Annotated in this window: 98 protein-coding genes and 2 pseudogenes (2 of these 100 only partly in view); 15 read left to right on the forward strand and 85 right to left on the reverse strand. The window is 32.3% G+C overall.

Features of this window, described 5'->3' with window-relative positions; genetic code table 11:
* On the reverse strand, window positions 1–1,360 hold the 5' portion of the coding sequence (recQ, locus tag OA85_RS12550; RefSeq protein ID WP_039110126.1) for a DNA helicase RecQ. It extends 836 nt beyond the left edge of the window; 1,360 of the gene's 2,196 nt are visible here — the first part of the coding sequence; the start codon lies at window positions 1,358–1,360; its stop codon lies off the left edge, out of view.
* Between the two features lie 85 nt (window positions 1,361–1,445).
* On the opposite strand from recQ, the gene OA85_RS12555 reads away from it, so the two are divergent.
* The 5 genes from OA85_RS12555 (at window position 1,446) to OA85_RS12575 (ending at window position 4,721) form a co-directional block, all read left to right on the forward strand.
* Complete coding sequence (locus OA85_RS12555; protein WP_039110319.1) at window positions 1,446–2,411, forward strand: SIS domain-containing protein; 966 nt, start codon at window positions 1,446–1,448, stop codon at window positions 2,409–2,411.
* A complete protein-coding gene (gene tatC / locus OA85_RS12560; RefSeq protein ID WP_039110127.1) occupies window positions 2,411–3,226 on the forward strand; it encodes a twin-arginine translocase subunit TatC in 816 nt (271 codons plus the stop codon). Before OA85_RS12555 ends, tatC begins: the two co-directional genes overlap by 1 nt.
* Window positions 3,219–3,572: a carboxymuconolactone decarboxylase family protein gene (locus OA85_RS12565; protein ID WP_039110128.1), complete on the forward strand. Its 354-nt coding sequence runs from the start codon at window positions 3,219–3,221 to the stop codon at window positions 3,570–3,572. The genes tatC and OA85_RS12565 overlap by 8 nt, the downstream gene beginning before the upstream one ends.
* Before the next feature lie 87 nt (window positions 3,573–3,659).
* A complete protein-coding gene (gene lptB / locus OA85_RS12570) occupies window positions 3,660–4,400 on the forward strand; it encodes an LPS export ABC transporter ATP-binding protein (RefSeq protein WP_035667905.1) in 741 nt (246 codons plus the stop codon).
* Window positions 4,401–4,484: 84 nt separating this feature from the next.
* Window positions 4,485–4,721: a hypothetical protein gene (locus OA85_RS12575; RefSeq protein WP_039110129.1), complete on the forward strand. Its 237-nt coding sequence runs from the start codon at window positions 4,485–4,487 to the stop codon at window positions 4,719–4,721.
* On the opposite strand, the pseudogene OA85_RS17630 reads toward OA85_RS12575, so the two are convergent.
* Window positions 4,722–4,835: pseudogene (locus OA85_RS17630) on the reverse strand (glycoside hydrolase family 25 protein); the annotation flags it as partial.
* Window positions 4,836–4,883: 48 nt separating this feature from the next.
* Between OA85_RS17630 and OA85_RS12580 the strand changes: the two are divergent.
* Both OA85_RS12580 and OA85_RS12585 read left to right on the forward strand, forming a co-directional pair.
* A complete protein-coding gene (locus OA85_RS12580) occupies window positions 4,884–5,183 on the forward strand; it encodes a nucleotidyltransferase family protein (protein ID WP_039110130.1) in 300 nt (99 codons plus the stop codon).
* A gap of 23 nt (window positions 5,184–5,206) precedes the next feature.
* Window positions 5,207–5,521 carry a DUF86 domain-containing protein gene (locus tag OA85_RS12585; RefSeq protein WP_369699886.1) on the forward strand — a complete coding sequence of 105 codons (315 nt, stop codon included), beginning with the start codon at window positions 5,207–5,209 and terminating at the stop codon, window positions 5,519–5,521.
* Between the two features lie 88 nt (window positions 5,522–5,609).
* On the opposite strand, the gene OA85_RS12590 is transcribed toward OA85_RS12585, so the two are convergent.
* Both OA85_RS12590 and OA85_RS12595 read right to left on the reverse strand, forming a co-directional pair.
* Entirely contained in the window at window positions 5,610–6,473 is an 864-nt protein-coding gene (locus OA85_RS12590; RefSeq protein WP_039110131.1) for a glycoside hydrolase family 25 protein, read from the reverse strand.
* 8 nt (window positions 6,474–6,481) lie between these two features.
* The gene (locus OA85_RS12595) at window positions 6,482–7,204 is read right to left on the reverse strand and encodes a phosphatidylcholine/phosphatidylserine synthase (protein ID WP_039110132.1); all 723 of its coding nucleotides are present in this window, start codon (window positions 7,202–7,204) and stop codon (window positions 6,482–6,484) included.
* Window positions 7,205–7,481: 277 nt separating this feature from the next.
* Between OA85_RS12595 and OA85_RS12600 the strand changes: the two genes are divergently transcribed.
* Together OA85_RS12600 and OA85_RS12605 are read left to right on the forward strand one after the other, a co-directional pair.
* Window positions 7,482–8,468, forward strand: coding sequence for a PorV/PorQ family protein (locus tag OA85_RS12600; RefSeq protein WP_039110321.1), 987 nt, complete (start codon window positions 7,482–7,484; stop codon window positions 8,466–8,468).
* 25 nt (window positions 8,469–8,493) lie between these two features.
* Entirely contained in the window at window positions 8,494–9,633 is a 1,140-nt protein-coding gene (locus OA85_RS12605) for a DUF4105 domain-containing protein (protein ID WP_039110133.1), read from the forward strand.
* Between the two features lie 31 nt (window positions 9,634–9,664).
* On the opposite strand, the gene OA85_RS12610 is transcribed toward OA85_RS12605, so the two are convergent.
* The 37 genes from OA85_RS12610 to OA85_RS12790 form a co-directional block, all read right to left on the reverse strand.
* On the reverse strand, window positions 9,665–11,059 hold the full coding sequence (locus OA85_RS12610; protein ID WP_039110134.1) for an exopolysaccharide biosynthesis polyprenyl glycosylphosphotransferase: 1,395 nt from the start codon (window positions 11,057–11,059) through the stop codon (window positions 9,665–9,667).
* A 717-nt stretch (window positions 11,060–11,776) separates the two neighbouring features.
* Window positions 11,777–13,123 carry an O-antigen ligase family protein gene (locus OA85_RS12615; protein WP_039110135.1) on the reverse strand — a complete coding sequence of 449 codons (1,347 nt, stop codon included), beginning with the start codon at window positions 13,121–13,123 and terminating at the stop codon, window positions 11,777–11,779.
* Window positions 13,120–14,220: a glycosyltransferase gene (locus OA85_RS12620; protein WP_231557103.1), complete on the reverse strand. Its 1,101-nt coding sequence runs from the start codon at window positions 14,218–14,220 to the stop codon at window positions 13,120–13,122. Before OA85_RS12620 ends, OA85_RS12615 begins: the two co-directional genes overlap by 4 nt.
* Window positions 14,221–14,263: 43 nt before the next feature.
* Window positions 14,264–15,397, reverse strand: a complete 1,134-nt coding sequence (locus OA85_RS12625) for a glycosyltransferase (protein ID WP_039110136.1) — start codon at window positions 15,395–15,397, stop codon at window positions 14,264–14,266.
* Window positions 15,397–16,398 carry a glycosyltransferase family 2 protein gene (locus OA85_RS12630; RefSeq protein WP_039110137.1) on the reverse strand — a complete coding sequence of 334 codons (1,002 nt, stop codon included), beginning with the start codon at window positions 16,396–16,398 and terminating at the stop codon, window positions 15,397–15,399. Before OA85_RS12630 ends, OA85_RS12625 begins: the two co-directional genes overlap by 1 nt.
* Entirely contained in the window at window positions 16,398–17,321 is a 924-nt protein-coding gene (locus OA85_RS12635; RefSeq protein ID WP_197056087.1) for a hypothetical protein, read from the reverse strand. The genes OA85_RS12630 and OA85_RS12635 overlap by 1 nt, the downstream gene beginning before the upstream one ends.
* A gap of 85 nt (window positions 17,322–17,406) precedes the next feature.
* Entirely contained in the window at window positions 17,407–18,948 is a 1,542-nt protein-coding gene (locus OA85_RS12640; RefSeq protein ID WP_039110139.1) for a glycosyltransferase family 2 protein, read from the reverse strand.
* An 11-nt stretch (window positions 18,949–18,959) separates the two neighbouring features.
* The gene (locus OA85_RS12645) at window positions 18,960–19,922 is read right to left on the reverse strand and encodes a hypothetical protein (RefSeq protein ID WP_156129459.1); all 963 of its coding nucleotides are present in this window, start codon (window positions 19,920–19,922) and stop codon (window positions 18,960–18,962) included.
* Entirely contained in the window at window positions 19,912–21,069 is a 1,158-nt protein-coding gene (locus OA85_RS12650; RefSeq protein ID WP_039110141.1) for a glycosyltransferase family 4 protein, read from the reverse strand. Before OA85_RS12650 ends, OA85_RS12645 begins: the two co-directional genes overlap by 11 nt.
* 2 nt (window positions 21,070–21,071) lie before the next feature.
* A complete protein-coding gene (locus tag OA85_RS12655) occupies window positions 21,072–21,947 on the reverse strand; it encodes a hypothetical protein (RefSeq protein ID WP_039110142.1) in 876 nt (291 codons plus the stop codon).
* A gap of 207 nt (window positions 21,948–22,154) precedes the next feature.
* The gene (locus OA85_RS12660; protein WP_039110143.1) at window positions 22,155–23,042 is read right to left on the reverse strand and encodes a hypothetical protein; all 888 of its coding nucleotides are present in this window, start codon (window positions 23,040–23,042) and stop codon (window positions 22,155–22,157) included.
* 616 nt (window positions 23,043–23,658) lie between these two features.
* A complete protein-coding gene (locus tag OA85_RS12665; RefSeq protein WP_039110144.1) occupies window positions 23,659–24,336 on the reverse strand; it encodes an FkbM family methyltransferase in 678 nt (225 codons plus the stop codon).
* A gap of 4 nt (window positions 24,337–24,340) precedes the next feature.
* Window positions 24,341–25,084 (reverse strand): FkbM family methyltransferase, encoded by a 744-nt coding sequence (locus OA85_RS12670; protein ID WP_039110145.1) that lies wholly within the window; start codon window positions 25,082–25,084, stop codon window positions 24,341–24,343.
* Window positions 25,085–25,179: 95 nt separating this feature from the next.
* Window positions 25,180–26,613: an MBOAT family protein gene (locus OA85_RS12675; RefSeq protein ID WP_039110146.1), complete on the reverse strand. Its 1,434-nt coding sequence runs from the start codon at window positions 26,611–26,613 to the stop codon at window positions 25,180–25,182.
* A 2-nt stretch (window positions 26,614–26,615) separates the two neighbouring features.
* A complete protein-coding gene (locus tag OA85_RS12680; RefSeq protein WP_039110323.1) occupies window positions 26,616–27,179 on the reverse strand; it encodes a serine O-acetyltransferase in 564 nt (187 codons plus the stop codon).
* Window positions 27,180–27,187: 8 nt separating this feature from the next.
* Entirely contained in the window at window positions 27,188–28,579 is a 1,392-nt protein-coding gene (locus OA85_RS12685) for a hypothetical protein (protein WP_039110147.1), read from the reverse strand.
* An 82-nt stretch (window positions 28,580–28,661) separates the two neighbouring features.
* A complete protein-coding gene (asnB, locus tag OA85_RS12690) occupies window positions 28,662–30,368 on the reverse strand; it encodes an asparagine synthase (glutamine-hydrolyzing) (protein WP_039110148.1) in 1,707 nt (568 codons plus the stop codon).
* Window positions 30,368–31,066: a cytidylyltransferase domain-containing protein gene (locus tag OA85_RS12695; RefSeq protein WP_039110149.1), complete on the reverse strand. Its 699-nt coding sequence runs from the start codon at window positions 31,064–31,066 to the stop codon at window positions 30,368–30,370. The genes asnB and OA85_RS12695 overlap by 1 nt, the downstream gene beginning before the upstream one ends.
* Window positions 31,067–32,224 (reverse strand): UDP-N-acetylglucosamine 2-epimerase, encoded by a 1,158-nt coding sequence (neuC, locus tag OA85_RS12700; RefSeq protein ID WP_039110150.1) that lies wholly within the window; start codon window positions 32,222–32,224, stop codon window positions 31,067–31,069.
* 157 nt (window positions 32,225–32,381) lie between these two features.
* Entirely contained in the window at window positions 32,382–33,401 is a 1,020-nt protein-coding gene (locus tag OA85_RS12705; RefSeq protein ID WP_039110151.1) for an N-acetylneuraminate synthase family protein, read from the reverse strand.
* Window positions 33,402–33,488: 87 nt separating this feature from the next.
* The gene (locus OA85_RS12710) at window positions 33,489–34,799 is read right to left on the reverse strand and encodes a hypothetical protein (protein ID WP_039110152.1); all 1,311 of its coding nucleotides are present in this window, start codon (window positions 34,797–34,799) and stop codon (window positions 33,489–33,491) included.
* Window positions 34,800–35,018: 219 nt separating this feature from the next.
* The gene (gene wecB, locus OA85_RS12715; protein WP_039110153.1) at window positions 35,019–36,125 is read right to left on the reverse strand and encodes a non-hydrolyzing UDP-N-acetylglucosamine 2-epimerase; all 1,107 of its coding nucleotides are present in this window, start codon (window positions 36,123–36,125) and stop codon (window positions 35,019–35,021) included.
* A 192-nt stretch (window positions 36,126–36,317) separates the two neighbouring features.
* On the reverse strand, window positions 36,318–37,328 hold the full coding sequence (locus tag OA85_RS12720) for a glycosyltransferase family A protein (RefSeq protein WP_039110155.1): 1,011 nt from the start codon (window positions 37,326–37,328) through the stop codon (window positions 36,318–36,320).
* Window positions 37,329–38,267 (reverse strand): glycosyltransferase family A protein, encoded by a 939-nt coding sequence (locus OA85_RS17065; RefSeq protein WP_052257248.1) that lies wholly within the window; start codon window positions 38,265–38,267, stop codon window positions 37,329–37,331. It lies immediately after the preceding gene.
* 64 nt (window positions 38,268–38,331) lie between these two features.
* Window positions 38,332–39,477 carry a glycosyltransferase gene (locus OA85_RS12730; protein WP_039110156.1) on the reverse strand — a complete coding sequence of 382 codons (1,146 nt, stop codon included), beginning with the start codon at window positions 39,475–39,477 and terminating at the stop codon, window positions 38,332–38,334.
* 416 nt (window positions 39,478–39,893) lie between these two features.
* Window positions 39,894–40,787: a glycosyltransferase family 2 protein gene (locus OA85_RS12735; RefSeq protein ID WP_039110157.1), complete on the reverse strand. Its 894-nt coding sequence runs from the start codon at window positions 40,785–40,787 to the stop codon at window positions 39,894–39,896.
* 2 nt (window positions 40,788–40,789) lie between these two features.
* Window positions 40,790–41,629, reverse strand: coding sequence for a glycosyltransferase family A protein (locus tag OA85_RS12740; RefSeq protein ID WP_039110158.1), 840 nt, complete (start codon window positions 41,627–41,629; stop codon window positions 40,790–40,792).
* Window position 41,630: 1 nt separating this feature from the next.
* Window positions 41,631–42,413 (reverse strand): glycosyltransferase family 2 protein, encoded by a 783-nt coding sequence (locus OA85_RS12745; RefSeq protein ID WP_039110159.1) that lies wholly within the window; start codon window positions 42,411–42,413, stop codon window positions 41,631–41,633.
* A 14-nt stretch (window positions 42,414–42,427) separates the two neighbouring features.
* Complete coding sequence (locus OA85_RS12750; protein ID WP_039110160.1) at window positions 42,428–43,576, reverse strand: glycosyltransferase; 1,149 nt, start codon at window positions 43,574–43,576, stop codon at window positions 42,428–42,430.
* The gene (locus OA85_RS12755) at window positions 43,555–44,448 is read right to left on the reverse strand and encodes an NAD(P)-dependent oxidoreductase (RefSeq protein WP_039110161.1); all 894 of its coding nucleotides are present in this window, start codon (window positions 44,446–44,448) and stop codon (window positions 43,555–43,557) included. The genes OA85_RS12750 and OA85_RS12755 overlap by 22 nt, the downstream gene beginning before the upstream one ends.
* A 117-nt stretch (window positions 44,449–44,565) precedes the next feature.
* Window positions 44,566–45,714: a glycosyltransferase family 4 protein gene (locus tag OA85_RS12760; protein ID WP_082014168.1), complete on the reverse strand. Its 1,149-nt coding sequence runs from the start codon at window positions 45,712–45,714 to the stop codon at window positions 44,566–44,568.
* Between the two features lie 90 nt (window positions 45,715–45,804).
* Window positions 45,805–46,398, reverse strand: coding sequence for a DapH/DapD/GlmU-related protein (locus tag OA85_RS12765; RefSeq protein ID WP_052257249.1), 594 nt, complete (start codon window positions 46,396–46,398; stop codon window positions 45,805–45,807).
* Window positions 46,399–46,490: 92 nt separating this feature from the next.
* The gene (locus tag OA85_RS17070) at window positions 46,491–47,438 is read right to left on the reverse strand and encodes a glycosyltransferase family A protein (RefSeq protein WP_052257250.1); all 948 of its coding nucleotides are present in this window, start codon (window positions 47,436–47,438) and stop codon (window positions 46,491–46,493) included.
* An 18-nt stretch (window positions 47,439–47,456) separates the two neighbouring features.
* Complete coding sequence (locus OA85_RS17075; RefSeq protein WP_052257251.1) at window positions 47,457–48,236, reverse strand: bifunctional 2-polyprenyl-6-hydroxyphenol methylase/3-demethylubiquinol 3-O-methyltransferase UbiG; 780 nt, start codon at window positions 48,234–48,236, stop codon at window positions 47,457–47,459.
* Window positions 48,237–48,399: 163 nt separating this feature from the next.
* Window positions 48,400–49,683, reverse strand: a complete 1,284-nt coding sequence (locus tag OA85_RS12780) for an ABC transporter ATP-binding protein (RefSeq protein ID WP_039110163.1) — start codon at window positions 49,681–49,683, stop codon at window positions 48,400–48,402.
* 33 nt (window positions 49,684–49,716) lie between these two features.
* The gene (locus tag OA85_RS12785; RefSeq protein ID WP_039110164.1) at window positions 49,717–50,619 is read right to left on the reverse strand and encodes a class I SAM-dependent methyltransferase; all 903 of its coding nucleotides are present in this window, start codon (window positions 50,617–50,619) and stop codon (window positions 49,717–49,719) included.
* A gap of 176 nt (window positions 50,620–50,795) precedes the next feature.
* The gene (locus OA85_RS12790) at window positions 50,796–51,665 is read right to left on the reverse strand and encodes an ABC transporter permease (RefSeq protein WP_039110165.1); all 870 of its coding nucleotides are present in this window, start codon (window positions 51,663–51,665) and stop codon (window positions 50,796–50,798) included.
* A 509-nt stretch (window positions 51,666–52,174) separates the two neighbouring features.
* Here OA85_RS12790 and OA85_RS12795 point away from each other — a divergent pair.
* The 3 genes from OA85_RS12795 (at window position 52,175) to OA85_RS12805 (ending at window position 58,695) form a co-directional block, all read left to right on the forward strand.
* Entirely contained in the window at window positions 52,175–54,811 is a 2,637-nt protein-coding gene (locus OA85_RS12795; RefSeq protein WP_039110166.1) for a glycoside hydrolase family 2 TIM barrel-domain containing protein, read from the forward strand.
* A gap of 694 nt (window positions 54,812–55,505) precedes the next feature.
* The gene (locus OA85_RS12800) at window positions 55,506–57,467 is read left to right on the forward strand and encodes an aconitate hydratase (protein ID WP_039110167.1); all 1,962 of its coding nucleotides are present in this window, start codon (window positions 55,506–55,508) and stop codon (window positions 57,465–57,467) included.
* Window positions 57,468–57,954: 487 nt separating this feature from the next.
* Window positions 57,955–58,695, forward strand: a complete 741-nt coding sequence (locus OA85_RS12805) for a tyrosine-protein phosphatase (RefSeq protein WP_039110168.1) — start codon at window positions 57,955–57,957, stop codon at window positions 58,693–58,695.
* A 247-nt stretch (window positions 58,696–58,942) separates the two neighbouring features.
* Here OA85_RS12805 and OA85_RS12810 read toward each other — a convergent pair whose 3' ends face one another.
* From OA85_RS12810 to recR, 38 genes and pseudogenes are all read right to left on the reverse strand, one after another.
* A complete protein-coding gene (locus OA85_RS12810) occupies window positions 58,943–60,910 on the reverse strand; it encodes a nucleoside-diphosphate sugar epimerase/dehydratase (protein ID WP_039110169.1) in 1,968 nt (655 codons plus the stop codon).
* A 170-nt stretch (window positions 60,911–61,080) separates the two neighbouring features.
* Window positions 61,081–62,220: a DegT/DnrJ/EryC1/StrS aminotransferase family protein gene (locus tag OA85_RS12815; protein WP_082014169.1), complete on the reverse strand. Its 1,140-nt coding sequence runs from the start codon at window positions 62,218–62,220 to the stop codon at window positions 61,081–61,083.
* Between the two features lie 182 nt (window positions 62,221–62,402).
* Window positions 62,403–63,356, reverse strand: coding sequence for a UDP-GlcNAc--UDP-phosphate GlcNAc-1-phosphate transferase (locus tag OA85_RS12820; RefSeq protein WP_039110171.1), 954 nt, complete (start codon window positions 63,354–63,356; stop codon window positions 62,403–62,405).
* A 79-nt stretch (window positions 63,357–63,435) separates the two neighbouring features.
* Window positions 63,436–64,305, reverse strand: a complete 870-nt coding sequence (rfbA, locus tag OA85_RS12825; RefSeq protein ID WP_039110172.1) for a glucose-1-phosphate thymidylyltransferase RfbA — start codon at window positions 64,303–64,305, stop codon at window positions 63,436–63,438.
* A 146-nt stretch (window positions 64,306–64,451) separates the two neighbouring features.
* Complete coding sequence (rfbB, locus tag OA85_RS12830; protein ID WP_039110173.1) at window positions 64,452–65,498, reverse strand: dTDP-glucose 4,6-dehydratase; 1,047 nt, start codon at window positions 65,496–65,498, stop codon at window positions 64,452–64,454.
* A 206-nt stretch (window positions 65,499–65,704) separates the two neighbouring features.
* Entirely contained in the window at window positions 65,705–66,577 is an 873-nt protein-coding gene (gene rfbD / locus OA85_RS12835) for a dTDP-4-dehydrorhamnose reductase (RefSeq protein ID WP_039110174.1), read from the reverse strand.
* A 133-nt stretch (window positions 66,578–66,710) separates the two neighbouring features.
* A complete protein-coding gene (rfbC, locus tag OA85_RS12840) occupies window positions 66,711–67,259 on the reverse strand; it encodes a dTDP-4-dehydrorhamnose 3,5-epimerase (protein WP_039110175.1) in 549 nt (182 codons plus the stop codon).
* A gap of 139 nt (window positions 67,260–67,398) precedes the next feature.
* The gene (locus tag OA85_RS12845; protein ID WP_039110176.1) at window positions 67,399–68,232 is read right to left on the reverse strand and encodes a glycosyltransferase family 2 protein; all 834 of its coding nucleotides are present in this window, start codon (window positions 68,230–68,232) and stop codon (window positions 67,399–67,401) included.
* Window positions 68,233–68,378: 146 nt separating this feature from the next.
* Window positions 68,379–69,533 (reverse strand): glycoside hydrolase family 99-like domain-containing protein, encoded by a 1,155-nt coding sequence (locus OA85_RS12850; protein ID WP_039110177.1) that lies wholly within the window; start codon window positions 69,531–69,533, stop codon window positions 68,379–68,381.
* A 71-nt stretch (window positions 69,534–69,604) separates the two neighbouring features.
* Window positions 69,605–70,735: an acyltransferase gene (locus tag OA85_RS12855; protein ID WP_039110178.1), complete on the reverse strand. Its 1,131-nt coding sequence runs from the start codon at window positions 70,733–70,735 to the stop codon at window positions 69,605–69,607.
* Window positions 70,735–71,463, reverse strand: a complete 729-nt coding sequence (locus OA85_RS12860) for a glycosyltransferase family 2 protein (RefSeq protein ID WP_052257252.1) — start codon at window positions 71,461–71,463, stop codon at window positions 70,735–70,737. The genes OA85_RS12855 and OA85_RS12860 overlap by 1 nt, the downstream gene beginning before the upstream one ends.
* The gene (locus tag OA85_RS12865; protein WP_039110179.1) at window positions 71,456–72,748 is read right to left on the reverse strand and encodes an O-antigen polymerase; all 1,293 of its coding nucleotides are present in this window, start codon (window positions 72,746–72,748) and stop codon (window positions 71,456–71,458) included. The genes OA85_RS12860 and OA85_RS12865 overlap by 8 nt, the downstream gene beginning before the upstream one ends.
* Before the next feature lie 6 nt (window positions 72,749–72,754).
* On the reverse strand, window positions 72,755–74,008 hold the full coding sequence (locus OA85_RS12870; RefSeq protein ID WP_039110180.1) for a glycosyltransferase: 1,254 nt from the start codon (window positions 74,006–74,008) through the stop codon (window positions 72,755–72,757).
* Window positions 74,009–74,181: 173 nt separating this feature from the next.
* Window positions 74,182–75,105, reverse strand: coding sequence for a hypothetical protein (locus OA85_RS12875; RefSeq protein ID WP_039110181.1), 924 nt, complete (start codon window positions 75,103–75,105; stop codon window positions 74,182–74,184).
* Window positions 75,105–76,397 (reverse strand): flippase, encoded by a 1,293-nt coding sequence (locus tag OA85_RS12880; RefSeq protein WP_052257253.1) that lies wholly within the window; start codon window positions 76,395–76,397, stop codon window positions 75,105–75,107. Before OA85_RS12880 ends, OA85_RS12875 begins: the two co-directional genes overlap by 1 nt.
* Before the next feature lie 50 nt (window positions 76,398–76,447).
* Complete coding sequence (locus tag OA85_RS12885) at window positions 76,448–77,386, reverse strand: UDP-glucuronic acid decarboxylase family protein (protein ID WP_197056088.1); 939 nt, start codon at window positions 77,384–77,386, stop codon at window positions 76,448–76,450.
* 383 nt (window positions 77,387–77,769) lie between these two features.
* On the reverse strand, window positions 77,770–78,843 hold the full coding sequence (locus tag OA85_RS12890) for a Wzz/FepE/Etk N-terminal domain-containing protein (RefSeq protein ID WP_369699887.1): 1,074 nt from the start codon (window positions 78,841–78,843) through the stop codon (window positions 77,770–77,772).
* Between the two features lie 9 nt (window positions 78,844–78,852).
* A complete protein-coding gene (locus OA85_RS12895) occupies window positions 78,853–81,285 on the reverse strand; it encodes an SLBB domain-containing protein (protein ID WP_039110186.1) in 2,433 nt (810 codons plus the stop codon).
* Window positions 81,286–81,654: 369 nt separating this feature from the next.
* The gene (locus tag OA85_RS12900) at window positions 81,655–84,027 is read right to left on the reverse strand and encodes a polysaccharide biosynthesis tyrosine autokinase (RefSeq protein WP_039110187.1); all 2,373 of its coding nucleotides are present in this window, start codon (window positions 84,025–84,027) and stop codon (window positions 81,655–81,657) included.
* A gap of 8 nt (window positions 84,028–84,035) precedes the next feature.
* Complete coding sequence (locus OA85_RS12905) at window positions 84,036–84,830, reverse strand: polysaccharide biosynthesis/export family protein (protein WP_039110188.1); 795 nt, start codon at window positions 84,828–84,830, stop codon at window positions 84,036–84,038.
* Window positions 84,831–85,198: 368 nt separating this feature from the next.
* Window positions 85,199–86,617 carry an undecaprenyl-phosphate glucose phosphotransferase gene (locus OA85_RS12910; protein WP_039110189.1) on the reverse strand — a complete coding sequence of 473 codons (1,419 nt, stop codon included), beginning with the start codon at window positions 86,615–86,617 and terminating at the stop codon, window positions 85,199–85,201.
* Window positions 86,618–86,682: 65 nt separating this feature from the next.
* Window positions 86,683–87,417 carry a WecB/TagA/CpsF family glycosyltransferase gene (locus tag OA85_RS12915; RefSeq protein ID WP_039110190.1) on the reverse strand — a complete coding sequence of 245 codons (735 nt, stop codon included), beginning with the start codon at window positions 87,415–87,417 and terminating at the stop codon, window positions 86,683–86,685.
* 134 nt (window positions 87,418–87,551) lie between these two features.
* Window positions 87,552–87,716: pseudogene (locus tag OA85_RS17635) on the reverse strand (DapH/DapD/GlmU-related protein); the annotation flags it as partial.
* 323 nt (window positions 87,717–88,039) lie between these two features.
* On the reverse strand, window positions 88,040–88,942 hold the full coding sequence (locus OA85_RS12925; RefSeq protein ID WP_039110192.1) for a hypothetical protein: 903 nt from the start codon (window positions 88,940–88,942) through the stop codon (window positions 88,040–88,042).
* A gap of 5 nt (window positions 88,943–88,947) precedes the next feature.
* A complete protein-coding gene (locus OA85_RS12930; RefSeq protein ID WP_052257254.1) occupies window positions 88,948–89,799 on the reverse strand; it encodes a glycosyltransferase family 2 protein in 852 nt (283 codons plus the stop codon).
* A gap of 186 nt (window positions 89,800–89,985) precedes the next feature.
* Window positions 89,986–91,326 (reverse strand): oligosaccharide repeat unit polymerase, encoded by a 1,341-nt coding sequence (locus OA85_RS12935; protein WP_039110194.1) that lies wholly within the window; start codon window positions 91,324–91,326, stop codon window positions 89,986–89,988.
* A 15-nt stretch (window positions 91,327–91,341) separates the two neighbouring features.
* On the reverse strand, window positions 91,342–91,899 hold the full coding sequence (locus OA85_RS12940; RefSeq protein ID WP_197056090.1) for an acyltransferase: 558 nt from the start codon (window positions 91,897–91,899) through the stop codon (window positions 91,342–91,344).
* Window positions 91,900–91,961: 62 nt separating this feature from the next.
* A complete protein-coding gene (locus OA85_RS12945) occupies window positions 91,962–93,326 on the reverse strand; it encodes a lipopolysaccharide biosynthesis protein (RefSeq protein ID WP_052257255.1) in 1,365 nt (454 codons plus the stop codon).
* Between the two features lie 131 nt (window positions 93,327–93,457).
* The gene (gmd, locus tag OA85_RS12950) at window positions 93,458–94,579 is read right to left on the reverse strand and encodes a GDP-mannose 4,6-dehydratase (RefSeq protein ID WP_039110196.1); all 1,122 of its coding nucleotides are present in this window, start codon (window positions 94,577–94,579) and stop codon (window positions 93,458–93,460) included.
* 44 nt (window positions 94,580–94,623) lie between these two features.
* The gene (locus OA85_RS12955) at window positions 94,624–95,574 is read right to left on the reverse strand and encodes a GDP-L-fucose synthase (RefSeq protein ID WP_039110197.1); all 951 of its coding nucleotides are present in this window, start codon (window positions 95,572–95,574) and stop codon (window positions 94,624–94,626) included.
* An 8-nt stretch (window positions 95,575–95,582) separates the two neighbouring features.
* Window positions 95,583–96,590 (reverse strand): mannose-1-phosphate guanylyltransferase, encoded by a 1,008-nt coding sequence (locus OA85_RS12960; protein ID WP_039110199.1) that lies wholly within the window; start codon window positions 96,588–96,590, stop codon window positions 95,583–95,585.
* Between the two features lie 50 nt (window positions 96,591–96,640).
* The gene (locus OA85_RS12965) at window positions 96,641–97,924 is read right to left on the reverse strand and encodes a nucleotide sugar dehydrogenase (RefSeq protein WP_039110200.1); all 1,284 of its coding nucleotides are present in this window, start codon (window positions 97,922–97,924) and stop codon (window positions 96,641–96,643) included.
* Window positions 97,925–98,456: 532 nt separating this feature from the next.
* A complete protein-coding gene (locus OA85_RS12970; RefSeq protein ID WP_039110201.1) occupies window positions 98,457–98,921 on the reverse strand; it encodes a UpxY family transcription antiterminator in 465 nt (154 codons plus the stop codon).
* A gap of 134 nt (window positions 98,922–99,055) precedes the next feature.
* Window positions 99,056–100,447 carry a UDP-glucose 6-dehydrogenase gene (locus OA85_RS12975; protein WP_039110203.1) on the reverse strand — a complete coding sequence of 464 codons (1,392 nt, stop codon included), beginning with the start codon at window positions 100,445–100,447 and terminating at the stop codon, window positions 99,056–99,058.
* A gap of 55 nt (window positions 100,448–100,502) precedes the next feature.
* The gene (locus OA85_RS12980; protein WP_039110204.1) at window positions 100,503–101,486 is read right to left on the reverse strand and encodes an SDR family oxidoreductase; all 984 of its coding nucleotides are present in this window, start codon (window positions 101,484–101,486) and stop codon (window positions 100,503–100,505) included.
* A gap of 27 nt (window positions 101,487–101,513) precedes the next feature.
* Window positions 101,514–103,979 carry a polysaccharide biosynthesis tyrosine autokinase gene (locus OA85_RS12985; protein WP_039110205.1) on the reverse strand — a complete coding sequence of 822 codons (2,466 nt, stop codon included), beginning with the start codon at window positions 103,977–103,979 and terminating at the stop codon, window positions 101,514–101,516.
* 15 nt (window positions 103,980–103,994) lie between these two features.
* Window positions 103,995–104,786 (reverse strand): polysaccharide biosynthesis/export family protein, encoded by a 792-nt coding sequence (locus OA85_RS12990; RefSeq protein WP_039110206.1) that lies wholly within the window; start codon window positions 104,784–104,786, stop codon window positions 103,995–103,997.
* A 71-nt stretch (window positions 104,787–104,857) separates the two neighbouring features.
* On the reverse strand, window positions 104,858–105,478 hold the full coding sequence (gene recR / locus OA85_RS12995; protein WP_039110334.1) for a recombination mediator RecR: 621 nt from the start codon (window positions 105,476–105,478) through the stop codon (window positions 104,858–104,860).
* Between the two features lie 100 nt (window positions 105,479–105,578).
* Between recR and OA85_RS13000 the strand changes: the two genes are divergently transcribed.
* Complete coding sequence (locus OA85_RS13000; RefSeq protein ID WP_039110207.1) at window positions 105,579–107,087, forward strand: sodium:solute symporter; 1,509 nt, start codon at window positions 105,579–105,581, stop codon at window positions 107,085–107,087.
* Window positions 107,088–107,186: 99 nt separating this feature from the next.
* On the opposite strand, the gene OA85_RS13005 is transcribed toward OA85_RS13000, so the two are convergent.
* Complete coding sequence (locus OA85_RS13005; protein WP_039110335.1) at window positions 107,187–107,552, reverse strand: CoA-binding protein; 366 nt, start codon at window positions 107,550–107,552, stop codon at window positions 107,187–107,189.
* A gap of 158 nt (window positions 107,553–107,710) precedes the next feature.
* Between OA85_RS13005 and OA85_RS13010 the strand changes: the two genes are divergently transcribed.
* Complete coding sequence (locus tag OA85_RS13010) at window positions 107,711–108,340, forward strand: MarC family NAAT transporter (RefSeq protein ID WP_039110208.1); 630 nt, start codon at window positions 107,711–107,713, stop codon at window positions 108,338–108,340.
* A 58-nt stretch (window positions 108,341–108,398) separates the two neighbouring features.
* Here OA85_RS13010 and ctlX read toward each other — a convergent pair whose 3' ends face one another.
* The 4 genes from ctlX to eno all read right to left on the reverse strand — a co-directional run bounded on the left by ctlX (window position 108,399) and on the right by eno (window position 113,102).
* On the reverse strand, window positions 108,399–109,334 hold the full coding sequence (ctlX, locus tag OA85_RS13015; protein ID WP_039110209.1) for a citrulline utilization hydrolase CtlX: 936 nt from the start codon (window positions 109,332–109,334) through the stop codon (window positions 108,399–108,401).
* A gap of 55 nt (window positions 109,335–109,389) precedes the next feature.
* Entirely contained in the window at window positions 109,390–110,304 is a 915-nt protein-coding gene (locus OA85_RS13020; protein ID WP_039110210.1) for a dimethylarginine dimethylaminohydrolase family protein, read from the reverse strand.
* A 65-nt stretch (window positions 110,305–110,369) separates the two neighbouring features.
* Window positions 110,370–111,653, reverse strand: a complete 1,284-nt coding sequence (locus OA85_RS13025; protein WP_039110211.1) for a citrate synthase — start codon at window positions 111,651–111,653, stop codon at window positions 110,370–110,372.
* Window positions 111,654–111,809: 156 nt separating this feature from the next.
* Window positions 111,810–113,102: a phosphopyruvate hydratase gene (gene eno, locus OA85_RS13030; RefSeq protein WP_039110212.1), complete on the reverse strand. Its 1,293-nt coding sequence runs from the start codon at window positions 113,100–113,102 to the stop codon at window positions 111,810–111,812.
* Between the two features lie 398 nt (window positions 113,103–113,500).
* Between eno and OA85_RS13035 the strand changes: the two genes are divergently transcribed.
* Window positions 113,501–114,838, forward strand: coding sequence for an erythromycin esterase family protein (locus tag OA85_RS13035; protein ID WP_082014170.1), 1,338 nt, complete (start codon window positions 113,501–113,503; stop codon window positions 114,836–114,838).
* A 90-nt stretch (window positions 114,839–114,928) separates the two neighbouring features.
* Here OA85_RS13035 and carA read toward each other — a convergent pair whose 3' ends face one another.
* A protein-coding gene (gene carA, locus OA85_RS13040) for a glutamine-hydrolyzing carbamoyl-phosphate synthase small subunit (RefSeq protein WP_039110213.1) crosses the window boundary here: on the reverse strand, window positions 114,929–115,343 show its final stretch. Its footprint extends 686 nt past the window's final position; the window shows 415 of its 1,101 coding nt (coding positions 687–1,101); its start codon lies off the right edge, out of view; it ends in the stop codon at window positions 114,929–114,931.

A 115,343-nucleotide genomic window follows, 5' to 3' on the forward strand; every position in this document is an offset into this window, starting at 1 on the left:
TTCGATGTGCTTTGATAACTGCATTGACACGGCCAATTAACGTAAAAACAACTTCTTTTGATTTGTACAAATGCTTCGTATCCCGCACTACTTCCAAGAGTTTCACCACTTGATCTATGGCCTCCACTTTTGTTTTTGGATTTCTGACATTATCATCCATATCAGCACCTTCTCCATTGACATCATCAAATTCCTCTCCGAAATAATGAAGCAGAAATTTCCTTCTGGACATCGAAGTTTCAGCATAAGCCACCACTTCTTGTAATAAGGCAAAACCTATTTCCTGTTCAGCAACGGGTTTCCCCGACATGAATTTTTCTAATTTCTCCACATCTTTATAGGAATAATAAGCAAGACAATGGCCTTCGCCACCGTCACGACCTGCGCGACCCGTTTCCTGATAGTAACTTTCCAATGATTTAGGAATATCGTGGTGAATCACAAAACGAACATCCGGCTTGTCAATTCCCATTCCAAAAGCAATAGTTGCCACCACCACATCAACATCTTCCATAAGAAACATATCCTGATGTTTAGCTCGGGTTTTAGCATCCAATCCAGCATGATAAGGAACGGCACTTATTCCGTTTACTTGTAAAACTTCGGCAATAGCCTCCACTTTTTTACGGCTTAAACAATAAATAATTCCTGATTTTCCTTTGTGCTGTTTGATAAACCGGATAATATCCGATTCAATATTTTTAGTTTTGGTGCGTACTTCGTAATATAAATTAGGTCTGTTGAACGATGCTTTGAAAGTGGTAGCATCAGTCATATCTAAATTTTTCAGAATATCTTCCTGCACTTTTGGTGTAGCTGTAGCGGTCAAGCCAATGATAGGCATATCGCCTAATTGCTTGATGATGTGTTTTAAGTTTCTGTATTCAGGTCTAAAATCGTGCCCCCACTCTGAAATGCAATGCGCTTCATCAATAGCCACAAATGAAATGGGTACTGTTTGAAGAAACGCTACATACTCTTCTTTTGTCAAGGATTCCGGGGCAACATATAACAATTTGGTTAAACCGGAAGTAATATCCTTTTTAACTTGAGCAATTTCCGTTTTGGTAAGGGAAGAGTTTAAAACGTGGGCAACCCCATTTTCAGAAGATAAACTTCGAATGGCATCAACTTGATTTTTCATCAAAGCAATTAAAGGCGAAACTACGATTGCAGTTCCCTCTTGAATTAAAGCAGGCAATTGGTAACAGAGTGACTTCCCTCCTCCAGTAGGCATAATCACAAATGTGTTTTGCTTATTAAGGAGGCTTTTAATGACTTGTTCTTGTAATCCTTTAAATTGGCTGAAGCCAAAATATTTTTTTAATTCTTTGTGGATATCAATTTCGTTTGAATTCATTCTTGATTATGTGGTATTTTGTATAAATTTGCATCACATAAAGATACTAAATTCTTTTAAACATACAAATTTTAACCATTCTGTTTTGATAACAAAAGAAAATATATTGGCTAGCGCCAAAAAAACTATTTTATCTGAAAGTGAAGCAATTGCTAAACTAACTGAATATCTTGATAAAAACTTCATTGAAGCTACTCAAAGTATCTACAACTCCAAAGGGAGATTAGTGGTCACAGGTATAGGGAAAAGCGCCATTATTGCTCAAAAAATGGTAGCTACTTTTAATTCTACCGGAACACCTTCCCTATTCCTTCATGCCTCAGAAGCAATTCACGGCGATTTAGGAATGATCCAAAACGAAGATATAATTATCTGCATTTCAAAAAGTGGCAACAGCCCGGAAATAAAAGTTTTAGTCCCGCTTTTAAAACGTTTTGGCAATACCTTGATTGCAATCACAGGAAATATGACCTCTTTTCTTGCTAAGGGCTCTGATTTTGTTTTGAACACTACAGTAGATGCAGAGGCTTGTCCTAACAATTTGGCTCCTACCAATAGTACAACAGCACAATTAGTCATGGGCGATGCTATTGCGGTTTGCCTTATGGAAATGCGCGATTTTAAACCAGAAGATTTTGCCGTGTACCATCCCGGTGGTGCTTTAGGTAAAAAACTATTGTTGCGTGTGAAAGACATGCTCGAACATACTTTGAAACCAATGGTTACTCCTGATGCCTCTATAAAGAAAGTAATTTTCGAAATTTCAGAGAAACGACTTGGTGTAACAGCCGTTGTAGATGAAGACAGAGTAATTGGAATTATTACCGACGGCGACATTCGAAGAATGCTAAATGACCGTGATTCATTTGCTGACTTGACCGCCAAAGACATCATGACTAAAAACCCAAAATTAATAGCATCTACAGCTATGGTTGTTGACGCATTGAATATTCTGGAAGACTTTTCCATTACACAATTAGTGGTGGTAGACAATGGCGAGTACAAAGGCGTATTACATTTACACGATATTTTAAAAGAAGGAATAGTATAATGGCGAAGAAAAACTTAAACGAAATGTCGTTTTTAGATCATCTTGAAGAATTAAGATGGTTATTGGTTCGAAGTACAATGGCAGTAATAATAATGGCTTTTCTTACGTATTTCATAAGTGATTACCTATTTGACATCATCATATTTGGACCTACAAGACCAACCTTTATAACCTATACTTTTTTTTGTGATTTATCGCATGCCTTAGGTTTTGCCGATAGTATTTGCATCACAGAAATGCCTTTTATAATACAAAATACAGAAATGGAAGGCCAGGTAAACATGTTTGTATGGATGTGTCTTTTGGCCGGTTTCATCTTAAGTTTTCCTTATATTCTATTTGAAATATGGAAATTTATAAGTCCTGCTTTGTATGAAAAAGAAAGAAAAAATGCTAAAATATTTATATTCATTTCCTCACTACTTTTCTTTTTAGGCGTTTTATTTGGCTACTATGTAGTGATTCCAATGTCAGTCAATTTCTTGGCTACATTTACGGTAAGTGACATTGTAAAGAACCAATTTACTTTGGATTCCTATTTAGGTATGGTAAAAACATCAGTATTAGCAAGTGGAATATTTTTTGAAATGCCAATAATCATCTATTTCTTAACAAAACTAGGTCTGGTAACACCCACTTTTTTAAGAAAATACTGGAAATATGCCGTAATCATAATACTTATTGTTGCTGCGATTGTTACCCCGCCTGATGTGGTTAGTCAAACCATTGTTGCTATCCCTATGTTATTAATCTATGAATTAAGCATCTTAATTTCAAAACTAGTAGTAAGAAATCAAAAAAAAGCTAATGGCTGATATAATACAAGAATTCAACGAATACCGTTCTAAAATGAACGAGAAATTATTGGCAGACAACAACAAAATTGTAAAGCGTATTTTCAATTTGGATACCAATGCGTATGCCGCAGGAGCCTTAGATGTTAAAACAAAAGAGTTGCTGGGATTAGTGGCTTCGGCAGTTTTACGTTGTGATGATTGCGTAAAATACCATTTGGAAACCAGCTACAAAGAAGGGGTGACCAAAGAAGAAATGATGGAAGCAATGGGAATTGCCACGCTTGTTGGCGGAACTATTGTTGTACCTCATTTGCGCAGAGCATACGAATTCTGGGAAGCATTGGAAGAAACCGCTGTGAAATAATTGTTAAGAAGCAAAATCGTTTAATTGTTTATTCGTTTATTTGAACGATTAAACAGTTAAACAATCAAACGATTAAACTAAAAAAAAATGAAATTAAGAGCCGAAAATCTTATAAAAACCTATAAAGGTCGTAGTGTTGTAAAAGGCATTTCGGTAGAAGTGAATCAAGGCGAAATCGTAGGGCTTTTGGGACCTAACGGTGCTGGAAAAACAACTTCGTTTTATATGATTGTAGGATTGGTTAAACCAAATTCAGGCAATATATTTCTGGATGATTTGAATATCACCGATTATCCTATGTACAAAAGAGCACAGCAGGGAATTGGTTATTTAGCGCAAGAAGCTTCCGTTTTTAGAAAATTAAGTATCGAAGACAATATACTGAGCGTCCTTCAATTGACAAAATTATCCAAAGCCGAACAAGAAGCCAAAATGGAAAGTTTAATCGAAGAATTCAGCCTAGAACACATTCGAACCAATCGCGGTGATTTACTTTCTGGTGGAGAACGCCGTCGTACTGAAATTGCACGTTGTCTTGCTACCGACCCAAAATTCATATTACTAGATGAACCTTTCGCTGGTGTCGATCCGGTTGCCGTTGAAGATATTCAACGAATTGTCGCGCAATTAAAAAATAAAAATATCGGCATTCTTATTACCGACCACAATGTTCAGGAAACTCTGGCAATCACGGACAAAACCTATCTTATGTTTGAAGGAGGAATCCTAAAAGCGGGTATTCCGGAAGAATTAGTGGAAGATGAAATGGTACGAAGAGTGTATTTAGGTCAAAATTTCGAGTTGAGAAAGAAGAAATTGGAGTTTTAAAAAGTGGTCCGTTTTTGAGTGATCAGAGGCTTGGTTATAAAATTACTATTTCATCATTTTTTATTTAGCCTGAAATTCACAAAAATGAAAAATCAAGACAACCCAAGTCAAGAGACATTAGAGAAATGGAGTAAAGATCCCGACAACTGGATTTGGGGAATATTTTATTACAACAAAGAAGACAAACGCATTTTACCTCCTAAAAAAAATGCTTCGATAGGAAACACCATAAACTTTGCAAATCGCAAATCAATACTTTTTATGATTGGAGCGCTGTTATTTTTTGCTTTTGTAATCTTTTCTATCTTGAAAAATAAATAATTACTCCACAGTAATATACCGCAACTGTTCTAGATCACCATTGTAAATATTGACATCAACATTTCCTTTTATTCCTGGTACGGAGGCTTTCTCCGTAAACTGCCAGAACAACCATTTTCAGAAACTAACAACATATAAAAAAAAATCTATATCTTTGTTTTTATGTATTTAATAACCCAAAATAAAGAAATAATCAAAAAATTATGTGAAACACATAATGTTGAAAAATTATATCTTTTTGGTTCAGCTACTACAACAAAATTTAATGAAGAAAGTGATATAGATTTTTTAGTGAAATTTAAATCTTTTGATCTTAAACTATACTTTATAAATTATATTGATCTTAAAAATAAACTCAAAAATTTACTGCACAGAGAAATTGATTTAGTGGAACAGCAAACTTTAAAAAACCCCTATTTAATTAGTTCCATTGAAGAAAATAAAGAATTAATTTATGGATAAAAAAATCCTAAAATGGCTTTACGATGTTAAAGTATCAATTTGAGATAAACAGTTATTTCATTGATGAAAGAATGGATTTTTTTGAATACAGAAAAAACTTAATGCGAAAAAGAGCTGTAGAAAGAAATCTTGAAATAATTGGAGAAGCCATAAATCGAATATTAAAAACTGATAATTCTTATACCTCAAAAATTACTGATGCTGCTGCAATAGTTGGATTAAGAAACCAAGTTATTCATGCTTATGATAACATATCAGACGAAACTATTTGGGCAATAATCACCAATCATTTACCAAAATTAAAAATCGAAATCGATAAATTATTGAAAGGCAACTAAAAGCCTTAAACTACTAACATTTCTTAATCTGAAGCCTAATTACTGCAAACAGTACCAGACCTGAATACTCCGACTGAAAAATAAATAATTACTCCACAGTAATATACCGCAACTGTTCTAGATCACCATTGTAAATATTGACATCAACATTTCCTTTTATCCCTGGTACGGAGGCTTTCTCCGTAAACTGCCAGAACAACCAATCGTCATCTATTTCTTCTCTGTAAAAATTATAATTGGCAATCCAAAAAAGATAATTACTAAATTCATCTTTCAAAAAATCATCGTAATATTTCTCCCCGGTATAGATAATCGGTTTTACTCCATAATGCAATTCAATCGCTTTCAGCCATCGTTTCAATCCAACTTTCAAACTATCGAGAGACTGATTTTTTGGTAGTTTTTCAATATCTAAAATAGGTGGCAAATCCCCTTTTTGTAGCCTCACTGTTTTTATAAAAAGTGCCGCTTGCTCAAGTGAATTTTCATTAGGACGGTAATAATGATAAGCGCCCCGAATCATTTTATTGTCTTTGGCGCCAAGCCAATTCCGATTAAACTGACGATCTTTCCTGTCCTTTCCTACCGTGGCTCGAATAAATACAAAATGTAAGGGATATTTTTTTTCTAAAGTGTCTACATAAGACCAACTGATTTTTCCTTGATATTCAGAAACATCTAAACCGATGCTTTTCCCTTCTTGTTTTTCTAAAACCTGAAAATTTCGAACATCGGAAATACGCTTGCTCTCGGCTGCTTCGCTGAGCATTTTATTCGATTTAAAACTAAAATAATAAGCTAAACCATTTCGATAATGATACCCAACTCCAAGAACCAGTAAGATAAAAAAAGCAATAATAGAAAAACGCACGAGCTTCCCAGAGAAAATTGAGACTTTCTTTTTGGGTTTACGAGTTGTAGTCGTTTGTCTTCGGACCGGCTTTCTTTTCATTCAAAAAATTACTTTTTTAGCCATTTATTAGTCACTACTGACAGCAAAACATAAAAAATAATCAGCAACGGAATTCCTAAATACTGGAAGAAAACTAACAACATAAGTGACAGTAATAGAAAGATAATCTGAAGTGCATTATCCTTGAAACTAAACTTTTTAATTTTTAATGAAAACAATGGAATTTCAGCATTCAGTATATAAGCACTTAATAAAGTTACCACTAATAAAACCCATTTCTCTGTCAAAATTTCAAAAACCATTAATGAATCCGCAGAATAATAATCTAAAACTAGACGAAGACTTAATATAAAAAGGGCATTTGCAGGAGTTGGTAATCCTATAAAAGAATCGGTTTGACGAGTATCTATATTAAATTTTGCTAAACGAAAACAGGATCCCAAAGTAATGATAAAACCTAAATAAGGAAAGAATTGAAGATAACCTTCACTCATAGCAGCAGAACTGCTACTCATCATTTTAAACATTACAAATCCAGGAACAACACCACTTGTAACCATATCTGCAAGGGAATCCAGTTGCAATCCCAAAGGCCCAGAGACTTTAAACAAGCGGGCAAAAAAACCATCAAAAAAATCTAAAAAAATCCCTAGACAAACAAAAAAGAATGCCATTTCAAATTGATCTTTACTCACAAATACCAAAGCAATACAACCACAAAAAAGGTTGAGTAATGTAATGAGATTAGGGATATGCTTTTTAATATTCATAGTTCTAAAGTTTAGTGATGCAAAGTTGGCAAATTTAGCATAATAAGTGACGGAGAAGTACGTTTTTTAATAGAGATTTTTCAACAACGGTTTCATGTTTGTATATATTTATACAAAGGAAGAAATAACCTCAGTAAAAAATTATATTTTTGATAAAAATTAAACAAACGTTCTGTTTGTAAAAATAATACTATTGAAAAAAGGCTACTTATTGCTTTTGCTTTTGGTTTGTACCGTAAATCACAGTCAGGCCGTCAGGAAATACTCGAATGAGTTTATGAATATCGGCGTGGATGCGGCAGCCTTAGGTATGTCGAATACTGTAGTGGCTTCTACCAGCGATGTCAATTCAGGGTATTGGAATCCTGCAGGACTTATTCATCTGGAAGACCATCAGGTATCCCTGATGCATGCCAACTATTTTGCCAATATTGCACAATATGATTATGCTGCTTATGCTAGTCCTATAGATGACCGCAGCGCTTGGGGGATTTCTTTAATTCGTTTTGGCGTGGATGATATTTTAAATACTACTGAATTAATAGACAGTCAGGGCAATATTGACTACAACCGAATCAGCCTTTTTTCTACGGCCGATTATGGTTTTACTTTTTCGTATGCCAGAAAGCTTCCTGTTCCCGGATTTCAGTATGGCGTAAATGCCAAAGTAATCCGTCGCATTATCGGAAAATTTGCCAGTTCTTGGGGATTTGGATTTGATGTTGGATTACAATTCGAAAAAAACGACTGGCAATTTGGAATCATGGTCCGTGACATAACCACTACCTATAACGTATGGAATATTGATGAAGCCGAGTATAAAAAAATTGCCAATGCCATTCCTGGAGAAAATCAGGAATTACCTGAAAGCACAGAAATTACCGCTCCAAAAGCACAACTGGGAATAGCAAAAAAGTTCATCATTCATTACGATTATAGTATTATGGCTGCAGCCAATATGAACATGCGGTTTGCCAAAACTAACGACGCGTTTTCAACTAATTTTATAAGTATTGATCCTGCGGTAGGACTGGAATTTGGCTACACCGATTTGGTCTTCTTGCGTGCTGGCGTTGGGAACTTCCAAAAAGTACAACAACTGGACAGTACCGAAAAAGTAGGATTTCAACCCAATATTGGATTGGGCTTTAAATACAAAGGCATCCAAATTGATTATGCACTAACCGATTTAGGCAATCAAAGTACCGCTTTGTATTCGAATATTTTTTCGGTGAAAGTAGATTTAGGTTTGTTTCGAAATTAATTATATTTATTTAATCATCAAGTCAATGAATTTCTCTTTATTAAAAAAAATTTCTTTTTTCATCATATTATTTATTACCATAAACCAAAGTTTTGGTCAAAACCTTTTGTTGTCAAAAGAGGCGAAAGTGAGCGTACTTACTTGCGGTACAGGGAACGAATCGTATTCTTTGTTTGGACATACTGCTATTCGCATCAATGATCCCTACAACAATATTGACGTAGTGTATAACTATGGAGCTTTCGACTTCAACACGCCTAATTTTGTTTTGAAATTCATAAAAGGAGACTTACAGTATTTTGCAGTAGCGCATCCCTATGCCGATTTCATCAATGAATACAATTATGAAAAAAGATCAGTTTACGAACAGGAATTGAATATTCCGGACAATCTCAAACAAAAATTATTTGATAACCTGAATACTTCCTTAGCTTCAGGAGACAGCCATTATACGTATAAATTTATTGATAAAAACTGTACGTCAATGGTAGTTGACATCATCAATAAAACACTAGGCACTAATGCTATAGTAAAAAATACCGATACTGATATCACCTATAGAACCATACTGTATCCGTATTTTGACAATCACTTTTATGAAAAATTAGGCACCAGCATTATCTTCGGAAAAAAAGTGGATGGCTTGGGTACCCAGATTTTTTTACCTTTTGAATTACAAAAAAGCCTTAAAAAAGTGTCTTTCCAGAACCATCCTCTCGCTCCCGAAAACAAAACGATAATCGAATTTGAAAAAGAAGTTTCCAGTTCTTGGTGGAACAATTGTTATACTTACTTAATTCTTCTGGGATTCGTTGTACTGATCAATAAGAAAAGCATCAATCTATTTTACCTTACTATTATGGGACTATTGGGATTCTTCTTCGTGTTTGTGGGATTTTATTCGTACCATTTAGAATTAGGATACAATTACAACATTTTGCTATTCAATCCTACTTTATTGGGACTGCTTTATTTATACGCAACAAAAAACAAAAAGGGAATTTACAATCTGGCTATATTCAACATCTTTTCGTTACTGATTTACTTAGTCATTCTAATTGACAAAGCACATTTATTACTTGTACTCCCTTTGGTAATTACAAGCATGATAATTTTAGTAAAATTGGCAATTCAGAATAAAAAACGCATTCCAATAATTATTTAAAATACAACGCTACATTATAAATAATACATTGCTACTGCCCTCTATAAAACAACACAGTGGTAATTGTTTTAAAAGCAATATTTAAATCTAAGAAGATACTTCTATGTTTGATATAATACAGGTCATATTGTAGTTTTATCAAACTGTCTTCAATAGTGGCACCGTAGGAATAATTGACTTGTGCCCAACCCGTTAGACCAGGTTTAATAATATGCCGTGTTTCGTAAAAAGGCATTATTTCGGCTATTTCTTTAACAAAAAAGGGGCGTTCTGGTCTCGGGCCTATAACAGCCATGTCGCCTTTTAGAATATTTATAAATTGAGGAAATTCATCGATTCTGGTTTTTCTCAAAAATTTCCCGAATGCCGTTACTCTGGAATCTTGTGTAGCGGCAAAAACAGCTCCATTGGATTCGGCATTGGTAATCATAGTCCTGAATTTTAAGATTTCAAAAATAACTCCATCTTTACCTACACGTTCTTGGGTATAAAACAGTTTCCCTCTGTTTCCTATAGCATTTCCAATAACTATCAATGGAAATAGGATCAGACCAATGGACAATCCGAGAACCGAAGTAGCTATTTCTAAAAATCGGACACTCAATAAATACAACTTATTATGATTGCTGCGACTAAAAGGGAAGAACCTATAAAAATCTCTGGCGATATAATGAACCGGAATGCGTTGCGTTTTACTTTCGTACACTTGTGTATACTCCCTAATAATACTTCCAGACTCTAATAAATGAAGCAATTGCTGGTACAATTCCGCAGTAATTCCTTCTGTCTTTTGGGAAGCTATCACAATTTCAGATATAGAATTTTCTTTGACGAAAGAAAATAATTCTACTCTTTTTATGTTGGGCACATAGTGATATTCCGATATTTCGTCTTCAACAGCATCAGCATGGACAAAGCCTATTATTTTATAATGCGGATCTATATTTTCTAATCCTAAAATCAACTCCTCCACCTGTTCTTTATCACAGATCAAAATGGCATTTTGAAAAAATCGATTGGAAGCTAAAAAAGTAACATAAAACAGGCGCCATAAAACCAAAGCAAGAAAAACGACAAAATAAAACAATAGGATTTCAATTCTTTTAGAAGGCAATTCCGGAGAAAAAACGGGAGTCAATAAATACACTAAAACGGTCGTTGAGACAGTAAGAATAGCACTTCGCAAAACCTGAAATTGATTACTGGCCACTTGAAGGTTATAAATTTCAAAAATAGTTCCAAAAAGATTCAGGTAAACAGCCAAAACGACAGCCCTCGAAAAATCAGTAGTGGAAAAAGTAAAATAATCAAAATCGAAAATCTTGCCTATCACAAACAAGGCACTCAAAACAAAAAACACATCAAAAAGACGAAGAATCATTTTCCGCTCTGAGATTTCAAAATGCATTTTGTCTACTGAAAACATGGGTGGTATTTAGGATTATTGCCGCAATTTAGGGCTTTTGCCGCAAACTAAATTTAAGATATGTTAATTTTTTTAACAAAATTTTCTTTTTAACAGATTTATTTAATAACATACTCCAAATAATTAAAAAAGGACGCAAAATTATATAGAGAACCGCTTCTTAAAACTACTTCCGTCAGGTTGCGTATTTCTTTTTTGTTTACCCCTTACCCTAAAAGGAGCAAAAAAGAAATACAAAATCCCAGTTACAAACCAATATTCTTTAAAATTTTTAGGTTCCCTTTAAGTCTGGTATAAAATTAAGATTGAGGTAAAACGAAAAGTTTCTCACTTAAAACTCAAGTCCTAAATTTTCGGCTCCCTTTAGGGCTGGGGTAAAACGAAAATTAGAATTGAGGTAAAACGAAAAGTTTCTCACTTAAAACTCAAGTCCTAAATTTTCGGCTCCCTTTAGGGCTGGGGTAAAACGAAAATTAGGATTGAGGTAAAACAAAAAGTTTCTCACTTAAAACTCAAGTCTTAAATTTTCGGCTCCTTTTAGGGCTGGGGTAAAACGAAAATTTCCTACACTTATTTTTACGCGTAACACGTTTAATTAATCTGAAACTTCATTTTTTGAGACACCAACTTAATACTTAATACCTGATACTTTCTACTTAATCTTCATTTTTTGAGACACCAACTTAATACTTAATACCTGATACTTACTACTTAACATCATTCTTTTTTTTCAACTTTTTTACCCCACCCCAACTGCACATTAAGCAAGGACAAAGAATAGACAAAAGCAGGCGCTGCGGTACGCATGGCAGCATGGTTAATCGTCAACAACCAGAACACCACAAAACACAGCAAGAACATGTTGAACTTATTTTCTAAATACAAAACAAGGGGGGTGAAAAATAAGATTAGCAAGGCTATGATGCCGAAGGTACCATGCTCTGCCAGCATACGGGTAATTTCATCATGAGATAATGCAGCATTCGCCCTATCTAATTCTCGAACTTCTACTCCTTTTCCAACTCCTACCCCAAAAATAGGATTCTTTAAAAATATATTAATTTCATCCTTAGCTATATCTTCCCTCCCGGTAAATCTACTTTCTTTAACTCTCCCTGTTGCATCTTGATTGGCATAACGTTTGTCAATCAATCCTCCCGTTTGGAAAGAGGTATATCCCCAAGTCCCCATCATGGCTAGAGTAACAAATACTATAATATAGTTAAGCTTTACTTTCCCTCTGTAATTCGATTTAAAATACAAGAAAAGCAACAACAAAACAATCATTAAAAACCCAGTGACCATACCGCCTCTGGAAAAGGTAATCATACCCCGATAGGAGATATTCAATGCAACAATCAAATTAATGCCCAACAAAAATTTATTCCGAGACTCTAATATAACCCTGGAAAAAAAAATAAACATGCCCAAACCTAAAATAGTTGCCACCTGATTAGGTCCAAATCCTCCAGAAGTAGCAAAATTTGATCCCGTTCCCGTAATTACCTCCCTAACTTCAGGGGTATATAAGATCAAATAGACCATGCAAGATATTATTGGCAGCCCCATACTTAATAATATATTATTCATCTCATCTAATAAAATTTTTCGCCTAAAAGTATATAGAGAGGCAATCCCTAGACAAACCGGACCCGAAATATTAAAAGCGATGGCTTTCCGAATATTGGTATCAAAATCCAATACAAAAGTAGAAATAACTATACTGGGGACTAATAATAATAAAAATATCCAGTAAGGAACTGCTCCTTTGGAGAAACCGCTAAAATACATCCCTATAAAAATAAATAGTATCACCCCATATTTAGAAATTTCATATAAGGGATTCCCATCCGTCATCCTCAAAAAAACTTCACTTCCTACTACATAGGCAGCAGCAATAAGCGCTTCATTATTCTTATTTTGCTTTTTAATGACATAATAAATTCCAAAAATAAAAATGGAATACCCATATATTTTGGAAACGAAGGGAACTGCATAAACCATTGCCCCCAGAACAACATGGAAAAGAATTAAATAGAGATAAGTTTGATCCTCTTTTTTCATTTACAACTATTTTTTAACCAATTTAAATACTGTTCCATGACAGCCGTTTTTGAATAAGTATCATTTATCATTTTGTAAAGTGCATTACCAAACTCCAGTTGCAGAACTTCACTTTTTATTAATTCGACCAAGGCTTCATAAAATAAATGCTCTTGTTGAGCAGCAATAAGAAAACCGTTTTTACCATTGGCAACCAAGGAGGATATTTCGCCTACATCGGTCACTACAACAGGTTTTTTCAACCATCCATATTCTAAAAGAGCTACGGGTAAACCCTCAGATTGCGACGTTAAAACGCCAATGGTAGATTGTTGCAAAATATTTTCAATATCTTCTTTGGTGCCGTAAAGAAACACATTTTTTTCTAAAGCAAAAGCAACTATTAAATCCTTAATTTTTTTAGAATAGCTATCGTCAAAATCTTTTCCTATCAAATGAAAGGTCCATTCGGGATGTGATAGCTGCAACTTTCTGGCAACTTCCAGTAATAAAAAATGATTTTTCTGTACCCTCAGATTAGCCAAGCAGACAATCCGCTTTCCGGTAACCCCTTGCAATACGGTTTGCGCGGTACAATTCTTTTCTTCAGATGGAAAATTGGGTAAATAAACCGTATTCTTGAAATTCATTTTTTGCTTAGCCCAAATTTTCAATTTTTGGTTAACAGCTATAATTCCACTAAAAAAAGGCAAAGTCATTTTTAAAGCACCTATGGGTCTTTTATTTAAAAACTCACTATCCCCATAATGGTCATGCCAAATTAATTGTATCGAAGGATGAACTAATTTCAATAAAAAAGTTAAAAAAAAAGAAGTACTATGGGCATGAATATGAGTTACCTTATTTTTTAAAACAAAAGAATGTAATTTAAAAAGCGCGCTAAAATCAATCAACTTTTTTTTATCCAAAAATAAATACGAAACATTCGGATCGATTTGATGAAGTAAAACCCCTTCCTTTCTAGTGGCAACCAGTCCTGAAAATTCAATTATTGTTCCTAAAGCATTGGCATAATTAACTGCCATACGCTCTGCCCCTCCAGCTTCCAGTGAATCTATAATTTGAATAATCCGCATTTTTTGATTGTCATCTTTCATCTTTAATCGTTACTTTATTTTAAACGTTTAAACAACTAAACCTTTAAACTTTAAATTCTTTTAAAACCAACAACGCCTTTATTCCCTCCTCAAAAGCATCTAAAGTATACCCTCTGGACCATTCCGCAGCTTTATTTCTTTTAATGTCAAAAAGGGTTTGATCAAGTAAAATAGCATCTATTTGGGCACTGTCTTTTTCTAAATTCATTTCTAGTAAAACCCCTCTTTTCCCATAATCCAACATAAAAGGAACACAAGAGACGGAGGTAGCTATTGGTACACAACCCCAAAACATCCCTTCTGCAATAGCTTTTGGCCAGCCTTCACTTTCAGAAGGTAAAACCACAAAATGACTGCCCATATAGGCTTTCTTAACAATATCTTGTGTTTGATTCCCTTCTAATGAAACTATGTTTTCTAATGCATGAGCTGCAATATAATCCTCCAGCATTTCTCGTTCCACACCTTCACCATAGACACTCAAACGTACTGAATATCCTTTAAGATGTAAATTTTCCACTAATTGAATAGCATATAGCGGATGCTTTCCTTTTACTAAAGTCCCCACAAAAATAAAATCAACAAGCCCTTTTAATTCTTTTTCAGTTACCGGAGCCACCTCTTTTTCAGTATAAGTAGCCGTAAAAAAAGGTTTGATATTAGTAGTCATTCCTTCCCATTCTCCATATACCAAAACGTGCATATTACGGGTCAAAAAAGGGTTACTCAAGATCCATCGTTGCAATTGATACGTCCACGGTTGATTCGATTCAGGATCCCAATTTCCGGCATATTTAGCAGTTTTAGGCTTATTCGGAAATACAATTTGTATTATACAGGCTAACAAACCAATATTACCGGGACAGCGCAAATGGATGTGATCGGCAGATTGCATGGCTTTGAAAATTTGCCAACTTATTTTAGGTACTTTTAAAATCGTTCTAAAAATAGATTTTAGATGCAACACATCAAAACTATCAATAAGCACAAACTTAATATTTTGATGCTCATAAGCAATATCTATAGGAGTTTTCCCTAAATCTGTTAGTGGTGCAACAATAACGACCTCATTAGCATATTGAGTCCAAATATTCATTTCCAGTACATAGGGGCTATAGGCAAAATACTTGTTTTGCAATAGAATATGGGGGACATGGGTTATAATTGCAAAGGTCATTAATTTTCTAATTTTGGCTTATGAATAAGTAAACTCCACCACCCCACAGTTCTACCTAAAGCTTCCGTAAAAGCTTCTTTTTTATTAGTAGTGGTCAATGCATTGGTAAAGCGGATGATAATCAAAAGTATTGTTATAGAATGCCATCTAAATTGAGCCTTTATATCTGGCTTCGAATTTTTCACCCTCCATACATACCAGCCATTGCGTACCACCATTTTACCATAAATATATTGGTTAGGTCTCCCAGAAGCATCATGGTAATGACTTAATTTTGCTGCAGTATTCAAATACAATTTTCCTTGTTTGGCCACTCGCAACGTAAAATCGGCATCTTCATATAAACCATAGCCCTCAAAATAAGTAGAAAATTGTAAAGTTTCAAATACTTTTTTTCGAAAGGAAGAAACCCCTCCCATCAATTGTTCTACTTCATAAATTTTGTTGCTGGGAGGTAAAAAACCGACACTTCTCCCATGGGAAAATAGAGGAGAAAAACCTGGCGGACAATCACTGTCTAAATTCATTTTTTTTCTAAGAACAAATCGACTACCATCCTTCCTTTTCCAACTATCAAAATAATATTCATCTATTTTTGGAGAATAGTTCTCTCCTACAAATTCACATTCTGACTCATTTATAATATACCCACCAACCCCCAAAGCTTGGGGATATATCTGGTATGTTTTCAATATTTGTTCAAAATAATCATTTTCCAAAACGGTATCATCATCTAGGAAACAAACTATTTCTATCTCGTTTCCTACCCTTTCAATACCATAATTACGTTGTTTGGTCAACCCACGGTGTTCTAATGACACCAAAAAATAATGCAGATTTTTAAATTTATTTTTATTTAAAGTAGCTTCTGTTTCATTGTTAGTTGAGCTATCTATGATTAAAATTTCATTTGGGTATGCCGTTTGAACCAAAACCGATTGTAACAATTGGAGCAAAGGTTCTGGACGCATATAAGTGCAAATAATTAAGGTAAACTTCATTATAATTCTTTAAAAATAGTATAAATAGTATTAAAATAAGCTTCTCTATTAAGGTAATTCAACCACAAATTTCGATTATTTATTTGCATTTGTTCAAAATCCTTTTCACTAATAGTTGCATGAAAATGGATTAATACATCCATAAAATTATTTTCTGAAGCAATTACACAATGCTTTTTCCATGTAATATTATTAGGCAATGGTAAACGAACATCCGTATCAATCACAAATGGGATTCTTCCCATAGCCAATGTTTCATATAATCTAATGGAAAAATTACCTGCCCCTCTAAGACAAAAAACGTATGGATTAGAAACCATATTTTCAAAAAATTCTAAAGTGGTTCGTTTTTTTTCCTCTTCGGTTTTAACTCCTGCTCTATATTGTTTTCTGAAAATAAAATTAGTTTTAATTTGATTGTTTTTTTGCAAAGCCAATAAAAATTGATACCGTTTTACACTTGAGGGATAAAAAGATTGATAATCCTCAAAAACTTGTTTCGTGATTCGTTTTGAATTATGGTAAAGATAAATAGAAAACTCTTTACACCATTTAGCTAACGAACCGTTTGCATTTCCTACAAAACCAATAGTAGGATAAGTTGTTTTGGCTAGGGGTTGAAATTCATTTTCCAACTCCATATAGGGGTCCATAATTAATGCAGGCACTATAAATGTTTTATCATTCAATTTACTATCAAAACCACCCAGTCTAAAGGTATAAATGGTTGTATTTAATGTAACTCCAAAATCACCAGCACTATACACCCAAACTTTTTTATTTAATCTGTTGGCTTCACCTATGAAATCATAAAGCCATTCTACTTTATTATTTTCAAAGAAATAAGCAATTTGAACCGGTACAATAACGATATCCGCATCTTCAATAACAGCAACAATTTGATATTTTTTTAAAAGATTCAAATTGTTGATATAACACAAATCAAGCAACAAGGGAAAGATAATTTTCCTGTGCTGAGGTGTTATAAATGTACTATCAGTATAAATTTTAATCATCCCTCTTAAGAATTGTAGCCCAATGAATACTAGCATTCCAATGTTTATTCGTTTTTTTTAAAAACTGAAGCGGATTTTGAAAAACATTGGTATTATATAAATTATAAAAATAAATTGTTTTATATCCTAAAAGCTGTTGATGCGTTTTATAAATCAAATTACTAAGCATAACAGTAGGAGAAGGTTTTGGAATAACTGCATCGGTACTCCATACAAAAGTAGGTTTAATTCTAAATCCCCCGATAGGTGCCTTTAAATGAAGAATTGCTGGTTCCGGAAAATAAATTACATCCGTCCCCCTATTTCTCAATTGCATACCAAAGTCAAAATCTTCTCCATAAGCAAATTCATAATTTGAATTAAATCGCACCTGATTTAAATAAGATTTTTTAACAATACTACATCCTGAACCAAAAATAGTAGTTTGATGAACCTTATTGTACTCATTTTTGTCCCCTTCTAACAAGCAACTAAATATTGATGATTCAATACCAAAAATTTTACAATTATCTATTCCTTGTTTCAAAAAATCATTATTAATGCGAATATCATCATCCGCTAAAAAAACCCATTCGCTTTTCACTTTAGATAATGCAATATTACGTGCATTACAAGCACCTGACTGATGGATAAAAACATGTTCTATTTGAAACGGCCATTTTTCATCAGAAATAAAGTCTAATTCAGAAACACTTCCTTCTTTTGGATTTTGCTCCACTATGATAACATTTTTAGGTAAATGTGTTTGATTTCTCAAATCATACAAAACATCTTTCAAGTATTTTATTCTCCCAATGGTAGGGATAATAACATCTATTTCATCTGAATTAGAAACCTTTCTATTTGAACTTACTTGAATTTTATCCAACACTTTTTTATCCCAGTTTCGCTTTTTAAAAAATAAACTATACAGTAAAGGAAACAGCATTATTTTTCTTTCATAGGCCAGAAAACTGGCAAACAATATGAAAACCCATTTTATACCATGATGATGTTTTACAAACTTAAAAAGAGTATAATTATCATTTACGGAACATGGAATGGCTAATATCTTTTTCTTAAATAATCTAGGTTCTGAGTAACAAAAAAGTCCCATTGGCATAGCTCTTTTCGCTAATGAATTGAGTAAGTAATCAAAATTTTCTTTCTTATTAAGTATTTGACTGTCTACAGCATTCAAAACTGTTGCAGAAATGGCACCAACAGCACTTGACATTTGCCAGGTAAAAAAAGAAACTTCTTTGTTTAATCTTAATATCGAAGCATTGTCGACATATCCTAATCCATCATTAATCATATTTACAACATACGGATTATAAGAAACCATCATTTTTTTGTGATGCATAATGTCATTTATACTTTCTTTATCTAAATGGGGCTCCCATTTTACATCACACCATACCAAAGTTGCTTCAGGAAATTTTTGGGCTAAATGGAATAGTGTTGCTCCAATAGAAAAATGTTCATTCTTACATGAATTTTCAACACCATCAATTCGTAATACTGTTTTCGTATTATGGTAAATAATTATCATTTTCTAGGCACTTATTCTTGTAAAACAATAACTTTGTTATTCCCCACTATAGCTGCATATTTTGAAAACCCACTATTGTACATTTTATCTAGTTTTAACAAATATAGTGTATCACTTTTCGCCATAAAATAAAAATCGGTAAATGTTTTATAGTTAGATTCTAAATCCGCATTGTTGTTTTTCATTCCTATATGTTTTGGGCTTCCTTCTAAAATAGAAAAAGAGGTTTTTTGTTTTACAAAGTTCAAAAAAATATTACTATCTGACAATACATAAACTTTTTTAGTCGGATGCAAAACAACAACCTCTTTCATTTTTCGAATTAATTTATTGACTAATTCTTGCTTCTTGTTTTCATCTAAAACGGTATGGGTTGTATCTTTAAAATCACCCATCAACGACGTAAATCGGGTATGAAAAACAATCCTGTTATCATGAGGAAGTTTTTGAATTTCTTTGTTTAATTCATTGGAAACCGCAAACAATTCATTATAATTAGTATGCCAAATCTGTTGGTTTTCACTTTCTGTATTCTTTGTATAAATTGTTCCTAGGTAATCAATATTACTGTATACAAAAAAAGTTTTGGCTGTAGAATTCTTAATTAATTGTAATGGATTTGCTTCAAAGTTATCCATCAAATAAATCACTTTGGTATTGAAAGGATTGTATTTTAATTCTTTCTCTTTTATATCCCAATTTACTTTATTGGGATATAAAAAATGACTTAACTGAAATGGGTGAGTAAAAGAAATATAAAAATCATAGTCAAGACTTTTAGCTATTTCATAAAAAGAAATAATACCTTTTAATCGGTCTACTAAACCTCCATGAGAAAAAAGTCCATCAAAACAAATAACTATTCTTCCTTTGTCCTTATCAGAAAAAAAATTAATTTTCCTGCCATAATACATTAATAAAAGCAACTGTTTTCGAAATAAACTAATTTTTTTTATCCACTTTTTATTCATCATTAGATTGTATTAAACCTTGATAAAAATTTATATTTTGATTTACTATTTTCCCAATATCAAAAACTTGCTCAGTTCTAATCCTTGCCATTGCACCCATTTTTGAAGCAAGCTCTTTATCATTTAAAAGTGCTACAATTTTCTCAGCATATTCCTTATGCTGCGTTGGATCTACTAAGAAACCACTTTCACCATCTATAACTACCTCTTTCCCCCAACCAATATTAGATGCAACAATTGGTTTTTGCATTGCCATGGCTTCCAACCAAGAAACAGGTAATGCTTCTGCAAAAGAGGGGAACACGCAAACTGTAGCTTTTTGAATGTAATCTCTAATTTCATCATGTGAAACACCTCCAAAATACGATACATTAAGTAAAGCCTTTTTAGAAAATGACTCTTGCATCATTCCCCATGTAGAATTATTTCCTGAAATAACATCACTTGAGTCTCTACCTACCAAATACAATTTGGCTTTAGGATATCTTTCAATTATTTTATTAAAGATAAATGGAATTTCCAACAATCCTTTTTTCCTAATTAGTGTTCCAAAATACAAAATAATTGGAAAGGTACTCCCTTCATCATAAATCTTTTTGAAATCGAAACAATTAATTCCATTATGAATAATTGTATAGCTATTGGTTAATTCAAAAAGTTGATTGGTTAACGATGCTGTATATTGGCTAGCTGCCAAATATCCATCAGCATGTTGCAACGCTTTCTTTTCATGAAATTTATTTACCCATTTCACTGGACGCTGATCCAAGTGACAAAAATAAGTATCCGAACCATTCAATCGAATAACGACAGGACATTTTTTAGGTGAAATAAATGAGGTAATCCCAGTCCAATCCGGCGCTTCTACCAAATCAATTTCTTTATCTTGGTGTAATATATTTATTATTTTTTGGAGTTTTTTTCGGGTAAGATACCACGACAACCCCTTGATTTTAACATTTCGTATTTGCTGAATGCAAATCCCATTATCGTCAAAAACACCATCTACTTTCTGACCATAAACCAAAACCCGAACAGAACAACCTTTTGCCAAAAGTCCTGAAGCCAAATTTTTTATACTTGTGCCAATGCCCCCAGAGTTACCTGTTTTCGAATGCGGATATTCTGGAGTTAGAAATGCTATTTTCATATTTATCTATTAAAAAAAAATCTTATAATTATTGCCGTAAACTTTCTTGCTCCAGCATCATTTAAATGACCACAGGAGGAGAAATACTGATCGCCTTCTACCGCATTTTCATAATTGTAGATTTCAGGATAAATTTGATGCACTTTCTCAAAATAATCCAATCCTTTGGTATTTGTACACATCGGTGTCATAACGGCAATCAAATTAATCTTATTTGCTTTACAGATATGCTTTATCTCTTCATAACTTTTATTTTGGTGTGGAATATAGTTTGACAAATCATATGTTAAATTTTCACCTTCATTATTTAATGCATAATAGCCTCCATTCTTTAAATATGCACTTTTTTTACGAATTAAACTTAAAACCATTTCTCGAAAACCTATTTGAGGCTCATAAGCAACATATCTATAAAAAGGGATGTAATAAAAAGCATTAAAATTAGAAACAGAATTGAGATGTTCCCGAATTGTTTTTGAATGATGAATGTAAGGTAAAACTTTTGCAACTGTAGATTCTGAAATACCATCTGATGCAATATTTAAATCAACCTCGATAATAATATTTTTTATTTTATAATGTCTTTCAATCATTAATTTTAACAACAAATCTGATTCAAATAATCTGGAACCACTCATCCCATAATTAAAAGTTTTCAATCCCTTTTCTTCAAACATTTGGGAAACAAAATGATTATTCGCCCTAGAAGACCCTAGAATTACTACATCATAACTTCTCCCTTTCGAATTATAAACATAATCAATTTTTCCTCGATCTTTGGATTGTAAATAAACAGCTGTATAAATAAAATCTAAAACAACTAGTAATAAAAGTGTTGTGAGCAAAATTTTAGCAAATAAACTTAAAAAGTTTTTCATTAGAATCTAAATATATAATTCTTAAAGAGGAAACGTTTCTTAAACGATTTTTTTTTTTAAACCTACTAGATTTTAATTTTAAAGCACTCAAATTAAACAGACTGATTTCGATATTAAATTATTCACCAAACAAATACAATGTCGAAAAAAAATCTTTCATATGATTTAATATTTCTTCAAAACCTATATCAAATCCATATAATATTCTTAGTTATCATTGATTAAAAAAAAATCTCTTATAATTATAGCGGTAAATTTCCGAGCTCCACTATTATTCATATGTCCACAGGAAGAAAAATACTGATCGCCTTCTACTGCTTTTTCATAATTGTGAATTTCGGGATACATTTGATGCACTTTCTCAAAATAATTCAATCCTTTGGTATTGGAACACATTGGTGTCATCACGGCAATCAGGTTAATGTGATTTGATTTACAAAGATGCTTTATTTCTTCGTAATATTTATTGTGCAAGGGTTTTAGATTTGTCAGGTCATTTTTCATATTGGCATTTAAATTTTTACCCAATGGATAATAGCCTAAATGATCCAACAAATTAGTTGGTTTTTCTCTGACAGCAGCATACATTTCTCTAAAACCAATTCCAGGTTCAAAAGCGATGTACCTATAAAAAGGGATGTAATACAATGCCCAAAAATCAGGCTGCTGAGCAAAATGCGATGCAATCACTTCAGAATTGTGAATATAGGGTAAAAATTTAGACGCTACACTCTCAGACTCCTGCTCATTAGACAAGTTTAAATCAGCTTCCAGTATGACATTTTTTATTTCATACTTTCGTTCTATCATTAGTTTCAACAGCAAAGAAGCCTCAAATAAGTGCCCTCCACTCATACCATAATTAAAAGCCTTTAATCCCTTGTTTTCAAACATGGGTGCCACAAAATGGTTATTGGCTCTGGAGGATCCTAAAATCACCACATCGTAAACTCTGGCTTTTGAGTTATAAACATAGCCTATTTTACCTCTGTTTGAGGATTGTAAATACACTTTTGTATATACAAAATCCAATACAACCAACACAAAAAAGGCTAGCAAAAGTATTTTGATTGTAAAAATTAAAAACCGTTTCATCTTAAATTTTAATATTATTATTTACGTTATTGAAAGCCTTCATTTGACAAAAGTAGCGTATTACAACTTCAGTTGTCACGTCGAAAGTTTAAACTTAGCAGAAACGAAGTGCAAGCGAGATGCTTTCTATGGCAAAACTAATCTCGACTGCGCTCGATTTGACAACTCGACTTTGGCTCGTACTAATTGAAGCCGAAATGCTTTATTTCATAACTGAGATGTGCTTTGTCACGTCGAAAGTTTTTATATAGCGGAGACGAAGTACAATCGATTCCCCTATTTATATTAAAACTGAAAATAAATAAATTCTTTATAATCAGAATAGATTCCTAACGTTAAAGGAGCCGCTAGACAACGTGCTAATTTTAGGATACTATATTTTCCTGAAATAGGTTCAATTTTAGTTCTGGCATTCTACTCTAAAAGAATAAAAACAAAAAACGCCAATCCCAACAGGAATAAAAATAATAACTGGCTATAATGAGTACTGCATTTTGAGTGCTTTTGGTTTTATGAAAAACAATACAACGCGAATACAACAGGTAGAAAAACGACATAGTATTGATATTGGAAAACATAGTAGCTTAAAAATTGTTTTTTTATAAAAGAAAAGAAATTAACTCCTTCTTTCTAAAGTAAATTCAACAACTTTAGGTTGGCCTATTTTTGAAAAACCACCTGAATGATTGACCTCAAGATGAGTCATATCAAAGCTAGAGGAACATTTTTGCAAAAAATTATATAATTTTAAATATTGTTTATCTAAATCATGAAATTCAAACACCATACAATTAAACAAATGAATATTCGCTAAAATTTCATCTAATAAGTCATATTCACTCCCTTCAATATCTAACTTCAAAATAATTTTTTTAGTATCAAAATCGATTATTTTTTCTTTGATACAATCCAAAATTCCTATTTTAACAGAGAGCCATTTACTAACATGCCAACATCTACCAGATCGCTGTAAATAAATAAAAATCAAGGTATTTATGATGTATTTTAGTTTTTCTTTTTTGAAAAAAAATATCCTTAAAAAAGCTTTTGATAATAACTTAATTTTAGAAACAGTTGGATCAACCATTATGATTTTAATATCTTTATTAAATCGAAACATATCATATTCAAATTCAGTATTTGAGGATATGCCTCCACTAAATAAAATATCCGCTTCAAGCACATTTTTTGGAGAAATATAATACCCCCCATCATTAATACTTCCAAAACGAAAAGCAGATTGGGTTTTTACTAAAAACTCTTTCTGTATTATTTCTAAATAATTATTTTCCAAAATCTTAAATTTTTATGTCAGGGTTTAAAAAAACGGCATCACCATAAATCATCTGGCCTTTTTTTGAAACGCTAATGTTGTATAGTGAATATAAATAATAACCATGAGAATGTAAATACAAACTTAATTCATGAAAAAGCGGCTGATTTTCATACAACTGTAAAAACTCAACCTCAACATATATCAAATCAATTTTTTTGTTTTTTAAAGTTTCTTCTGCACCTCGTAATACCATTACATCTGCACCTTGAGCATCAATTTTTAAGATATTAATTTTAGAAATTTTTTCATTTTTAAATATATTGTCAATCGTTTCCGTTTCAACAATTATTTTCTCTTTAGTATTATAACTAGACTCAGAGTTGGTGTATTCATTTTTAGAAGAATCTAACAATGAATTTGTTAAAAGTGAATTATTAATATTAAATGTTGCCTCTCCTTTATTAGAAGACAAAGCGTAATTAAAAATTTTAATATCTTTTCTACCTGAATATTCATTTTTTAAATAATGGTACATATTAGGAGTAGGTTCAAAAGAAAATATTTTACTTTTTGGAAATGATTTTTTGTACAATTCAATACTTCTACCATCAAAAGCACCAACATCAAAAATTAATAATTCTTTTGCATCTGAAAATAATTTCTTTTTAATAATAAATGGATTATTCCATTTATAGGTATAATAGAGATAAGGTGTTATATTTAACCTACATAAATACCTAACAATATATTTTCTAATTTTAATCATTGTCTTTTTTTTAATTGGGGTACTTCTTTGCAAACAACACTGCTTTTATTTAAAATTTTTAATGTTTTTAAAATTGGTAAAACGAAAATTCCCCATTAAAACTGGAAATAAATAAATTCTTTATAATCAGAATAGGTTCCTAACGCCAAAAGACCCGCTAGACAAAGCACTAATTTCACCCAACTGTAGCTGCCCGAAATAGGTTCAATTTTAGTTCTGGTATTCCATTCCACAAGAATAAAAATAAAAATCAACAATACCAATTCATAACTGTATCGTTCATTTTCAAGATATTGTGGTATAAAACTTCTATTCGTAAAAATCCGGCTAATGTAATCAAAAGCAATCTCAATCGACTTTGCCCTAAAAAATATCCAAGCCAGACAACTTAATCCAAAAGTAACTACTATATTCCACAGTACTTTTAAGGAGCCTAAATCCCATTGCAACTGAACGGTTTCGATATTAGAACGGTTTTTATGAAGCAATAATAAAGGCAAAAAGTACAGCGCATTAATAAAGCCCCAAGCTATAAACGTCCAATTGGCGCCATGCCAAAAACCACTTAATAAGAATATAACAAATACATTTCGGACTTGTTTAAATTTACTTCCCTTGCTTCCTCCTAAAGGAATATAAACATAATCCCGAAACCATGACGACAGGGATATGTGCCAACGACGCCAAAATTCAGCAATATCTCTGGAGAAATACGGATAGTTAAAATTGCGCAATAAATCAATTCCAAACAACTTAGACATCCCTAATGCCATATCCGAATAACCGGAGAAATCACCATAAATTTGGAAAGCAAAATAAAAGGCACCAAGAATTAGGGATAAGGAATTCATAGAAGTATAATGATCAAAAATCGCATTGGCATACGTGGCACAAGTATCCGCAATGACTACTTTCTTTACTAATCCCCAAATAATCTGATACACACCTTCTTTTGCTTTTTCATAATCAAAGGTTCTTTTTATTTTTACTTGTGGTAATAAATGGGTGGCTCTTTCGATAGGACCAGCCACTAAAAGCGGAAAATAACTGACAAACAAAGAATAATCAACAAAATTATATTCGGCTTTTATCCTTTTTAAATAGATATCGATTACGTAGGATAATCCGTGAAAAGTATAAAAGGATATTCCCACAGGCAAAACCACATTGAGCAATAAAGGACTGGAATGCAGCCCAAACCCATTTAATAACTCAGAGAAGGAACTGGCAAAAAAATTATAGTATTTGAAAATTCCCAAAAACCCTAGGTTAACACTGATGCTCAACCAAAACCAAAATTTTCGAGAACCATCTGTTTTTGCTTTTTCAATTTGAATACCGGTATAATAATCCAAAAAAGTAGAGAAAACCAACAAAAACAAAAAACGCCAATCCCAACAGGAATAAAAATAATAACTGGCTATAATGAGTACTGCATTTTGGGTGCTTTTGGTTTTATTGAATACAAACCAATACAACACAAATACAATGGGAAGAAAAATGGCAAAAGACAAGGAATTAAAAAACATATTTAGGTATCGCTGTTGTGAATGTAAAAAGAAGACAAGTCTTTATTTATTAGTGTGGCTATAGGACTCAAAACGGTATAAAAATCCGGAACATCATCCGTAACCACTGCATTCGCTCCAATAGTCACATGATTCCCAATGGTTATGTTTCCAAAAACACAAGCTCCCGGCCCTACAAAAACATTATTGCCTATTTTCGGCACTCCAATAGTAGCACCCGCATTACTTACTCCAAAAGTTATTCCTTGAGAAATATTGCAATTATCTCCAATTATGGTATCTCCATGTATCACAACACTTCCAAAATGCCCAATGTAGAACCCATTTCCTATTTGAGTTCTATAGGAGATATCAAATCCATACTTTACTTTTAAGTTGCGCAACCAAAGAAAGAAAAAATAAAATAAAGGCCTGCATCTTCTCCTAAAATACTGCGTCAAACGAAAAATAGTCATGAATTTCAGTCCTGGATTGGGTATGAGTAAAAAGGTCTTAATAAGAGTCCATAAACTTATCTTATTGATACCACATCGCTTATAATCCGATAAAATAGTTTGTTTTAACATATTTCCTTTTAACAAATTTTGGCAATGCCTTCCCAAATACGTTTTGAAGCCTCTTGCGCAGGATGCTGATTTATTTTTCCAAACCATTCTTGGGCATTTTCTATCACTTTTTGAGTTTCTTTGCTCAACATCATTTCAATTTTATCTGCAATTTCATCTGGAGAATTTAACCAAACCACTGCATCGTTTGGCATCGAACGAAAATGAATAAAATTATAAATTTTTTCAACAGACCAATTATAACTCAGCTTATCAGGATTATAATTCATAAATGCGCAAGGTTTTTTATGTGCAGCATAATCAAAAACCATGGAAGAACCTAAATTTACAACTAATTCAGTATATGCAATAATATTCAACTGCAAAATGGAATCTTCTTTAGTAGGAAGAATGGTATTCCAGCCTTCTCCAATTTTGTCCCATCTTGGTTCAATTGCGACAACTATATCTTTGTTTTCTTGCAATATTGTATTAAATCTAGTTGAAAAATCTACTGGACACCTTCGGAAAATAATTCCCAATTGATTTCCTTTTTTATTTAAATTTCTAATTGCTTGAATTAAATCTAATAAGTAATCTGGATCATAAGGTGAGGTTGTTACATCATCCCCAGAGTAACAAATATACTTCTTTTGAATATCCAATCCATTTTGATTAAAAAATACCTCTCTATCGATTATATTATTTAATTGGAAATGATTTTCGAATTGGGGCGTCCCTGTTATTACAATTTGATTTTCTTTGATATACGGATAATAGTATAAAAGTTCTTTTTTCATATGAAAACTCCAAACAAAATAATAGTCGGTTTCTACAACCATGGTACCTTTTGGCAGATTATCCCAAGAGAAAATAAAAGTTGCGGTGGGAATTTTTAAATCCTGAGCTGCCAATAATGGCGCAATGGCTAAACTGATCCTTTGATTAGTACAAAAAACAAGAGCTGGCTTCTGAATTTTTAAAAGTTCATAAGATTCAGAATAAAAACTGGTTTTTCTTTCTGTTTTTTTTATAAGATTTCTAACTGTTTTCAGCCCTTTTTCCGAATCAAATAATTGAATTAAAAAGCGTACGATATAACTTTTTAGTGACGATTTTACAGTCACATAAGAATAAGGGAATCGATACGAATCATAAACGTTATCCTTAGCTTTTCGAATGTTACAATTGAGTTCAATTCCATTTCGAGCATTCTTTAATACTTCTAAAAAAAGACTAGTTCTTTTTTGTTGAAGCTTAATTTCTCCATAACCCATTTTGGATAAATTAAATGGTGTATTATTCCAAAAAATCAAATCCAATGTCATGATATCTTTACCTTTTGTGTAAAAATCTGTAAAGGCAAAATTGCGAAGTCCTACCCCATCTGGCAATAAAATAAATATTTTTTTGGTTGACATAAAATATCTCTAAACAGTCTTTGGTTATTTATCGTTCAAATATCGTTTATTAATCTGATTGATGAGCCAAATTTATATGAAACTATTCCATATTTTTAATCATTTCACACATACTAATACACTGCCAAATATGAAAACTGGATTGTTTATTGCCTTCAAAATAATCTAGGAATTCTTTTTGCAATTCTTTTTGATTGAACCAGTTTAAATAATTAGAGTTTTTAATCTCTTCAAAACAAGTATTTACCCATGACTTTAAATCAGTCGCCAACCACTCCCGTTGTGGTGTTTGCAAAGGTCTTTTAGGTGCAAAAACCAAATCATCTGCCAAATATTGCGAAGCAATTTCCCGCAACATAAATTTAGTTACTCCTGATTTAATTTTAAAATCCAACGGCAACGAAAAAGCAAATTCCACCAAGCGATAATCCAAAAAAGGCTCACGCAATTCTGTAGAATACATCATTGAGGTTCTGTCATTAAACCGCAAGGCTCTTGGGATTTTGGTATAAAACAAATCTCGGTATTGTTTATTTAAAATTACATCGGCAAAAGGTTTTGGATAAATCGGCTTTTCGGCTTTTTCTAAAAAAGTATCCGAAAGCATATTACTTTTGAATGGAGAATCCGTAACCCCTTGAATGGTGGCATCATTTTCTTGGGTATAATAATCATACCCAGCCCATTGCTCGTCCATTCCTTGACCATCGAGCAGTACTAATACATTATCTTTTCTGGCTTGCTCAAATAATTTGGCGTAAGCCAAGGTTGGAATTCCGCCATAAGGTTCATCTTGTTGTCTTTCCATTTTTTGCGCTAAACTTGGAACTTCATTGGCTTGAAGTAACACTCTTCCGAGAGAGTTTGCAGTTTTGCCAACCATCATTTCCACCCAAGGTAATTCATCATACACTGGGTTGTCTGTGTAAAAAGTGTAGGCATTTATGCTCTTATTATTGTTATTATTAACTAATGCCAGTAATATAGAACTATCTACCCCCCCACTGATATTGAAACCTACTGTAACGTCTGCTCGAAATCGTAATTGAATACTATCTTTCAAAAGCATTAAATAACGATCCTTAGCTTGCTCATAGGTTAAATTCTCAGACTGTTTTACTACTTCCTCTTCAAAAAAATACCATTTTTTTAGCACTAATTGCTGATTTTCAAACTCTAAAAAATGTCCGCCTGGCAACTGAAATATGTTCTCCCAAAAAGTTTCATCAGGATTCCCATAAGAACCATACGCAAAATAAGAAGCCCAAACTTTCTCATTTGGAATTTTTAATATCCCTGCTGCATGAATCGCTTTTATTTCAGATGAAAAATAAAAGGAGTTGTTTTTCACACTGTAAAAAAAGGGTTTGACTCCAAATCGGTCTCTTGCAGCAAATAACTTTTTGTCTTGATTATCCCAAATAGCAAAGGAAAACATACCGTTCAATTTTTTCAAACACTCATGCCCATAAACAAGAAAGGCTGCCAGTAAAACTTCGGTATCCGAATCCGTTTTGAAAGAATATAGCTCTTCCAATTCAGTTTTAAGCTCTATATAATTATAGATTTCACCATTAAAAACTAGAGCATACCGACCAGAAGTATCAAAAAAAGGCTGATCTGATTGTGGAGACAAATCAATAATAGCTAATCGATTGTGACCTAAAGCAGCAAAACCATCATCATTATATTTTCCTGTGGCATCCGGACCACGATGATGCTGACTCAAAAGCATCGCATCTAATTGATACGCATCTAAAGTTCCAACTATTCCTGCAATACCACACATTATTTTTGATTATTTTTGATTATTTGCTCAGCCTTTTCCCAATCTGCTATAGTATCAATATTTACATACAATTCAGGCGAGGATTCGATGAATGAAATACTTTTTCCAAACAAAGAATGCTGTTGCAACAGTACTTCTGTTTTAATAATATAAATGTTTCCGTCTCTATGATAGGCAATGGGAAGTTCTTGTCTTCTGCTGATGATTTGATCTTCACCTGTGGCAATTTTTAAGTTTCCTTCGAGATTGACTTCAAACGTCCAATGTGGATTGTATTCATGGGGTACTTTTTGTACCGAAACCAATGAATCACATCCGCTTATGATAAATTTTTCAATCGCTCTATCTAAAAATTTAACCGTTCTAAATGGGCTGGTTACTTGCAACAAACAAACAGCATCAAATATAATATTTTGATTTTCAAACCATCGTAAAGCATGAATAATAACATCAATCGTTGGTGTTTTGTCTTCAGACAACGCTAAGGGTCTTATAAATGGCACTTGAATTCCCAAGCTTTTAGCCACTGAAATTATTTGGGTATCCTCACTGGACAAAATCACATCTGTTAAATATTGTGATTCCAAAGCAATTTCAGCAGTATATTGCAATAACGGTTTTCCGTTCAACAATTTAATGTTTTTCCCGGGAACGCCTTTCGATCCGCCACGAGCTGGTATAAATCCTAAAATACGCATCTAGTACATGATTGTTTTATGAAACTGCAAAGGCAATTCCATCAACAATTCGGCTATTTGCGTGCCCGCTTTACCATTTCCATAAATAGTGGAGGAGATTGATTTTCCTCTTTGTATAGAGTCTAAAATGGCCTCTTCAATCCGATCCTGACAATAATCAACATCAATACTATTCCCACCTCTATCTCTCCTGTTTTGACGAGAACCTATGTTAACAACGGGGACCCCTAAAAAAGCACATTCCCGAATACCTACGCTTGAATTTCCAATTAAACAATCGCTGTGTTGTAGCAATTGTAAAAAATCTTTTCCCTCCATATTCTTAAAAAAATGAACGTTGGGCAACTGATGCTGCTCTCTAAAAGCACGAATCCCAGTTGAAGTTCCGTCCGCTCCGGCATCTACATTGGGCCAAAACCAAAGTGTGGGTTTATTTAATTTATAAATCGCTTCCAGAGTAACTTCGATATGCTTTCGGGAATTTTGATATTCTGTCGTTACTGGATGTTGCATTACGACTAAATAGCCTTCGGACAAATTGGGTTTTGCTCCTACTCCACCATATTTTTCATATGGATTAAAAGGTAGCATTTCACTTAGTAACACTTCATCTGCCAAATCAATAGAAGGACATCCCGTATTAAAAACCATCTCAGGATCTTCTCCCAATTTGATGACTCTTTCCTTAGCATTTTCAGATGCTACAAAATGATAATCAGCCAATTTCGTGATAGCATGACGAACTTTCTCATCAATATTTCCGGTTACTTCGCCGCCTTGTATGTGTGCCAAAGGAATATTCATATAAGAAGCAGCAATGGCAGTGGCCATAGTTTCAAATCGATCCGCAACTGTTACTACAATATCCGGTTTTAAATTATCAAAAACGGTAGATAATTCCAATATTCCTATTCCGGTTGTTTTGGCAGCAGCTGTTAAATTCTCTCCTTCAAGTACATTGAATACCTTTGCCGCAATAGTAAAACCATCTTTCTCAATATAATTCACAGCAGAACCGTAGCGATCTAACAAGGCTGATGCGGCAACGACTAATTGCAATTCCAAATCAGGATGATTTTGAATCGCTGACAAAACTGTTTTTACACGACTGTAAGAAGGACGCGCTGTTATTACTATAACTATTTTTCTTTTTGGCATTTTAAGTTTATTATTCTTGGGTTTAAAAGTAGGCAAAAAAATGGACAGGTAAAAACGTTATTTTTTAACCCCACGTCAGTTCGAATGTTTTTTTTAAGTTAAGAATAACATTTTTTTAAGTAAAAATACCCAGCTTTAAAAATCGTATCGAGAACCCTTATAAAAACAAATCCTCTTCATTCAAAAAATCCCATTGATTTAAATCCCTACTCAAAACCTTCCCTATTATGTCTTGAAATCGCATCGCGTCGACCCCAAACCCTTTTGGTTTTTTAGCTTCTAAGTCATCAAAAGTAATAACATGATTTTTAGACAATTTTTTATTGACTGCCAATGATTTTTCGAAAATTTGTTTGAGTTTCGAAAAATTAATATTGTTGTTTTTATCAATAGGATTTGACAAAGCGGCACTTATCTTTCGAACGGCTAGGACTAAATCCTTTGTTTCAGGAATGGTTAACGATGCTATGGCATCTGGACCAAAAAGTTGCCTATCAAAAACAACATGAAATTCCAGAATACTCGCACCCAAAGCCGTTGCTGCAATGCAAGTTTCGATACGCGCAGAATGATCTGAAAAACCAACAGGCACTTTATATCTTTCCTTTAATTCTTGAATGATATTCAAACCATACTCTTCTGGCATGGTAGGATAGGCGGTCGTGCATTGCAAAATAGAAAAATTAACCTTTCTTTCTTTCAGGAAATCGACTGTTTTATCTAATTCGGAATACGAACTCATGCCCGAAGACAAAATTACAGGTTTCCCAGTTTGTGCAATTTTTTCTAAAATCAAGAAATTAGTAACCTCTCCCGAACCTATTTTATACTGTTTGACTCCAATTTCTTCCAGCCAATCCACGGCTAAATTGCTAAAAGGGGAACATATAAAGTCAAGTCCCAAAGTATCACAACGCTCTTTGATCCCTTTCCATTGCGCTAAAGAAAAGCCCATTCGTTTCCAATAGTCAAAACGAGTTTCATCCTCCAAAGAAAATTTCACACGAAAAGGCTCATGTTCGCTGCTTTCCGCCTCAGCAATATGCATTTGAAACTTCACGGCATCAACTCCCGTTAGTGCAATAGCATCAATATAGGAATACAAAATCCCCAAACTACCTTCGTGTGCCTGACCTATTTCTGCTATGATATAAAGTGATGATTTATTTATTGCCATAATTTAATTATAATCCTTTAAACAAAAATACTTATTTTATTGGGAAGCAATCTTATCTTGTTGATTCAAATTTTGTTAGTCCTGTTTCTAGGGCCAGTTATAATTAACAGGAGCAATTGGCTCCCTTTTACTTTCTCTTTCCTTCCATAAAAATCGCTCTAATGCATATTGTGTAATTTCAATTGTAGCTTTAGCAATATTTTTTTCAGATATTTTTTCCATTACCACTCTTCTTTTTTCACAAAAATCAGAACGCCATATTCCGCTTTCTAAATTAGTGACAACATTTCTAAATTTATCTGAAATATCATTTTCAATGTTTTGATATGAGGAAATTCCTCCATACTCTTTTACAACATTATCCATTACAGAATTTGGATAAGTCACTGCTAAAATTGGCAGTCCTTGTGATATAGCCTCTATTAACTTTCCTTTTAGAAGATCTTGATGCATAATAGAATCTATTACAAGCATACAATCAGCATTAACAGTTATTTTCAAGACATTATCTCTATCTAATTTAGTATGAATTATTGCGTTTGGTATATTTTTCTTAATCCATTGTAATGAAAAATTATCATATTGAGAAAGTATAAAAATAAATTCTACTTTATTAATTTCCTCTGTCAATGAAAATTTCACCAATTCAATTCCAAAAGAATCTGTAAAGGCACTTTTATAAAATGTTCCTGTATAGACAAATTTTAGTTTCCCATTAACAAGTTTTTCACTATCATATATTTTATCTTGCTCGCGCATAGCATGTGGAATAACAAAGCATCTATTCACATCCAAATTGTATTTATTAGCCATTAAAGTAGCTAACCTTTTTGAAGGAAATGTCCAGCACTGAGCTTTATCTACAGTTTCTATCAATATTTTCTCATCATAAGAATGACCATTTTTTAAATTATTTTGAAATGGATCATTGATGTTAACAATAAAAGGTATTCGTTTTTGGTTCCAAACGTTTATAATTGGTAAAATAGAAAAAGTTGGCAAAATTCTGGACCAAAAGACAGTGTTTTCTATACTATTACTTATTTTAAGAACATAATTCGTTTGTATTTTAACCCATAGCATTTGATACAATGAGCTCTCTTTTGATAAAGCAAAAAGCTTTAAAGTAGTTCTATTTATTATTCGATATAAAAATCCTAAGAAAGTATTTTTAGGTAATTTTGACCAATAATAAAGTGTTTTCAAGACATTATTATCTATATTAATCAAACGTTTATTCTTTATAATCTTGATACTTTTTTTTGATGATAAAAGCCCTAAATTATTATGTTTCTCGCTTAAAATATCAAACCAATTTTTATTAACAATACCTTCACTAGATCTAATATGTGGATAAACACTATGAGAACAAACAATAATAGCTTGGTTATTTTCCATTATATAAATTATTTAATTTCAATTTGCAATTACTAATTTGTATCAATTTCTTAAAGCATCTAAAAAAACCTTACGTTTTTAACTAAATATTTTTTAAGACATAAGATAGATCAAAACCTCAAAAAAAGATTTAACCAAACTTTGAATTAATGCTACATTAACTTTGAAACTGCTACTATTTTAACATTAATGGCGTTCGCTACTACAAGAATTTTCATTTTAGTCGTGATGTAATAAATAATCTGCAATTTGTCGCGATGCTTCACCATTTCCATAAGGGTTAGCCAAGTTTTCAAAACCAATGAAATTATCCAAAACATCTTGAATAGCAGTTATAATTTTATTTTTATCAGTTCCCACCAACGTTGAAAAACCCGCTGCCAGTCCTTCCGGCCTTTCTGAAACGCTTCGAGTGACAACAATCGGTTTTCCAAGCGAAGGTGCTTCTTCTTGAATACCACCTGAATCAGAAACAATCAAAAAAGATTGTTGCATTAACCAAACAAAGGCTGGATAAGAAACTGGAGCAATTAAATAAATATTTTTTTTGTCAGACAATAATTCAAATATAACATCTTTCACATTGGGATTTAGATGAACGGAAAACACTATCACAACATCCTTTCTTTCAGAAATTGTCAGAAGCGCTTCACAAAGGTTTTTGAAGCCTTCTCCAAAGTTTTCTCTGCGATGTCCCGTCACTAATATTATTTTTTTATGGGATGGAATCATATTTTTTAATTCCTCAATTTCATTATTTTTATAATTCCCTTTTTCTATTTTATTTAGGGTCCAAAACAAGGCATCTATAACTGTATTACCTGTTTCAATAATACTATTTTTACGAACTCTCTCTTTCAATAAATTTTGAGTGGCTTGTGGAGTAGGAGAAAAATGGATATCGGCAATTCTACTGGTAATTTGTCGATTAATTTCCTCAGGAAATGGAGCGTGCTTGTTATAAGTTCTCAATCCTGCCTCTATGTGCCCAACTTTTATTCCTCTATGAAAAGCTGCCAAAGCTACCATGGAAGAAGTCGTGGTATCACCATGCACCAAAACTAAATCGGGTTGTACTTCGCAAAGCACATCATCAATTTTGGATAAAATCATAGCGCTTAAACCATTTAGGGTTTGATTAGGTAGCATCAAATCAAGATCATAATCTGGTTTGATTCCAAAAAAATCCAGTACTTGATCCAGCATTTCACGATGTTGCGCTGTGACACATACTTTTACTATAAAACTTTTTTTTCGAAGCTCGTGGTAAAGAGGTGCCATTTTTATGGCTTCGGGGCGCGTTCCGAAAACAATTAAAATTTTCATTGTTTTAATTCTTTAGTAATGCTTTTTTGATTTTATCAATTGGTAATCGTACAGGATATCTAATATATTAAAAAGCTTCTATTTAAGTTTTTCAAATATAGATAATTCAATAATTTGATTTTATAAAGCAAAAAGTCAAAAAATGACTTTATTTTTTATTAGTGGTAATAAGAACTGAAAAAAAATTAATTCTTAATATTTTTCAATCATTTCACTTGGCAACTTTTTCCATCGTATAAACAACTTAATCAACCACTTTATAGAAATAAATTTTATAAAAACTCTGTTTTTCACAAAATAGCTAATACTACTTAGCGTTTTATTTTTACTAAAATTAGAAATTGGATATTGATTAGCATCTTCTTGTTGCTGCTGTATTTTCATCCAATCTTCTAATGTATTGCCCATATGACAAGCATAATTATCATATGTTGTTAAACGCCAATATCCTTTTTTAAGTGGTGCTTTATCTAAATATCCCTCACTATCTCCTCCTAATTTATAGCCGATATAGGTTATAATTTCCTGAAACATATCTTTTTTATAGGTCGCTACAAAATGTCCCGAACCAACCAAAACTTTTAAATCTGCGTTTATTTCCAATCCTAAATTATATTTTAAATAGTCCTGATTGTAACTTCTATCCCAACCTATACTGTCATAAAAACGAATTAATGCTTCTTTATTTTTTACTGCTATAAATTTTAAATTTTTATTAAAAAAATTATCAAAAATAATAGTTCCACAATTTACTTCATAAGTTTTAAATTGAGGAACAATGCCAACTACTCCAGCTTTTGGCAATTGAGCGAATACTTTCGTTGTTTCTTTTTGCCAATTGGGAAGAAACAGTACATCAGCATCAGCAATCGTAACCAACTCTATATTATTTCCTGCTAAACCTTTTAAAATAGCATTGAGTTTACCAATATTTTCGACATGAATTACTTCATGAATCTTATTTTTATCAAATAATTCGTTCAAATAATCTTTAACAAAACTACCACTGCCATTATTTACAATTGTAATGAATGTTTTATCATGAATAGTTGCAAATAACGAAGACAAACAAATTTGAAAAATAGAAAAACTATCCTTAAAATAGCCTTCTCGATTTGGAATATAAATAGGAATGATAATCTGATGTAAATATTCAGGTTCCTCTTGTGGTTGGTCTTTATATGGATTGAAGCCTACTCGCATTTAGTATTTTAAAAAATTTTTCAATCTAAAATTCACTCTCTTTTTTAATTTATTGCATTTATACAACAAATTATCTTTCTTTCTTTGATTATCAAAAAAGGATTTGTTTTGCCTAATTAATATTGGATAACTCCTTTTTAATTCATTATAAACGGCCCATTTTTTTTTATCTAAATATTTAGAATTTAATTTCTCATATTTAGTATTATATAAAGATTCAATAATTTTCCAACTATTCAAGAGACTACTTGCTTTCTGAAATGAATTAAGCTCACTTAAATTATTTCCGGTCATTTGTCTATGCCGAACATAAGTTTCATTATTGAAAATAATTTTATTGGAGTTATGAATAATCCTAAAAAAAAACTCTCCATCATCATTTAAAGTCAAATTTTCATTCCAATGTCCCGAAAAATTAATTAAATCTTTACTTATCAAAAAACTTTCAGGTGCATAATACCCCCCAATCTCTCCAATTAACTGAAAATACTCTTCCGTATCACTAAAATTTCGATAATCCTTTCTATCAAAATCTAAAATAATAGTATCCCTTTTTTCTTTAAAATTACTAGTTACACAAACAGAAATTACTTTCTCATCCTCGTTTCTTAAAGTGTCAATTTGCTTTTCTAATTTATTCTCCGCTAAAATATCATCCGAATCTAAAAATTGAATGTATTCTCCTCTTGCTATTTGAAGTCCTAAATTTTTTGAAATACTAGCCCCTTGCTTCAATTCTAAAGGTTTAGAAATTATTATAAATCGATTATCTCTTTTTGAATATTCTTTGAGAATAGCATTTGTACCGTCAGTCGACCTATCATCTACAATAATGCATTCCCAGTTAGTATACGTTTGTTCCAAAACATTATCAAGCGTTTCGCTTATTAGATTTTCACGATTGTATGATGGAATGATTATGGAAATTAATGGGTTCATAATTTAAGTTACTAATATAAATAGTTACGTTTGCGATTTTAAATATTAAAATTTAATCTCTCAATTAATTTAAAACGTGATCTATTTTTGAATAGATTTCTTCTATTTTTAATTGATTATGATTATAGTTAAGTCTTTGTTCGGCTATTTCACTATTTAGAGTCATAGCCTGCTTTAATAAATTTAAATTAGTCAAAGCAAAAATAATTTTCTCTTTAATTTCATTTATATCGCTAGAATCAGTAATGAGTAATCCATTTTTTTTGTTCTCAATTATTTCAGCAGTTGCATTTCCTGGATTAGATTGTATTGGAAATGCTTGCATAATTATAGCTTCTAATAGCGTGTTTGGCATTCCATCAGATATACTATTCCCAATATATAAAATAGATTTACCCATCAATTTAATCAATTCCATTTGAGATAAATCATTCCTTCCAAAAGTCTTAAATGGCAATTTATTAAAATTAATAAATTCAATAACTTCTTGGTGTGCTCCAAAAATAACTACTTCATAATTTACAAAAAGGTCATTCGTAATTTGTAATGCTTTTACGACGTTCAATCCTCTACCAAATAAATGTTCATATCCTTTTATCAAGATTATTTTTCTTTGTTCAAAAGTGAGTACATAATTTTTATAATAGCCTAAATCATACCCCCCACCAGTCGGAATTACGCCGAAAAAATCCCCCATAAAGCCCAATGATTTTGCAATTTCAAAATCCCTTTGACAATCAGTATGCAAAAAATCTATTCTCGATAAAATCTTTTTGATTGTTTTTAGATCATTCGGAATTTGTCTGTTATAATACAAATCATTACCCCAGCAAGAATACAGCCACTTAATATGCTTGAATTTAATCATAGTTTTCAAAATTGGATAACTGCAAGTATGCATTTCAAAACTATGAATAAGATCAGGTTGAATATCTTGAATTAGTTTTTCCAAATATTCACTTGCAGTCACTTCAAAAAAAGGATTTAATAAATTATATAAAGAAGAATAATTTTTCCTTAAGAAATATTCTCCTTTTAAATATGGAATTTTTCTCTTTTTCCAATTAGTAAATTGATAAACTTTATTAATAGTATTTAATTTATCATTACTTGTTACATCAAACCAATATAATTCGTGGTGGCTATCTTTAAGATTCTCTATCCAACGAATGGCATGGATAGAATGCATAGAGACAAAAAGAATTTTCATAAAGTAGATTTAGTAATAGTGCCAGATAAACCAACTATCATCGTTGATTTATTAAAATTTAGTGGAGCTTTATGTTTCAAATATAAATACTTAATAATTGGCTTTACTATAAATCTCATGATTTTTTTTATTACTCCATAAATATTTATTTATCCATAAGCCCATAATTTAAGCCTTAGCTGTATTGTATCTTCCCATTAGTTTAATATTTACATCAATAAATCTCAAGTAGTTATAATAGAAATCGCTTTTAAAATTTATTTCTAATAATATAGTTATCAAGATTACGCATCGATAAACTCAAGCTGGCAAACTGATTTTGTATCAAAATTTTATTTTTAAATTCATAATCTAGGTTTCAATATTAAAGATAATAACACAAAAAAAAAAGTTATAAAATATTTTAATTAAATGAATTAACGCAACATAAATCTTCTTAGACATTTAGTAAACCGTAGAAATTCAAAATTGATTGCATAAATATAAAATAATTCAAACCATTCACTATATTTCAATTTTCTATTCTTTTTTATTGCAATTTCATAATACAATACCAATTCTATTTGTTGTTGCTTTTTAAACAAATAAAATTTATTTAAAATACTTTTCTTGATGAATTTAACAGATGCATGATCTTTTAAATTTTGATTCTCATTATTTCCAGAAATACTTCTTTCAGAAAATCTAACAAATACATTACACTCATTAATGGTATAAATTGGCTTGTTATTCGAAAAATCTAACCAAGCTGCATCGTCACTATGCCAAGCCAATGGGAAATCATGAAACCCATATTTCAAAAAAGATTCTTTAGAAAACACATATTCTGATAATGTACTTCTTGTCAATCCCTTAAATCTTCTATAGTAGGAATCCGTTGCTTTTTCCCACAAAGGATGAGTAAAAGAATCACTTATAATTCCATTTGATTTCATATTTACAGATTTTGAAGCAAACCTAATAACATTCGATTTATGATAAAACTCACTATAATTTTTATACCAAGAAGCTACAACATTCGTTTCTAAATAATCGTCATCACCCAATATCATTATCCATTTTTCGTTTTCCATCTTATCAATACAACGCTCCCATTGCTTTACTAAGGATGTTTCTCCAAAATTACTTTCAAACCGATGATATACAAAATCAAATTGTCCTTTATACTTTTCTATTAAATCGACAGGATTTTCCGGACTTGCATCATCACCAATATAAACTTTAAACCGTTTATCCGTCTGATTAGCTAACGACTGCAAAGTTTCTTCAAAAAAAAAGAGTTTGTAATAAGGGATTACTATGGCTAACATTACTATTTTTTTACTTTGTACAATCCAAATACAGAAAAACCAAAAAAAGTGGCACAAAAAGCATCTATTACAAATTTCTCGCTTTTTAAATTTTCAGAACATTTTTTATTAAAATCTATAACTTCATTAAGTTCCATAAAAGATCCCAATTGTTTAACAAAGAAGTCTACATGCTTAATACTCATATATTCATTCATAATTTTTGTCTTTTTCCCTTCTAATTGCTTTTGTCTAGACATCTTTTTAATTCTATAATAAAATTCTACAGTTTCTAAACAAAAAACATTCCCTCCGTCTTTTAAAATTGCGATCCAAAACTCCCAGTCCTCTATACCATGAATCATATTGATATCATACCCCCCTACTAACTCCCAATCCTTTTTTCTATATATTGCAGAACAAAAAATCATATTTAACCGTGCTAAATCTGAAATTGAAAAGGGTTGTAAGTTCCAAGATCCAGTCTTGTCACCAAAATATTCGGCTTTACTATATACTAGTTTTAGAGCGCTATCACGTTTAAATTCCTTTATTCCTAAATTAATATAATTACTTCCAATCCTATCATCGGCATCTAAAGGCAAGATAAACTCCCCAATTGCATGACTTATCCCCAAATTTCTGGCACTGCTGACACCTCCATTTTCTTTATAAAAATATTGAAATCTCGCGTCTTTTTCCAACCATTTTTTAGCAACTTCTTCCGTATCGTCTGGACTGCCATCATTCACTATAATACATTCCCAATTTTGATAGGTTTGGTTTAATACAGATTGCAATGCTTCATCCAAATATTGGGCTTGATTGTAACAGGGAACAATTATGGAGACTATATTATTCATTTTAAAACTTATTTAATATTCCAAGTTTCACCAATATTTTTAGTTTTCTTGATTTTCGGAGATTTGAGATTAAAGTTTTTAATTCAACTAATTCATCACTATCGGAAATAAAAGCCTGAAAGTCAGATTTTAAAACTTTCTGCTTTTCTTCAAAAATTAAAATTTTATTTTGAGGATCTGAACTTAATCCATCCAAATGAAAAGTAGCCAAAGTTTCATCTATTCTAATATATGAACAATTAAATTTACATATACTTTCCATAAAAAATTTCCAGTCGGAAACAATTTTAAAACTTTCATCATACATTCCTATCTTACTAAATAAAGAGGCTCTAATAAAAGTCGCGGGATGAGGTAAAGTGTCATTTCTAAAATAGAAGAATGATAATTGATTCGGATATTTTTTTAGGAATCTATTGTTGTCATCAATGACATTAAGATTAAAATAAATTAAATCATGATTTGCTATTCGATTTTGGTTTTCTTGGAGTGAAGTATCGCTGTAAAAATAATCTCCGCTATTCAAAAACAATAAATACTCACCAGTAGCTTTAAGAATACCTTTGTTCATAGCATTATAAATACCATTATCAGTTTCACTTACCCAATAATTTATATGTTCATTTTGACTCTCAATATAAGTCATGCTCCCATCTGTAGAACCACCATCAATAACAATGTATTCAAACTCTTTCCAAGTTTGGTTCAACACACTCTCCACAGTTCTTTTCAGCCCTACGAGGTTGTTGTAGTTTATGGTTATGATAGAAATTTTTTTATTCATTCTCAAGATATACCTTAATTAATAGTATTGATGATTTGACTAAGATTTAATGCAAAGTTTTTAATATTCTTTGAATAATCTAAATCATATTTGAGCTTAACAATAGGTTTATTCATAACCTCAAGTATTTTCTCTGCCAAAGCATTATAATCATGAGGTTCAAAATAATAGGTTTTATCTTCTAGTTGCTCTTGATGAACAGCTATATCGGAAACAATTAATGTTTGATTCAATGCTTTTGCGTCTTCTACCACCGTACTCCAGCCTTCAAACAAAGAGGGTTGAATTATAGCCTCTGCATTTTTCATCAATATCAACTGATCTACCCTATCAATAAAACCAAGAAAAACAATTTGTTTTTCTAACTGATAATCCACTACTTTTTGCTTCAAATTTGTAGTATAGTCTGGATTCCTATAATCATATTCTTTTCCTGTAAAAACAACTTTTACAGCTATTCCTTTCTCTTTTAGGATTTTTACTGCTTCAATAATCGCAATTTGATTTTTGTGTTGCCAAAACTGATTGGGTGAAAAAAAATAACTCCCCTCAACACTATATTTTAGCTTCACCTCATTTATATCTTCCCGCTCAAATTTAGGATGAACAACTGCAAATTGTATTACTTTTTTACTATTTTCAGAATGAGGGTAAAAGATATTAAAATCATTTAGAGCTGCTTGACTGCTAAAAACAATAGGATGATTTAAAACTACCATTTTTTCATAACATTCAAAACGTTGTTTCACTTCTTCTGGAGAAAAAAAATCCGGCAAAAATTTTTCTTGTAAATCAGGTATCCAAAAAACTAAATTATTGATGTGCTTTAAATTTTCTGGGATATGATAAAGAGGAAAAACCCAGTCTAGTTGAATCTTCTTTTCAATAATTTTCTTTTTAACGATTTTTAATGAAAATTTATTTATCATCCTTTCAAGTATAGTATAACGTGATGGATACTCCAAAAACTTTAAGTGAGCATAACCTGTAATTTGTTTTAGTTCTTGAAAAAAACCTTTATTACCAGTAAGAATATACAATTGAATTTGTTCGTTTTCAGGAAGAAAATTAAGAGAACAAATCAAATTCTGAATGTAATAAGCTCCGCCTATCCAGTTTTCATTATAGTTGTAAATAATTCCTACTCGTTTTCCCTTAGCCATTCAGCATATTTTTTAAGTCCCAAATTTAAATTAAAACGAGGTTCAAAACCATATTTTTTGAGGATTTCCATATCAGCAAGCCAGTTATTTGGATCACCTACTTTTACTTCTCCATTAAAAACTACTTCTTTTTCGGGCGAAAATGCATGAATAAAAACTTGTGCTGCCTCAGTAATTGTAGTTTCAGTATTGCTGGCAACATTATAAATGGAACCTTGAAAAGTAGAGTTCTGAATTACTAAATCTATGATTTGCACTAAGTCATTAATATAAATAAAATCCCGGGTTTCATTTCCTGTCCCAAAAAGTGAAATCACATCACTTTTGAGTGATTTTTGATACAAGTCCCAAAACAACTGTTTTTTTAATCGCGGTCCATAAGCCGAAAAAACTCGTAAACTACAGGTATTTAAGCCAAAAAATTTGTGATACTCTGTTAATAATAGCTCACTTTGAAGTTTATGAAAACCATAAGGAGACAAAGGTTTACAGATGCTATTTTCAGTAATAGGCAAAGTCTTTGGATTGCCATATACTGCAGCACTTGAAAAATTAATAAACTTACAATTGCTGTTATAATTTCTAATGGCAACCAATATTTTTTGAACATTGGCCACATTCAATTCAAAATCTTTAGAAGGATTCTCAAACGAAAAACCCACGTGGGCAGAACCCGAAGCATTGATACAAACATCAAATTGATGTTCTTTAAAGACTAATGAAAAATCAGAATTTTGGCGTTCTATTTTATAAAATTTTTTATCCGCAGACTCATTCACATCAGCTTGCCAAACTTCATAGCCTTTGGACTGAAAAAAATCAACACAATGACTACCTATAAATCCTTTGGAACCAATAATAAGTATTTTCATTTAAAACTATTTAATTTATTAATCGAATTTTCAATCAAACGAAAACTTAAATTTTCTATTAGTTCACTTAAACCATATAACTGGCTAAAACATTTCAAATCATTCAACATAATGATTTTATTTTTTGATAAAATCATATGTCATACGCACTAACCTATAATTAAAATACTTTTTTACTAGGTACTTTAAATTTATAAATCGATTTTTCTTTAGCTTTCTATAATTCTTATACAAACTAAAATAATGTCCAGATTGTTTTTTTACATCAAATTCTTGACTAATTTTTGCTGAGCAAGAAATACTTCTGTTTTTTAATTCAATTCTGTTTTTAGCCAAAAATTCGATTTTATCAGCCATCGCCATTACATCTCCTTTCTCTACTACAAAACCAATATCTGAAGTTATTACTTTTTTTATTCCTTCACTAAAATTATAAACAACAGGAACACAACCAACACTCATTGATTCAAGCAATGAAACAGGTAATCCGTCAAGCGAAGACGGTAAAACATAAACATCAATAGTTTTTAAAACTGCTATAAGATCTTCTGTGGTTCTTGGAACTAAGAAGTTAAAGTTATCTCTTGTTTTAACTTCATTTATAAAATTTTGTTTTTCCTCTCCATCACCTAAAATAAACCATTCAACATCTATATTACGTTTTCTGAGTTCATCATCGATTTTGGGTAAATCATAAATACCTTTAAGTTTTACATGACGAGCCAAAAAAACTAATCGTAATTTATTTTCTAAATTATGATTCCTGTCAAAATTCTGGACTGTAACACCATGTTGAATAAAATGTATATCCTTTTTTCGGTTTGGCAATAGATTACAAATTTCTTCATACACAGCAATATTATGAGTAATTATAACATCTATTATATGATTGTACTTTTTAGCCAAATAAATATAAGCATCATCCTGACAAATAAAAAAAACTGCCTTTTTTTTTCTATTATAAGTATTTAGAGTTGCTAATTCTGTATCAAAATTAGTAATAACAACTCCCGCTCTTTCTGATATTAACTTTTCAAGTCTTGATGAAACATCATTAATTGGCTCCTCAGAAAAATCAAAAACAATATTATTTATATCCAATACTACATCGTCACTTCTTTTAGCATTCCAATGTAATGGATTAAGATAAATACATTTTATATCAAAAAAATCGTCTGGACGATTGCTGATCATATTTCTATGAAAACTTGCTCCTCCACCCATTAAATAGATACTAAAAACGAGTAGTTCTGGTTTAGATTGCATTTATTATTTTTAAATTATAAAACTTATTTAATTAGGGATATAATGTAACTTATCTTTCTTTTTAAGTCCTATTAATATAAGCCTTAATTATTAAGGTAATGCATTTTTTATAAATTTAGCGGGATTACCTGCTACAATAGTATAGGGGTCTACATTTTTTGTTACAACACTACCAGCACCAACTATTGCTCCTTCGCCAATTGTTACCCCTTTTAATATTATACATTTTGCTCCTATCCAAGAACCCTTACATATTTTTATTGGCTTACATTGCACATATTCCCACTGTTGTATTCCTCTCTCCTTCCAATCAGCACAGTCTTTTTTTCTAATTTTTCTACTTAAATTATGATTATCCGAATCCTGTATCAAACAGTCTGATGAAATTAATACGTCATCCTCCACAATAATTTCTACAGTAGCAAATATTGTTGAATTCCCAATAAATACATTATTACCGATACTGATTTTTGCTGTTGCTGTTTCCGTCGAAATATTACCATAAATTAAGCAATCATTCCCTATATCAATTTTAGATTTTTCAGGATACTTCACAGTAATTATAGCTTTATTATCTGTGTTTTCACCAATTGTCAAACCAATTATTGTATGCTCTTTTGTTTTCTCTTCAACAAAAAAATATTGATATATAAGTTTTAATATTTTTTTAATTAAGTTCTTCATTAGTAAGCAATATTAAATTTTAAATTATAAACAAGAATAATGTAATTATTCAACTTTTCTAAATACACCTTTTATTCTAGAAATAAACCCCACTAACTTCTTTTTCCATGAATACATTCGGTAATTGATGAATCATTTAATTTTTCTTTTAAGATTCTTAAAATTTGCTTAGCGTTCTTTTTTACGCTAATGTATTCAAACAACTTTATTTGGATAAAAATCAATAATTTAATATCTTTTGACTTTAAAACTATACTATAAATATGATTAGCCATTGCTTGATACATGAACTTTTTCCATTTATTTATAATAATTGGATTTAAAAATGCCATAGCATCAAAAGCAATACTATCTATAAAATCTAATTCTTTTATTTGAAGTTTTATATCTCTAATAAAAGTTGTGTTCTCTTCATGAATTCTCCATGTAGATGAAATAGAAGGCAAATAAACAACTCTTCCACGCAAATACAATCTAAAAAGGGATTCAGAATCAGACCCCATTGATGGATGTCTATAAAAATCCAATTCACATGCTAGCTTTCTATTATAAATTGAAGTTTGATGATTTGCTAAAAACTGAGGGACTTTAAAAATATCTTTCCCCTCAAATATATGGTTAGCTTCTGTAATTTTTAGCTCTTTATTAAAATTATCCTTTTCGTAAAAAAAATTAATTCCAGCCCCTACTACTACTATTTTTTCATCCTTATTAAAAAAAGAAACTGCTTTACTAATATGTCTATTATCAATAAAGAAGTCATCTCCATCCAGCATTATAACATATTTACCATTAGATAAATCATAAAGAAGCTTTCTGTAGTTTTTTATTCTACCAATATTTTTATCATTTTTATAGTATGCAAAATTTTTAAAATTTACATATTTCTCAAGAACAATTTTAGTATCATCATTTAAGCTGTCATCAGATACTATAATTTCTATATTACTATAATCCTGATTCAAGGCACTTTCTACAGCCTGTAAAATATACTTTGATTGATTATAGGTAGCAATCATTACAGTTACTAATGGATACATGTTTTAAGTTTATATCATTTAAAGTATTATTTTTTTTTCGCAGACAAGCATTTGAAAACCAGATTTAATATCAGCTAAATCATATTGTTTCTCATACTTCTCAAAAGGTATTTTATTTCTATATTTAAATTTTTTAATTTTTAATTTTTTTAAAATTTTATCAAAAAAAGATTGTTTTTTAAAGTCACTAAAAAGGACAATATTTTGGAAATACACTTCCTTTACATTAAAATATTTACTCATGAGTTTATGAAAATCAATATAATTCCATTCAATTACATGATGAGGATTATATGGTTTTGTTGTAGTTATATTAACAATAGGCGTTGATATAATTAAAAGGCCCTTTTTTAATAAAACTTGTTCAATATTACCTAAATATTTTTCGTAATCAGCAATGTGTTCTACAGTTTCAAAACTTGTAATAACATCATATTTTTCAATAAATTTATATTCAGTAGCATCTCCAACAACTCTAGAAATATTTTCATGACTATATCTATAATTAGAATATCTTACAGCATCCTCACTTATATCAAGACCAAATACTTTTTTAGCTTTTCCTTCAACTGCCAAAAGATACGAACCATACCCACATCCTGAAGCTACATCTAAAACCACTTTATCTTTTACAATTTCTACTGCAAATTTATATCTTCTTAAATGTTCTTCCTCAACCTGTTCTAACATATATCCATATAACCAACGCTCACAACCCTTATAACATAAAATTTCTGAAAGTGCTTTTGTTTCTTGTCTCTGACAAAATAATTCTTCTAAAACATTTGTTTCAATCATAATAAAATAATTTATTTTTTAATACCCTTTGATTGAATATTTTTTTTTCAAACATATCAAACAATTTCTAATCACCCCTCTATTTTGGACAGTTTATAAAAACCTACCTTCTTTAAAAAATGGTTTTTATAAATTATATAGCTTAATTTATCAATCCAATTATTTATTCCCAATTTAATAATGGCCGAACTATTCCCGGGAATCCGCCTGAATAACTCCCTCTAACAGACTTTTCTCCCATTTCATCAATAACATTAAAACCTACAATATTCATTTCGTGAAATTCAATATGAAATGGATTGTAACGCATAATTGCAAAACTACACGAATAACCACTTTCAGCTAAAAAATTACCTGGAATGGTAATACTTTTTGAATGAACTCCTATAGATAAAGGTTTTTTTAAAGTTAAAGAATCTTTATCATGGGAACTCAAAATATGTATATTATGATTATTAAACAAGTTAAACCCATGTGTGAAAAATTGATTTTCTTTAGTAATTTCATAAGTAAATTCAATAACAATATCATCAATTACAGAATGGTTTATTGTGATTTTTTTGTCACTATTTAAAACTCTAGCTTCTATCAATTTAACAAAATCACAACTTGGTGCTTGAGATATATCCCATTTTCTAGATGCATTATTATTCGAATCATTTAAATATACCTCAATTGCACTATCAATTTTACCATCAAATACAACGCTACCATTTTCTAAAACAATCCCCCTTGTACACAACTGTTTCACAGCCGCCATATTATGACTCACAAATAAAACCGTTCTACCACCTTCTTTCGAAATATCCTGCATCTTACCAATGGCTTTCTTCTGGAACTCCGCATCACCCACAGCCAAAACCTCATCGATAATCAAAATTTCAGGCTCTAGAAATGCAGCAACGGCAAAAGCGAGTCGCACATACATCCCGGTACTATATCGCTTTACAGGGGTGTCGATATAGCGCTGACAGCCTGAAAAATCTATGATTTCATCTAGTTTTGAGGTAATTTCTTTCTTATTCATCCCTAAAATGGCACCATTCAGATAAATATTTTCTCTACCTGTCATTTCTCCGTTAAATCCAGTACCCACTTCAAGCAATGAGGCTACACGCCCTCCAAACTTAATACTTCCCGTTGTAGGTGCTGTAACGCGTGATAATATTTTTAACAAAGTCGATTTTCCAGCACCATTTTTACCAATAATTCCTAAAACTTCACCACGTTCCACTTCAAAATTAATGTCTTGCAACGCCCAAACATAATCACTGTTGCCTTTTGTAGTGCGGTCATTGGTATCCCCTATTTTCAAATATGGGTTTTCTTTGCCTCGTACCTGATGCCACCAACGGTTTAAATCGTGTGCCATAGTACCAGTACCTACCTGCCCCAAGCGGTATTGCTTAGAAATATTCTCGGCTTTTAAGATAATATCTTTTTTCATTGTTGACTTGAATCCTATTCTTTTAAAAAAAAATTATTTTTTTTGAATCCATAAATTCCCTCCCGTATTTTTATAACTTAAGGGTAAATCTCTAAATGAATCTTTATGATGTTTATGTAAATACTCTGAAAATAGTTTAATTTCAAATTTATCGTTATACATTAAAAATGCTTTTAAGATATAGTCCTCATTCCAATTAAATCCTTTAAAAACCCACTCTTTTGGATATTCAAAAGGGTAAAAAACATCATGAAAATGAATTAAAACTCCACTTTCAAGTATTGGTAAAATTTCAAATAAAATATAATTTACATCACTTCCCGTTTTAGTAACATGTGTACTATCAACAAATAAAACATCTCTGCCTTTTAGTTTTCGAAAAACATCTAACGGAATTAATTGAACATCCGTTTCGATTACTGTGGTCTGTTTCTTATCGGATTCTGTCATTAGTGAATATAATCTTTCCGGATAAGGATCTATAAATGTCAAATCAATTTGATTATTAAAAAACAACTGATTTGTATCAAGCATAACTGCTGAAGAAAACCCTGACCCAATTTCAATTATTCTTTTTGGTTCAAAGTATTTTATCATTGAATAAAGAATAATTCCATCTGTATAAGAATAATATTCGTTTTCAAAATAATACCTGACATTAGATTGTTTTTCAGATTTAAAAGGGATTTCTTCATAGAATTTTGTAAATTGCTGAATCAATTTTATTTGCTCTCCAGTTCTCAATTCAACTCCTCGAATTCCATCTTCATCAGCATTTTTCCATATTTCAAATTCTCTTTTTTTTATCTCTTCTATTGAGATTATGGGAGAATAGTAATGCCCCCCAGGATAACGACTATCTAAACTTATTTCATATAATACCTTGATATATGGCAATTTATTAATTACACTCTTTATATATTTTTTTAATGGCATTATAATATATTATTTTATTAGTTGTTAATTTAAATAAATCCGTGATTATCCGTTCCAAGCGGTATTGCTTTTAGATATTTTCGGATTTTAATATAATGTCTTTTTTCAAAGTTGAAATAATTCATTCGTGTAATAAGGTGATTGACAATTTGTAATCTCAATACTCCTTCTGAATACTAAACCGTATCAATAAAACTCTTTTCCGTTTTATTAAAAATCAACACACCCACTAAAAAAACCACTAAAGTTATCACAAACGTGTAACCCAATCCCCAAATGGAAATGTGCCCTACATTCAGCAACATATAACGGGTTGTTTCAATCACATACGCCAATGGATTGTATTGAACAAGCCAACCATAAGTAGGCAGTTTTTCTTTGATTAATGCCATAGGATACATGACTGCTGACAAATACATCAATAATTGTACACCAAAACCGATTAGATTACTAAAATCCCTGTATTTGGTTACCAAAGAAGAGATGAACATTCCTAAACCCAATCCTAAAACACCCATCATAACTACAAGCACAGGAAAAAATACAGAAGCTTCGTTTAAACTAATCCCGGCACCTTGAAAGTAATAATAAAGATAAAAGGCTATAAATATGAAAAATTGAATTCCAAGTTTTAATAAATTAGAAATCGCAATGGATAACGGAACAATAATTCTTGGAAAATAGACTTTACCAAAAATTCCTGCATTACTCCTGAAAGTATCAGAAGTTCCATTTAAACAAGCCGTAAAATAATTCCATACCGTAATCCCAGCTAAATTAAACAAAAACGGAGGCACCGTTCCCGTATCAATCCCTGCAACATTATTAAAAATAATAGTAAAAGTTACAGAAGTAAACAAAGGTTGTATCAGATACCACAGTGGTCCTAAAACAGTTTGTTTATAAACCGTCACTACATCTCTTTTTACAAAAAGCATAAGCAAATCACGGTATTGCCAAACTTCCTTAAGGTTCAGTGAGAAGAATTTATTTTTAGGTGTTATTTCAAACAGCCACGTGGTATTGGTATGTTCGGGTTGGTTCATTGGTTTATGCTAAAATCCTAATGTTAATTTTGTCATCTCAAGCGCAGTCGAAAGACTTTCACTTCTATTAACTAAACAATATCATTTCGAAGCAAATATAAATAATTTGTACTGGTATTTCCTTAAAAAGGGCATCGTATCGTATTTATTTTCTAGTAATACCTGCTACTTAATCAATGTGTAGAATCAGAACTAATATAAAAAATGAAACTTCTGGATACGCTTCGCGGCTCTAACTAACAGTATGGAGACAAAGCCCATATGATAATAAGAGTTGTTTTCCAGCGAATATACTATTCCTTGCATAAATAACAATGACAATTCATCCTCTCTCTATAATTTTATAACTGGTAGGTTTGTTTTCATTATCCCATCTTAAGATTTGTTATACATCCAAAAACTAAAAAAACACCCCTTAATTGTCTCAATCATGCTATTGGTCGAATTATTTCTTAGTTACAAACACTCTTTTCTAAATTTATCCAACCGAAATAAAACCAACATATTTTATGAAAAAAATAAATCTATCATTTATTTTGATTGCTACCGTATTGTTTTTCAATCAATTTACAACAGCACAAACTAAATACGAACTCAATACTGGCTGGTATTGCAACCCCATTAAAAAAACAACAGCAGACGGATTTGAAATTTCCAAAACATCCTATTCTTTAAAAAAATGGATGCCCGCAACGGTGCCGGGAACTGTATTAACAACCTTGCTAAATAACAAGGAAGTACCCGATCCTTTTTACGGAATGAACAACGAAAAAATAAAGGACATTTACGAAACCGGACGTGAATATTATACCTACTGGTTCTCAAAAGATTTTACCGAAACTGCCAAAAAAGACGAACAGGTTTGGCTAACATTTCGAGGTATCAATTACAGTGTAGATATCTTTATCAATGGTGCCAAAGTAAACAAAGAAACATACAAAGGGATGTATCTGCGAAAAACATTTAACATTACCAAATTTCTTAATGCCAACAGTAAAAACAGACTGGCGGTGTTAGTACATCCTGTAGATGAAGTAGGAAATCCTAATGGCGGACAAGGTGGGGACGGAACCATTGCTAAAAACGTATCATCACAATATGTGGCAGGTTGGGATTGGATACAGCCCATACGAGACAGAAATACAGGAATCTGGGACAAAGTTTTTATTGAAAAAACGGGTGCTATAAATGTAAAAAACCCACATATTATTACTTTGGTAGATGGTGTTCGTTTGCCTGAAGGGCCGCAACAACCAGCAACGCTAAAAGTGTCGGCCGAATTAGAAAACAGCGCGGCTACCGATGTAAGCGGAACAATTCAATATACGTTAGACGGAACCCTTGTTACCCAAAAAGCAATTCTTAAAGCCCTTACAACCACAGAAGTGAGCTTCCCGGATTTTATCATGAAAAACCCTAAATTATGGTGGCCAAATAGGTATGGAAAACAAGATTCCTATGCTATTGATATTAAATTTATTGCTGACGGAAAAACATTGGATAGTGAACCGGTACATTTTGGTGTACGGGAAATCCAAACCACTTGGAATACACATACGCAAAGCAGACAAATTGCAGTAAACGGACAAAAAATATTTATAAAAGGTGGAAACTGGATTATGTCTGACGCGATGTTGCGTTTATCCAAAGAACGATACGATACCGAAATTCGTTTCCACAGAGATATGAATCTGAACTTGCTTAGAATCTGGGGAGGTTCCTTAACGGAACGCCCTGAGTTCTACGAAGCCTGTGATAAATACGGTTTACTGGTCATTCAAGATTTCTGGGTTTCTGGAGATTGCAATGGTCGATGGGTAGATCCAATGAAAAAAGAAGACCAATGGACCCGAAGAAACTATCCAGAGGACCATCAATTGTTTACGGAATCTGCAGAAGATATGGTCAAAATGATACGCAACTACCCTTCTCTGGCCATTTGGTGTGGTGGCAATGAGATTACTCCTTCTGCTGACATTCTACATTCCCTTAAAAATGAAATTTTACCAAAATTAGATGGTACGCGTTGGTTTATAGACTATTCTAATTCCGATGAAATGTCATTTAACTTTAAAGGAGGTAATGGTGATGGACCTTATGGAATACAGGATATTGCCACCTTTTGGGAAGAACGCACCTGGCCGTTTAATTCCGAAATAGGCTCAGTAGGCACAGGCGATGCTGTTTCTTTGAAACGCTTTCTTCCAAAGAAAAATCAGGTGATTCCGCAAGAAATGAAAGGTACCGAAAAAGTAGAAGACGAAGCTTGGACTTATCATAAATACATAGCTTACGGGAACACCTTAAAACCATACGGAACACCAACGGATATGGATGACTTTGCCACTAAAGCACAGTTGGTAAACTACGACCAATACCGTGGATTAATGGAAGGATTCAGTGCGCATATGTGGGACTGGTATACAGGAACCATCATTTGGAAAACGCAAAACCCTTGGACAGCGCTTCGTGGTCAAATGTATGATTACTACCTGGATCCAAACGCTTGTTTATATGGTACTCGCAAAGGAAGCGAACCACTACACGCCATGTACAATCCTGTTAAAGGAGACATTATGATTGTGAACAACACTTTTGTACCTCAGCATGACGTAATGCTGCGAATTACATCTTATGACATGAAAGGAAACAGCCAGTTACTCACACAAGTTTTCACATACACAGAACCATCAAGTACACGATTGATACTGTCTCTTAAAGACAAAATAGCAGCTCTAACCGCAAAAGAAGGCCTGTTTTTATCCGTTCAGTTGCTTAACTTAAAACAAGAAATTATAAGTGATAACTTCTACTGGCTAGCAGATGAAAAAGGGAATTATAGCGGTTTACAAACCATCGCAAGCGCACCGTTACAAACTTCTGCAAAAAAAATAAGTTATAACACCATAGCGCTTACAGTAAAAAACAATGAAAAAAATACTATTTCTTTTTTCAACAGAATCTCATTGTTAGACGCTAAAACCAGCGAACGTGTATTGCCCACTTTCTATAGTGACAACTACATTTCTCTGGTTCCTGGTGAAGAGAAAAGCATTGAATTAGAATATGAAAACCTTAACAATATAGAAGCCGAAATTGAGATTAGTGGCTGGAACACTCCAATACAAACCTTAAAAATAAAGTAGTCTTATATATTCATTTACTTGATAATTTATCAGAAGGCCGGTACTTATTTGTACCGGCCTTCTCTTCTTAAAAGCAAAGTATCGTTCGGCTCCCCTTAAGGTCGGGGTAAAACGAAATTTAAACAGAAAGTCCCAATTTTCGACTCCCTTCAAGACCGGGGTAAAACGAAAATTAAACGGAAAGTTCTAAATTTTCGACTCCCTTTAGGGCTGGGGTAAAACGAAAATTAAAAAACAAATTCCCAATTTTCGACTCCCTTTAGGGCTGGGGCAAAACGAAAATTAAAAAACAAATCCCCAATTTTCGGCTCCCTTTAGGGCCGGAGTAAAACGAAAATTAAAAAACAACTTCTCAATTTTCGGCTCCCTTTAGGGCCGGAGTAAAACGAAAATTAAACGGAAAGTTCTAAATTTTCGACTCCCTTTAGGGCCGGGGTAAAACGAAAATTAAACGGAAAGTTCTAAATTTTCGACTCCCTTTAGGGCTGGGGTAAAACGAAAATTAAAAAACAACTTCTCAATTTTCGACTCCCTTTAGGGCTGGGGCAAAACGAAAATTAAAAAACAATGTTATAAAAGAAATAAATACAAGTCAACATAAGTTAAAAATGAGTAACTTTAATACACTAAAATTTAGATTTAAAATACTTATAATAAGACAATTATACTATTTACAATCAATTTAAAAACGATCATGAACAATCAAAACATAAGCCAAAAATTGATTAGCAGTCATCTTCTTTCAGGTGAAATGAAACCGGGAAGCGAAATTGGATTGAAGATTGATCATGTGCTGCAGCAAGACGCTACTGGAACCTTAATTATGCTTGAACTGGAAGCTTTTCAATTAGAAAGAACCAAAGCGGAAGTCGCTGTTCAATATGTCGATCATAATCTACTGCAGACCGATTACAAAAATATGGACGATCATCTTTTTCTTCAATCGGCTGCTGCCCGCTTTGGATATTGGTTCAGCAGACCGGGGAATGGAATCAGCCATGCCGTACACATGGAACGATTTGGCAAACCCGGTAGTACACTATTAGGTTCAGACAGCCATACTTGTGCAGGTGGTGGGATAGGAATGCTGGCCATTGGTACCGGTGGATTAGATGTGGCTCTTGCTGCTGCAGGCGAGCCTTATTTTGTAAAGATGCCAAAAATCATGGGCATTAAACTCACGGGCAAATTACCGGACTGGGTCAGTGCAAAAGATGTAATTTTAGAAATGTTAAGACGTTACGATGTAAATGGCGGACGAGGATATATTTTAGAATATTATGGTCCGGGACTGCAACACCTGAGTGCTTGGGACCGACACGTAATTGCAAACATGGGTGCCGAAATGGGTGCCACTTCTTCCATATTCCCTTCTGATGAAATCACAAAAGAGTTTCTTCGAAAAGAAGGACGGGAAGAACAATGGATGGAATTGAAAGCAGATGAAGGGGCTACTTATGATCATAATGAAGAAATTAATTTATCTGAGCTAGAACCTTTAATTGCAATTCCCAGTAGTCCGGGGAATGTAGTCCCCGTGAGAGAAGTGAGTGGCAGACCGGTAGCACAAGTGGTATTGGGTTCATCAGCCAATCCGGGACTTCGTGATTTCTGGATTGTTTCCCAAATTGTAAAAGGCCAATTTACATCTCCTGAGGTTTCCTTTGATGTCAACCCTTCCACACGTCAGATATTACAAAACTTGACCGAAATGGGGGCACTTGCTTCCTTGATTGCTGCTGGTGCCCGCGTCCATCAATCGGGCTGTATGGGTTGTATTGGCATGGGGCAGGCTCCAGCTACCAATAGCATTAGTCTCCGCACAATGCCCCGTAATTTTCCGGGGCGTTCTGGAACACTTGATGACCAAGTATACCTTTGCAGCCCGGAAACGGCAGCTGCAGCTGCTCTCACAGGAAAGATTACCGACCCAAGAGATCTTGAGAAACAATTCAATATTGGGTATCCAAAATGGAAAGAACTGGATACTATTAAAGTGAACCAGCAAATGCTGATTGCTCCCAATGGAAAATCGCTTGAATTAATTAAAGGACCTAATATAAAAACCCTTCCCGAATTTGGGGAACTTCCGGACGAATTGGAAATCCCCATTCTTTTAAAAATGGGAGATGACATTTCTACAGATGAAATACTAAAAGCGGGTGCCGATGTATTGCCATTACGCTCCAATATTCCCGAAATCAGCAAATATTCTTATTATGTGATTGACCACCACTTTTACGATCGGGCAATAGAAAACCAAAACAAGTACAAAGGCTTTTGTGTAATAGCAGGCGAAAATTACGCACAGGGATCCAGCAGAGAGCATGCAGCATTGGCTCCAAGATATTTAGGCCAGCTGTTTACGATTTCAAAATCGTATGCACGAATCGGTTGGCAAAACCTGATTAACTTTGGTATTATCCCTTTCGAATTCCAAAATAAAGATGATTTTGACAAACTGGAACAGGGGGATATAGTAAGAGTCGAAGGACTAAGATTAGCAATAAAAAACAGGAACGTTTTGATTGCGAAAGTAATTGGAAAACAAATAGAAATTCCGCTCGTTTTAAACATAAGTGACCGCCAAATTGAACTAATCTTAAAAGGAGGAGCTATAAATTACGTAAAGAATAAGAAACACTTAAAAAAATAAAAATTTATTATTTATAACCCGCTAGTTAGGATTATTCAAAACGTCAGTTCGTCCCGATGCTTCGTGATTTTGTCTAGTAAAAATGAAACAAAAATGTATCGAGAACCGTTTCAATACCAATTTTCTAATTCGCAGTACATTTTTCTGACGAAAATCATTTTCAAAAAACGAATTACGACTGGCAGGGTATTTATCGTTACAAAGCAACTTTACGATAAGAGATGATACACATCAAACGGCACAAGTGACTGTTACACTTTACGATTAAAAATCTTAAATCAAAAAACATTATCTCAGCTTGAAAGAGCGAACTGGCGAATCACGTAATTCAATTTTTTTAATCAAGAAAATTTGTCCTCTAGATGAAGGAGTGATTACACAATTAGCTCGTCAATTCTGGCAAATTCAATTCTGATCACTAAAATCTGTAAACTGAATACTAAATACGGAACACGCAATACTGATTACTTTTTTCTACCTTTGCACCATGTTTTCACTATTCAAATCAAAACCCGTACTTAAGGATCTCATTCCGGACAACCATATCGATATTCACTCGCATCTCTTGCCGGGTATTGATGATGGTGCCAGAACTTTTGAGGATACTTTAAGACTAACCAAAGCACTTCAAGGATTTGGCGTTACAGCGTTTATTACTACTCCACATATTATTCAACACGTTTGGGACAATACACACGAACAAATTCTATCAAATGCCAAAACAACGGAATCCAAACTAAAAGAACAGGAAATCACGGTTCCTTTTAAAGCGGCTGCTGAATACTTGATGGACGATCAGTTTGTGAAACTTTTTCAATCGCACGATTTATTGACGTTGAAAGACAATTATGTTTTGGTCGAAATGTCCTATATCAATGCGCCTATCCAATTGTATTCGATACTGTTTGACTTACAGGTCGCGGGATACATTCCGGTATTAGCACACCCGGAACGCTATTTATTCTACCATAACAATTTTAATGAATACATAAAACTAAAAAGAGCAGGTTGTTTATTTCAGTTAAACTTATTGGCAGTTGTAGGTTATTATGGCACTGAAATCACTAAAATAGCGGAGCAATTGCTACAAAAAGGAATGTATAATTATGTGGGTTCTGATGTACATCATGACAGCCACATTGCTTCTTTTAACCAAAAAATAAAAATAAAAGATACAGCACCACTAAAAGAAATAATTGCCAACAATCAGTTTTTCAAGTTTGAATAATTCGTTTTTTAGAAATAAAACTTCTCTAAACAGCAATTGCCTGCCCTGAGTTTTATCGAAGGGTCAGTTCGAGTGATTTTATAAAGTAGCGATAGCGTTTTTATAAAATTGTATCGAGAACCGTTGTACAAACTATACCTTCACCATTAGAATAAGTTCAAATTGAGCACTATTTTTAAACTAAAAAAAGGGTACAAAGAATAGTTCTTTGTACCCTTTTTTTGAGCAAACCGTTATGAAGGAATTATTACTTATCTAACAACTCAAATGCGGAATTCATACTTTTAAACTCCGGTACTATTTTCTTCATTTTAGATACAATAGCATCATTATCAAAGTTATTGGCAATCCCTATAAGTTCATTAATGTCAATATTTAAAGCTTCAAAATCATCTAAAATTTCTTCTGCTATCATAATTTTATCATGATGAGTAGGTAACGTTTTTGAAGTATCGTTAAGCAACTCTTCATATAATTTTTCACCTGGCCTTAATCCTACAATCTGTATTTTAATCTCTTTATCTGGTATAAATCCAGCCAACTTAATCATCTTTTTGGCCAAATCAATAATTTTAACGGGTTTTCCCATATCAAAAATGTAAATCTCTCCACCATTACCCATAGCTCCGGCTTCTAAAACCAGTTGACAAGCTTCGGGTATGGTCATAAAATACCTAATAATATCAGGGTGTGTAATCGTAACCGGACCACCATTAGCAATTTGTTTGGTAAACAAAGGCACTACGGATCCATTCGAACCTAAAACATTTCCAAAACGAGTGGTAATAAACTTCGTGGTATTTTTCGTTATGGTATTCGTATTTTTAAATTGTAACGATTGCACATATTTTTCAGCGATTCGCTTACTGGCTCCCATTACATTGCTGGGATTCACTGCTTTATCAGTGGACACCATCACAAATTTTTTCACATTATAAAAACAGGAAAGATCAGCAAGGTTTTTAGTTCCTTCTATATTGGTCAAAATGGCCTGAGAAGGATTTTCTTCCATTAAAGGCACGTGTTTATAAGCTGCGGCATGAAAAACAACTTGAGGTTGATGCAACCTAAAAACATTATTCATGGCTTCTTTATTTCTTACATCGGCAATAACGGTATAAATCGCTGAATTTGAACCTGAACTTTTCATTTCTAAACACATATGATGCAAAGGTGTTTCAGCTTGATCCAAAATAATTACGGTCTTAGGATTGAAAATCAATACCTGACGTACAATTTCACTTCCTATAGATCCTGCCGCACCGGTAATCAATATAGTCTTATCTTTTAATTGCTTAGAGATTAATTTGCTGTCCAAAACAATAGGCTTTCTTTCCAACAAATCTTCAATTTGGATACTTTTTACTTTTTGCGAAATCTCTTTTTGATTTTCCCAATCCGAAATCAAAGGCACCGTGTATACGGTATAGTTGAATTCTAAACATTGATCAACAATAATTAATTGTTCCTCTTTAGACAAACTTTTATCTGCTATAATAACAGCCTGTGCATTAACAGAACGCATCAATGGTGGCAATTTTTTCTTTTTAACCAAAATTGGCAAATCCAACATCCGTTTGGTGGCATTTTGGTTATTCTTGTCTACAAACCCAACAATTTTAAAACGGGAAGGAGTTTCAAATTTTAAAGCATTCGCAACTGATATGGCATTGGCATCAGTACCATAAATAATGGTTCGTATTAATTTATTCGTTCCTTGATCTGAAAAATAAAGTTCAAAAGTCTGTTTTATGATGACACGGTATAAAAATAGCCCACAAAAAGAGAGGACGATATTGATAAAAATAGCCGTATTTAAAAAGGCTTTCTGTCCATACAACAACTCATAAGAAAAATTAAAAAAAAGAAATATGATGAGCACCGCCATTTGCGAAAACAAAAGCTTTACCGCATCAATATACGAGGAATGCCTAATAATTCCGGAATAAGTCCTAAACAACCAAAAAAAGAAAACATTAACACCAAAAAAACCGGCTATAAACCGAAAAGTATGTGGGGTTACAATGTAATCTAATCCTGTCCCTTTGAATATTAGAATAGTAAAAAAAAACGATACAACTAAAACCGAAAAATCCATCATAACAATAATCCATCTGGGAAGATAGCTCAAGTTATGAATGCTGAATTTCAAGTTTTCTCTTGAAAAAAAATTAGAGCTTACCGACGTGGAACCAGAGTTTTTAGTAGTACTCAAAATTTATATTTTTTATAATATTATAGCTTTTCAGTTAAACAAAAATACTACTAAATAATTTGAAAAAAGAAAACTAATCAAACCAATTCAATTACAAACACAATAAAAACATAAAAATTTCACCAATCAAATTTGTAAGAATTTATATTTCATTTAGTTCTGGTCTCTTTTTACTTTTTAAATAATTTCAAAACAATCGATTTAATAGCCGCACAATCCTCTTGGGTTAGATTAGATCCTGATGGCAAACAAAGTCCCGTATTGAAGAGCGTTTCGGCAATTGTAGTGCCATAATACTGATAATTATGAAAAATTGGCTGCAGGTGCATGGGTTTCCATAAACGTCTGGATTCAATATTTTCTTCGTAAAATGCCAGTCTTAAATCCTCACTGGTAATTCCATTCGTTTCCAAAGGATTGATTAGAATGGTGCTCAACCAATAATTCGCAAAATAATTCGAATTCGGAACCGTAAAAACAGTAACCCCTTCGATATCCTTGAATAATGCAACATAAAACGCATGCATCTCCCTTCTCAAAACAATATGATTATCCAAAACTTCCATTTGCCCCCTGCCAATACCGGCACAAATATTACTCATTCTATAATTATATCCTATTTCGCTATGCTGATAATAAGGGGCATTATCTTTAGCTTGCGTAGCTAAAAAAACAGCTTTGTCTTTTAGTGCTATTGTATGGGTTACAATCGCTCCTCCTCCGGATGTCGTTATAATCTTACTCCCATTAAAAGAGAAAACTCCTATATCTCCAAAAGTACCGCACTTTTGACCTTTATAACTGCTCCCTAAAGCTTCGGCGCTGTCTTCAAGAATAGGAATCGAATATTTATCGGCAACTATTCGCACTTCATCAATTTTATAGGGAACGCCATATAAATGGACTGTTAGTATTGCTTTTGGTTTTTTTCCATTACCAATACTTGCAATAATAGCTTCTTCCAAAGCAATAGGGCATAAATTCCAGGTTTCCGGCTCACTATCAATGAAAATAGGTGTTGCTCCTTGATACAAAATAGGATTGGCTGAAGCAGCAAAAGTCATGCTTTGGCAAATGACTGTATCACCAGCCTGAACGCCTAATAGTATTAATCCCAAATGAATGGCAGCAGTCCCTGAATTTAAAGCAGCAACATGACCAGAACCCAAATAAGTTTCTAAATCACTTTCAAAATTAGCTATATGAGTCCCAACGGGAGCAATCCAATTAGAATCAAAGGCTTCTTGTATGTAACGTTGCTCACTGCCCCCCATATGAGGTGATGAAAGCCAAATTCTATTTTTACGCATCTTCTAAAAATTAAAAAAACACAGAAATTATAGTAATACTACCCGTTGGGGGAGTCTAATTAGTTTTTGAGGATAATTTTAGTCAGTTCTATTTTATAAATTAGCGCTATCGTTTTTATAAAACTGTATAGAGAAGCGTTTTCTCCCAATATTTCTCGATACAATTTTATGACAATCACTAACTAAGAATTTTTCAGAACCATTTTACGAATGATACGCTTTCGAACAAAGAGATAAATAAGAGCCAGCATCAATAAAAACGCACCCGTAAAAAACAAAGTGAGATAACCCTTAATATTCATATAAACAACGAATGCATTGATTACCAATTGAAATCCTGCATAAATAAAGGCTACCAAAATATGGGAATATCCCATTTCATTGGCTAAATATTGATACAAATGAGAGCGGTGCGGTTGAAAAATATTTTCTTTCTGAAGTAATCTATTAATGATAGTAATAATGGCATCAATACCATAAACACAAAAGAATAAAATATACCCTAATTGCCCCGAATCAATAATGGTTTTTATCATGAAATAGCCTAAAAACAATGCCATACTGATACTACCCACATCACCCGCAAAAGTTTTAGCTTTTTTTCGAACATTAAAGAATCCAAAAGCAACACAAGACAATCCCATCGTAATTAATAATGGCAAACTGGTTTCGTTAGTCGGTAAAAAAGAAAAACTGACTATAGCCGTTAATGCATACAAAACGGTGATACCATTAATACCGTCCATAAAATTAAAGGCATTAACCCAACCAATCAGTAATACAAATACAATAGGAAGCAGCCACAATGCTTCTGAAAATAAGTGCAAGTCATAAAAAACCAACCCAACCGCAATTATATGTGAAACAAATCGAGGTAACTGAGACAAAGGTTTAATATCGTCAATAAAACTAACTACTGCAACTAATCCCACAGCAAGTGTTACAGCCCAAGAAACGTATCCCAAGAAAAAAGCAATACTGATCGCTATTGGAAAAATAATGCCTCCACCTCTTAAAGTAACAGAAGTATGGGATGATCTGCTATTAGGCTTATCGATGATATTGTATTTATCCGCAATTTTAAAATAAAAAAGCTCAATACCAATCAATAAGATAATTAACGCTATATATATCATGTTTTAAATGCTATGTAATAATCTTAAACTTATACGTATTTTCTGAACACTGATTACTGAACACTGCCATCTGCAATTCTTACAACTTATGCTTCAACAATCCTAAAAGATACTCCCCATAACCCGATTTTTTCAAAGGTTCAGCCAGATCTTTCAATTGTTGCTCGGTAATAAAACCTTGTCTCCAGGCAATTTCTTCGATGCAACCCACTTTCAACCCTTGACGTTCTTCAATAACTTGAACAAATTGTCCGGCTTGCATTAAGCTGTTAAAAGTTCCGGTATCCAGCCAAGCAGTTCCTCTGCTTAAAATGCCCACTTTCAAAGCTCCTTTTTCTAAATATACTTTATTCACATCGGTAATTTCATATTCACCTCGGGCACTTGGCTTGATATTTTTGGCAATCGCTACAACTGAATTATCGTAAAAATACAACCCGGGTACGGCATAATTCGATTTAGGTTCCAATGGTTTTTCTTCTATGGAAAGTGCTTTAAAATTAGTATCAAATTCAACAACACCATAACGTTCAGGATCTGAAACATGATAAGCAAAAACAACCCCTCCTTCTGGATTGGTATTAGACTGCAACAACTCATCCATATTGGATCCAAAGAAAATATTATCCCCCAAGACCAGTGCGACACTGTCTTTTCCGATAAATTCCTCCCCTATAACAAAAGCTTGTGCTAATCCGTTAGGGATAGCCTGTTCCGCATAACTGAATTTACAGCCAATAGAAGAGCCATCACCTAATAATTTCTTGAAATTAGGCAAATCATGCGGGGTGGAAATAATTAATATTTCATTTATACCTGCCATCATCAAAGTGGATAACGGATAATAAATCATAGGTTTATCATAAACTGGCATCATTTGCTTACTCATAGCAAGCGTTAAGGGATGCAAACGGGTTCCGGAACCTCCGGCTAATATAATTCCTTTCATATATTGACTTTTTTTGACCCCTAAGACTATACATCGCAAAGGGTATGCTTTTTTATACTAAAAAATCTTTTGATTTTTGACTTATACTTCACATAAACGAAATAATGAAACCTAATTACAGAACACTGCCTTCTGAAAACTGATTACTAATTATACTGTTTTTCGTAATACGTAGCATATTCCCCGGAAGTGATATTATTCAGCCAGGTTTGGTTTTCCAAATACCAAGTTACAGTTCTTTCCAGTCCTTGCTCAAAAGTAACCGAAGGCTTCCATCCCAACTCCTTATTTATCTTAGTGGCATCAATAGCATAGCGCAAATCATGTCCGGGACGATCTTTTACATAAGCAATTAATTGCTCTGATGTTCCAACAGCTCTTCCTAATTTCTCATCCATTATCTTGCAAAGCAATTTAACCAAATCGATATTTTGCCATTCATTAAAACCCCCAATATTATACGTATCATGGTTTTTCCCTTCATGAAAAACCAGATCAATGGCAACGGCATGATCTTCTACAAAAAGCCAATCACGAGTGTATTTCCCATCGCCATAAACAGGCAAAGGTTTGTTTTGAATGATGTTATTGATAAATAAAGGAATCAATTTTTCAGGAAAATGAAATGGTCCATAATTATTGGAACAATTGGTCAGTACATAAGGTAAACCATATGTTTCACCATACGCTCTGACAAAATGATCCGAACTGGCTTTAGAAGCTGAATACGGAGAATTAGGATCATAAGCAGTCGTCTCGGTAAATAATCCTTCGGCACCTAAACTACCATAAACCTCATCGGTACTAATGTGGTAAAAACGTTTCCCATCATAATTTCCTTGCCAAGTAGCCTTTGCTGCATTCAACAAATTCATGGTTCCAATAACATTTGTTTTTACAAAAGATAATGGATCCGCGATAGAACGATCCACATGAGATTCAGCAGCTAGATGCAAAACACCATCAAATTGATGTTCAGCAAATAAATCATCGATAAATGAGGCATCAACGATATCTCCTTTTATAAAAGTATAATTAGGTGATTTTTCTATATCAACAATATTTTCGAGATTCCCTGCATAAGTCAGCGCATCCAAATTAAAAATTTGATACTGTGGATATTTGTTAACGAAAAGTCGTAGTACGTGAGACCCAATAAAACCGGCACCACCTGTGATTAATATTTTTTTCATTTTATCATATATTTTTACATTCGATTTATTTTATTTAGTAAAAAACTTCCCGAAATTCATTTTTTATCTACCCCAAAATCCTGAAGGTCTCAAAAAATAAATTACAAAAGACACTTATCTTATATAAAATAGAAGTTCTGGATTTTCGGCTCCCTTTAGAGGCGGGATAAACTGAAAATTGTATGTTCCTCTTTTAATTTCATCCTTTAAAAGCGAGATAAATCGGAAATTATATCATTTAGACATTCTTTCAAACTTTCGGTATAATCTGGAATAGTAATCCCATAAGCTTTTTTAATTTTACTTTTATCCAATAAAGAATAGGCAGGACGCTTCGCAGGCGTAGGATAAGCTGATGAAGGAATACCACTCACGTCACAAGTATAACCGCCAATTTCCTGAATAGCCAAAACAAATTCATACCAGCTGATTTCACCTTCATTCGAATAGTTATAAATTCCCGGAATCCACTCTTTGGCGGTTACGATGGTCATCATAGCTTGAGCTAAATCGGCAGCATACGTAGGGGATCCAATCTGGTCATTGACTACACTAATGCTATCGCGCTCTTGTAACAATCGCTGCATGGTTTTTACAAAATTGTTTCCAAATCTACTGTAAACCCATGAAGTTCTAATTATAATAGCATCTGAATTTGCTTTTAAACAAGCTACCTCACCCGCCCTTTTACTGGCGCCATAAACATTAACAGGTTCCGTTAAAGCCTCTTCTGTCAATGCAACAGATGAGTTACCGTCAAAAACATAATCCGTTGAAATATGAATTAGTTTTACGGAATGATCTTTAGCATACTGGGCAATAATCCCAACAGCCAAATGATTAATAACACCCGCTAATTCTTGTTCGGTTTCTGCTTTATCAACAGCAGTATAAGCGCCACAATTCAAAATTACATTTGGAGAAATTGCCACCAACTGGTTTTGCAACACCTCTAAATTATCCAGTGAAACTTGGGTTCTATCCGCAAATATCCATTCAAATTGCGAATAAGTACGAGACAACACTTTCAGTTCTGAACCCAACTGTCCGGTAGCTCCTGTTACTAATATTTTTTTCATTTAATTTTTAATCTTTTCAATTTTCACTCCTCACTATTAACTCCTCTCCTTAGTCTCGAGACAAATTTATGTTCTGAATTTTTGGCTCCCTTTAGGGATGGGGCTAAACGAAAATTTTAAACCCAAAACCCAATTAAAACTCCCAGTCTATTTCATCAAACCCCGGCAATATCAAATCTTTTTCAGAAACAATTACTTCATCAGGATTCACTTGCCAATCAATGGCTAAAGTAGGATCATCGTAACGAATCCCTCTTTCGCTTTCTTTATGATACAATTGATCTACTTTATAAAGTACCGAAGCTGTTTCACTCAAAACCGAAAAACCATGTGCAAATCCGTGAGGTACCATTAATTGTTTTTTATTTTCGGCACTTAAAACGATACTGAAATGCTGCCCATAAGTAGCAGAGTTTTTGCGTAAATCTACCGCTACATCAAGAATTTCTCCTTCCAAGACCCGCACCAATTTAGCTTGCGCAAAAGGATTAATTTGCAAATGCAATCCGCGAATCACCCCACGTTTAGAGAAAGACTGATTGTCTTGTATAAATTGATATTCAATTCCATTTTCATGAAATTGAGCTTGATTGTAGGCTTCAAAAAAATACCCTCTTGAGTCTTCAAAAACTCTGGGAGTTACGATTACTAAATCCTGTATAAATGTTTTTTCAATGTGCATAATATAATTTTATTAAAAACCATCCCTTAATTTATAAATTGGATAGCATATAGATTGCATTTTTTATTAATGTTTTTAATTTTATTTTTTTTCAACAAGAAATAACTCTCAAAAAAGTGACTTACTTCTAGCATAAAAATCATTTATTTCTTTTAGCGGAATCAATAGCTTTAATTGTTTTTTTATTAATCAAAGTTCTTTTTTTGTCAAAAAACCATCCCCACTTATTATAATAGTAGAAAGCGGAAGTAAAGTACATTTTCAAATTTGCCACTGTCAAAAACGATTTAAATAAATGATCATGATAAACAATTTGATTTGGATAAAATAAAGTTTTAAAACCAGCATCATAACATCTTCTGGTGATATCTAAATCTTCCATATGCATAAAAATATTTTCATCAAATCCATTTATTTGTTCTAAAACTTCGGTTCTAAAAACCATAAAACAACCAGATAAATAAGGGACTTCCATAATAGTATCATATCCACTAAACCGCAATTCAAATCGATCTGAAATATTTTTCTTTAAGCTCTTTAATGGGAGAAAACGTCTGGCAAAAAAAACATAAGGGCTGGGAATTAATTTTGCTAAGTATTGAATCTTACCATCCGGATAAAGAACTTTAGGCATCACTAAACCAATATTTTCATCACCGTTCATAAAAGAGATAATATCCTCTATAACACCTTTGGCATAATAAATATCAGGGTTTAAAATCAAATGATACTTCGTCTGCCCAGAATACTTTCTTATGGCTATGTTATGCGTCGAACCATACCCGGGATTGGATGGATTATGAATATACTCTACTCTGGAATCTTTTTTTATGTCGATTAAATCATCATTAGGGGAATTATCAATTAATACCAACCTCACTTTTAGATCCGTATTAAGAAAACTGTTAATGGCATCTAAAAGTTGCTTTCTGTCATTTTTATAAATTACTAAACTACAAACTATATCGTACATCTTATTTTGCTAAAATTTTATGAAATAACTTAGACCAGTTATACAAGACACCCCTTTACTTTTATATTGCCAAATCAAAATTTTGATCAATTCAAGATTTTTTCACTTAACTATTTAAAAAATCCATTATTTTATATTTAAAATACTTAGAGATGATTTAATTCCTTTTTTAAATCATCAGTAACTTCTTTAATAATGTCAAGATGCGCATAACCATATTTTTTATCAGGCTCTAAATATGCAGATTCTGACCATTCATTCCATGCATTAAAAAAAACATAAGGAGAATTATTTTTAACAGCATCCTGCATTAGAATTTTAAGATTCTTTTTCTTTTGTTCGAAAGAAAGTCCTGTAAATATTTTTGATTTCTTTTTATATCTGGGTGTATTATCCCATTCAAAAAAAGCACTTTCAAAAACTTTTAATTTAGTCTGCTTAAATTCATTTACAAATGAATTCTCCAAAATGATTTTCCATAATATTTTTGAATCATATATTTTATGTTTAGATAATTTTTGATTCAACTTTGTCAAATATAATTGAAAAATATGAGGCAATCGTCTCAAAAATTGAAAACGGGAAGCAGCATTATATTCTTGAAACCCTTTACTTGTATAAGCTTCTCTTGGTTGGAATTTCATAATTGCATTATAAGACTCTAAAAATTCAGTTGTTTGAAAATCATGATTTTTTATAGCAACAAAATACAATCCATTCAATCCATTTTTGATTGCTAATTCAGTCCAAAAATCAATCATTTCTTTCGAATTATTGATTAAAAAAGGTTGATAAATTAAAAAAACAGGTTTGTCCTCAATCATAATGGCTCTAGGGTCTTTGAAAAAAGGCAACAAATAATTAAAATGACTTTCCCAAATCTTTTTATCATTAGTGTGTAATTGTTTTTGAAGAAAAATTTCAGGCTTTCCAACCCAACTTCTTGTCCAAGATTCGTTAGCCCAAGTAACACAAAAAGAAATATCAATATCCGGATTTGATAAAAATACTTCCATAGGTTTTTCTAAGTACAATTTTCCATCAAACCAATAATGATAAAACATAAAACCTTCTATGCCATATTTCTTAGCTAATTCAGCTTGCTTTTTTAAAGTTTCTTTTTCACATGGATTATAATAATCTTCATTTATTGGAATTCTTGGTTGATTGTGTCCTTCATATAGTGGCTTAGCTTCTTTTACTAATTTCCAATCAGTAAATCCTTTGCCCCACCACTCATTGTTTTCTGGAATTTCATGAAATTGAGGGAAATAGAAAGCTATTATTTTTGGTATATTCATTTTAATTGATTGATAGTAATTTACTTTATAATTTGATTGGATTATTTGTATTACAAATAATCATTTAAAAATCATGAATTTTTATGAGAAATGTACTTTTTAATCATATTGTTTCCAAATTTAGCTATTGGAACTTCAACAAAAGTTGTTAAAAAATAGGAAAAAATAGTCGTAATAAACAATAGAAATAGTAGTGATAAAATCCAAATTATAGAACTATTAATTATCCCAATATGATTTAAATAATTAATAAAAATTGGTGTTACAAAGATGAGTACTATCAAGTGTGTTAAATATATGGCATAAGATATTTTACCAATAAATCTAAAAAAATGTAAATTGAGCATTTTTTGTAATCTAGTTGATGTAAAGCAATATAATAAAATAAGAAAACTACCCAACCCTGTAAGTATCCAAATTAAATCATCATTACTAAGTAAAGCTGAATATTCTCTCAGAAAATAGTAATAATACATAGGTAAAGTATATCTATAAGTGTACATGAAAATTATAAAAAAAATTAATATTATTTTATAATTTGTTTTTATTCTGGTAAAAATTGTCAAGATATAATCTTGGTTCATTGCTAGAGCAATACCAAGTGAAAAATGAAAAATATAAACCGGTATATTAAAAAAGAAGTAAAGAATAAGATTAAAAACCAAGAAAAAAATGAAATTTGACTTTTTATAAATTAAAAAAAGAAAAGGAATTAAAAAAGAAAATTGCATTTCAACAAAGAGTGACCAATTTTGAAAAACTAATTCAGCATAACCATTTTCTGGAGTAATAAAAACGATTTGTTTTATAAAATTTATAAAATTAAGAGGTTTAGACCAAAATGAATTAATCCAAGAACTAGTATCAGGAATTGTATGTATAACATTAAAAAAAGAATAGAATAATAAACTAGTAAAAAGAACAAAAATATATGCAGGCATAATTCTGAAAATTCTCTTTAGATAAAATGATTTTAATTCAATTTCAACTTTATTCCTCATAGACAGTGTTAATACATAACCACTCAATACAAAGAAAAAAGTAACTGCTGCGAAACCATCGTAAAAAAAATGCAATGGACTATAATTTATCAATCTAAATTCCAAATCCAATCTATAAGCCAAGACAAAATGGCTAATTACAACCGAAATTGAGGCTAATCCTCTAAGACTGTCTAAATATTCAATTCTATTTTCTTTCATTATGCCAAACTACTTTTTGAAGATTTAAAAAAATTCTTAATAGGATTAAACAATTTAATACCTACACCTAAAACACCAAAATACCTGAAAATAAGTTTAAAGGAATCCTTCCTAAAGTCTACATCTTCAGTTGTGCTAGACAACCCTGTTATATTGTAAACAGATATCGTTTTTTCTAGATAATTAAATTTAAAATTTTTAGATGACCATAATTTTAAATTCATCACATAATCTTCCATTAATTTATAATCATCCCCGTATTGATATTCTTCAAATACTGTTTTGGGAAATAAAATACTTTGATGGCAAATATTTCTATTTATTAATTTCGCAGTACTAAACTCACCTCCATATAATTTATTTGATGGCGACAACAAAACATCTCCGTAATAAATAGTTTTTTCATCCAACAGAAGACCGGATAATTCTTGAAGATTTATGACTAATTGATCGTCAGCACCTAAAAAAAGGATGTACTTTCCTGATGCCATCGAAACTCCTTTATTCATTGCATCATAAATTCCAGAATCCTTTTCAGAAATAAACTTAGAAATATATTTTTGATATTTCTTAATGATATTTATAGTATTATCAGTAGATAAGCCATCAATTATGATAACTTCCGTTTGTTCGTTTATTCGGGATATAAGACTCTCTAAAACATCTACTATATGCTTTTCAGCATTATAAGTAACGATAATGATTGTAACTAAATATTTTTTATGCATTGGTGTTTCTTAAGGAGAGATAGTATGAAATAAAGACAAAAAAAGGCAGCACAACTAATAAATTTATAAAATCAGCTAAAGCAGATTGAAAATCAGATTCTAATTTTAAAGCAGCATTTAAAAATAAAAAATAAACTATACATCCAAATATATTGGATGGCAACAAATAAAAAAGTCTATTTCTGAAAAATGAAAAAATAGCCCCAATTACAAAACAATAAAGGGGTGAATAAATAATTCCAAAATATACATAACTAAAAACATTCATTCTTGCATTTGGCCCTCTAAACTCAACATCAGGATGGTGATATTGCATTATAAAATACCCCATTGGCTCTGGAACCATTGACCTGGGAATAATCCTTAATAAACTTAATGGACCACCAAATAAAGCAACAAACCAATTAACCGTTGGAATTAAATCTATGATATTATTAGGATAAGCCATATAATAAACATCCCCAGACTGACCTATTCTTAATAATAAAAAAATAAAAGGATTGGCTTCTGCTTCGGATAACATTATTACTGCAAAAGCAGTTATTAGAGCAACAACCCCAAATTTGAGTATGAATTTTTTTATAGTAAAAAACAAAGAAGTATTGCCCCATCGCATAGAATACAAAGCATAGATAAAAAAAGCAAGACCAAAAGACATAAAAGCACCTTTGGAACCTGAAAGAATTGAAAACAAAAGAATGAATGCAACACTAATATTGGTATATATTTTAAAAAAAAAGCTCTTCCTTTTAAAGTATATAAAAAATATTGTCAAAAATATATGACACTGAAGCGTCACATCTAAGATTCTTTTTAATAAATTATTAATACCACCACTTTCCCCATAAATACCTAACCTTGACTCTGCGAACAAAGGAATCCCAACTAATTTATATGAAAATAGTTGAAGCCCAATATTAGTAAAACCTATTAAAATAAAAAACCATTTAATGAATCTGATTTCTTGAACATTTTCATCTTGTCTTTTACCAGACATAATCTTATCAACTCTTATTGGTGAAAACATCCTAAACCCAAGGAAAAAAAACATTTGAGTAAGGACAAAAGAGAGAAATATTCTATTCGTAATTGCATTTACAAAAAATAAAAAAACGGGAACAGTAATGGACATCGCCGAAAAAAAACAAGTAAATGTAAATGGATCTAATAATGATATATAATATTTTTTAAAAACTATATAGTACACTAAAGCAACAATCAAGACGCTTGCTAAATATTTAGGCCAATTTTCAAAAAGTAATACAAAGTACTCAAATGAATCCATCCCTAATTATATTATTTTTTTATAAAACGATTCGTGTTTTTTTGCAACCTGCATATAACCAAATCTATCTTCTATATCGTTACGCATTGCAATAGGATCCCACTTTAAAGAGAGAGCTAAAATAATTTTTTCAGCCATATCATCCGTATTAAAAGGTTTAGATAAGAACCCGTTAAAATTCTCTACAATTATATCTAAAAGCCCCGAAGTTCCAAAAGCTACAACCGGAACCCCACAACTAATAGATTCAATAGCTACTTGACCGAATGTTTCAAGATAAGACGGAACTACAACTAAATCAGCAGAACAATATATTCTATTAATTAATTCTAAGTCATTAATTTTACCAACTGACTTCAATTCAATATTATTTGACAATTTAATTTTTTTAATAGTAGGGTCGCCAAACACCAGCAACGTTAATTGCTCATTATTAAGTAATTGCCCCGCAAGCAAAATAGCTCTTTCTAAATTAACATATCCTTTTAGCTCATCTGTTAAACCATTAATGGCTCCAAAAACGACAACTTTATTTTTTTGTGGAATGTCTAAAATAGCTTTACACTCCTTTTTATTTTTTAATTCCCAAGAATTAACTTGAATTGGATTATGAATTATTTGAGGGTTGCATTTTTTCCATAAAAAAGATTTTTTTGTTTCTTCAGAAAGCCAAGAACTAACAACTACAGGATGTATCTTTACCCTACTAAAAATATATTTTTTTCTTTTCCAAGTCCATTTATCAATGTCTATTCCTTTTGTAGATTGTGGTTTATTTAGAGCTGAATAGCCTTCAACAAACCGCATTGTATTTTTAATATCAGTATGCTCTGCTCCCAGCAACGGCCAAGTATCATGAAATGTCCATACAATAGGTTTTTTAATTTTCATCAAATCTTCTAAACGGATGGTCTCATTTCCTATCCAATGCAAATGCAAAATATCAAATTCAAGATTTGCTAATCTACTACCTACTGTAGATGGAAAAAAATTAATGGATCTACCCGAATGATTCGATGATCTTTGCAAAAAAAGTACTGACTTGTATGCTAACCTAACTCGAATATAAAGCCATATTTTATCCCATAAACTTGTACTCAAACAAATGTTTTTTGAGTTTTCAGAATGAGTTACAACAGCAATTTTTGAATCAATTCCATCAATCAAAGACAAAGCTTCATTTAATCGAGTCATAGCGACACTAGCACCTCCATAATCATCACTATATCCTAAATGCAGTACCTTAATTACTTGTTTCATACCATATAAAATTAATATAATCCCATATTTAAACAAAAAAAAACTTATTTAATAAAAAGACCAATAGAAAAATCAATTATTTCCTTACTTTCTAATTCAATTAGTAAAACAAAAAAATTATAAATTTTTCTAAATAAATCCACTATAAACTAGATGCTTAATAAAAATAAGTCTTACTTTTTTTTGATGACTTGCTTAACAAGTTGCTTAAATGAAGAATAATATAGTATAATAGTGCTTGGAGCTTCCTTTGCTAAGCCATAAGAATCAGCTGCTCTATTTGCAACAAAAATAGTGGGATGTATTATATTTAATGGTAAAGGAGTCACTTCCATATTCGCATAAGGACTATTTTCATCTACTGTATGAGTGCCGTCATCATTAAAGCCAACATTAGTAATCATATTATTATTAGGAATAACTGATAGGTATCCATTGATTGTATTAGAGAAAAAATATTGATAGTCCCAAGTATTTATTAATCCTTTTTTTGTTCTAACAAAACAATTATAAAGAAAATTTTTGATTTTTTTATTATCAGTTACTTTTGAAAGAAAATCATTTTTTTTAGCTTTTTCCAAATCTGTTAGATTTACATCATAATTTACCCAAACTCTTCTCCAGCTGGCCCATCCCCATACATGGGTTAAATTAGAAAAATAATAATCCGCATCACCACGTTTAATATTATCCTGAAAATTGCAACCGCAAATATGTCCTATTCTATTATCATCACGGTATTGTTCTAATCGTTCATCACAAAATCTAAAAAAATCAAAATTAGGCACACAATCATCTTCTAAAATTATACCTTCTTCTTCATTTTCAAAAAACCAAGTAATAGCCTGACTAACCGCAATTTTACAACCTAAATTTTCATCCCTATAAAGTGTTTTTATTTCGCAATCCCAATCTATATTTTTTACAACATCCTTAGTTTCTTTACACAATATAAAATCTCTATCATTTGATCTTGGCCCATCCGCTGCTATATAAAGTTTTTTTGGTTTTGACTTACGAATAGCATCAAATACTTTTTGAGTTTCTTTAGGTCTATTAAAAACTAAAAACAATACGGGTGATTTTACTGAATACATTATTTAAAAATTAAGATTGATTGTGTTTGTAATTTGAATATATGCCTTGTTTCCTTATAAAAAGCATAATAAAAATAAGAGGCATAACTTTGTGAAATTAATGTAGCAATAGCTGCACCATTAATCCCATATTTTGGTATTAAAATTACATTTAAAATGATGTTAATTACCAAACCCTGAATTGATTTTGTAAAATTATGTCTACTTAAATTTTCTATAACTAGAAAATTTCCTGCAGCCATTCCCCAAAATACAAATACACCTGTCCATATACTCACTTTTAGAGTAAATACTGCCGACATGTATTCATCTCCATATAAATGAAAAATTATTGGCTCTGAAAAAAACATAAAAAATATTGAAATACTAAAGCTTAGTAAAAAAAGAATTTTTAAAAGTTTTAGACATGCTTGTTTATAAAGTAAACCTTCTTCATTATTTTTATTTATCAAACTCGGAAAAGTTGAAGTAACAAAAATGGAAGGAATAAAATACCACAATTCTGTAAAACGAGTAGATATTGAGTAATAACCCACGAACTTATCGCCTAATATTTCTCCAATCATTACCTGGTCTAATCTCATGTACAGCATAATAATAACCCCTGAAAGGATCAAAGGCCAGCATTGTCTAAATAATAATTGACAATACTTAATGTTAAACTTCCACTTTATAACCTTTTCAAAACCATAATTAAAGACTAATCCTAAAGCCCCTAGAAAAAACTCAATTAATGTTGCCAATACTAGAAACATTAAGGATAATCCACGATATATTATAATAAGCTTAACAATAGCTACCAATAAAAAGGCAGAGTTCTTTATCAAAACAGTTTTTTTTGACAACAATAAGGACTGGTTTTTTAAATCAATGACATCAAAAGATTGAAACCATAAATTTGCGGAAGTTAATAGCCCTAACAAAATCAACTCCTTATCTGATTTAAAAACATACAAATACAAACATCCAATTAATGTACAAGCAAAGGATCCTGTAAGTCTAAGCCAAAAGGCCGTACCTAAAATAACATCTTCATTTTCTGTTTTTTCTAATAAATGCTTAACTAAAATTTGATCTAACCCTAGAGTAGAAAGTGCACTCATTAAAGCTATTAAAGCTATTACGTAGTTCCACTTTCCAAAGAATTCCGGTCCTAAATACCTAGCAACCAAAATACCTACAAAAAGACCTATACCTAATCGTATTATTTTGTCAATTAAAAGCCACAGAGCATTTTTAGACGTATTAAGAGTAAGAATTTGAGTTACTTTCTTAATGATTTTGATTTTCAAACTATTAAATCTATTTGTTATAGTTTAATTTATACCTAAAATCGGTAAAACTATAATATGTTCTTAAAATATTCTATTGCTTTAACCAACCCTTCTTCTAACTGAATATTTGGCTCCCAATTGTTTAATTTTTGTTTTGCTAATGAAATATCTGGTTGACGTTGTTTAGGGTCGTCTTGTGGCAAAGGCATAAAAATAATTTTTGAACTAGACCCTGTCAGTTTTACTACTTTTTCAGCTAATTCTAACATTGTAAATTCATTAGGATTACCCAAATTTACAGGTCCTAAAAATGATTTATCAGAATTCATCATTCGAATCATCCCCTCCACCAAGTCATCTACATATTGAAAGGATCTTGTTTGTGTCCCATCGCCAAAAATAGTAATATCTTCTCCTTTTAAAGCTTGTACAATAAAATTAGAAACTACTCTACCATCATTTGGATTCATATTAGGTCCATAGGTATTGAAAATTCTAATAATTTTAATTGCTACACCGTTTTGAAGGTGATAGTCCATAAACAAGGTTTCCGCACAACGTTTACCTTCATCATAACAGGAACGCAAACCTATAGGATTTACATTTCCCCAATAACTTTCAGTTTGTGGATGCACATGCGGATCTCCGTACACTTCACTAGTACTGGCTTGTAATACCTTTGCTCCCACTCGTTTTGCCAACCCTAATACATTTATAGCTCCCATAACAGAAGTTTTTATTGTTTTTATTGGATTGTATTGATAATGTACTGGAGAGGCAGGACATGCTAGATTATAAATTTCATCTACTTCCGCAAAATACGGTTCGGTAATATCATGTCGCACTAGCTCGAAAAAAGGATTATTTAATAATTCTAATATATTATTTTTATTTCCTGTAAAATAATTATCCAAACAAATAACTTCGTTACCTTCATCTAATAAACGCTTACATAAATGCGACCCAACAAATCCGGCACCACCTGTTACTAATATTTTTTTTCTCATAATTAATGTAGTATTGATAAACCTAATATTTAAATCCCAAACTTTCCATTACTATTGTGGAAAAATATTTTTGACGAAAATACATTGGGAGTATTACTTTTATGCCAAATCCTATAAAATTAGGAAAGCAAAAATGTCAGTTTTGTTACCATTAATAATCGCAACTATGATATATTAAGGTTTGTATTCATTGTTGCTATAAATAATCTTAATTAATAATTATAAATACAGTTTCATTTATTTGAAGAGAATCAAGAATGACTTATTCTATTTCAGAAGTGCTGCCGCAATTGCTGCAAAGAAAACTTCTGGATCTCATTGCTATTTTCTTGATTTTTTGATTTTTTTCCAAAATACAATACTTAAACTAATACTGTATAATTTTATTTAATTTCAATAAAAATTCTTTTTGCAATCAAACTAAACACCATCAAGAATCCTATCAAAAAAGCCCCAAAAAAAGTCCCTTTCACTTTACCAAACGTTTCTTTTTGTAATGGCAAAATTGGTTTATCTATAATTTGAATTAATGGTGTCTCTTTCCGTAAAGTCACTTTGGCTAATTCAGTTTGTTTGACCAATTCCGTTAAGATAGCCGTATTAGCTTGAACATCTACTTGACGGCTTGCGGATGGAGCACGACGCACATTAAGCGCCGGATTCAGATTAAAGGTATTATCATTGGCGACAGCCACACCAGTAATAGCGCGATTCAATTCACCCCGAATAGAATCCGTTTGCCTTTCTAGGATATCCATATTCATTCGCGCTTTTTTGCTTTTGGAACTGACATAGAAATCAGAGACCTGTTTGGCCAGGGCTTCACAAAAATATTTGGCAAACAATTCATCTGTAGAAGTCATATCAATACTAATAATCGATACTTTTTTGTCTTTTTGTGCCACGGCTAATCCTTCTTTTGACAGATTTGCATAAATCACACCCAAAATACTGTCATGCACCCGCGTGAAATATTTTCTTTTTACATTTGGTAAAAACTGGATACTCTTGAATTTGGGATTGTCATTCCACTTGTCTCTCCATTTATTATTTTCAATATACATTTCTGCCAAAGAAATAACTTTTCCATTAGAAGTAACTGGACTCAATAAGGTTTGTTCAACCATACTACGGGACTTGAACAACTCAGTCAAATTAGATCCTGTAAAAATACTCCCACCGCCTCCTCCAAGATCCAGACCAAGTGAACTCGCTAAACCTAAAGCTCCTCCAAGTCCACCACCAGACTTTTCATCTTCCAATGCAAAAGACAAAGTAGCAGTATAAACTGGTTTTTTAGTAAATGAGTACGCTAAACCTAAAGCTGCTCCAATTACTCCTGCTAATACTATAATTTTCCATTGGGATAGTAAATAGTCATATAATTCTTTGACTTTATTTATTAATTCTTTCAGAGTAATTTCTTCGCTGGCTATTTTCTTATTATCCATATTCATGTCCAGTTATTATTTAAAAGCGTTTAAGATCAGTAAAGACAAGCTTGTTATTACACTGCCTATACTTACCCATTCTCCAGTACTCATCTTCTTAGTCTCTGGTTTTTCCGGAACTATAATTTGGGATCCGGGTGTAACCTTAGGATAGGATCTAACAAAAAGGAAGGAATGTGCCACTGCTGCTTTACCATTTGGATAAATGATGTAAGCTTTCTTTCTCCAGCCTTTACTATCCACACCTCCAACAGAACCTATATAATAGGCAAATCCTTTCCCTTTCTCATAAGGAATCTCAGAAGTCAACAATACATTTCCGGTAACTTTAACTCCTTCATTAAAAGCCGCCACTTCAATTTCATCTCCTGGAAACAGAATTACGTTAGTATTGCTTTTAGGATTATCAACAATCGACTTCCAATCTACCGGTATAGTAGCAAATTTTAAATCTTCTTTTAGTTTTTTCTTCAATTTATTTTGAATGCTGTCTTTTTTACCTAAATTCAAATTAATACTTTCTACCTCTTCAATTTGCTTCACTTGGATAGGTCTTTTGATTTTAACCCCGTCTATATTCGCTAACGAAGTTAGACCACCTGCACGTTCAACAATATCATAAACCCTATCTTTTTTATTGGCCAAAACATATTTTCCTGCATAATTGACAGCACCTTTAATCGTCACCATTTCTGGTTTTTCGTATACTGCCATTTTACGAATATTCACTACATCAAAGGGTTGTAAGGCAAAATTTTTCAACTGTTCATTGTTATTGGCAGTAATTTCGATATTAAATAGTTGAACTTTACTAGGATTGGCATCATCGATCTCTTCTGCTTTTATCATTCGGGCAACCTCAACTCTTTTAGAGGCAGAACCCGTTAATCCGCCTGCTTGAACTAACAAATCATTCAAGGTTAGATTTTCATGGTAATCATATATTCCAGGTTTTTTTATTTCGCCATCGATTGTTATTTTATATTCTTCAACAAAATCTAAAATAGAATATACGGTTACAACGTCCTCTTTTTTCAAAGCAAGGTCAGCTTCAAGGTCACCATCCAAAGCTTTAGATAAATTCACATTAACAATTTCCGTAGTCAAATCGGATTTTAGTCTGATTATTCTCGCTCTATTGCTATAAGCATCTTCTTTCAAACCGTCAGCCTTTGCAATCAAATCTGAAATGCGCATCCCTTCATAAAAAGAGTACGTATCAGGTCTAAAAACGGCACCTTCAATTTTTATACGGTTTTCAAATCGATTCAATATTTTTGCCACCCTGAATACATCTCCTGAAAGCGGTTTGTAACTATTATATTCGGAGGCATTAACATCTTTAACTTTAAATTCTTTATTTGTTTTTTGCAATACATTTACGGAAGCTGTATAAGCAAACTCATTAAATCCTGAGGCAAAAGACAATAAATCAGAAAAGGTTTCTCCTTTTTTCATTTCAAATATCCCTGGTCGTTTTACCTGACCTTCCACAGTTACACGTTGCGTATAGGCTGGAATTCTAATGACGTCATTATCTTTTAAACCCACATTATCGGATTGATCGCCATTGACCAAAAAATGATAGATATCAATAGTACGATAAACTTTATTACCCCTTAACAACTCGATGTTTCTATAACTTCCATTCTTTCCGGGACCTCCACCCAAAAACAAAGCATTATAAACAGTCGCCAAAGAAGATATAGAATAATTACCAGGCTGTTTACTTCCAATTATAGTAACGCGAATGGTTCGGATACGGCTTAAACTTACTCCTACTTGCGATTGCCCGGAGGCAACAGTGCTGTACACTCTGGCTATAGCTCCTCTTATTTTCTGGGTAGCTGCTTCAATCGTCATTCCCGAGACCGGAATCTGGCCTACATATTGAATGGTAACTTTACCTTCTATTGATACTGGAATACTGGCATTAAATTCCTGTACACCATAGACACTAATTTGTAATTCATCTCCAGGACCCAATACATAATTAACAGGGGTAGCCAATTTCAAATTAGGTTCAAAATTCAAGGTGGGATTATCGAACAATTCAGAACCAAAAATTAAAGTATTGATAGAATCTTTGACTTTAGTATTGACAATTTTTTCTTGCTTTCTTCCAAAATCATCTTTCTCATCATCCGTTTGTTCATCTTCTGAAATCCCTTTCTTGACTCCTTCTTTTTTTGAACTAATAGCTAGTCGCTCTTTCAATTTAGCAAACTCTGATGCCGACATACCTTTTGCCAAGACCATTGGCTCGGCTTGTTCTATAGTTACATTATTCGATTGCAACTGTGTTTTTATTTTTACGATATCAGCATCCGATAAATAATCTACCTTAAGCGTACTTAAGTCTGTACTTTTAAGCAAATCTTGCGCCATAAGAGTCGAAGTTTGAAAAAGTGCTACAAACAACACAACAACTGTAATTATTTTTTTCATATTTAATCTAAATTTTTACTTTTATGAAATTTATTATATAAAAAACGTATTCTATTTAAAATTACCTATAGAAGAGCACACCTAATTATTCAAAACACAATATGGCTTCGCCATAGCTAACCACACAGTAAGCATACTCATTTTTAATATCTGTACAAATCTAGAGTAAAAATACAGTATAAGCTATATTTTTCAGTAGGAAATAGAAAACAAAAAAGAATAAATTATTCCTTTTTAAAACAACGCAAAGTTTCTAATACTAAAATACTAAAAATCAGAAATTTCACATAAAAACTACAAATACGGATAAATAAAAAAGTTTACAAAATAAAAATACTTTGTAAACTTTTTTAATAGAGAATGGTAAATTTAAAACTTAATTATTTTTTTATACCAAGGTTCTTTTTTAACTTTTACTCCATACCCATAGCCATAGCCATAGCCCTTAGTTGAGTCAGTGTCATTAAGAAGTAGGCACATATTAGGCAATTTTTTTTCTTTAAATAGGGTGTTAGCAATGGCAAGCATACGTTTTTCTAAAAAGTTAGCACGAGCCACGTAAATAAAACAATCCGCATTTTTAGCAATCAATAAGGTATCAGTGACTAAACTTACTGGAGCGGTATCAACTATAATATAATCGTACTGGGTTTTTAAGGTTTTAAAAGTCTCATCTACCTTTTTACTCATTAACAATTCGGCAGGATTAGGAGGAATTACTCCTGCTGGCAGTACATAAAAATCCTCATAGCCATCATATTTGACAATCAAATCTTCCAGAATCAAATCTTTGGAAGATAAGTAATTCGTAAATCCTCGGTCTGGCAAGGTTAAATATTCATCCAGTCTTGGATTTCTGATATCCATTCCTATCAACAACACTTTTTTACCGGATAAGGCGAATGTGGCAGCAAGATTGGCCGAAACAAAAGTCTTCCCTTCTTTAGGAAAAGTAGAAGTCAAAAATATAGTTTTAGCATGGCCATCAGGAACCTTACTTAACATAAATTCCAAATTAGTTCGAATAATTCGCAAGGCTTCTGCTGAGCTGGTCCGGCTTTCTGATTTTATAATTTCAGAAGGACTGTCCGAGGTAGGCACATCACCTATAAATGGAATCAATGTTTTACCTTCTAAATCCAATCGGCTTTTTATTTTGGTATCTAACAAGTCATCAGTATAAATAATTCCAAAAGGCACCAACAACCCTAATAACAAACCAGCTAAATATATGATATTTTTCTTTGGTGAAACAGGCTTTTTTTCAGCTTTTGCAGCATCAATAACCCTGGCATTAGGTTCTGTAGCCGATAAAGAGATGGCAGTTTCTTCTCTTTTTTGCAATAAATACAAATACAATTCTTCCTTAACTTTTTGTTGTCTGGCAATGACTCTAAACTGACGTTCTTGAACGGGTATTTTCCCAATTTTGGCATTCAACATCCCTTCGTTGCTGCTCAAATCTCTTTTTTGAATCTCCAAGGAAGATTGTAATCGTCTCAAACTGGCGGCTACAGTTGCTTTTAATGACGTAATTTGCTGATCAATTTTAACCACGGAGGGATTAGCAGTGGTGGCTGATTTCAATATGCGGTTACGATCCAAAACCAATTGATTGTACGAACTAATCAATCCGGAAGTATCACCCTGCCCTGCAATAATATTACTCGGAAGTAAATCAGCATTAGTGCTTTTCTTCATAAAATCCAACATAGAAGAAACTACGTTCAACTGTATTTCAGTTTCCACGCCTTTTTTATCATATTCATTTGAACCTTCTATAAAAAGCTTGGCTTCTGATTCGATATCAGTCAGTTTATTTGATTTTTTAAAACTTTCAACATCTTGCTCCACACCATCCAACTCTTGGGTAATCAAGGTCAACCGATTCGCTATAAACTTAGACGTATTTTCGGAAATAAAATTTTTATCCTCGGCAGCATCTTCATTATAAATCTGAATCATATTGTCCAAGAAAGCCTCTGCTTTTTTAACAGCAGAATTAGTAATAGAAACGGTAACAACGCTGCTCGTTTTACTGATAGACTCCACTTTTAATTCTTTTCTAAAACCTTCTACTACATCCTCCAGAGGACTGACAACGATACTGATTGATTTCTTCTTGTCTTTGGCATTCATAACAAATTTTGACTTATTTATCATAAGCCGTCCGTATTTCGTAGGTATTAATTCCCCATAGCGAAATACTTTTTTATTGTTTAAGAGTACCTGTGACGTATCTTGTACCAATTCGTTTTCCAATTCAAAGGTATTGGAAGTTAAGAATGTAAATTTTAAATCCATTTTATTCTCGTAAAATGAGTCTTTTTTATCAACAAAATATACTTCAATTGGGGATTTCTGATAAATTTCTCTATCCACTACTTTACCCCTGATAATAAAAGCCATGTTAAGATTTAACTTTCTTACAGTACTTTCAACTAAAGTTCTGGATTTTAAAATTTCAACTTCATTATCCACATTACTTTTGAGACCTCCACCCATACCCAAATCAGCAAAAGCAGACAGTTCAGAAAGCATTCCGCCTTTTTTATCATCTTTTACTAAAATGGTAGTAGTGGCTTGATATTGAGGTATAGTGTAGCGCAAATACAAAAAAGCCAACACCATACTAATACAAATACAAATTAGGAACCATTGCCAATGCACAACATACTTATCTAAAACTTCTTTTAATTGAAAATCATTTTCCTGATCGTCGTCAAACCTATTATTTTCCATGCAATAATTTATTTTGTAGTAGTAATAATCAATGTAATTAATGTAATCAATAACGAAGAGATAGAAATAATTACCCCGGTATTAGGTCCAATGGCAGCTCCATTTATTTTATTCTTATTGGGTTCTACATAAACCACATCATTTTGGGCTAAATAATAAAAAGGGGAATTAATAAAATCCGATTTGGTGATATCCACTCTATTATACGATTTGACCCCATCAATTTCTCGTATGACCAAAATATTATTTCTTTTCCCATAAATGGTCAAATCTTTAGCCATCGTCAAAGCTTCAATCAAAGTAATTCGTTCCGAGGCTACCGGATAACTTCCAGGCAAATTAACTTCTCCCTGTACCGAAATTTTGAAATTCATGACTCGAAGATTAATTATTGGGTTTTTAATATAAACTGCAATTTTATCTTGCAACATTTTTAATACTTCGGATCGGGTCAATCCACTCACTTTCAATTTACCCAAAACAGGAAAATCAATAGTCCCTTGAGCATCTACTAAATACAATTGAACGGTCTCCTGTCCACGAACAATATCTAGTTTACTGGCATTTGAAACGCTAAATGTTTTTAAATTGAAAGGCATAGCAATTTCAGGATCTTCAGCAGATACAATAATCATCAGCAAATCATCCGGCTGCATCTTGATTTCATACGAATTAGACTTTTCGGGAGGAGTTGCACCATCAATACCCTGATAATAAACAATGTCTTTTCGGGAAGCACATGAAAAAAGGAACAGTACAAAAAACAAAGGGATTGTTTTTTTTATTAAAAATAAATAGTTCATAGGGTTTTAATTTATAAAAGCAGCAAATATAGGCATTAAAGTTCTATTAAGGTTTAAAAAGAAGCTATCAGCTAATTCGCTTTTAAAGAATAGGCGGTAAAAATTGCCGGTTTTAGAATTTGGAATTTGTTTTAACCGTGAATAAATGAAAATAGGACTGTCCGCTAAGCAGACTACAATTATTTTTTTAGCCACGAATTTCCACAAATCTCACGAATTAGCATTTAATTTTTCTTTTAAGGAACAAAATTCCTGAAATTTGCGACTAAATTTTTCTTTAGTATTATTTGCGGATAGTAATAAATGGAAAAGCAGGGACAGATTCCTCAATTGAACGATTAAACAATTAACTAATTAAACCAACTCAACTAGTACGCGTTCTCCTCTCCGCGAAACACATTAATAACAGTCCTATAAATAATTTTCAAATCCAATAACAAGCTCCAGTTTTCAATATACCAAATATCATGATCTACGCGATCCTTCATATCAACAAGTTCCTTCGTCTCTCCTCTAAAACCATTGACTTGTGCCCAGCCTGTAATTCCGGGTTTAGCATAATGACGCACCAGATAATTATTGATTAATTCAGAGTATTGTTCCGTATGCTTCAACATATGGGGACGAGGACCCACTACTGACATAGTTCCCCAAAAAACATTAAAAAACTGAGGCAATTCATCCATATTGGTTCTGCGCAACAATGCTCCAATTTTGGTGATACGCGTATCGCCAAGAGTAGCCTGCTTCTTATCCGCAGCAGCATTCACTTTCATAGTTCGAAATTTAAGACAAACAAAAGCCCTGTTATCTCTTCCGGAGCGCTCTTGTTTAAAAAAGATAGGACCTGACGAGTCTATCTTGATAAGGAGAATCAGTATGGGAAACAACCATGGAAAAAGCAATACAATAACTAGAAAGGAAAAACAAATATCAAATGTTTTTTTTAAAAGGAGATTAAAGGTTAACTCCAATGGTTCCTTGCGAAGCATCAACACGGGAGTATTTTCATAAAAACTAATCTCAACCTTACGCGATTTAGTATACAACTGAAAATCAGGAATAAACTTAATCCGCACCATATAACGCTCACAGAGTTGTGTCAGCTGATTAATTATTTTTATATTATCGATATGCAAGGCAACATACATTTCATCCACATTTTCCTTAATAATATAGTCTGCAATGGCATCAAACCCACCTAAAATTGGGGAAGAAATAAAAGTAAAAGGATCCACTTTGTCATCAAAAAAACCCAAAACTCTGTAACCGTAGGTAAGATCTTTAGACAAAATTTTACGCATATGTTCTCCGGTATCATTAGCACCTATTATTATTACGTTTTTAAAATTGTATCCTTGAGCTCGAATATACTTCAAGACTTTCATAAAAAGCACTCGGGAAACAAAAAGAAACAGAAAAAAAATCATATAAAAATAAAACAAACGCAAACGGGAAATATCATTATATTTCAAAATAACAACAATAGCAATAATCAACGCTACATGAAAGAGTACCATTCGAATTGTTCTGGTTAAGATAGACTCTATTCGTTCAACACGAATGATGCGATACGAATCTTTTCGGAGTAATAAGATAATCCAAAAAAGATTGGATAACAGAGAAATGGTTTGAATTTCTTTTAAATCCAAACGATCTAAATTATCATAACGGAATAAAAAAGAAAGAATAATTGCTACATTTAACAATACAATGTCCCATAGGAGAAAACAAAGTTTAAAATAACGCGAAAAACGATAAGCGGCGAGTTCTTTTAAGAGTGACATATAATGATTTAGAGAGTCATTTATAGTAATAGATTCGTTTTACATTGCGCAAATTAGGAAATACTTTAAAAAAAAGTGTATTTTTTTTCTAAAATTATCTTGATAAAAACAGGCCCGTAATACAGGTATCTTTTCCACATGCGCTTGGGTTCTTTTACCAGACGAATAAACCATTCCAATCGCAATTGTATCCAAAACGGATGCGGGCGAACTATAGTACCGGCATAAAAATCAAATACGGCACCAATGGAACAAATAATTTTAGTATTTAATTGATCTTTATGCTCAAAACTCCATTTCTCCTGTTTGGGAGCAGTCATTCCAACAAATAAAACATCCGGTTGAAAAAGATTAACGGCATCAACCATTTGCTTATTTTCAATAGCCGAAAACTCAGTTTTGAATGGTGGAGAAAAAGTGTTGATCTTAATATTTGGAAACTCTTTGGAAACACGCGCTACAATTTTATCCAATGTGGCTTCTGAAGAACCTAAATAAAAACAAGACCCTCCTTTTTTGTTCAAATCCTCTAAAAGAAAATGATGAATATCGGCTCCCGCAATTTTTTTTATTTTTTGATTGTTCAATAATTTAACTGCTGCCACAATAGCTATCCCGTCTGGCAATAAAATATCGGATTGTTGCAAGGCGTTTTTAAAAGCGGCATCCTTCTCGGCGATACAATAAGAATATTGATTAACTGTGTTGATAAGGGTTTTGTCAGCAACAGTAAATCCTCTCAAATCTCCACTGTAGATAGAGTAGCCCAGAAAAGTAACTGTAGAAATGGAGTTAGTCATGAGTTGATAAATAAATTTAGAATTTATTATAATTTGAAGTTAATTAGTTAAAACAATTTACTTCTTTTATTTGTAGTTTCAAATTATTTGCCAAAAGATATTCTATAATGCTCATCTAAATCTTCCGCAGATTCGAAACGATTTGCAATTTTTTTTGCTGGATTACCTCCGTAAATACTAAAAGGTTCTACGTCTTTTGTAACCACTGAACCTGCAGCTATAATAGCTCCATCATTAATTTGAACTCCCTGAACTATAGTAGCCCCATATCCTATCCATACATCATTACCAATCCTAGTAACAAGGTTCAAACCTTTCCACGAGTAATCGGCATCCCGCATAGCTGAAGCCAATCTAACTGGCACTCCTATTTGTTGATAATGATGGTCATACTTGCCTACTACAGCTACCTTATTTCCAAAAATTACGTTGTCACCAATAGAACAATCAGTCTCAATAAATGAGTCCCTGCCGATATAAAAATTTTTTCCAATCTTCAACGTTGATTTAGCCCAAAGTCGTACTCGAACTCCTGAATGGAAACCAGTACCTATTGAATATTTTCGATATTTTACATCTACAAGGTATATATTTCTTATTTTTTTCAAAAACTTAATTAAAATCATAGGCCTATAAAAGTTTCAATTTTAGATTTTAATCGAGAAAAATAACCCATTTTAATTTGGAATTTTTGTTGGGCTTCCCCTGTTATTTCTACTACTAAAGGATGTACAAAAGTTCTTTTGTTGTTTGTATCCAAAAAGGGCATATATCGTCTTGGCGAACCTTTTGTATGCGTTGCATTGACACCAAATCCTTCGTTAAGAATCTTTGACTCTACTGGGTAAACCGTTAATCCTTTACATTTAAACTGGTTATAAAACCACCTTATAGCCCAAGAATCAAGTTTACCATTCATTTGTTTTTTTAGCATCCCATTTAAATCTGAGCCTCCTTCTGAAAATGTTTTTTGTGCATTACTATCCTTGACAAACTCACTGTAGTCCTGAATCTCCCAGTCAATTTTTTCCCATCTATCTCGCCAGGTTGCCCAACCCCATGACCATCCTCTATTTAAAAAATAAGTGTCATAAATATACTCATCATCGATTTGCAAGTTGAATGAAAAGCCAGAAATAGAAAACACTTTATCTTCATTTTTAAAATCATCAAGAGATTGATTCATAAAGTCTAAAAAGTTATTAGTACTTACTAAATCATCTTCCAAAACAATAACCGTTTCATGAATTTTTAAAATTTCAGTAACTCCTTCAATAATTGAACTGGCCAATCCTTTATTCAATAGAGACTCATATATCGTTACCGTTTTAAAGCCATCAATTGACTTAATATAATTTCTAACTTTATCAACACCTTCCGCATCTTGATCCCCGCGAGCAGCATCTGAAAAAATATACAAATCAGACTGTGAGGCTAGATTATTTTTTTTGAGAGCTTCTACTGTTTGCTTTAAAGTATCAAGGCGTTTATAAGTGAAGAGGACTATGGGAGCAAAATCTTCCATTTGTATTATGATATTTTTTGATATAATTTAGGACTGATCATTTTGGCATAAGCTTTAATAGCAAAATTGATCCATTGACTGCCCCAAAATTTCTTTCTAAACTTGATATATTCTCTAATATTCAATCCGAGTGGAGAATGCAATAATTTCCAACGTTTTTTTAAAGGGAAGTTTGGATTACACCAACCTGGAATACCCTCGTTAGGAGGACAGGTTGCTACATAGTCACTTGTTGTGTAACACCCAAAGTCGGCTTTTAAGGCGCGTAAACCATAATCAAAATCACCCATTCCATGTGTATAGTCATTGCATAAATTGCCTAGTTCTTTATAAATTGCTTTTGAAATCAGTACGGCGTTGCCATTAATGTATTTACATCGTTGAGGACTTCCATTGGGTACCACCGGACCTGTTTCGATTCTTCCTCCATAGGAAAAAATATCGTACTCCAGTGCAGTTCTGCAAGCAGCAGTAATGATTACTTCTTTTTGGTCAAGGCTAGTTGCAAGGTTATAAGTTTCAATCAGATTTACTAATGCATTTATATCCAAAAGAGTATCATCATTCAGCCAAAAATAAAAATCATAGTCTTTTGTTGCGGCTGCAGTTTTCCATGCTAGGCGCATTCCCTGGTTCCAATAGAGATTACCATTACCTTGAATGACATTAACTGAAGGGAATTGATTTTTTGTCGCTAAAGCGGTTCCGTCCGTCGAACCATCATCGACCAAAAACACTTCCAGTTTGAAATCAACTACTAAACCTTGTTGCTCATACAAAGCTTTTAGACATTGCAAGCTTTTCTCTTTTCGGTTGTGGCAAGTGAGTAAGACGGCTATAGTTGATATGGATGTCATTATGATTTTAAATAAGTTATTTTATAGCTGTATTAAAAGTATTTTTCGAGTAATGAGTATGAAACAGTTTATGAGAGTTAGATACTTTTTATCATATAATAGTGGCCTAAAGTCATTAGATTTAAACAAGAGTATTACACTTACAGTTCTATTATTCACTTCACTTATACATATTATTTAAGTAAGTCACTTTTTTGAAATCAATAGACTACTGACGAGATAAATAAAATATGTGTAAATCATTATTGTAAGTGTTCCAAAAAAGACTGTAGCTTGACCATTTATTAGTAAAACAAAAAGACCAAATAATATTGAATTTTGAATTAAATTAAAATACGATTTCGGATTTAATATTCTTTGTGAAATGCGGTTTGCAAAAAAGGCAATAATTACCATAATTGGCAAAACAAATAAACCATATGCAAAATATAATTCACCAACAATACCAATTCTAATTCCAAAAACTTCATTATATAAATTCATGAAGGCATGTTGACTTCCCATTTGATATAATTCATCTTTATTCAAATTAAGCAGTTCAAGTGAGGATGAGTTCATAAAAGATCCAAATGCACTCCATTCAAAATTGTAATTTTTAATTGTTTGATTAGAATAAGTATTAAAAGAATGAACATAATCTTTAAATTCAACTCCAAATGGTATGTTTTCTACCAATAAATTAAGAGATTCTTTTATATCCCCACCTGTCCTTAAAATATTAAGAAGAATATAAACAATCCCAACGGTGGAAAAAGATAAAATAACCGGTGTATTGTTAAATTCTTTTCTATTAAAAGTAATTTTAGAATTACTATCTCTTAACATTATTGATATTGGTACTAAAGTTAAAAGACTTAATAACAGAATGAATCTTTTTCCATCAACCGACACCACAAATAATAAAAATAGAATAAACAAGGATGAAATAATAACCCATTTTTTCTTTTTGTAAAGAAAAAAAACTAAACAAAAACTATAAACAGTTATAAATTTATAATTATAAAGAACTCCATAGTTGTATTCATACATTTCATTTACAAAGCTTTGCCCAGACAAAATTGGAAGAAAACCAATACTCCCATAAATACTAATTAGTAATAAAATAGGAAATATGATTAGAATATAAGTAAAAGGACTTCCAAATAAAATATTCAAATCATCTTTAAATTTTATTTGTTTTACCTTAAATTTTTCGAAAAATGTAAGACTTAATGTAAAAATTAACAAACAACATAGATATAAAAATGAAGCGTTATATGAATCCAAATTCCAAATATCAGTTTTTAATTTTATGCTATTTATATTTAAAATTCCTAAAAAATAAAAGAACAACCATGAAATTGAAATTATTTTATTAAATAAATTTTTCATTTTGGTTATTGAAAAAAAAATTATTAAACATCCTAAAATTAATTCATTCGGAATTAATTGAACAGAATTTTCTGGATATAATAATAAAAGAAAACTATTAAATAAAATAATTAATATATAAGGGAAAAACTTTTTTATATGTGTTTTTGATTTCAAGCTATTATTTTTAATTTATAATCTTATAAATTTAGCAGGATTTCCTGCCCAAATTTCATTGGCAGGAATATTTTTTGTAACAACCGAACAGGCTCCAACAATAGCATTATCACCTATGGAAACACCTTTAAGGATGGTTGTATGTGCACCAATGAAAACATTGTTGCCTATTTTAATTGGTTTTGTTTTTGTACCAGCCACATCCAATGAACGTATTAAACGATCCTGAGGATTTAGACTATGAAAGTCCGTGTCATATATTGCAACATTTCCTCCAAAATTCACATTATCACCGATTTCTATTCTTTCATGGCATACTATTGCTGTTGAACTCATTCCGACGTTATTACCAATTTGAATAACTCCTTTTTTTTCTACAACAATACTACATGAATTGAAACGACCAATTGGATTCGATGATTCTCTATTATTTATTTTGAAGTTAGATCCAATAATACATCTCCCCCCAAGAGTAATGTATATTTTTGGAATTCCACTACATTTAAAAGTACTAAATTTTACCCCACTAGAATACAATACATAATAACAAAATAACCAATCAATTGGTTTCAATATATAATGTCTTACCCGGCATAACATTTTAGTTAAAATAACAAATATTTTTTGCATCAAAGTCATTTATTCCATAAGCCAATGGCTCTTTGATTAATAATTTTATTATATTGAATCGTAGAAAGAAAAACACTTGGAAGTATACATATTATAGTTCCAAGTATCACTCCTGCAGAGCCCAAATCACAATATGAGGCAAAAAATATTGAAACAGGAATATTAAGGATACCCATTAATATAGTTTGATATAATTGTAATTTTATTTTGCCAACACCATTAATAAAATAATTCAGAGGCGTTAAATATATTATTAGACAAGTATAAATACACATCAACAAACTAATTCTAAACGAAACATCAATATTTTTTCCTATCCAAATTTTATATAACAAACTGGAAAAACAAAGTAGGATAAAGCAAAATAAACAAAAAAGAATTACAATTTTTTTTAAATTCCCCATGGAACATTTAATCCAACTATAATCTTTTTTTAAATACGCTTCGGTAAATGTTGACCAATAAGGAGTCACAATAATTGTAAAAAGCATTGTTGATATACTAAACAGCTTAAATGCCAAATTGAATGGAACAACTTCTTTTGGTGAAAATAACTGTGAAATTATCATATTATCAGTAGTTGTTATTACAATCCATGCCATCTGAATAAAAAAGAAACTTATTCCCAATCCAAAAATATCCCTTAAATATTCTTTTTTCCATAAAGAAAGAGTAGGTCTATATTCTTTGTATGTTTTTGAAAACGCAAAAAAATTTAGCCACAGTAGTATTAAAACGGGTAAACCTGAAAAAACAGCACCAAAAATCAATAAAGAACTTTGTGATGTACGAGTCATTACCCAAATTGCTAATAAAGACGCTACAGAAGTAAAAAAATTAATTTTTCCTTGCATAGAATGGTGTTGATCAGCTGTATAAATTGTAGTTATAAGTTTAACCACCAATTGCAAACAAAAAAAAGAAAAAACTATAGGCATGAGTATTCCAAGCTCATTTTGCAATGTAGCATTTGCATTAAATACTCGAGGCCAATCTATAAAAAAATTTAGTCCAAAAAACACTATTACTAAAAGTAAACAAACACTTCCAATTGTAAAATAAGCAGAGCTAACATAAGCTTTGGCTAAGGTCAAATCACCTTTAGCTTTAGATTCCGCAAATTTATTTCGCAATCCATTTCCTAAACCAATATCAAAGAAGGAGAACCAAGCGATGAAGGAACTCAACGTAAGCCATATTCCATAATTTTCAGTATCAAGATAATTAATGGTTAGAGGAACCATTAAAAAAGAAGTAAGTATACTACCACCCTTATAAACAAAAGACACTAGGACATGTTTTGTGATATTTTTTGTGCGATCACTTTTTATTCCAATTTTAGAATAGATTTTTTGAATTGTTTGTTTCAATTATAATATATATTTTAAAAATTGTGAAATAAATCTACTCCATCAATAAATAACAAAGAAGTAGATTTAATCTGTTTTACATTTAAAAGTTAATTTATGACTCTTTTATTTTTAAACAAAAAAACAAGAAATTACTCAAAATAATTCAAAGTAGTGTAACCACCATCTTTCAAGTACTGGTCTTTCTGCATCAACTTTAAATCACTTTGCATCATATCTTTAACCAAGGCTGGTAAATCATATTTACATTCCCAACCTAATTTAGTTCTTGCTTTAGTAGGGTCTCCTATCAACAAATCAACTTCAGTTGGTCGGAAATATTTAGGATCAACTGCTAATACTTCTTTTCCTATTTCCAATTGAAATTCAGGATTAGTACACGCTTTAACATACCCTTTTTCATCAACACCTTCTCCTTTAAACTCTAATTCAATACCAACCTCAGCAAAACTCATGCGTACAAAATCACGAACAGGGGTAGTTTTTCCAGTGGCAATAACCCAGTCCTCTGCTTCATCTGCTTGCAAAATCATCCACATCATACGTACATAATCTTTGGCATGACCCCAGTCACGTTTGGCATCAAGATTTCCTAAATACAATTTATCTTGTAATCCCAAAGCAATTCTGGAAGTGGCTCGAGTAATTTTACGCGTTACAAAAGTCTCTCCACGAATAGGCGATTCATGGTTAAATAAAATACCATTACAAGCATACATACCATAAGCTTCTCTATAGTTAACCGTAATCCAAAAGGCATACATTTTAGCAACAGCATAAGGAGATCGTGGATAAAACGGTGTTGTTTCTGATTGTGGTACTTCTTGTACTTTACCATACAATTCAGAAGTAGAAGCTTGATAAATACGGGTCTTTTTTTCTAATCCTAACAAACGAACCGCATCAAGTATCCGTAAAGTTCCTAATCCATCAGCATTACCGGTATATTCAGGAGTTTCAAAAGAAACAGCCACATGACTCATTGCCGCCAAATTATAGATTTCGTCAGGCTGGATTTCTTGGATCAAACGAATCAGGTTAGTTCCATCCGTCATATCGCCATAATGCAAGAAAAAATTACGGTGGTCTACATGTGGATCTTGGTATAAATGGTCAATTCTGTCCGTATTAAACAATGAAGAACGTCTTTTTAATCCATGAACAATATATCCTTTTTTTAGTAAAAATTCACTAAGGTATGCCCCATCTTGTCCTGTTACTCCGGTAATAAATGCTATTTTTTGTGCAGCCATAATTTTACTTTGTTGTTTAATAATCAAGTCTTTCTATACTCAATTTATAGTTTTATTTTTTTTACGTTTTCAATATTTCCCAAAAACCAGTCATAGGTTTTCTGTATTCCCTCTTCCAATCGTACTTGGTGTTTCCATCCCAATGCATGCATTTTGGATATATCCATTAATTTTCGTGGGGTACCGTCTGGTTTAGTAGCATCCCAAATGATATCGCCTTGATGTCCCGTTATCTTTTGAATCGTTTCAGCCAAATGCTTGATGGTCAAATCTTCTCCTGTCCCCACATTATACAAATAATCTGGCAGTATGTTTTCCAAAGCAAACACTACTGATTGAGCCATGTCATCTACGAAAAGAAATTCTCTCATAGGCGTACCACTACCCCAAAGCGTAACTGGCGCATTATTATTTACCTTTGCCTCGTGAAACTTACGGATCATAGCCGGTAAAACATGTGAGGAATTCAAATCAAAATTATCATGGGTGCCATATAAATTGGTTGGCATCAGACTCACATAGTCTTTTCCAAATTGCTTTCGGATAGCCTGACAGGCTTTCACCCCGGTAATTTTGGCAATAGCATACCATTCATTAGTGGGTTCTAAAGTATCTGTAAGCAGGTATTCTTCTTTTAGCGGTTGCGGTGCTAATTTGGGATAGATGCAAGAACTTCCCAGAAAAATAAATTTTTCTACACCTGTTTGTAAGGCTGTATCGACTAAATTATTCTGGATTTGCATATTCTCCATAATAAATTGATACGGAAAATTATTGTTAGCTAATATACCACCCACTTTTGCCGCAGCATCAATAATGACTTCCGGTTTTTCTTTAGCCATGAAATCTTTTACGGCTTGTTGATTCCTTAGATCCAATTCGGTACTGGAAGCTCCAATCAAATTGGTATACCCCTTAGTTGATAGCGCTCTCCAGATGGCGCTTCCTACCATACCATTATGTCCCGCTATGTAAATTTTAGTCGCTTTATCCATGTTTTTATTTAATTTAACAAATCTGGATTTTCTCTTTCCAGCTCATTATATATATTTTTGACGTCTTGGGAACTGTCTTTATGCAAAATTAAATTAGCGGTATCTGTATAAACGAAAATAGTATTTTTCAATCCTACAAAAGCGGTATAATTACTGGTTCCAATCACCATATTGCCATTTTTATCAACTGGATGTCCTGTAGAAACTAAATAATCATAAACGGATTCAAAAGAACCCAAATCAGACCAAATGAATGTGGAGGGTACAACCTTTATTTTTTTACTTCTTTCCATAACAGCATAATCAATACTGATAGAAGGAATTTCAAGTGACAACTCTAAATCTAAATTTCCATTGTTATTCCTATCCCAAGCTATTTTAGATTTTTCATATACTTCAGGTTTAAACAATTTTAATTCTTCTAGAAAGACCCCAGCTTTAAAACAAAACATCCCACTGTTCCAAAGAAAATTTCCTTTGGCAATAAAATCTTTTGCCGTAACTTGATTGGGCTTTTCTCTAAAAGAAATCACATCATCACCTTTTCGTTCAATATATCCATATCCTATTTCAGGCTTAGTGGGAACAATTCCAAAAGTGACAATATAGCCTTTTGAAGCTTTATCTATAGCTTCTTGAATAGCCAAATCATAATTTTTCATTTCATCAATAATATGATCGGATGGCGTTACAATTAAAATATCCTCCGGATCAGAAGCAAAAGCAGCAAAAGCAATAGCAGCAGCAGTATTTCTTGGAGTGGATTCAATTATGTCTACGTAGGGAGTATTCGATTTCTCCATCACTTTCCTGCTGAGATGGCAATTATCAATATTACCCACTACCATAATTTTATCTGCTACATTACGGTTGCGTTCCACAGTCATCTCGAATAACGATTTCCCATCAAACAAATCAAGGTACTGTTTAGGTTGGCTCTTTCTGGATAAAGGCCATAACCTACTCCCAACTCCACCGGTAAGAATGACATGCGTAATTGAATGCTTTTTTTCCATGCTTTACTTTTAAATCTTTGCTATATCTGCTTTCTTTAATTCTATATTATTTATAATCTGCCATCAACTGCATTTCCTAAAACACCTTTTACATCATACAATAAACTGATGTTATTTTGCAATTTTGAAATATCAATAGTCAGAAATTGATGGTGTGCAACACCTAAAACTACGGCATCAAATTTTTGATCGGGTAATACATCAGTAGTTATTAAATCATATTCTTTTTTGACCTCCATAGGGTTCGCTAAAGGATCATATACTGTTACAGTAATTCCATAATCTGCCAAAGCAGCAATGACATCAACAATTTTTGTATTGCGTACATCAGGACAGTTTTCTTTGAAAGTAATTCCAAGCATTAAGAGCGTTGCTCCATTGACCGAAATCCCCTTTTTAATCATCAGCTTTACAACCTGAGAAGCTACATAATCTCCCATACTATCATTCAATCGCCGTCCGGCCAAAATAATTTCCGGATGGTACCCAAATTCTTGGGCCCGTTGTGCTAAATAATAAGGATCAACACCGATACAATGACCTCCAACTAATCCAGGCTTAAAAGGCAGAAAATTCCATTTGGTTTTTGCCGCTTCTAAAACAGCCTGGGTATCAATATTCATTAAATTAAATATTTTAGCCAGTTCGTTCACAAAAGCAATATTAATGTCCCGTTGGGAATTTTCTATTACTTTAGCGGCTTCAGCAACTTTTATGGAAGGGGCTAAGTGTGTTCCTGCTGTAATAACAGATTGATACAAAGCATTCACGCGTTCCCCAATTTCAGGAGTAGATCCTGAAGTAATTTTCAATATTTTTTCTACAGTATGTTCTTTATCGCCGGGATTAATTCGCTCAGGAGAATATCCAGCAAAAAAATCAACGTTAAATTGCAATCCCGAAACTCTTTCTAATACAGGCACACACTCCTCTTCAGTAACACCTGGGTATACAGTAGATTCATAAATAACAATATCTCCCTTTTTTAAAACGGATCCAACCGCTTCACTGGATCTGTACAAAGGAGTTAAATCAGGACGATTGTTTTTATCCACCGGAGTGGGAACAGTTACGATATAATAATTACAAGCCGCAATATCTTCTATAACCGTAGAGCAATATAAACCTACAGCATCACTGTTTTTTTGAAGAAGTACTTTTTGCAATACAGCATCAGAAACTTCAAAAGTAGTATCAGTACCAGATTGTAACGAAGCTACTCTGGATGCATTAATATCGAAACCAACAACAGCGTATTTTGTTGCAAATAACCGCGCTAATGGTAACCCTACATAACCCAGACCAATTACCGCTATTTTTATATTTGAACTCATTTATTAAAAAATTTAATTCGCTAATGTTAATTTTAATGCACCGCTTCGCGTTTCAAACTCACACAAATGAGTTGAAATCGAAATATTTTTTGTGTGCAAATATAGGCATATAGACCAGTACTTTTATTGTATTTTAATATTTGAATGTTGCAAAATTATTGTTTTATAACATTCAAAAACATAACATACTATAAATCAATATATAATAAAAAGCAAATGATACATGATTTCAGGTACCATATAGTTAGAAAAAAACAGGTTATTAAATAATTTGACTAATAGAAACTGGGTTTTAAAATCCAATTAAAAGTGCTCTAATCAATATATACTATTACTTAGAGCACTTCATTATAAAATCACAGTGATTCTTCAAAAACTGACCTTCTCAAATTTACACCCCTCTTAAACAAATCTATTCTTTGTAATTTGAATTATTAGATGTAATTATTCAAAAAAAATTAAAACAGAATTGATTCGAAAAAAGGGATAAAAAAATACACTTCTTAGTATTAAAAATAACCGAACTTGCTTTCTACTTGAATTTCATTTTCAAAACACATCCTAATGATTCCAAAACAAGAATATAGTGGGTCTTATTTACTTCTTGAACTATTGCAGTTTGTGTTGAAAATGGTCCTGAATCCAGTTCAATTTTATCACCAACTTGAAATGGAACTAAAGAAACTTCACAAGTATCAGAACCATCAAGCCCTTTTTTAATAATATTAATTTCTTCATCTCTCACTATTGCCGGTTTTCCTAGCCAAAATAAATAGCGTACGGCTCCTGCTGATTGAAACACTAAATTCCTGTCGGCTTCTGGCAATTGAACGAAAACATAAGAATTAAAAAGAGGCACTTCTACCTTCTTTTTTCTATCAGACCATTGGCGGACTTGTGTAATCAAAGGACAATAGCATTCGATTCCGTTTTTTTTTAATTGTTCCGCTACTTTCTTTTCCCATTTAGGTTTTGTATACACTACATACCAATTCATCTTGCATTTTGTATTGAAATAAAAATATAATTCTTTATTTATTTGTATTTTATTTTTAAGTCTGTTTTATAAAAAACAATTAGCAAAATCAGCACATTCTTAATGATGTTGCTAAACTCTAATTGCATCATAATTTAAGACCCAATTCCCTGATAGACAAAGCCAATCGCCTCTAAAGCTGGACCATCTAGAATATTTCTTCCATCAAAGACAAATGCTGGTTTTTGCATAGAGTCATATATTTTTTGCCAGTCATACTGTACAAATTCATCCCATTCAGTAAGTACCGCTACTGCATGTGCATCGGTACATGCTTCATAAGGACTATCAAACGAAAGAACACTGACTGCATTCGTTGAAGCGGCTCTAGTTTCTAAATAATCCAAGTCAGCGAGAACTTTTTTTCTGGATACTTTTGGGTCATAAACCGCAATTTTTGCATGTTCATTTATCAAATCATCGGCAACATAAATGGCTGCTGATTCTCTGGTATCATTAGTATCTTTTTTGAAAGCCCAACCCAGAAAGGTTATTTTTTTATCAGAAACCGTATTGTAAAGGGTTTGAACTATATTGTTAGAGAAACGTCTTTTTTGATGATCATTCATTATAATTACTTGCTCCCAATAATCAGCCACTTCATTCAATCCATAGGATTTTGCGATGTAAACCAAGTTCAATATATCTTTTTGGAAACAAGAACCGCCAAATCCAACAGATGCTTTCAAGAATTTTGACCCTATTCTGCTATCCATTCCTATGGCTCTGGCAACTTCATTCACATCAGCGCCAGTTTTTTCACAAAGCTCTGACATTGCATTAATTGAAGAAATTCGTTGTGCTAAAAAGGCATTCGCAGTCAATTTTGATAATTCTGATGACCATACATTAGTGGTCAATATTTTTTCTGCAGGAACCCAATTCGAATAAACATCAACAAGTGCTTGTATCGCTTTTTGACCTTCTGCTGAAGGATCTCCACCGATTAATATTCTATCTGGATTTAATAAATCTTGAACCGCCGTTCCCTCAGCCAAAAACTCAGGGTTAGAAAGAATTTGAAACTGAACACCGTTACCGGTATTATCAAGAATACTTTTGATCGCTTCAGCTGTTCTTACTGGAAGTGTTGATTTTTCAACAACTATTTTATTATCTTTCGATATTCTGGCTATTTGTCTCGCACACAATTCAATATATTTTAGATCAGCAGCCATCCCTTTCCCTTTTCCATAAGTTTTAGTAGGAGTATTTACGGATATAAAGATGATTTGAGCTTCGTCAATTGCTTTTTCAACATCAGTAGAAAAATATAGATTTCTTCCTCTGGCTTCTGCAACAATTTTATCTAATCCAGGTTCATAAATGGGAATATTGTCTATATTTTCATCATTCCACGCTGCTATACGTTCTTCATTCAAATCGACTACTGTAACTTGAATTTGCGGACATTTTTGAGCAATAACGGCCATTGTAGGTCCACCAACATATCCTGCTCCGATGCAACAAATTTTTGTAATTTTCATTTTATAATTTTTCAATTTATACTATATTTTATGGATTAAATTTTCCAAAAAATATTTATTTAAGATTATCCCAATACCAGCTAACTGCTTCTTTTAAGCCTTCCTGCATAGAATAGTGTGGATTATAACCCAATAATGCTTTAGCCTTATCAATACTTGCCAAAGAATGTGGGATATCTCCAGCTCTGTTTGGTCCATATTCTACTGCAACAGCAGCAATTCTTTCATCATATACAGATAAAAATTCCTTTAAATAATCAACTAGGTTGTTTAATGTATTTCTATCACCATAAGCAGTATTATAAACGGTATTTACCGCATCTGGATTTTTCGTAAGAATGGCTAACTCATTCATTTGAATCACATTATCAATGTAAGTAAAATCACGAGAAAAGTTCCCATCCCCATTTATTTTTGGACTTTCCAATTGCATGAGTTGCATTACAAATTTTGGAATAACAGCAGCATAAGCCCCGTTAGGATCTTGTTTCCGACCAAAAACATTAAAATAACGCAATCCAATTGTTTCTAAACCATAGGTTCTGCTGAATATTTCTGCATACAATTCGTTAACATACTTTGTTATTGCATAAGGCGAGAGCGGTTTCCCAATCACCTCTTCTACTTTTGGCAACCCTACAGAATCTCCATAAGTGGAAGAACTTGCAGCATAAATAAATCGTTTTACCTTGGCGTCACGAGAAGCCACAAGCATATTTAAAAACCCCGAAACATTGACATCATTAGTTGTAACTGGGTCAATTATAGAACGGGGTACTGAGCCTAAAGCTGCCTGATGCAAAACATAATCTACTCCTTTTACTGCATTTTGACAATCAGTTGCATTGCGAATATCTCCCTCTATTAAACGAAAGTTAACATTATTAATAAAGTCTTTTAAATTATGTCTGTATCCAGTCGCAAAATTATCAAAACAAACAACTTCATGTCCTTTAGATAAAAAATATTCACAAAGATTAGACCCTATAAATCCTGCTCCTCCGGTAATTAATATAGTGTTTTTTGCTTCTTCTTCCATCTTTTCTTAATTTTAAAAAAACCTTTTTTATGTCGTTTTTTTATGAAACTTATCTAATACTTTTTCAAATATAGATTTTGGTTTATCCTCTTCATGATATCCATTTGAATACGTTCCATAGCCATAGCCATAACCGTAACCATAGCCATAACCTGCACCGTATTTAGCTTTATTCTCAAAACCATTTAAAATAATACTGGTATTATTTAGCTCCCCACGTTTAACTCTGTTGTTTAACAATGTAATCATTTCTTTTTTAGTAAAATTCTGTCTTACTATATATAGAGTAACATCACAATATTGAGCTAATTCTAACGCATCCGATACTAAACCAACTGGAGGTGTATCTAATATAATATAATCGTATTTTTTCTTTAACTCTTCGATTAATTCTTTCATTCCTTCACTCATTATCATTTCAGCAGGATTAGGAGGAACTGGCCCAGAGAGAATAACATCAAGATAGGGGACATGAGTATGATTTATGATTTCATCAACTGTTTTTTGCTTAATTAGATAGTTTACAATCCCCACCTCATTGGATAAATTAAATTCAGTAGCCAATTTCGGTTTTCTTAAATCAAGACCAATAACTACAGTTTTTTTCTCACTAAGAGCAAATACTGTAGCAATATTTATAGAACAAAATGTCTTTCCTTCACCACTTACTGATGATGTTATCATGAGTGTCTTGGCTCCATCCACATGTTGTTGTTTATACAAAAATTGAAGTGAAGAACGAATAGCCCTAAAAGATTCAGATAAAGCTGATTTAGGTTTATCATATACTGCTAAATTAGTATTCTCTTTATTTACTCCAATAACCCCTATTAAAGGAATTAGTGTTGACTTACTTATATCCTCTGTATTTTGAATGGAATTATTGACAAAGAAAATAGCAAATACAAAAAGTAACGGAAACAATATTCCCAGAAATAATGCCAATACATAATTAACAGATGTTTTTGGACCAACAAGACCTCCTCCAACATCTTTTGCAGGATCTATAAAATGAATATCCGATAAATTTGCGGCTTTAACAATATCAGCTTCACTTCTTTTTTGAAGAAATGTGCTGTAAATATTATCACTTAAATCATATTTTCTTTTAATCTTGATAAGTTCTTGCTGATCTTCAGGAAGTTTTTTTATCGTACTTTCTGTTTCATTAATTTTACTGCTTACTATAGCTAAATCATACTGCAAAGAAGCTTTGGCTGTAGCAATATTTTCTAGTAAAACATTTTTTACTGCCTCCATTTGATTATCAAAATCCTTAAATATTTTATCGCTCTTCACAGCATAAGCCATTTCAGATCTTTGCGTAGACAATGCAATCAATCTTGAAACATTTGCGACAACATTTGGATCTTCAATTCCTGCTACTGAAGGTGCTGGAAGTTTAGAATAATCAACGCTATTTTTCAGGTATGACTTTAACGAATTATAGTATGCCATTTTACGTGTTACTTCATCTTTCGTAACATCAAATTCTAGAATTTTTTCCGAAAACTTAGCTCCACCATCTTCAACATCATACATGTTTTTATCTTTTCTAAAAGATTTCAACTCATTTCCAGTTTCTTTTAGTTGAGATTCCATAGCAATCAATGTGCTATCAATAAAAGCTATTGTATTAGTTGCAAACTGATTTTTACTATCTAATTGCCTTCTTATAAGCATCTTAACAGTCGCATTTAGATACTCAACCATTCTTGCCTTATTGGTCCCTTGCATTCCCAAAGTAATTATAGAACCTCCTTTATCATCTGATTTAATATTTATGCCTTTATATGAAGACACTGTTCCGTTAAAATCATTAAATTGAACAAAATATTCTTTCCCCTTATAAAAACCAGGATTATCATTTATTTGTAATTTCCAATTCAAAAAAGGCAACGATACTTGTTCCCCTACCTTATATTTTTTTACAAAATCACCTGTTTCAACTGCAGTATTGCTGTATGAATTATTAGAATAGGTTATTAATGAAACGTTTTGATTTTCAAATGGAATTCTGACCTCATATACATTTTCACTCAAAAATTTAATTCGAATAAGATTTCCCGTTAATTGACCTTTTGATTTATCAATATTTACATAGAAAGGAACAGCACCATACGCATCTTCCATATTGTATTTACCCTGAACTAAGTAATTAATATAATACTGTAATTTATCCACAACCAACTCATTATGAGATCTGGATTGTAACGTGGTTGAAATGGTTTGAACCTGATCTGAAGTTCCACCCCAATTAAAAACTAAACTGGTATTGGATGTAAAAAGGGGATTACTTTCTTCCTTTACGGCAATAAGCGTTTCCATACCGTAAATTTTTTCTTTACGAATATTCACTTGGTAAGCAATTGTAAAAGTAATCAGTAAACTCAGCAAAAACCATTTCCAATAACTTCCGATTTTTATTAAGAATCCCTTGAAGTCAAAACTGACTTGATTTTCAAAAATCGAAAAATCTTTTATATCTAACATTTTTTGAACTCTGTTTTATTTTTTTAATAGTAAAAAGGTAGTTGTAGCCAATGATAACAGTGTAATAATTGTACCTAACGATTCTATCCCTGTTTTTCCAGTTCCCCAAGTTTTCTGCTTGAGTGGTTTTACATAAATATAATCATTCGGTTGTAAATAATAATATGGTGATTTCATCACATTTATATCAGTAAGATCTAAATCCTGCATTTGAACACCTGTAGGCGTTTTTCTCATGATAGTAACTGCTTTTCTATTACCGGTAATAGTAATATCCCCAGAATTTGCAATAGCTTCCATAATAGTTACGTTATCTTGAAACAATGTTTTTGTACCAGGTCCTCCAATTTCTCCATTGATAGTATAACGCAAACCTGCTAATTTAACGGTAACAAAAATATTCGCTTCTTTATTAAAATATTCCGCTAATAGTTGCTTTTCAATTCTAACTCTAATTTCATCCAACGTGTAACCAATAACATTTAATTCTCCTAAAACAGGAATTCTAATATTCCCATGATCATCAACTGTAAAACCATCAAAATACAATCCTGATTCTGATTTACTTCCAGTAGCCCCATCATTTGAAGGACTAAACATACCTACCAATTTTGGATCTATTGCTTTTATGGTAATACTCAAAACATCATTAGTTTGCAACCTGTATGGTTTTGACTCTACAACAGCAATAGAAGCATCTTCTTGTGAGTTATTCTTTTTTTGAAGGTAGATTAAATCTTGAGTTGAAATACAAGAAGAAAACAACACACTAATAATTAGCAATAAATAGAGTCCAGGTTTGCTCATTTTCAATATTTTTAGCGACAAATATAGCTTTTCATTTACGATTTAAAAAGCCTGGCGATTCATTAAATGGATTAATTATTTTTAAAAGACTTTTCAAAAGGAACTCTATGCAATATACTTCTACCTAAGGTTACTTCATCAGCATATTCCAATTCATCGCCAACTGAAATTCCTCTTGCAATTGTTGAAATAACTATTTCACAATCGGCAATTTGTTTATAAATATAAAAGTTAGTGGTATCTCCCTCCATAGTGGAGCTTAACGCAAAAATAATTTCGCTTACACTTCCTGATTTCACTTTTTCGACTAATGTAATAATATTTAACTGACTAGGCCCTACTCCATCAATAGGCGAAATTTTCCCTCCAAGAACATGGTAAATACCTCTAAATTGCCCAGTGTTCTCAATAGCCATTACATCTCGAATATCTTCTACGATACAAATGATTTGATGATTTCTGCTTTTGTTAGCACAAATTTCACACAGAACACTATCCGATATGTTATGACAACTATTACAATATTTAATATCCTCACGCATCGTTACCAAAGCTTGAGACAAAAAACCCGTTTGCTCTTTGGGTTGTTTCAATAAATGCAAGACTAGTCGCAACGCTGTACGTTTGCCAATTCCCGGCAACTGAGACATTTCGTTAACTGCTTTCTCTATTAATTTTGAAGAAAATTCCATAAATGCAAAAGTAGTCAATTTGTCCCGAACGTTCAGGATAGATAATTTGAAAATATGAAGATTATTTATGTAATTTGGCATAAATAATTCTTTATACAAAATGACTCCCAGCACCATTCTACTATTGATAATCGTTTATTTTGGTATTTTATTTTATATCTCACATACTGTAAGCAAAAAAAACAGTGGAAACGATGCTTTTTTCAAAGCTAATAAAAATTCAAAATGGTATTTAGTTGCCTTTGGAATGATTGGAACAGCACTTTCAGGAGTTACTTTTATTTCAGTTCCGGGAGAAGTTGGTGCTCCAAGCGGAGAACAATTCAAGTATTTCCAGTTTGTATTGGGTAATGCCATTGGTTTTATCATTATTGCAAAAGTACTATTACCCTTGTATTATCGAATGAATTTGACTTCGATTTATGGTTATATAGAACACCGACTAGGCATTTATTCTTATAAAACCGCCGCAACAATTTTCCTGATAAGCCGAACAATAGGTTCTTCGTTTCGATTGTATCTGGTTGTAATTGTTTTGCAACGCTATGTTTTTGATTTTTATGAAATTCCTTTTGCTGTTACAGTTTTGATTTCACTGACTTTGATATTTGCTTACACTTATCGAGGCGGTTTAAAAACGATTATCATAACTGACACGCTACAAACATTTTTCTTAGTTTCTTCTGTCTTTTTAACAATTTTCTTTATTTGCAGAAGCCTAAATCTCAATATTTTTCAAGCTTTTGAAGAAGTAAAAAACAGTAATTATTCTAAAGTATTTTTCTTTGAGGATTTTGTGTCGAGTAAGTTCAATTTTGTCAAGCAAATTCTGGGAGGGATATTTGTAACTATTGCTATGGTAGGTTTAGATCAGGATTTAATGCAGAAAAACCTGAGTTGCAAGAACATTGGTGAAGCGCAAAAAAACATGTTCACCTTTACGGGGATATTTGTACTTATCAATATCTTTTTCCTCAGTGTAGGCGCTTTGCTTTATATTTATGCCAATAAAAATGGAATTGAAGTACCAACGGATTTAGTTACTGGAAAACCCAGAACCGATTTGCTTTTTCCTGAAATTGCTTTTCATCATTTAGCATTAATCCCTTCGGTTGTTTTCTTGTTGGGATTGACAGCTGCAACCTTTGCCACAACTGATTCAGCCTTAACAGCGCTTACCACTTCTTTTTGTGTAGATTTTCTAGGTATGGATAAAGCAGAAAATTTAAATAAACCAAATGTAGTCAGAACAAGGCATTTTGTTCATATTACCTTTTCGTTTTTGATGTTTCTGGTCATTATTTTCTTTAATGCTATCAATGATAGTTCCGTAGTAGGAATGATTTTTAGGGTTGCTTCCTATACGTACGGTCCGCTTTTGGGATTGTATTGTTTTGGATTGTTTGTAAAATCAAAGACTGTTAAAGACAAATTTGTTCCAATAATTTGCTTCTTGTCTCCTGCTGTAACTTTCCTAATTAGCGAAAATTCGAAAACATTGTTTTTTGGATATGTTTTCGACAACGAACTGATTATCGTAAACGGACTAATCACTTTTCTTGGATTGTTATTGATTAGCAAGAATGCTACATCTGAAACACGATTTTAGTTTTTGCCCAGATGACAGCGACATCCTTTTCTTGCCCACTTTTTTTTAAACGGAAAAAGAAAAGATATAGCGCACAGCTGGAAACAGCTCCAAAAAAAACTAATATTGATTTGTTGCCAACATAACCAATGTACACCCTATCTCGACTTTAATATCATTTAATTTCAACAATTGATAGAACTCAGGATTCTCAGTACCTGGATTAAAAATAACACGTTTTGGTTGCGCCTCAACAATATAATTATAGTAATCGCGCTGACGTAAAGGATTCAGATAAAGTGTAACTGTATCGATATTTTTTAAAGGAATAGCCTTAGTCTGGATTTTTATTCCTGCCACTTCACCCGCATTTTGACCAATTGCAAGAACCGAATGCCCTTTATCAACCAATTTTTCAATTGCCATAAAAGCATATCTAGCCGGTTTTGTTGACGCTCCAAGAACCAACGTTTTTTTATTTTTTATCATTTTCTGTAATTATATTTTGCAAAAGTAATCAAAAAGGTCCATGAGTTTAGCAATTATCAGGTTTAGTTACAAAAGAAATCAAAACAATATCCTAACATTTGCACCTTTCATAGCGCAAAAAAAAGAGTATTTTTGCATTATTAAATTAAAAAAATATGGATCTTTTCATCTATCTCTTTGCTGCCCTTTTTTCAGTATTAAACCCTATAGGAACTGTTCCAATATTTGTGGGTCTCACACAAAATGACACCAAACAAGAACGTTCCAGAATTTCTTTATGGACGGCAATAAATGTTTTTGCCATTCTGATAATTTCCTTTTTTATAGGACAATATGTTTTGATTTTTTTTGGAATTAGCATTGACGCACTCCGAATAGCTGGAGGAATAATTATTGTTAGCTCTGGATTTTCGTTGCTTTCAGGGAAATTTAATAAAAAAAGAGGGATTAACAAAAAAATAGAAACCGATGCTCAAAAAAGAAATGATATTGCTTTGACTCCTCTTGCAATTCCTATGCTTGCAGGCCCTGGATCAATTTCTTTACTTATTGCATTTTATCAAGAACACAACTCAACAAGTGATATTATTATATCTTCGTTAGCCATTCTTGCCATAGCAGTTGCTATTTTTATTATTCTTAGAAGCGCACACTATTTAGCAAAAATACTCGGGGCATCTGGGATTGTTGCTATTTCGAGAATCATTGGTTTTATAGTAATTGCAATTGGAATTCAATATATTGTAAGTGCAATTATCAATATCATTAAAGGAAATCTAACCTAAAACAAATAATTCAAGCCAACTCTGATAAGGTTCTTAATCTTATCAGAGCTGGTTTAAATTAATTTCTAGGCAAGAAGATCTCAGCCATCATACATCTAGCACTTCCTCCACCGCAAGCTTCGATAGTATCTAAACTTGAACTTAAAATTTCAGCGTGTTTTTCTAATTGTTCAATTTGTTTTGGAGTTAAACTTTGGTGCGCAGCTGCACTCATGACCAAATATCTTTTATCATTTGACCCACAAACTTCAAGCATATTACCCGCAAAATTATTCACTTGAGCTTCAGTTATCAGAATGATTTCTTTTCCGTTTTCTTTTAGGTTATCCAAAACCATTTTACGTTCTTTTTTATCATCAATACAATCAGAACAAATCACTGCAAAAGTTTCTCCCAAGCACATCATTACGTTCGTATGATAAATCAGCTTTCGCTCAGAATTTACAGTTTGAAAAGCCTCAAAAATTACTGGTGCATAATCAAAATCTTCACAAAATTCGATAAATAATTCCTCATCTGCTCTAGGAGATAAAGCGCAATAAGCTTTCCCATTAGCTCTATCTAGAAGTAAACTTCCAGTTCCTTCCAAGAAAAAACCATCTTCCTCAGCCGATGTATAATCCATTATATTATTGATTACAAACCCTTTATCTTCCAGAATATCTAAAATATCTTCCCGACGTTCCTGACGACGATTTTCAGCAAACATAGGATATAACGCGACATCGCCATTCTCATGAAAAGAAACCCAATTGTTTGGAAAAATACTATCCGGAGTATCTGGACTTAAAGTGTCATCAATAACAGTAACATCGACACCAACAGTACTTAATTTAGCAACAAAAGCATCAAATTCTTGTTGCGCTTTAGCATTTACCGTTGCTGGCAAAAGTCCGTCTAATACTTTTTGGTAATAATTGTTTACTGCTGTTTGTTCATTCATTCGAAACGCTACCGGACGAATCATCAATATGGAATTTGTTGTCTGTTTCATTTTTTTATTTTTTTATTTCGTAGAGACGTTGCAATGTAACGTCTCTACATTGAAATTAATCTCTTATTAAAGGTAATGTAGAACATCGTAATAATCCTTCTTGCTTTGCAATTTCTGCGTATGGGATTTCTTCTACTATAAAACCATTGGCACGTAACCAATTATTTAATCTGGTAAAGTTTTTTTCAGAAACTACAACATTTGTGTCTATAGAAAAAACATTAGAATTCATAGTATACATTTCGTCTCTTGTAATGTGAAACAAGTTTTCTTTTCCAAAAAGATTTACAAGAAATAGGTAATCTGCTTCTTCTCGGAATCCGCTTTTGTAAATAATCCCTTTATCATTCCCAACAGGTTGAAAACAACAGTCTAAATGCAAAGCATTATCACGGGCTTCAATTTTTGACTTTACTAAATCAAATTCTTTAACAATTTTATTTGGAAATAAGTCTTTGATATATTGAACTCCTTGAACGTTTGTTCTAGCGGTAATATAATCCTTGTAATCACTCCCCTTATAAGTTCCGATAAATATGTACTCTTTCCACAAAATTACATCTCCTCCTTCAATATGCACTTCTTCTGGAGGACGAACGACTTTTTTGGGATCAATTTGATCAATAACATATTGTATCGCATCTAACTCTCGCTCTCTATCCGGCAATATATTAGATTTAATAAAAATATCATCTATAACAAAACCTATGTCTCTGGTAAAAATTTGATTATAATTGACTATCATTTCTGGACGAAAAACAGTCACATTGTATTTTTCGAGCACTTTATTAAAGGCGTCCATTTCATTTACCATATCCTGCTCTAGTGGATAAGTACCTGCTAAAATATGTTCTAATGACTTCGGATCATATGCTTCTTCTGGTCTTGGAGTTGGTCCGTTATTAATCGCAGAACCTAAAACTACAGTTCTTAATCTTGAAGTTTCATTCTTTATATTTAATTCTAGCATCTATTTTCAATTTTGGCAAATATAAAAAAAGCTTCACAAATTAGTGAAGCTTTTTGAATTGAAATTTATCTTTTCTCAGATGGTACAAAGTCTCTCAAAGGACTACCAGTATATACTTGTCTTGGTCTTCCAATAGGTTCTTTATTTTCTCGCATTTCTTTCCATTGCGCAATCCAACCCGGTAAACGACCTATAGCAAACATTACAGTAAACATATCAGTAGGAATTCCTAATGCTCTGTAAATAATTCCAGAATAAAAATCTACATTTGGATATAATTTTCTTGATACAAAATACTCGTCTACTAAAGCTGATTCTTCCAATTTCTTCGCAATTGCAAGAATTGGATCTTCTACCCCTAAAGTTGCTAAAACTTCGTTAGCTGCTTTTTTAATAATTTTTGCTCTTGGATCGAAATTTTTATATACTCTGTGACCAAATCCCATCAAGCGGAAAGGATCATTTTTATCTTTTGCTTTAGCTATGTATTTTTCAGCGTCACCGCCATTCTTATGAATTTCTTCCAGCATTTCAAGTACTGCTTGATTAGCACCACCATGTAATGGTCCCCAAAGTGCAGAAACTCCTGCAGATATTGAAGCAAATAATCCAGCATGAGAAGAACCTACCATTCTAACTGTTGAAGTAGAACAATTTTGCTCATGATCTGCATGAAGAATAAACAATCGATCTAATGCATCGATAACAACTGGACTTGCTTTATAAGGCTCTGTTGGCAATTCAAACATTAAACGCATGAAATTCTCCACATATCCTTTTGTATTATCATAATAATTCAAAGGATAGCCCATACTTTTTCTGTAGGTCCAAGTTGCAATTACCAAGAATTTACCCATGGTTTTGCAAACTGCTTCATACATCTCTTTTTCATTTTCAACATTCACCGACTTTGGATTAAATGCTGTCAAAGCACTTGTCAAAGCAGCTAAAACACCCATTGGATGAGCTGTTTTTGGAAAACCGTCAATGATGTTTTTCATTTCCTCGTTTACCAAAGTATATTTTCTAATATCATTTTCAAATTGCTCCAACTGAACTTTAGTTGGCAATTCTCCAAAAATTAAAAGATAAGAAACTTCTAAAAAATCTGCCTTTTCAGCTAAATCTTCTATTGAATATCCTCTATAACGCAAAATTCCAAGCTCTCCATCAAGGAAAGTAATTTCGCTTGTACAAGAACCTGAATTTTTGTAACCCGGATCAATAGTAATTGCACCCGACAAATCACGTAATTTGTTAATGTCGATAGCCACTTCATTTTCAGTCCCTATAACGATAGGAAGTTCAAACTTTTTGCCATCTATTTCTAATGTTGCTGTTTTTGACATAATATATTTGGAAATAAAACTTTTAAAATAAATAATTTACCAAATCTAGGGAATTTCAAATTAATTAAAAAATGAATAAGACAATGAAATTGTTAAAAGTCAAAAAAAAGCCATTCATTTTACATGAATGGCTTTCCAAGAAAAAATATTCTAAGATTATTTTATTTTGAAAGCATTTAAACCAGGAAAATAAGCTGTATTTCCTAATTCTTCTTCAATTCTTAATAATTGGTTGTATTTAGCCATACGATCAGAACGAGAAGCAGAACCTGTTTTAATTTGACCACAATTTAAAGCTACTGCTAAATCTGCAATTGTATTGTCTTCTGTCTCTCCTGAACGGTGTGACATTACTGAAGTATACCCTGCATTTTTAGCCATGTTAACTGCTGCTATAGTCTCAGTCAAAGTTCCAATTTGATTTACTTTTACAAGAATAGAATTAGCAATTCCTTTTTCAATACCAGTTGACAAACGCTCCACATTTGTAACGAATAAATCATCTCCAACTAATTGTACTTTATCCCCAATTTTATCAGTAAGTAATTTCCATCCATCCCAGTCATTCTCATCCATTCCATCTTCGATAGAAATAATTGGGTATTTAGAAACTAGTTCAGCTAAATAATCTACTTGTTCTGCAGAAGATCTAATCTTACCCGTTTCACCTTCAAATTTAGAATAATCGTATTTTCCATTTACATAAAACTCAGCAGAAGCACAATCTAAAGCAATCATGATTTCATCTCCAAAAGTATAACCTGCAGTTTCAACTGCTTTTTTAATCGTATCTAAAGCATCTTCAGTTCCACCAGGAAGATTTGGTGCAAAACCACCTTCATCACCTACTGCAGTTGAAAGACCTCTATCGTGTAACACTTTTTTCAAACTATGAAAAATTTCAGTTCCCATTTGCATTGCATGTGAAAAAGATGTTGCTTTCACTGGGAAAATCATAAATTCTTGAAATGCGATAGGCGCATCAGAATGTGAACCACCATTGATGATATTCATCATTGGAACTGGCAATGTATTCGCAGAAACACCACCTACGTATCTGTATAAAGGCAAACCTAATTCATTTGCAGCAGCTTTTGCTACAGCAAGAGAAACACCTAAAATTGCATTTGCTCCTAAGTTAGATTTATTTGGAGTACCATCTAAATCAATCATCATTTGATCAATAACATTTTGTTCGAAAACTGAAACTCCTACAAGTTCTTCAGAAATAATGGTATTAACATTTTTCACAGCATTCAAAACTCCTTTTCCAAGAAAAGCTTTCCCTCCATCACGTAATTCAACGGCTTCATGCTCTCCAGTTGATGCTCCAGATGGAACAGCAGCTCTTCCTAAAACACCATTGTCTGTGATTACATCTACTTCAATTGTAGGGTTTCCTCTTGAATCGAAAATTTGTCTTGCGTGAATTTTGATAATTATACTCATAATACTAAAATTTAAATTTTAAAATACAAATATATTCTATCTTTTGTAATGATTTAATGAAAATAATGAATGTTATTAACGAAAACGTTATAATTTTTTCACAAACAAAACATTTAAGCTATTTTAAGAATTTATTTTTACATTATCTGTTATTTTTTTTCATTCCATTAAAATAAAAACAACCAAATCTACATCACTTTGACCAAAAATTAGCAATGCAAATTTTAAACTAAAATAAATTAATTTTAAGGAATAAATTAATCAAAAATACCTCATTATCAACAATATAACCTAACTTTATATTCATTTTTCAAAAGCTATAAACACACTCCATATCGGAAATTTTTTAATTAGAAATTTTGACAATTCAATCTATAAATTAAAAAAATAAAAATGTAATGGAAACTTTAAAAAACCGTAACAATTTAATCAATTCTAGTGAAATTGTAGAATTATTGAACAAAACATCTTCTCCATTGGAAAATACAACAGATTTAGATCCATTAATCGATTCTATCGGAGACGCTAAATATGTCCTTTTAGGCGAAGCCTCACATGGAACACACGAATATTATACCTGGAGAGCTAAAATCACGCAACGACTAATAAAAGAAAAAGGCTTTTCTTTTGTAGGAGTCGAAGGCGATTGGCCCGATTGCTATCGTGTGAATCGATATGCAAAAGGATATTTAGATTCGGGAAAAGATATCTACAGCGTCATGAATGAATTTAAAAGATGGCCTACATGGATGTGGGCAAATTGGGAAACTGCAGCATTCATAGATTGGCTCAAGATTTACAACGAAGATCTATCCGCTGATAAGAGAATAGGATTTTATGGTTTAGATGTGTACAGTTTTAGAGAGTCAATGAACTCAATCATTCTCTATTTAGAAAAGAACGACCCTAAAGCACTGGCAGTTGCAAAAACAGCCATGAAATGCTTTGAGCCTTACAACAGAGATGAAGGCCAAACTTACGCCAGAGCCTCTTCATTCGTACCGGAATTATGTGAAAAGGAAATCCTGCACCTGCTGACGGAAATAATAAAAAATGTCCCCAACTACAATCATGATCCGGAAAATGTTTTAAGCACGGAACAAAACGCATTCATTGCCAGAAATGCCGAAAAATATTATCGCGCTATGATAAAAAGAGGTTCAGCCTCTTGGAATATTCGGGACGAGCACATGGTTTCAACTATAGAACGGCTTATGAAATTTCATGGGAAGGAGGCGAAAATAATCGTTTGGGAACACAACACCCACATTGGCGATGCACGTGCTACAGAAATGTCCTCCGAAGGCATGGTAAATGTGGGTCAGTTAGTACGAGAACAACATTTGAGCGATGGAGTTGTCGCCGTAGGATTTGGATCTTATAAAGGAAGTGTGGTTGCCGGAAGAGAATGGGGTGATTCCATGCGAAAAATAACAGTTCCGGAAGCTGTTGCAGGAAGTTGGGAACATGCTTTTCATCTTGCTGGCGAAGGAAAAAATAAATTAGTATTACTGAATAAAATAAAAGACGAAAAATGCCTTTCTTCTTATATTGGACATCGTGCCATCGGAGTAGTTTATAATCCAGAGCATGAAAGATTCGGAAATTACGTTCCTACAATACTACCAGAAAGATACGATGCCTTTATTTTTCTCGATGAAACAAGCGCACTACACCCGATACATATTCAACCGAATGGACACGAAATTCCCGAAACCTATCCTTTCGGCATGTAAGTTTACATCATTCAACAAAAAAAGGGTTTGACTTTTAATTAAGTCAAACCCTTTTTAAATTTCTAAACTATATTGAATGGTATTCCAATTTTAGCCTTTTATGTTTTCAATAAATTGATCGAATAAATAAGACGAATCATGTGGCCCAGGACTTGCTTCCGGGTGGTACTGAACAGAGAAACAATTTTTGTTTTTCATACGCATACCTGCAACAGTTCCATCGTTTAAGTGAAGATGTGTGATTTCCAAGTCAGGATGATTATCCAACTCTTCTTTATTTACGGCAAATCCATGATTTTGAGAAGTAATCTCTCCTTTTCCGGTAATGATGTTTTTCACAGGATGGTTTATTCCTCTGTGACCGTTAAACATTTTATAAGTTGAAATTCCGTTTGCCAGACCAATAACTTGATGCCCGAGACAGATTCCGAATAAAGGTTTATCGTTTTCAAGAATTTCTTTTGCAACTTGAATAGCACCAGAAAGAGGTTCAGGATCACCAGGT

Origin of the sequence: Flavobacterium sp. AED, assembly GCF_000812945.1 — a bacterium.
GTDB lineage: Bacteria > Bacteroidota > Bacteroidia > Flavobacteriales > Flavobacteriaceae > Flavobacterium.

What these genes read in the sequence shown, in the direction of transcription:
- OA85_RS12780 (WP_039110163.1), bottom strand. Translation starts at nt 49,683, where the DNA reads ATGAAAAAAGATATTATCTTAAAAGCCGAGAATATTTCTAAGCAATAC.
- OA85_RS12885 (WP_197056088.1), bottom strand. Translation starts at nt 77,386, where the DNA reads ATGAGAAAAAAAATATTAGTAACAGGTGGTGCCGGATTTGTTGGGTCG.
- OA85_RS12750 (WP_039110160.1), bottom strand. Translation starts at nt 43,576, where the DNA reads ATGGCTAAGGGAAAACGAGTAGGAATTATTTACAACTATAATGAAAAC.
- OA85_RS12680 (WP_039110323.1), bottom strand. Translation starts at nt 27,179, where the DNA reads ATGTTAAAACAAACTATTTTATCGGATTATAAGCGATGTGGTATCAAT.
- recR (WP_039110334.1), bottom strand. Translation starts at nt 105,478, where the DNA reads ATGGAATTTTCTTCAAAATTAATAGAGAAAGCAGTTAACGAAATGTCT.
- wecB (WP_039110153.1), bottom strand. Translation starts at nt 36,125, where the DNA reads ATGAAAATTTTAATTGTTTTCGGAACGCGCCCCGAAGCCATAAAAATG.
- OA85_RS13025 (WP_039110211.1), bottom strand. Translation starts at nt 111,653, where the DNA reads ATGTCAAAAACAGCAACATTAGAAATAGATGGCAAAAAGTTTGAACTT.
- OA85_RS12845 (WP_039110176.1), bottom strand. Translation starts at nt 68,232, where the DNA reads ATGTACGATATAGTTTGTAGTTTAGTAATTTATAAAAATGACAGAAAG.
- neuC (WP_039110150.1), bottom strand. Translation starts at nt 32,224, where the DNA reads ATGCCAAAAAGAAAAATAGTTATAGTAATAACAGCGCGTCCTTCTTAC.
- OA85_RS13020 (WP_039110210.1), bottom strand. Translation starts at nt 110,304, where the DNA reads ATGCTAGAATTAAATATAAAGAATGAAACTTCAAGATTAAGAACTGTA.
- OA85_RS12765 (WP_052257249.1), bottom strand. Translation starts at nt 46,398, where the DNA reads ATGAAGAACTTAATTAAAAAAATATTAAAACTTATATATCAATATTTT.
- OA85_RS12595 (WP_039110132.1), bottom strand. Translation starts at nt 7,204, where the DNA reads ATGAATATTAAAAAGCATATCCCTAATCTCATTACATTACTCAACCTT.
- OA85_RS12800 (WP_039110167.1), top strand. Translation starts at nt 55,506, where the DNA reads ATGAACAATCAAAACATAAGCCAAAAATTGATTAGCAGTCATCTTCTT.
- OA85_RS12910 (WP_039110189.1), bottom strand. Translation starts at nt 86,617, where the DNA reads ATGTCACTCTTAAAAGAACTCGCCGCTTATCGTTTTTCGCGTTATTTT.
- OA85_RS12875 (WP_039110181.1), bottom strand. Translation starts at nt 75,105, where the DNA reads ATGTATTCAGTAAAATCACCCGTATTGTTTTTAGTTTTTAATAGACCT.
- tatC (WP_039110127.1), top strand. Translation starts at nt 2,411, where the DNA reads ATGGCGAAGAAAAACTTAAACGAAATGTCGTTTTTAGATCATCTTGAA.
- OA85_RS12930 (WP_052257254.1), bottom strand. Translation starts at nt 89,799, where the DNA reads ATGACATCCATATCAACTATAGCCGTCTTACTCACTTGCCACAACCGA.
- OA85_RS12985 (WP_039110205.1), bottom strand. Translation starts at nt 103,979, where the DNA reads ATGTTAGATATAAAAGATTTTTCGATTTTTGAAAATCAAGTCAGTTTT.
- OA85_RS12980 (WP_039110204.1), bottom strand. Translation starts at nt 101,486, where the DNA reads ATGGAAGAAGAAGCAAAAAACACTATATTAATTACCGGAGGAGCAGGA.
- OA85_RS12755 (WP_039110161.1), bottom strand. Translation starts at nt 44,448, where the DNA reads ATGAAAATACTTATTATTGGTTCCAAAGGATTTATAGGTAGTCATTGT.
- OA85_RS12860 (WP_052257252.1), bottom strand. Translation starts at nt 71,463, where the DNA reads ATGCATAAAAAATATTTAGTTACAATCATTATCGTTACTTATAATGCT.
- OA85_RS12655 (WP_039110142.1), bottom strand. Translation starts at nt 21,947, where the DNA reads ATGAAAAACTTTTTAAGTTTATTTGCTAAAATTTTGCTCACAACACTT.
- OA85_RS12620 (WP_231557103.1), bottom strand. Translation starts at nt 14,220, where the DNA reads ATGAAAGATGACAATCAAAAAATGCGGATTATTCAAATTATAGATTCA.
- OA85_RS13035 (WP_082014170.1), top strand. Translation starts at nt 113,501, where the DNA reads ATGGAAACTTTAAAAAACCGTAACAATTTAATCAATTCTAGTGAAATT.
- OA85_RS17075 (WP_052257251.1), bottom strand. Translation starts at nt 48,236, where the DNA reads ATGATTGAAACAAATGTTTTAGAAGAATTATTTTGTCAGAGACAAGAA.
- OA85_RS12625 (WP_039110136.1), bottom strand. Translation starts at nt 15,397, where the DNA reads ATGACCTTTGCAATTATAACCCATGTCCCCCATATTCTATTGCAAAAC.
- OA85_RS12785 (WP_039110164.1), bottom strand. Translation starts at nt 50,619, where the DNA reads ATGCCATTAAAAAAATATATAAAGAGTGTAATTAATAAATTGCCATAT.
- OA85_RS12615 (WP_039110135.1), bottom strand. Translation starts at nt 13,123, where the DNA reads ATGAAAAAAGAGGATCAAACTTATCTCTATTTAATTCTTTTCCATGTT.
- OA85_RS12850 (WP_039110177.1), bottom strand. Translation starts at nt 69,533, where the DNA reads ATGAATATACCAAAAATAATAGCTTTCTATTTCCCTCAATTTCATGAA.
- OA85_RS12720 (WP_039110155.1), bottom strand. Translation starts at nt 37,328, where the DNA reads ATGCGAGTAGGCTTCAATCCATATAAAGACCAACCACAAGAGGAACCT.
- OA85_RS12960 (WP_039110199.1), bottom strand. Translation starts at nt 96,590, where the DNA reads ATGGAAAAAAAGCATTCAATTACGCATGTCATTCTTACCGGTGGAGTT.
- OA85_RS12955 (WP_039110197.1), bottom strand. Translation starts at nt 95,574, where the DNA reads ATGGATAAAGCGACTAAAATTTACATAGCGGGACATAATGGTATGGTA.
- OA85_RS13000 (WP_039110207.1), top strand. Translation starts at nt 105,579, where the DNA reads ATGACTCCCAGCACCATTCTACTATTGATAATCGTTTATTTTGGTATT.
- OA85_RS12900 (WP_039110187.1), bottom strand. Translation starts at nt 84,027, where the DNA reads ATGGAAAATAATAGGTTTGACGACGATCAGGAAAATGATTTTCAATTA.
- OA85_RS12895 (WP_039110186.1), bottom strand. Translation starts at nt 81,285, where the DNA reads ATGAAAAAAATAATTACAGTTGTTGTGTTGTTTGTAGCACTTTTTCAA.
- OA85_RS12795 (WP_039110166.1), top strand. Translation starts at nt 52,175, where the DNA reads ATGAAAAAAATAAATCTATCATTTATTTTGATTGCTACCGTATTGTTT.
- OA85_RS12660 (WP_039110143.1), bottom strand. Translation starts at nt 23,042, where the DNA reads ATGAAACGGTTTTTAATTTTTACAATCAAAATACTTTTGCTAGCCTTT.
- OA85_RS12915 (WP_039110190.1), bottom strand. Translation starts at nt 87,417, where the DNA reads ATGACTAACTCCATTTCTACAGTTACTTTTCTGGGCTACTCTATCTAC.
- OA85_RS12745 (WP_039110159.1), bottom strand. Translation starts at nt 42,413, where the DNA reads ATGAATAAAAAAATTTCTATCATAACCATAAACTACAACAACCTCGTA.
- OA85_RS12890 (WP_369699887.1), bottom strand. Translation starts at nt 78,843, where the DNA reads ATGAATATGGATAATAAGAAAATAGCCAGCGAAGAAATTACTCTGAAA.
- OA85_RS12905 (WP_039110188.1), bottom strand. Translation starts at nt 84,830, where the DNA reads ATGAACTATTTATTTTTAATAAAAAAAACAATCCCTTTGTTTTTTGTA.
- OA85_RS12600 (WP_039110321.1), top strand. Translation starts at nt 7,482, where the DNA reads ATGAATATCGGCGTGGATGCGGCAGCCTTAGGTATGTCGAATACTGTA.
- OA85_RS12705 (WP_039110151.1), bottom strand. Translation starts at nt 33,401, where the DNA reads ATGGCAATAAATAAATCATCACTTTATATCATAGCAGAAATAGGTCAG.
- OA85_RS12650 (WP_039110141.1), bottom strand. Translation starts at nt 21,069, where the DNA reads ATGAAAATAGCATTTCTAACTCCAGAATATCCGCATTCGAAAACAGGT.
- asnB (WP_039110148.1), bottom strand. Translation starts at nt 30,368, where the DNA reads ATGTGTGGTATTGCAGGAATAGTTGGAACTTTAGATGCGTATCAATTA.
- OA85_RS12790 (WP_039110165.1), bottom strand. Translation starts at nt 51,665, where the DNA reads ATGAACCAACCCGAACATACCAATACCACGTGGCTGTTTGAAATAACA.
- OA85_RS12820 (WP_039110171.1), bottom strand. Translation starts at nt 63,356, where the DNA reads ATGATATATATAGCGTTAATTATCTTATTGATTGGTATTGAGCTTTTT.
- OA85_RS12870 (WP_039110180.1), bottom strand. Translation starts at nt 74,008, where the DNA reads ATGAAACAAGTAATTAAGGTACTGCATTTAGGATATAGTGATGATTAT.
- rfbB (WP_039110173.1), bottom strand. Translation starts at nt 65,498, where the DNA reads ATGAAAAAAATATTAATCACAGGTGGTGCCGGTTTTATTGGGTCTCAC.
- rfbC (WP_039110175.1), bottom strand. Translation starts at nt 67,259, where the DNA reads ATGCACATTGAAAAAACATTTATACAGGATTTAGTAATCGTAACTCCC.
- eno (WP_039110212.1), bottom strand. Translation starts at nt 113,102, where the DNA reads ATGAGTATAATTATCAAAATTCACGCAAGACAAATTTTCGATTCAAGA.
- OA85_RS12685 (WP_039110147.1), bottom strand. Translation starts at nt 28,579, where the DNA reads ATGTCAACCAAAAAAATATTTATTTTATTGCCAGATGGGGTAGGACTT.
- gmd (WP_039110196.1), bottom strand. Translation starts at nt 94,579, where the DNA reads ATGGCTGCACAAAAAATAGCATTTATTACCGGAGTAACAGGACAAGAT.
- OA85_RS17065 (WP_052257248.1), bottom strand. Translation starts at nt 38,267, where the DNA reads ATGAACCCATTAATTTCCATAATCATTCCATCATACAATCGTGAAAAT.
- OA85_RS12645 (WP_156129459.1), bottom strand. Translation starts at nt 19,922, where the DNA reads ATGATGAATAAAAAGTGGATAAAAAAAATTAGTTTATTTCGAAAACAG.
- OA85_RS12740 (WP_039110158.1), bottom strand. Translation starts at nt 41,629, where the DNA reads ATGAATAATATAGTCTCCATAATTGTTCCCTGTTACAATCAAGCCCAA.
- OA85_RS12805 (WP_039110168.1), top strand. Translation starts at nt 57,955, where the DNA reads ATGTTTTCACTATTCAAATCAAAACCCGTACTTAAGGATCTCATTCCG.
- OA85_RS12925 (WP_039110192.1), bottom strand. Translation starts at nt 88,942, where the DNA reads ATGGAAGATTTTGCTCCCATAGTCCTCTTCACTTATAAACGCCTTGAT.
- OA85_RS12575 (WP_039110129.1), top strand. Translation starts at nt 4,485, where the DNA reads ATGAAAAATCAAGACAACCCAAGTCAAGAGACATTAGAGAAATGGAGT.
- OA85_RS12640 (WP_039110139.1), bottom strand. Translation starts at nt 18,948, where the DNA reads ATGATAATTATTTACCATAATACGAAAACAGTATTACGAATTGATGGT.
- OA85_RS12815 (WP_082014169.1), bottom strand. Translation starts at nt 62,220, where the DNA reads ATGCGTAAAAATAGAATTTGGCTTTCATCACCTCATATGGGGGGCAGT.
- rfbD (WP_039110174.1), bottom strand. Translation starts at nt 66,577, where the DNA reads ATGAAAAAAATATTAGTAACAGGAGCTACCGGACAGTTGGGTTCAGAA.
- OA85_RS12585 (WP_369699886.1), top strand. Translation starts at nt 5,207, where the DNA reads ATGTTAAAGTATCAATTTGAGATAAACAGTTATTTCATTGATGAAAGA.
- OA85_RS12965 (WP_039110200.1), bottom strand. Translation starts at nt 97,924, where the DNA reads ATGAGTTCAAATATAAAAATAGCGGTAATTGGTCTGGGTTATGTAGGG.
- OA85_RS12630 (WP_039110137.1), bottom strand. Translation starts at nt 16,398, where the DNA reads ATGAAGTTTACCTTAATTATTTGCACTTATATGCGTCCAGAACCTTTG.
- OA85_RS12855 (WP_039110178.1), bottom strand. Translation starts at nt 70,735, where the DNA reads ATGAAAGAAAATAGAATTGAATATTTAGACAGTCTTAGAGGATTAGCC.
- rfbA (WP_039110172.1), bottom strand. Translation starts at nt 64,305, where the DNA reads ATGAAAGGAATTATATTAGCCGGAGGTTCCGGAACCCGTTTGCATCCC.
- OA85_RS12565 (WP_039110128.1), top strand. Translation starts at nt 3,219, where the DNA reads ATGGCTGATATAATACAAGAATTCAACGAATACCGTTCTAAAATGAAC.
- OA85_RS12760 (WP_082014168.1), bottom strand. Translation starts at nt 45,714, where the DNA reads ATGCAATCTAAACCAGAACTACTCGTTTTTAGTATCTATTTAATGGGT.
- OA85_RS12865 (WP_039110179.1), bottom strand. Translation starts at nt 72,748, where the DNA reads ATGGATTCATTTGAGTACTTTGTATTACTTTTTGAAAATTGGCCTAAA.
- OA85_RS12610 (WP_039110134.1), bottom strand. Translation starts at nt 11,059, where the DNA reads ATGTTTTCAGTAGACAAAATGCATTTTGAAATCTCAGAGCGGAAAATG.
- OA85_RS12710 (WP_039110152.1), bottom strand. Translation starts at nt 34,799, where the DNA reads ATGGAAAATAACCAAGCTATTATTGTTTGTTCTCATAGTGTTTATCCA.
- OA85_RS12990 (WP_039110206.1), bottom strand. Translation starts at nt 104,786, where the DNA reads ATGAGCAAACCTGGACTCTATTTATTGCTAATTATTAGTGTGTTGTTT.
- OA85_RS12970 (WP_039110201.1), bottom strand. Translation starts at nt 98,921, where the DNA reads ATGAATTGGTATGTAGTGTATACAAAACCTAAATGGGAAAAGAAAGTA.
- ctlX (WP_039110209.1), bottom strand. Translation starts at nt 109,334, where the DNA reads ATGAAACAGACAACAAATTCCATATTGATGATTCGTCCGGTAGCGTTT.
- OA85_RS17070 (WP_052257250.1), bottom strand. Translation starts at nt 47,438, where the DNA reads ATGTATCCATTAGTAACTGTAATGATTGCTACCTATAATCAATCAAAG.
- OA85_RS12580 (WP_039110130.1), top strand. Translation starts at nt 4,884, where the DNA reads ATGTATTTAATAACCCAAAATAAAGAAATAATCAAAAAATTATGTGAA.
- OA85_RS12605 (WP_039110133.1), top strand. Translation starts at nt 8,494, where the DNA reads ATGAATTTCTCTTTATTAAAAAAAATTTCTTTTTTCATCATATTATTT.
- OA85_RS12975 (WP_039110203.1), bottom strand. Translation starts at nt 100,447, where the DNA reads ATGAAAATTACAAAAATTTGTTGCATCGGAGCAGGATATGTTGGTGGA.
- OA85_RS13010 (WP_039110208.1), top strand. Translation starts at nt 107,711, where the DNA reads ATGGATCTTTTCATCTATCTCTTTGCTGCCCTTTTTTCAGTATTAAAC.
- OA85_RS12730 (WP_039110156.1), bottom strand. Translation starts at nt 39,477, where the DNA reads ATGAAAATTCTTTTTGTCTCTATGCATTCTATCCATGCCATTCGTTGG.
- lptB (WP_035667905.1), top strand. Translation starts at nt 3,660, where the DNA reads ATGAAATTAAGAGCCGAAAATCTTATAAAAACCTATAAAGGTCGTAGT.
- OA85_RS12695 (WP_039110149.1), bottom strand. Translation starts at nt 31,066, where the DNA reads ATGCGTATTTTAGGATTTATACCAGCTCGTGGCGGATCGAAAGGCGTT.
- OA85_RS12670 (WP_039110145.1), bottom strand. Translation starts at nt 25,084, where the DNA reads ATGATTAAAATTAGAAAATATATTGTTAGGTATTTATGTAGGTTAAAT.
- OA85_RS12735 (WP_039110157.1), bottom strand. Translation starts at nt 40,787, where the DNA reads ATGTTAGCCATAGTAATCCCTTATTACAAACTCTTTTTTTTTGAAGAA.
- OA85_RS12590 (WP_039110131.1), bottom strand. Translation starts at nt 6,473, where the DNA reads ATGAAAAGAAAGCCGGTCCGAAGACAAACGACTACAACTCGTAAACCC.
- OA85_RS12675 (WP_039110146.1), bottom strand. Translation starts at nt 26,613, where the DNA reads ATGTTTTTTAATTCCTTGTCTTTTGCCATTTTTCTTCCCATTGTATTT.